Annotated in this window: 93 protein-coding genes and 1 tRNA gene (1 of these 94 running past the window's edge); 41 read left to right on the top strand and 53 right to left on the bottom strand. The window is 65.4% G+C overall.

Features of this window, described 5'->3' with window-relative positions; genetic code table 11:
* From ACIPPQ_RS16340 to ACIPPQ_RS16325, 4 genes are all read right to left on the bottom strand, one after another.
* Nucleotides 1-761, bottom strand: partial view of a DUF2059 domain-containing protein gene (locus ACIPPQ_RS16340; RefSeq protein ID WP_446545125.1) — the 5' portion only. It extends 412 nt beyond the left edge of the window; the window shows 761 of its 1,173 coding nt (coding positions 1-761); it begins with the start codon at nucleotides 759-761; its stop codon lies off the left edge, out of view.
* 19 nt (nucleotides 762-780) lie between these two features.
* On the bottom strand, nucleotides 781-2,223 hold the full coding sequence (locus ACIPPQ_RS16335) for an NAD(P)-dependent oxidoreductase (protein ID WP_446545124.1): 1,443 nt from the start codon (nucleotides 2,221-2,223) through the stop codon (nucleotides 781-783).
* A gap of 159 nt (nucleotides 2,224-2,382) precedes the next feature.
* On the bottom strand, nucleotides 2,383-3,183 hold the full coding sequence (locus ACIPPQ_RS16330) for an undecaprenyl-diphosphate phosphatase (protein WP_446545123.1): 801 nt from the start codon (nucleotides 3,181-3,183) through the stop codon (nucleotides 2,383-2,385).
* A 10-nt stretch (nucleotides 3,184-3,193) separates the two neighbouring features.
* Nucleotides 3,194-4,126 (bottom strand): complex I NDUFA9 subunit family protein, encoded by a 933-nt coding sequence (locus ACIPPQ_RS16325; RefSeq protein WP_446545122.1) that lies wholly within the window; start codon nucleotides 4,124-4,126, stop codon nucleotides 3,194-3,196.
* 200 nt (nucleotides 4,127-4,326) lie between these two features.
* Between ACIPPQ_RS16325 and ACIPPQ_RS16320 the strand changes: the two genes are divergently transcribed.
* Nucleotides 4,327-4,413, top strand: a tRNA-Leu gene (locus ACIPPQ_RS16320).
* 74 nt (nucleotides 4,414-4,487) lie between these two features.
* Here ACIPPQ_RS16320 and ACIPPQ_RS16315 read toward each other — a convergent pair.
* Nucleotides 4,488-5,177 (bottom strand): TetR/AcrR family transcriptional regulator, encoded by a 690-nt coding sequence (locus ACIPPQ_RS16315; protein WP_446545121.1) that lies wholly within the window; start codon nucleotides 5,175-5,177, stop codon nucleotides 4,488-4,490.
* A complete protein-coding gene (locus ACIPPQ_RS16310; protein WP_446545120.1) occupies nucleotides 5,174-5,704 on the bottom strand; it encodes a VOC family protein in 531 nt (176 codons plus the stop codon). The genes ACIPPQ_RS16315 and ACIPPQ_RS16310 overlap by 4 nt, the downstream gene beginning before the upstream one ends.
* Before the next feature lie 313 nt (nucleotides 5,705-6,017).
* Between ACIPPQ_RS16310 and ACIPPQ_RS16305 the strand changes: the two genes are divergently transcribed.
* From ACIPPQ_RS16305 to ACIPPQ_RS16290, 4 genes are all read left to right on the top strand, one after another.
* On the top strand, nucleotides 6,018-8,333 hold the full coding sequence (locus tag ACIPPQ_RS16305) for a TonB-dependent receptor (protein WP_446545119.1): 2,316 nt from the start codon (nucleotides 6,018-6,020) through the stop codon (nucleotides 8,331-8,333).
* 54 nt (nucleotides 8,334-8,387) lie between these two features.
* Complete coding sequence (locus ACIPPQ_RS16300; protein WP_446545118.1) at nucleotides 8,388-9,596, top strand: MFS transporter; 1,209 nt, start codon at nucleotides 8,388-8,390, stop codon at nucleotides 9,594-9,596.
* 128 nt (nucleotides 9,597-9,724) lie between these two features.
* The gene (locus tag ACIPPQ_RS16295) at nucleotides 9,725-10,918 is read left to right on the top strand and encodes an amidohydrolase family protein (protein WP_446545117.1); all 1,194 of its coding nucleotides are present in this window, start codon (nucleotides 9,725-9,727) and stop codon (nucleotides 10,916-10,918) included.
* A 96-nt stretch (nucleotides 10,919-11,014) separates the two neighbouring features.
* Nucleotides 11,015-11,920 (top strand): LysR family transcriptional regulator, encoded by a 906-nt coding sequence (locus tag ACIPPQ_RS16290; protein ID WP_446545116.1) that lies wholly within the window; start codon nucleotides 11,015-11,017, stop codon nucleotides 11,918-11,920.
* Here the strand turns inward: ACIPPQ_RS16290 and ACIPPQ_RS16285 are convergent.
* Nucleotides 11,917-13,440: an MFS transporter gene (locus ACIPPQ_RS16285; protein WP_446545115.1), complete on the bottom strand. Its 1,524-nt coding sequence runs from the start codon at nucleotides 13,438-13,440 to the stop codon at nucleotides 11,917-11,919. The two genes, ACIPPQ_RS16290 and ACIPPQ_RS16285, sit on opposite strands and share 4 nt — an antisense overlap.
* Nucleotides 13,441-13,567: 127 nt before the next feature.
* Here ACIPPQ_RS16285 and ACIPPQ_RS16280 point away from each other — a divergent pair, with 127 nt between their 5' ends.
* The 6 genes from ACIPPQ_RS16280 (at nucleotide 13,568) to ACIPPQ_RS16255 (ending at nucleotide 20,260) form a co-directional block, all read left to right on the top strand.
* On the top strand, nucleotides 13,568-14,443 hold the full coding sequence (locus ACIPPQ_RS16280; RefSeq protein WP_446545114.1) for a LysR family transcriptional regulator: 876 nt from the start codon (nucleotides 13,568-13,570) through the stop codon (nucleotides 14,441-14,443).
* A 155-nt stretch (nucleotides 14,444-14,598) separates the two neighbouring features.
* Nucleotides 14,599-15,609 (top strand): Rieske 2Fe-2S domain-containing protein, encoded by a 1,011-nt coding sequence (locus ACIPPQ_RS16275; RefSeq protein WP_327457734.1) that lies wholly within the window; start codon nucleotides 14,599-14,601, stop codon nucleotides 15,607-15,609.
* 68 nt (nucleotides 15,610-15,677) lie between these two features.
* Nucleotides 15,678-16,478, top strand: coding sequence for an acetoacetate decarboxylase family protein (locus ACIPPQ_RS16270; protein WP_446545113.1), 801 nt, complete (start codon nucleotides 15,678-15,680; stop codon nucleotides 16,476-16,478).
* Nucleotides 16,478-17,347: an SDR family NAD(P)-dependent oxidoreductase gene (locus tag ACIPPQ_RS16265; RefSeq protein ID WP_446545112.1), complete on the top strand. Its 870-nt coding sequence runs from the start codon at nucleotides 16,478-16,480 to the stop codon at nucleotides 17,345-17,347. Before ACIPPQ_RS16270 ends, ACIPPQ_RS16265 begins: the two co-directional genes overlap by 1 nt.
* Nucleotides 17,341-18,678, top strand: a complete 1,338-nt coding sequence (locus tag ACIPPQ_RS16260; RefSeq protein ID WP_446545111.1) for an MFS transporter — start codon at nucleotides 17,341-17,343, stop codon at nucleotides 18,676-18,678. Before ACIPPQ_RS16265 ends, ACIPPQ_RS16260 begins: the two co-directional genes overlap by 7 nt.
* Nucleotides 18,679-18,781: 103 nt before the next feature.
* Nucleotides 18,782-20,260, top strand: a complete 1,479-nt coding sequence (locus ACIPPQ_RS16255) for a flavin-containing monooxygenase (RefSeq protein WP_446545110.1) — start codon at nucleotides 18,782-18,784, stop codon at nucleotides 20,258-20,260.
* Nucleotides 20,261-20,295: 35 nt separating this feature from the next.
* Here ACIPPQ_RS16255 and ACIPPQ_RS16250 read toward each other — a convergent pair whose 3' ends face one another.
* Nucleotides 20,296-21,081, bottom strand: a complete 786-nt coding sequence (locus ACIPPQ_RS16250; RefSeq protein ID WP_446545109.1) for an SDR family NAD(P)-dependent oxidoreductase — start codon at nucleotides 21,079-21,081, stop codon at nucleotides 20,296-20,298.
* A gap of 167 nt (nucleotides 21,082-21,248) precedes the next feature.
* Between ACIPPQ_RS16250 and ACIPPQ_RS16245 the strand changes: the two genes are divergently transcribed.
* The gene (locus ACIPPQ_RS16245) at nucleotides 21,249-22,121 is read left to right on the top strand and encodes an SDR family NAD(P)-dependent oxidoreductase (RefSeq protein WP_446545108.1); all 873 of its coding nucleotides are present in this window, start codon (nucleotides 21,249-21,251) and stop codon (nucleotides 22,119-22,121) included.
* 123 nt (nucleotides 22,122-22,244) lie between these two features.
* On the opposite strand, the gene ACIPPQ_RS16240 is transcribed toward ACIPPQ_RS16245, so the two are convergent.
* The 6 genes from ACIPPQ_RS16240 to ACIPPQ_RS16215 are packed head-to-tail and all read right to left on the bottom strand — an operon-like array spanning nucleotide 22,245 to nucleotide 28,546.
* Nucleotides 22,245-23,732: an FAD-dependent oxidoreductase gene (locus tag ACIPPQ_RS16240; protein ID WP_446545107.1), complete on the bottom strand. Its 1,488-nt coding sequence runs from the start codon at nucleotides 23,730-23,732 to the stop codon at nucleotides 22,245-22,247.
* Nucleotides 23,729-24,775: a 4-hydroxy-2-oxovalerate aldolase gene (gene dmpG, locus ACIPPQ_RS16235; RefSeq protein ID WP_446545106.1), complete on the bottom strand. Its 1,047-nt coding sequence runs from the start codon at nucleotides 24,773-24,775 to the stop codon at nucleotides 23,729-23,731. Before dmpG ends, ACIPPQ_RS16240 begins: the two co-directional genes overlap by 4 nt.
* On the bottom strand, nucleotides 24,772-25,716 hold the full coding sequence (locus ACIPPQ_RS16230; protein WP_446545105.1) for an acetaldehyde dehydrogenase (acetylating): 945 nt from the start codon (nucleotides 25,714-25,716) through the stop codon (nucleotides 24,772-24,774). The genes dmpG and ACIPPQ_RS16230 overlap by 4 nt, the downstream gene beginning before the upstream one ends.
* 9 nt (nucleotides 25,717-25,725) lie before the next feature.
* Nucleotides 25,726-26,514 (bottom strand): fumarylacetoacetate hydrolase family protein, encoded by a 789-nt coding sequence (locus tag ACIPPQ_RS16225; RefSeq protein ID WP_446545104.1) that lies wholly within the window; start codon nucleotides 26,512-26,514, stop codon nucleotides 25,726-25,728.
* Entirely contained in the window at nucleotides 26,501-27,319 is an 819-nt protein-coding gene (locus tag ACIPPQ_RS16220; RefSeq protein ID WP_446545103.1) for an alpha/beta fold hydrolase, read from the bottom strand. The genes ACIPPQ_RS16225 and ACIPPQ_RS16220 overlap by 14 nt, the downstream gene beginning before the upstream one ends.
* Before the next feature lie 15 nt (nucleotides 27,320-27,334).
* Complete coding sequence (locus ACIPPQ_RS16215; RefSeq protein ID WP_446545102.1) at nucleotides 27,335-28,546, bottom strand: acyl-CoA dehydrogenase family protein; 1,212 nt, start codon at nucleotides 28,544-28,546, stop codon at nucleotides 27,335-27,337.
* A gap of 378 nt (nucleotides 28,547-28,924) precedes the next feature.
* Between ACIPPQ_RS16215 and ACIPPQ_RS16210 the strand changes: the two genes are divergently transcribed.
* The 4 genes from ACIPPQ_RS16210 to ACIPPQ_RS16195 are packed head-to-tail and all read left to right on the top strand — an operon-like array spanning nucleotide 28,925 to nucleotide 32,209.
* Complete coding sequence (locus tag ACIPPQ_RS16210) at nucleotides 28,925-29,812, top strand: VOC family protein (protein ID WP_446545101.1); 888 nt, start codon at nucleotides 28,925-28,927, stop codon at nucleotides 29,810-29,812.
* A gap of 42 nt (nucleotides 29,813-29,854) precedes the next feature.
* The gene (locus tag ACIPPQ_RS16205) at nucleotides 29,855-30,232 is read left to right on the top strand and encodes a nuclear transport factor 2 family protein (RefSeq protein ID WP_446545100.1); all 378 of its coding nucleotides are present in this window, start codon (nucleotides 29,855-29,857) and stop codon (nucleotides 30,230-30,232) included.
* A gap of 1 nt (nucleotide 30,233) precedes the next feature.
* Nucleotides 30,234-31,439, top strand: coding sequence for a thiolase family protein (locus ACIPPQ_RS16200; RefSeq protein ID WP_446545099.1), 1,206 nt, complete (start codon nucleotides 30,234-30,236; stop codon nucleotides 31,437-31,439).
* A gap of 17 nt (nucleotides 31,440-31,456) precedes the next feature.
* On the top strand, nucleotides 31,457-32,209 hold the full coding sequence (locus ACIPPQ_RS16195) for a glucose 1-dehydrogenase (protein WP_446545098.1): 753 nt from the start codon (nucleotides 31,457-31,459) through the stop codon (nucleotides 32,207-32,209).
* A 27-nt stretch (nucleotides 32,210-32,236) separates the two neighbouring features.
* Here ACIPPQ_RS16195 and ACIPPQ_RS16190 read toward each other — a convergent pair whose 3' ends face one another.
* Together ACIPPQ_RS16190 and ACIPPQ_RS16185 are read right to left on the bottom strand one after the other, a co-directional pair.
* A complete protein-coding gene (locus ACIPPQ_RS16190; RefSeq protein ID WP_446545097.1) occupies nucleotides 32,237-32,590 on the bottom strand; it encodes an EthD domain-containing protein in 354 nt (117 codons plus the stop codon).
* A gap of 5 nt (nucleotides 32,591-32,595) precedes the next feature.
* Entirely contained in the window at nucleotides 32,596-34,281 is a 1,686-nt protein-coding gene (locus tag ACIPPQ_RS16185) for an FAD-binding protein (RefSeq protein ID WP_446545096.1), read from the bottom strand.
* A 218-nt stretch (nucleotides 34,282-34,499) separates the two neighbouring features.
* Here ACIPPQ_RS16185 and ACIPPQ_RS16180 point away from each other — a divergent pair, with 218 nt between their 5' ends.
* Both ACIPPQ_RS16180 and ACIPPQ_RS16175 read left to right on the top strand, forming a co-directional pair.
* Entirely contained in the window at nucleotides 34,500-35,021 is a 522-nt protein-coding gene (locus ACIPPQ_RS16180; protein WP_446545095.1) for an Lrp/AsnC family transcriptional regulator, read from the top strand.
* Complete coding sequence (locus ACIPPQ_RS16175; RefSeq protein ID WP_297661860.1) at nucleotides 35,018-35,485, top strand: Lrp/AsnC family transcriptional regulator; 468 nt, start codon at nucleotides 35,018-35,020, stop codon at nucleotides 35,483-35,485. Before ACIPPQ_RS16180 ends, ACIPPQ_RS16175 begins: the two co-directional genes overlap by 4 nt.
* Nucleotides 35,486-35,537: 52 nt before the next feature.
* On the opposite strand, the gene ACIPPQ_RS16170 is transcribed toward ACIPPQ_RS16175, so the two are convergent.
* From ACIPPQ_RS16170 to ACIPPQ_RS16130, 9 genes are all read right to left on the bottom strand, one after another.
* The gene (locus tag ACIPPQ_RS16170) at nucleotides 35,538-36,113 is read right to left on the bottom strand and encodes a histidine phosphatase family protein (protein ID WP_446545246.1); all 576 of its coding nucleotides are present in this window, start codon (nucleotides 36,111-36,113) and stop codon (nucleotides 35,538-35,540) included.
* A gap of 67 nt (nucleotides 36,114-36,180) precedes the next feature.
* Complete coding sequence (locus tag ACIPPQ_RS16165; protein ID WP_446545094.1) at nucleotides 36,181-36,648, bottom strand: nuclear transport factor 2 family protein; 468 nt, start codon at nucleotides 36,646-36,648, stop codon at nucleotides 36,181-36,183.
* Nucleotides 36,635-37,723 (bottom strand): DUF1214 domain-containing protein, encoded by a 1,089-nt coding sequence (locus tag ACIPPQ_RS16160; RefSeq protein WP_446545093.1) that lies wholly within the window; start codon nucleotides 37,721-37,723, stop codon nucleotides 36,635-36,637. The genes ACIPPQ_RS16165 and ACIPPQ_RS16160 overlap by 14 nt, the downstream gene beginning before the upstream one ends.
* Before the next feature lie 2 nt (nucleotides 37,724-37,725).
* Nucleotides 37,726-38,505 carry an SDR family oxidoreductase gene (locus ACIPPQ_RS16155; RefSeq protein WP_446545092.1) on the bottom strand — a complete coding sequence of 260 codons (780 nt, stop codon included), beginning with the start codon at nucleotides 38,503-38,505 and terminating at the stop codon, nucleotides 37,726-37,728.
* A complete protein-coding gene (locus ACIPPQ_RS16150) occupies nucleotides 38,495-39,751 on the bottom strand; it encodes an NADH:flavin oxidoreductase (RefSeq protein ID WP_446545091.1) in 1,257 nt (418 codons plus the stop codon). Before ACIPPQ_RS16150 ends, ACIPPQ_RS16155 begins: the two co-directional genes overlap by 11 nt.
* On the bottom strand, nucleotides 39,748-40,188 hold the full coding sequence (locus tag ACIPPQ_RS16145) for a nuclear transport factor 2 family protein (protein WP_446545090.1): 441 nt from the start codon (nucleotides 40,186-40,188) through the stop codon (nucleotides 39,748-39,750). The genes ACIPPQ_RS16150 and ACIPPQ_RS16145 overlap by 4 nt, the downstream gene beginning before the upstream one ends.
* A gap of 11 nt (nucleotides 40,189-40,199) precedes the next feature.
* Nucleotides 40,200-40,946 (bottom strand): SDR family NAD(P)-dependent oxidoreductase, encoded by a 747-nt coding sequence (locus ACIPPQ_RS16140; protein WP_446545089.1) that lies wholly within the window; start codon nucleotides 40,944-40,946, stop codon nucleotides 40,200-40,202.
* A 2-nt stretch (nucleotides 40,947-40,948) separates the two neighbouring features.
* Nucleotides 40,949-41,743, bottom strand: coding sequence for an SDR family NAD(P)-dependent oxidoreductase (locus ACIPPQ_RS16135; RefSeq protein WP_446545088.1), 795 nt, complete (start codon nucleotides 41,741-41,743; stop codon nucleotides 40,949-40,951).
* Nucleotides 41,744-41,775: 32 nt separating this feature from the next.
* Nucleotides 41,776-42,855, bottom strand: coding sequence for a Rieske 2Fe-2S domain-containing protein (locus ACIPPQ_RS16130; protein WP_446545087.1), 1,080 nt, complete (start codon nucleotides 42,853-42,855; stop codon nucleotides 41,776-41,778).
* A 124-nt stretch (nucleotides 42,856-42,979) separates the two neighbouring features.
* Between ACIPPQ_RS16130 and ACIPPQ_RS16125 the strand changes: the two genes are divergently transcribed.
* Nucleotides 42,980-43,756, top strand: a complete 777-nt coding sequence (locus tag ACIPPQ_RS16125) for an SDR family NAD(P)-dependent oxidoreductase (protein ID WP_446545086.1) — start codon at nucleotides 42,980-42,982, stop codon at nucleotides 43,754-43,756.
* A 16-nt stretch (nucleotides 43,757-43,772) separates the two neighbouring features.
* Here the strand turns inward: ACIPPQ_RS16125 and ACIPPQ_RS16120 are convergent, their stop codons facing one another.
* Nucleotides 43,773-44,708 carry an alpha/beta hydrolase gene (locus tag ACIPPQ_RS16120; protein ID WP_446545085.1) on the bottom strand — a complete coding sequence of 312 codons (936 nt, stop codon included), beginning with the start codon at nucleotides 44,706-44,708 and terminating at the stop codon, nucleotides 43,773-43,775.
* A gap of 52 nt (nucleotides 44,709-44,760) precedes the next feature.
* On the opposite strand from ACIPPQ_RS16120, the gene ACIPPQ_RS16115 reads away from it, so the two are divergent.
* The 3 genes from ACIPPQ_RS16115 to ACIPPQ_RS16105 all read left to right on the top strand — a co-directional run bounded on the left by ACIPPQ_RS16115 (nucleotide 44,761) and on the right by ACIPPQ_RS16105 (nucleotide 47,607).
* Nucleotides 44,761-45,888, top strand: coding sequence for a helix-turn-helix transcriptional regulator (locus tag ACIPPQ_RS16115; protein ID WP_446545084.1), 1,128 nt, complete (start codon nucleotides 44,761-44,763; stop codon nucleotides 45,886-45,888).
* 96 nt (nucleotides 45,889-45,984) lie between these two features.
* Nucleotides 45,985-47,157, top strand: coding sequence for a sulfotransferase family protein (locus tag ACIPPQ_RS16110; RefSeq protein WP_446545083.1), 1,173 nt, complete (start codon nucleotides 45,985-45,987; stop codon nucleotides 47,155-47,157).
* Between the two features lie 3 nt (nucleotides 47,158-47,160).
* Nucleotides 47,161-47,607, top strand: coding sequence for a nuclear transport factor 2 family protein (locus tag ACIPPQ_RS16105; RefSeq protein WP_446545082.1), 447 nt, complete (start codon nucleotides 47,161-47,163; stop codon nucleotides 47,605-47,607).
* Nucleotides 47,608-47,620: 13 nt separating this feature from the next.
* On the opposite strand, the gene ACIPPQ_RS16100 is transcribed toward ACIPPQ_RS16105, so the two are convergent.
* The gene (locus ACIPPQ_RS16100; RefSeq protein WP_446545081.1) at nucleotides 47,621-48,382 is read right to left on the bottom strand and encodes an SDR family NAD(P)-dependent oxidoreductase; all 762 of its coding nucleotides are present in this window, start codon (nucleotides 48,380-48,382) and stop codon (nucleotides 47,621-47,623) included.
* Nucleotides 48,383-48,522: 140 nt separating this feature from the next.
* On the opposite strand from ACIPPQ_RS16100, the gene ACIPPQ_RS16095 reads away from it, so the two are divergent.
* The 9 genes from ACIPPQ_RS16095 to ACIPPQ_RS16055 all read left to right on the top strand — a co-directional run bounded on the left by ACIPPQ_RS16095 (nucleotide 48,523) and on the right by ACIPPQ_RS16055 (nucleotide 59,151).
* Nucleotides 48,523-49,665: an LLM class flavin-dependent oxidoreductase gene (locus ACIPPQ_RS16095; RefSeq protein ID WP_446545080.1), complete on the top strand. Its 1,143-nt coding sequence runs from the start codon at nucleotides 48,523-48,525 to the stop codon at nucleotides 49,663-49,665.
* Between the two features lie 26 nt (nucleotides 49,666-49,691).
* Nucleotides 49,692-51,950 (top strand): TonB-dependent receptor, encoded by a 2,259-nt coding sequence (locus ACIPPQ_RS16090; RefSeq protein ID WP_446545079.1) that lies wholly within the window; start codon nucleotides 49,692-49,694, stop codon nucleotides 51,948-51,950.
* Between the two features lie 19 nt (nucleotides 51,951-51,969).
* Nucleotides 51,970-52,962, top strand: coding sequence for an NADP-dependent oxidoreductase (locus tag ACIPPQ_RS16085; protein WP_446545078.1), 993 nt, complete (start codon nucleotides 51,970-51,972; stop codon nucleotides 52,960-52,962).
* Nucleotides 52,949-53,305, top strand: a complete 357-nt coding sequence (locus tag ACIPPQ_RS16080) for a hypothetical protein (protein ID WP_446545077.1) — start codon at nucleotides 52,949-52,951, stop codon at nucleotides 53,303-53,305. Before ACIPPQ_RS16085 ends, ACIPPQ_RS16080 begins: the two co-directional genes overlap by 14 nt.
* A complete protein-coding gene (locus ACIPPQ_RS16075) occupies nucleotides 53,298-53,921 on the top strand; it encodes a Dabb family protein (RefSeq protein WP_446545076.1) in 624 nt (207 codons plus the stop codon). The genes ACIPPQ_RS16080 and ACIPPQ_RS16075 overlap by 8 nt, the downstream gene beginning before the upstream one ends.
* A gap of 15 nt (nucleotides 53,922-53,936) precedes the next feature.
* Nucleotides 53,937-54,740: a helix-turn-helix domain-containing protein gene (locus ACIPPQ_RS16070; protein WP_446545075.1), complete on the top strand. Its 804-nt coding sequence runs from the start codon at nucleotides 53,937-53,939 to the stop codon at nucleotides 54,738-54,740.
* Between the two features lie 97 nt (nucleotides 54,741-54,837).
* Nucleotides 54,838-56,256 carry a cytochrome P450 gene (locus ACIPPQ_RS16065; RefSeq protein ID WP_446545074.1) on the top strand — a complete coding sequence of 473 codons (1,419 nt, stop codon included), beginning with the start codon at nucleotides 54,838-54,840 and terminating at the stop codon, nucleotides 56,254-56,256.
* The gene (locus tag ACIPPQ_RS16060) at nucleotides 56,256-56,591 is read left to right on the top strand and encodes a 2Fe-2S iron-sulfur cluster-binding protein (protein WP_446545073.1); all 336 of its coding nucleotides are present in this window, start codon (nucleotides 56,256-56,258) and stop codon (nucleotides 56,589-56,591) included. Before ACIPPQ_RS16065 ends, ACIPPQ_RS16060 begins: the two co-directional genes overlap by 1 nt.
* Before the next feature lie 199 nt (nucleotides 56,592-56,790).
* Complete coding sequence (locus ACIPPQ_RS16055; RefSeq protein WP_446545072.1) at nucleotides 56,791-59,151, top strand: TonB-dependent receptor; 2,361 nt, start codon at nucleotides 56,791-56,793, stop codon at nucleotides 59,149-59,151.
* Nucleotides 59,152-59,795: 644 nt separating this feature from the next.
* Here the strand turns inward: ACIPPQ_RS16055 and ACIPPQ_RS16050 are convergent.
* The 4 genes from ACIPPQ_RS16050 to ACIPPQ_RS16035 form a co-directional block, all read right to left on the bottom strand.
* On the bottom strand, nucleotides 59,796-60,293 hold the full coding sequence (locus ACIPPQ_RS16050) for an SRPBCC domain-containing protein (protein ID WP_446545071.1): 498 nt from the start codon (nucleotides 60,291-60,293) through the stop codon (nucleotides 59,796-59,798).
* A gap of 25 nt (nucleotides 60,294-60,318) precedes the next feature.
* Nucleotides 60,319-61,032, bottom strand: a complete 714-nt coding sequence (locus ACIPPQ_RS16045; RefSeq protein WP_446545070.1) for an EthD domain-containing protein — start codon at nucleotides 61,030-61,032, stop codon at nucleotides 60,319-60,321.
* 10 nt (nucleotides 61,033-61,042) lie between these two features.
* A complete protein-coding gene (locus tag ACIPPQ_RS16040; protein WP_446545069.1) occupies nucleotides 61,043-62,023 on the bottom strand; it encodes a flavin reductase in 981 nt (326 codons plus the stop codon).
* Between the two features lie 96 nt (nucleotides 62,024-62,119).
* Nucleotides 62,120-63,262, bottom strand: a complete 1,143-nt coding sequence (locus ACIPPQ_RS16035; RefSeq protein ID WP_446545068.1) for a helix-turn-helix transcriptional regulator — start codon at nucleotides 63,260-63,262, stop codon at nucleotides 62,120-62,122.
* A 167-nt stretch (nucleotides 63,263-63,429) separates the two neighbouring features.
* Between ACIPPQ_RS16035 and ACIPPQ_RS16030 the strand changes: the two genes are divergently transcribed.
* On the top strand, nucleotides 63,430-64,986 hold the full coding sequence (locus tag ACIPPQ_RS16030) for a FadD3 family acyl-CoA ligase (RefSeq protein WP_446545067.1): 1,557 nt from the start codon (nucleotides 63,430-63,432) through the stop codon (nucleotides 64,984-64,986).
* Nucleotides 64,987-65,399: 413 nt separating this feature from the next.
* On the opposite strand, the gene ACIPPQ_RS16025 is transcribed toward ACIPPQ_RS16030, so the two are convergent.
* The 13 genes from ACIPPQ_RS16025 to ACIPPQ_RS15965 are packed head-to-tail and all read right to left on the bottom strand — an operon-like array spanning nucleotide 65,400 to nucleotide 77,581.
* Nucleotides 65,400-65,864 (bottom strand): MaoC family dehydratase, encoded by a 465-nt coding sequence (locus ACIPPQ_RS16025; protein WP_446545066.1) that lies wholly within the window; start codon nucleotides 65,862-65,864, stop codon nucleotides 65,400-65,402.
* Nucleotides 65,861-66,643 carry an SDR family oxidoreductase gene (locus ACIPPQ_RS16020; RefSeq protein ID WP_446545065.1) on the bottom strand — a complete coding sequence of 261 codons (783 nt, stop codon included), beginning with the start codon at nucleotides 66,641-66,643 and terminating at the stop codon, nucleotides 65,861-65,863. The genes ACIPPQ_RS16025 and ACIPPQ_RS16020 overlap by 4 nt, the downstream gene beginning before the upstream one ends.
* 12 nt (nucleotides 66,644-66,655) lie before the next feature.
* Nucleotides 66,656-67,837, bottom strand: a complete 1,182-nt coding sequence (locus ACIPPQ_RS16015; protein ID WP_446545064.1) for an acyl-CoA dehydrogenase family protein — start codon at nucleotides 67,835-67,837, stop codon at nucleotides 66,656-66,658.
* Nucleotides 67,834-68,898 carry an acyl-CoA dehydrogenase family protein gene (locus tag ACIPPQ_RS16010; RefSeq protein WP_446545063.1) on the bottom strand — a complete coding sequence of 355 codons (1,065 nt, stop codon included), beginning with the start codon at nucleotides 68,896-68,898 and terminating at the stop codon, nucleotides 67,834-67,836. Before ACIPPQ_RS16010 ends, ACIPPQ_RS16015 begins: the two co-directional genes overlap by 4 nt.
* Nucleotide 68,899: 1 nt before the next feature.
* Nucleotides 68,900-69,802, bottom strand: a complete 903-nt coding sequence (locus tag ACIPPQ_RS16005; protein ID WP_446545062.1) for an SDR family oxidoreductase — start codon at nucleotides 69,800-69,802, stop codon at nucleotides 68,900-68,902.
* 5 nt (nucleotides 69,803-69,807) lie between these two features.
* Nucleotides 69,808-70,959, bottom strand: coding sequence for an acetyl-CoA C-acetyltransferase (locus tag ACIPPQ_RS16000; protein ID WP_446545061.1), 1,152 nt, complete (start codon nucleotides 70,957-70,959; stop codon nucleotides 69,808-69,810).
* A gap of 11 nt (nucleotides 70,960-70,970) precedes the next feature.
* The gene (locus ACIPPQ_RS15995) at nucleotides 70,971-71,984 is read right to left on the bottom strand and encodes an acyl-CoA dehydrogenase family protein (RefSeq protein WP_446545060.1); all 1,014 of its coding nucleotides are present in this window, start codon (nucleotides 71,982-71,984) and stop codon (nucleotides 70,971-70,973) included.
* A 6-nt stretch (nucleotides 71,985-71,990) separates the two neighbouring features.
* Nucleotides 71,991-73,142 (bottom strand): acyl-CoA dehydrogenase family protein, encoded by a 1,152-nt coding sequence (locus ACIPPQ_RS15990; RefSeq protein ID WP_446545059.1) that lies wholly within the window; start codon nucleotides 73,140-73,142, stop codon nucleotides 71,991-71,993.
* The gene (locus ACIPPQ_RS15985) at nucleotides 73,142-73,897 is read right to left on the bottom strand and encodes an enoyl-CoA hydratase family protein (RefSeq protein ID WP_446545058.1); all 756 of its coding nucleotides are present in this window, start codon (nucleotides 73,895-73,897) and stop codon (nucleotides 73,142-73,144) included. Before ACIPPQ_RS15985 ends, ACIPPQ_RS15990 begins: the two co-directional genes overlap by 1 nt.
* A gap of 3 nt (nucleotides 73,898-73,900) precedes the next feature.
* Nucleotides 73,901-74,980 carry an NAD(P)H-dependent flavin oxidoreductase gene (locus tag ACIPPQ_RS15980; protein ID WP_446545057.1) on the bottom strand — a complete coding sequence of 360 codons (1,080 nt, stop codon included), beginning with the start codon at nucleotides 74,978-74,980 and terminating at the stop codon, nucleotides 73,901-73,903.
* Nucleotides 74,980-75,888, bottom strand: a complete 909-nt coding sequence (locus tag ACIPPQ_RS15975) for an enoyl-CoA hydratase (protein WP_446545056.1) — start codon at nucleotides 75,886-75,888, stop codon at nucleotides 74,980-74,982. Before ACIPPQ_RS15975 ends, ACIPPQ_RS15980 begins: the two co-directional genes overlap by 1 nt.
* Nucleotides 75,889-75,891: 3 nt before the next feature.
* A complete protein-coding gene (locus ACIPPQ_RS15970) occupies nucleotides 75,892-76,692 on the bottom strand; it encodes a CoA-transferase subunit beta (RefSeq protein ID WP_446545055.1) in 801 nt (266 codons plus the stop codon).
* Between the two features lie 13 nt (nucleotides 76,693-76,705).
* Nucleotides 76,706-77,581, bottom strand: a complete 876-nt coding sequence (locus tag ACIPPQ_RS15965) for a CoA transferase subunit A (RefSeq protein WP_446545054.1) — start codon at nucleotides 77,579-77,581, stop codon at nucleotides 76,706-76,708.
* Between the two features lie 150 nt (nucleotides 77,582-77,731).
* Here ACIPPQ_RS15965 and ACIPPQ_RS15960 point away from each other — a divergent pair, with 150 nt between their 5' ends.
* A complete protein-coding gene (locus tag ACIPPQ_RS15960; protein WP_446545053.1) occupies nucleotides 77,732-78,502 on the top strand; it encodes an SDR family oxidoreductase in 771 nt (256 codons plus the stop codon).
* Between the two features lie 43 nt (nucleotides 78,503-78,545).
* On the opposite strand, the gene ACIPPQ_RS15955 is transcribed toward ACIPPQ_RS15960, so the two are convergent.
* Nucleotides 78,546-79,403 (bottom strand): tyrosine-protein phosphatase, encoded by an 858-nt coding sequence (locus ACIPPQ_RS15955; RefSeq protein ID WP_446545052.1) that lies wholly within the window; start codon nucleotides 79,401-79,403, stop codon nucleotides 78,546-78,548.
* Nucleotides 79,404-79,460: 57 nt separating this feature from the next.
* On the bottom strand, nucleotides 79,461-81,704 hold the full coding sequence (locus ACIPPQ_RS15950) for a TonB-dependent receptor (RefSeq protein WP_446545051.1): 2,244 nt from the start codon (nucleotides 81,702-81,704) through the stop codon (nucleotides 79,461-79,463).
* Between the two features lie 135 nt (nucleotides 81,705-81,839).
* Between ACIPPQ_RS15950 and ACIPPQ_RS15945 the strand changes: the two genes are divergently transcribed.
* Entirely contained in the window at nucleotides 81,840-82,466 is a 627-nt protein-coding gene (locus ACIPPQ_RS15945) for a TetR/AcrR family transcriptional regulator (RefSeq protein WP_446545050.1), read from the top strand.
* A gap of 14 nt (nucleotides 82,467-82,480) precedes the next feature.
* Here ACIPPQ_RS15945 and ACIPPQ_RS15940 read toward each other — a convergent pair whose 3' ends face one another.
* The 6 genes from ACIPPQ_RS15940 to ACIPPQ_RS15915 all read right to left on the bottom strand — a co-directional run bounded on the left by ACIPPQ_RS15940 (nucleotide 82,481) and on the right by ACIPPQ_RS15915 (nucleotide 91,065).
* Entirely contained in the window at nucleotides 82,481-84,562 is a 2,082-nt protein-coding gene (locus ACIPPQ_RS15940; RefSeq protein ID WP_446545049.1) for a beta-glucosidase, read from the bottom strand.
* 1 nt (nucleotide 84,563) lies between these two features.
* Nucleotides 84,564-85,982 (bottom strand): MFS transporter, encoded by a 1,419-nt coding sequence (locus tag ACIPPQ_RS15935; RefSeq protein ID WP_446545048.1) that lies wholly within the window; start codon nucleotides 85,980-85,982, stop codon nucleotides 84,564-84,566.
* Between the two features lie 76 nt (nucleotides 85,983-86,058).
* The gene (locus ACIPPQ_RS15930) at nucleotides 86,059-86,718 is read right to left on the bottom strand and encodes a TetR/AcrR family transcriptional regulator (RefSeq protein ID WP_446545047.1); all 660 of its coding nucleotides are present in this window, start codon (nucleotides 86,716-86,718) and stop codon (nucleotides 86,059-86,061) included.
* Nucleotides 86,719-86,791: 73 nt separating this feature from the next.
* On the bottom strand, nucleotides 86,792-88,168 hold the full coding sequence (locus tag ACIPPQ_RS15925) for a sulfatase family protein (protein ID WP_446545046.1): 1,377 nt from the start codon (nucleotides 88,166-88,168) through the stop codon (nucleotides 86,792-86,794).
* Nucleotides 88,168-90,423 (bottom strand): TonB-dependent receptor, encoded by a 2,256-nt coding sequence (locus ACIPPQ_RS15920; RefSeq protein WP_446545045.1) that lies wholly within the window; start codon nucleotides 90,421-90,423, stop codon nucleotides 88,168-88,170. Before ACIPPQ_RS15920 ends, ACIPPQ_RS15925 begins: the two co-directional genes overlap by 1 nt.
* Before the next feature lie 144 nt (nucleotides 90,424-90,567).
* Nucleotides 90,568-91,065: a PilZ domain-containing protein gene (locus ACIPPQ_RS15915; RefSeq protein ID WP_446545044.1), complete on the bottom strand. Its 498-nt coding sequence runs from the start codon at nucleotides 91,063-91,065 to the stop codon at nucleotides 90,568-90,570.
* 541 nt (nucleotides 91,066-91,606) lie between these two features.
* Between ACIPPQ_RS15915 and ACIPPQ_RS15910 the strand changes: the two genes are divergently transcribed.
* The 6 genes from ACIPPQ_RS15910 to ACIPPQ_RS15885 are packed head-to-tail and all read left to right on the top strand — an operon-like array spanning nucleotide 91,607 to nucleotide 113,660.
* On the top strand, nucleotides 91,607-106,957 hold the full coding sequence (locus ACIPPQ_RS15910) for a DUF5801 repeats-in-toxin domain-containing protein (RefSeq protein WP_446545043.1): 15,351 nt from the start codon (nucleotides 91,607-91,609) through the stop codon (nucleotides 106,955-106,957).
* 55 nt (nucleotides 106,958-107,012) lie between these two features.
* Entirely contained in the window at nucleotides 107,013-107,732 is a 720-nt protein-coding gene (locus ACIPPQ_RS15905) for an OmpA family protein (protein WP_446545042.1), read from the top strand.
* Nucleotides 107,732-109,126: a TolC family protein gene (locus tag ACIPPQ_RS15900; RefSeq protein WP_446545041.1), complete on the top strand. Its 1,395-nt coding sequence runs from the start codon at nucleotides 107,732-107,734 to the stop codon at nucleotides 109,124-109,126. The genes ACIPPQ_RS15905 and ACIPPQ_RS15900 overlap by 1 nt, the downstream gene beginning before the upstream one ends.
* 37 nt (nucleotides 109,127-109,163) lie before the next feature.
* Nucleotides 109,164-111,311, top strand: a complete 2,148-nt coding sequence (locus ACIPPQ_RS15895; RefSeq protein WP_446545040.1) for a type I secretion system permease/ATPase — start codon at nucleotides 109,164-109,166, stop codon at nucleotides 111,309-111,311.
* Complete coding sequence (locus tag ACIPPQ_RS15890; RefSeq protein ID WP_446545039.1) at nucleotides 111,308-112,399, top strand: cell wall hydrolase; 1,092 nt, start codon at nucleotides 111,308-111,310, stop codon at nucleotides 112,397-112,399. Before ACIPPQ_RS15895 ends, ACIPPQ_RS15890 begins: the two co-directional genes overlap by 4 nt.
* A 1-nt stretch (nucleotide 112,400) precedes the next feature.
* Entirely contained in the window at nucleotides 112,401-113,660 is a 1,260-nt protein-coding gene (locus ACIPPQ_RS15885; protein WP_446545038.1) for an HlyD family type I secretion periplasmic adaptor subunit, read from the top strand.
* On the opposite strand, the gene ACIPPQ_RS15880 is transcribed toward ACIPPQ_RS15885, so the two are convergent.
* On the bottom strand, nucleotides 113,606-114,700 hold the full coding sequence (locus ACIPPQ_RS15880) for a transglutaminase-like cysteine peptidase (protein ID WP_446545037.1): 1,095 nt from the start codon (nucleotides 114,698-114,700) through the stop codon (nucleotides 113,606-113,608). The genes ACIPPQ_RS15885 and ACIPPQ_RS15880 overlap by 55 nt on opposite strands.
* 38 nt (nucleotides 114,701-114,738) lie before the next feature.
* Between ACIPPQ_RS15880 and ACIPPQ_RS15875 the strand changes: the two genes are divergently transcribed.
* The gene (locus ACIPPQ_RS15875; RefSeq protein ID WP_446545036.1) at nucleotides 114,739-115,302 is read left to right on the top strand and encodes a hypothetical protein; all 564 of its coding nucleotides are present in this window, start codon (nucleotides 114,739-114,741) and stop codon (nucleotides 115,300-115,302) included.
* Nucleotides 115,303-115,343 lie beyond the last annotated feature (41 nt).

Raw genomic sequence — 115,343 nt, 5'->3', positions numbered from 1 at the left:
TTGGTGATCAGCGGCGGCACCGCCTTGATCACCGCGAGCATCACTTCGGGATCGGCTTGCAGCGCCATCCATTCGCTTGCGTAGATCCTGCCCGTCGGGCTCGCGAGGAAGCCATTGAGGTCAGTGAGCTGCGCGCCGGTGAACTTGCGTGCATAGGCCTTGGCAAGGCCGCTGCGCATCGGCGGTTCCATGTCGGCGAGCGCTTCGCTGATCAGCGGCTTGATCACGCGGGTGATCTGGTCTTCGCGTTCCTTGCGGTGCGGGTCGAACATGTCGGCGACCTTGCCCTTGGTCGGCTCGTCGAGTTTCGCAATCTGTTCGCTTTCGACGCCGGTCTTGATCGACAGCATCATGTCCGACTGGCCGCCGAACTCGCCCATCAGCGTCTTGAACATCTTGCCGTAGAGATTGTCGACCATCTTCTCGATGCTGCCGGCCGGGATCAGCGCCGCGGTCGTCTGCTGCGCGAGCGTCAGGCGCGCGGGGTCGATCGGCGGCAGGCTGCTCGTGTCGAACATCTTCTCGATGAGCGCGATTGCCTCGTCCATTTCCTTCTGCATCTTGGCCTTTTGCTCTTTGGCATAGGCTTCGCTGTCGAAGTCGCTGGCGGGTTCTTCTTCGACCTGCGCCGGCTCGGCCACCATCACCTCGGCGACCGGAGCTTCCTTGGCTGCTTTCTTGGGCGCGGCGTGGGCCGCAGCGCCGAACGGCAGCATGGCGACGGCACCGGCAAGCAGAATCGATTTGAACGACGGCATCATGAAATTTCCTTCCTGTTGGTCATGCTGCCCTCTTTTCGCTTTTCGCCTTCGCTTTCAACCACTTTGCCATATGGTCGCTGACATCGCGGCCGTCGCGGATGCCCCAGACGACCAGGCTGGCGCCGCGCACGATGTCGCCCGCGGCAAAAACGCCGGGCAGGCTGGTCATCATCGTCTGGTGATCGACGCGCAGCGTGCCCCAGCGTGTGACCGACAGGTCGGGCGAGCCGAACAGGTGCGGCAGTTCTTCGGGATCGAAGCCCAGCGCCTTGATCACCATGTCGGCGGGCACGTCGAACTGGCGGCCGGGATCGGCTTCGGGGCTGCGGCGCCCGCTCGCATCGGGCGCGCCGAGGCGCATGCCCGCGACCGCGACTTGCTTCACATGCTTGTCGGCGGTGAAGCTTTCGGGAGCCGAAAGCCAGACGAACTCGACGCCTTCCTCCTCGGCATTGGCGACCTCGCGCTGCGATCCCGGCATATTCTCGCGATCGCGGCGGTAGAGGCATTTTACCGATTTGGCGCCCTGCCGCACCGCGGTGCGGACGCAGTCCATCGCGGTGTCGCCGCCGCCGATGACGACGACATGCTTGCCGTGCGCGTCGAGGCGCCCGTCGTCGAACGCGGGGACGGCGTCGCCGAAGCTCTTGCGGTTCGAGGCGATCAGATAATCGAGCGCGGCGATCACGCCGTCGGCGCCATTGCCCGGCACATTGATCTCGCGCGCCTTGTAGACACCCGTCGCGATCAGGATCGCGTCGTGCTTCTGGCGGAGCGCGTCGAGCGTCGCATCTTCGCCGACCGCGAAGCCGAGGTGGAAATGGATGCCGCCCTCAACCAGCCGGTCGATACGGCGCATCACGACATCCTTTTCCAGCTTGAAGCCGGGGATGCCATAGGTGAGCAGGCCGCCCGCGCGGTCGTGCCGGTCATAGACATGAACCTCGTGCCCCGCAGCGCGCAGATATTCGGCAGCGGTGAGCCCCGCGGGACCGGCGCCGATGACGCCGACCGACTGACCGGTTGCCGCGCCCGCATGCAGCGGTTCGACCCAGCCCTCCGCCCAGGCGGTGTCGGTGATATATTTCTCGACGCTGCCGATCGTCACCGCGCCATGGCCCGAAAATTCGATGACGCAATTGCCTTCGCAGAGGCGATCCTGCGGGCAGATGCGGCCGCAAATCTCGGGCATCGTCGACGTTGCGTTCGACAGCTCATAGGCTTCGCGCAGCCGCCCCTCGGCGGTCAGGCGCAGCCAGTCGGGAATATGATTGTGGAGCGGACAATGCACCGAGCAATAGGGCACGCCGCATTGCGAGCAGCGCGCCGCCTGCGCGTCGGCGTCGGGCGCGGCGTAGCGCTCGGCGATCTCGCGAAAGTCGCGCGCGCGTTCTTCGGCGGAGCGCTTGTCCGGATAGGATTGTTCACGCCCCACAAACTGGAGCATGCGTTCGGAAGCCATGCAGTATCCCCTTCGTTGAGCGGGGAATTGCATGGGCGAAATTGGCCTGTCACGACCAAATTGCGAGTTAGGGCAGTATTGATAACCTAAAATGGAGGGTGAATTTGCCCCAAAATAGGTTCACGCAATTATCTTTCGTCTATTGATACCGTTTCGGCCCTATCTCATGCCGAGCCAGATCAGCGCGGCGACGCCGGCGATGATTCGGTACCAGGCGAACGGAGCAAAGCCGTACCGGGTCACAACCGCGAGGAAGGCCTTGATCACGGCCCAGGCGACGACGAACGAGACGAGCGAACCCACCGCGATGAGGCTGAGGTCGTTGGTCGTGATCGCGTCGCGGTGCTTGAACAGCTGGAGGATCGTCGCGCCGGTCAGCGTAGGGAGGGCGAGGAAAAAGCTGAACTCAGCCGCGGTCTTGCGGTCGACACCGAAGGACATCGCGCCGAGGATCGTCGCGCCCGACCGGCTGACGCCCGGGATCATCGCGATGCACTGAACGAGCCCGACGAGAATCGATTGCCGCGTCGACACATTCGCGACGCCGCCGACATCCCTCGTCTTTGCGAAGCGTTCGACGAGCAGGATGGCAAAGCCGCCGATGATCAGCGCCCAGGCGACGACGACGGCATTTTCGAGCAGCAGCTCGATATAATCGCCGAACGCGAGGCCGAGGACGACCGCCGGGAAAAAGGCGAGCAGCAGGTTGCGGACAAAGGCGATGGCGACCGGGTCGCGCCGGAAGAAGCCGGTGAACATCTCCCAGAAGAGTTTCCGGTACAGCACGACGATCGCAAGGATCGCGCCCGGCTGGATCGCGATGTTGAAGATCGCCCAGCGCGCGGCGTCATAACCGAGCAGCTCGGTCGCCAATATCAGGTGGCCCGTCGACGAGACAGGCAGGAATTCGGTCAATCCCTCGACAATGCCGAGGATGATCGCGGTCAGCCAGATGCCCATGTCCAATCGGTCAGGCGGTCTGTGCGAAGCGGCCGTGACGGCGATACTGGACGAGCCAGCCATCGGTAACCGCGGCGAGCGAGGTCGGCGTGATCCCAAGCTCGGCGAGCCCCGCGGCGCCGCCGGCAACGACATTGTCGTGCTGGAGCATCAGCCACTGGTCCTTGGTGATCGGCGCGAAGGGCGCCCAGCCGAATCCCGAAGCGAGCGTCGAGGCGACGAAGTCGGGTATCTCGACGAACAAGGGCGAGCGGCCGGTCGCGTCGGCGATCCAGCGAAGCAGTTCGCGCATCGTCAGCACCTGCGGACCGCCGATCTCGAACATCTTGCCGGCAGCCGCGCCGCCGAGCGCCGCGACGACCGCATCGGCGACATCGCCGACATAGGCGGGCTGGAATTTCGCGTTCGGCGCAATTACCGGGACGACCGGCGACATGCGGATGAGGCCCGCGAACCGGTTGATGAAATGATCCTCGCGCCCGAAGAGGATCGAGGGCCGCAGGATCGCGGCGTCGGCAAAGGCCGCGCGAACCGCCGCTTCGCCGTCGCCCTTGCTGCGGCCATAGGCCGACAGGCTCTCGCGATCGGCGCCGATCGCCGAGACGTGGACGAGGGCGCCGGCGCCTGCCGCTTTCGCCGCCGTCGCGACATGGCCCGCGCCGTCGGCCTGCACCGCCTGCATATCGTCGAATGCGCCGGCGAGGTTGATCACCGCGTCGCTGCCCTGCACGGCGCGCGCGACGCTGGCGGGATCGCGAACGTCGCATGCCACGAACTGCGTCTGGCCGAGGCCGCCGAGCGGTTTGAGGAAAGTCGCGGCGCGCGGGGTCCGCTGCGCGATACGGACGCGGGCGCCGCGGGCGAGCAGCCTCTGCACGACATAGCGGCCGAGGAAGCCGCCGCCGCCCAGCACCGTGATCAATTGTCCGTCGAGTTTCTGCATATCGTCCGCCTGTGATCGATTCTTTACCCGGCGCAGGGCGCGCCGCACGGCTTCCCCATGCCGCGAAGCGGGGAGGGGAGCAAGGGGGACCACGGCATTCGGGCGCAAAACCCGCGGCTTTGCGATAAAATGCACATCGCCCCTCGCACCGTTGTTGACAAGCCGATGGCCGCCCCGCTAAGCGCCCGCTCCTACCCCGTGCCCAGATGGCGGAATTGGTAGACGCACCAGCTTCAGGTGCTGGCGATCGCAAGGTCGTGGAGGTTCGAGTCCTCTTCTGGGCACCATTTACAGCCAAGCTGGATACTCACCCCGCCGGGGTGGCGATCGCCTCGAATGAGCACGCATTGCGCGCGGCCCGTCACGGTCCGGGCTTGATTTGGGCATCCTCCATGAAGCGCAGAAGATCTTCGGCGCCAACCTTGATGTAGAGCACTCGTTCGTCGGCCGGCAAGATGTTGCCGATAGCGAGCTCCGAGCAGATCTGGTCGAGGCGTGTCAGGATCAGGCGTGCGCGCACGCGTTCGGTTTTCGCGGACGAGGGGCTTTCCCTGGACGAGACATTGCGAAAGCCGCCGACGCCTGCTTCGCTCAGCATATCGATCAGCCGATCGCCATCGCTGCGGAGCCGCTGCCTGAAACCGGGCTCGAAGGTCGCGAGCTGGATGACAAGCGACGTGACAAAACCATGCTCGACATAGAGATGGGCGAGGCGGCCTAGCCAGTCCTCGAGCCCGGGCTGATCGGGGCGCGGCATCCGCGTCAGTTCGTTGTACAGCCTCTGCCAGTCGCTCTCGATCGAATCATAGATCGCGAGTGCGAGCGACAGTTTTGAATCGAAATGGGTGTAGAAGGTGGCCCGGCTCACCCCGGCGGCGGCGATCAGGTCATCGATCGTCGCGAACAGATAGGGCGTGGCGGAAAAGACGCTGGCCGCGCCCGTCAGGATCGCGGCGCGGGTCTGTTCCTTGCGTTGCTGCTGGAATCCGTTCCGTCCGCCCGCGCGCAGACTACGCGGCCGCGATGGTTTGGCGGTGGTCAAGCTTGTCATAGCTCCTCCAGATGGATCGTCGTCACCGGGTCGCTGCCGTCCCAGCTGCGCGCCGCGGCGATCCCCGCAGTGACCATCTCGCGCATCCCGGCGCCTTCGATGAATTCATAGAGGACGCCGGGATCGCCCTCGGCCTCCAGATACGCGACGCGTGTTGCGGGGTTCGATGCCTCGAACACCATCGACAATCCGCGTGCGGTGGCGTCCGCAACCGCGGCGTCCAGATCGTCGACGATCCACGCCATATGATGGATTCCGCAAAGCGGGGCGCCGTTTGCGCCGCGGTAAGGGGAGGGGGCATCGTCGACCGGCTGGATCAGCTCGATCTGGACTTCGCCCTGATAGGCGAGCGCAACGTCGATTATGACGCGGGTCGGTTGCCCCCGGTAACGCCCGTTGAGCGTCACCCCGCGAAAAACGGTCCAGGGGCCAAGGCCGAGCGCGCGCATCCGGCTGGCCAGTGACCGGTCGAGGTCGGCGACCACGAAACCGAGCTGGTCGACCGCCCCGAACATTGCATTCGCCATCGGCCCGCGTCCTTTCCCTCTATTGCCGGAACCTCCAGCGCCCGATGAGCGATTATGCCAGACTATCAGTATGGTCAATCAGTTCAATTTGCTGACAATGGCTCCGGTCTTGCGCACGGAAAAGCGGCGCAGAACGCGAAGGGTATCATTTTGGGGGCGTACGGTTATTCGCCACAGGGGTGAACAGTGTAGTTCCGATGGCGCGCTTTATCGCCTTGGAAGGTTGGTTATCGTCCCGCTCCGTAACCGGGCCAAGCGGAAGAAGCCCGAATATTGGCGGTCCAAAGAGGCCGCATTTGGAGAGGGAGGCATTATGGCATTTCGGAAAACTGCCCTTTGGGCGGTCATGGCCGCGACGGCGCTGAATTCATCGGTCGTGATGGCGCAGGAGGCAGGCGAAGGCACGGCGGCGGACAATGCCGTGCCCGCCGAGGGCGATATCGTCGTCACCGCGCAGCGGCGTGAGGAGCGGCTGGTCGATGTGCCGATCTCGGTCTCCGCGGTCAGCAGCGCGGCGATCGACCGCGCGCAGGTTCGCAACGTGGCGGACATCGCGACGATCGTGCCGAACGTCCAGATCAACGAAACGATCGGCAACAGCTTTGGCCCGCTGATCACGATCCGCGGCCTGTCGCCGTCGGCCGACACCAGCCTTGCCCGCGACCAGCCGGTGGGCCTCTATATCGACGGCGTGCCGATCGGAAAATCGACCGGTGCCGCGTTCGACACCGTCGATCTCGAACGCGTCGAAGTGCTCCGCGGACCGCAGGGTACGCTTTACGGCAAGAACACCATCGGCGGCGCGGTCAACCTGATCACGCGCAAGCCGAGCGGCGAGTTCGGCGGGCAGTTCCTCGCGGGCGCCGGAAGCTGGGGCCAGTTCAACCAGCGCCTTTCGGTCGACCTGCCGGAGGTCGCGGGCTTCAGTGCCAAGGTCGGCGTGATCACCAAGCTCGACGGCGGCTATTACCGCAACTCGCTGCGCAAGGATAATTTCGGCGAGGAAGAATTGTGGGCGGCACGCGCCGACCTTTTGTGGCGTCCGTCGGGCAGCTTCAGCGCGCTTTACAGCTATGATATTTCGGACAGCAAGGGCACGCCGAACCAGCTCGTCGCGACCGCGGTCACCGGATCGGGCGCGACCGCGTTCGTCAACGCGCTGATGGCGCCTTATGTCGTCAGCGGCCGGACGCGCGAGATCGGGGCGCAAAGTGCGCTTCGCAGCGACTATCGCACCAATGGGCATGCGCTGACGCTCGAATGGGAGCCGGGGATCGGCGACCTCACGCTCAAGTCGATCACCGCACGGCGCACCGCGATCACGCGGTCGGCGAGCGATTTCGACGGCAGCCCGCTCGACCTGCTGCGCATCATCCTCGACAATAATTACAAGCAGTTCACACAGGAATTTCAGGCGATCGGAACCGTTGGCGACTTCAAATACACGCTCGGCGCCTTCTATCTCGACGACGAATATGACGTGTATAACCCGCGCTGGAACTTCCAGTTCGGGGGCAACGCCTTCGACATCAGCGAGCGTGGGGGCAATTCGAAATCCTACGCCGGTTACGGTCAGATCGCCTGGACGCCGCAAATGCTGGACGAGAAGCTGACCGCGTCGGTCGGGCTTCGCTACACGCGCGAGTCCAAGCACGCCTATGAGTTGCTGCTGTCCAATTCGGCGTATCGCACCAATCCCGCGGCGCCGGGTTCGGGTGTGTTCCTGCGCGATGCGAACGGCAATCCGGTGACCCGCAGCGGCGGGCCCGCCGCCGGGGCGCGGCCGGGCGCGGGCGGCATCGGCTACACCGACCTCAGTCCGCTCGAAAATTCGGGGGTGTGGAAACGCTTCAACCCCGAATTCAACATCCTCTACAAGATCCAGCCCGATTTCTCGGTCTATGCGCGCGTCGCGACGGGGTTCAAGAGCGGCGGGATCAACGATACCGCGGCGACCAACACCGCTTTCATGACGGCCTATAATCCCGAGAAGCTGACTTCGTTCGAGCTCGGCATGAAATATGCGGGACTCGGCAACGCGCTCAACCTGAGCGCCGCGGTCTATCATTCGATCTACAAGGATTTCCAGGCCGGCGTGTTCGTGCCCTCGCTGGTGACGACGAACATCATCAATGCGGGCAAGGCGAAATTCACCGGCTTCGAGGTCGAAGGAACGCTGCGCCCGGTCGACGGCTTCACGATCAATTTCGGTGGCGGCTATGTCGATGCGCGCTACACCGATTTCATCCTGCCCGACGGCACCGATGTGACCGACACCTATGTCCTCTCGCGCGTGCCGAAGTGGAATTACCAGGTCGGGGCGCTCTATCGCCACGATGTCGGTCCGGGCCGGCTGGAGGCGAGCCTGAACTATAGCTGGCGCAGCAGCCAATATTCGTCGATCACCCCCGACCCGCTCGCGAAGATGCCGTCCTACGGGTTGCTCGACGGGCGCATCGCGCTCGCCGGGATCGAGCTTGGCGGTGGCACGACGGCCGAACTCGCGCTGTGGGGCAAGAATCTGACCGACAAGGAATATAAGGTCAGCGCGATCAACCTCGGCGTGCTGACGCTCGGCCAGTACGGCGATCCGCGCAGCTTCGGCGGAGAGCTGCGCATCCGCTTCTGATCGGCGGGTCCGGTGCCGGCGCTTTCGTCCCCGTCGTCGATGGGGTCACGATGGGTGCTGCCCTTTCTGGGGGCAGTGACCTTTCTGACCGCCATCGGCAACATCGGCCTCGTGTCGGTGATGCCGGCGATCGGCCGGATGCTGCGCATCCCCGATTTCCTCGTCGCGGGTATCTTTTCGGTCTCGGCGCTGACCTGGGCGGTCAGTTCGCCCTTCTGGGTGTCGCGGATCGGGCGCGCGGGGCCGGCCTTCTATATCCGGGCGGGCCTTGTCGGCTTCGTGCTTTCGATGGGCGGCTGCGCGCTGGCGGTCGAGCTCGGCCTGCTGGCCATCCTGCCGCCGCTCGCGACCTTCGGCTGCTTCGCTCTGTTACGGTCCATCTATGGCTTGCTGGGGTCCGCGGCGGCGACCGCGACGCAGGCGCTCGTCGCGGCGCGGACCGAGGGCGCGCAGCGTACGCACGCGATCGCCGGCCTCGCGGGCGCGCTCAGTCTCGGGACGATCATCGGCCCCGCGATCGCGCCGGCGCTGATGATCGACCCCTTGGGGCCGCTCGGGCCGATGCTCGGCTTCGCGCTGCTCGGCGCGCTGGCGCTCGCGGGATCGTGGTTTTTCCTGCCCGCCGCCTCGCCGATGACCGCGGCCGCATCGAGCGACCCGAACGCGCCGACCATGTCCGATGTCTGGCGCAGCAGTGCGATCGGGCGGTACCTCAATTTCGGGCTGCTCCTCTGTTCGGCGCAGGCGATCAACCTCTACACGATCGGCTTCGTGATCATCGACCGGATGCCCCCGGGGGCCGCGGCCGCGCAACAGATGATCGGCATCGCGATGACTGCGGGTGCGATTTCCGCGCTGCTCGCCCAATGGGGTTTGGTGCGATTGATGTCGCTGTCGCCGCGGACGATGATGCGCACGGGCGCGGCGCTGGCGTGCGCCGGCAATGCAGCCGCGATGCTCGGCGGCGTCTGGACGGCGGCGGCCGGCTTCGCGCTCGCGAGCTTCGGCTACGGGCTGGCGCGGCCGGGTTTCAGCGCCGCGGCGTCGCTCGCGGGATCGGCGAAGGAGCAGGTTGGCATCGCCTCCGCCATCACGCTGATCGCGGGCGCGTCGATCACGCTGCCACCGATTCTCGCGTCGATGGCCTATCAGGGCTGGCGGCCCGCGCCCTTCGCGATTGCGGCGGCGATCTGCGCTGCCTTGCTGCTCGACCATCTGGCCCGGCCGCTATCCGATGCGGCCATTGTTCATGACGAGCGATAGTGCGTTGCCGCCGGGCCGCTTTTTCCCGCGCGCGAAGCGCATAGTGTCGGACCATCGTCATGCGCCCGATCCGCCCCGCGAGAGTGGCCGGGCAGGGCGCGCATGAAAGAATGAAGCGGAGAGGAAATATGGATCGTTATCTTGTCATTTCGTCGGACGGCCACGTCGGCCTCCCGCCCGAGCGTTATCGCGACTATCTCGAATCGAAATATCACCAGCAGTTCGACGAGACCGTCCAGCTCGAGATCAAGGCGCGCGAAGAGCATGAAAAGCGCTTCCTCATCGACGACTTCAACACCAAGTGGCGCGCGCGCGTCGGCGACGGGCTCGAAGGCGCGTGGGACGGCACGATCCGCAACCGCGTGCTCAACCAGGACGGGGTCGCGGCCGAGGTGCTGTTCCCCGACGGCATCACCGAACGCAATGCGCCGCCGTTCGGCGCCGACATCGGGCTGAAGCCCAATGCGGCGCGCGCCGAGCTGCAATGGGCGGGCGCGCGTGCGCACAACCGCTGGCTCGCCGAGTTCTGCCAGGACGATCCGCATCGCCGCATCGGCCTCGCGGTCATTCCCGCGCTCTACGATCTCGACGAAACCGCGAAGGAGATCGAATGGGCGCGCAAGAACGGGCTCAAGGGCGTGTTCTTCCCCGCGCTGACCGAGGGGTACGACCTCTACAATCACACCAAATATCACCGCATCTGGGCGATGCTCCAGGACTATAACATGCCGCTGCATTTCCATTCGGGAGGTGCGCCAGCCTATGACACGACGCAGCCCGGCTGGATCGGCACCTATCTGTGCGAATTCGCCTTCTGGATGACGCGGCCGCTGTGGTCGATGACCTTTGGCGGGGTGTTCGAGGAATATCCGCAGCTCAAGGTCTGCTTCACCGAGGCGGGCGGCGAATTCTGGTTCCCGTGGGTGATGCAGCTGATGGATATCCGCGCCTCGGCGAAGCACACGAGCGGCAAGCTCGGCGATTATTATGCCAATATGAGCATGAAGCCGAGCGAGTATTTCGCGCGCAACGTGTGGGTCGGCTGTTCGGCGCTGCCCGACGAGGAAACGACGCAGGCCTATTACGACATCGGCGTCGATCGTATCCTGTGGGGCACCGACTATCCGCACCCCGAAGGCACCTGGCCGAGCACGCTCGAAAAGATGACGGTCAGCCTCGGCGGCCTGCCCGACGACGATATCCAGGCGATGCTCGGGATCAACGCGCTCGATGTCTATGACGTCGACGCCGACGCGCTGTGGAAGGTCGCGGGCGAAATCGGTCCGCGCCGCGAACTGTTCGTCAAGCAGGCGGCGGAATGAGCGAGACGAGCCCTTCCCCTTAGGGGGAGGGGCTTGTAGTCAATTGCATTCGGGCGCCTGCTTGATAGAGCATCCCGGCCTTTTGGGGATGGGATGATGTCGAGCTGGCGCGGAATCGAGGAATTTCTGGCGGTTGTCGAGCAGGGCAGCTTCACTGCCGCGGGCGATCATCTGGGGGTCTCCAAATCCTATATCAGCAAGACGGTGCATGAACTGGAGGAGCGGCTGGGGGTCCAGTTGCTCGTCCGCACCACGCGCCGCCTGTCGCTGACCGGTGCGGGCGAAAGCTTCCACCGCGAATGCGCCGATCTGCAAACGCGCCTCAGCGAGGTCGAAAAACAGGTCGGCCGCTACAGCACCGAACCCGTCGGGCGCTTGCGCGTGGGGCTCAGCGATATTTTCGGGTCGGATTTCATGTCGGCGCTGCTCGCCGAATTCAGCACCGAGCATCCGGGGATCGTGATCGAGCCGATCGCCTATCTCAACGAGAACGAGATCGTGCAGGAGCGGTTCGACGTCGTCATCCGCTACGGCGTCCTGCCCAATTCGAACCTGCGCGCACGCACCTTCGGCTATCTCTCATATTGCCTGTGCGCCGCGCCCGAATATGTCGCCGCGCGCGGCTGGCCCGAAACGCCGCAGGGCCTGCTCGAGCACGACTGCCTGACCGATCTCAGCGCGACGATGAGCTTCAACGAGGATGTCAGCGTCAAGGTCAATCCGCGCTGGATGAGCAACAGCGGCATCGCGCTGCGCAGCGCGGCGCGGAAAGGGCTCGGCATCGCGAGCCTGCCGGTCAGCATCGTGCGCCAGGACCTTGCCAGCGGCGGGATGCTCGCGCTGGACGCCGAATGGTCCTTTTACGACCGCAAATGCTGGGTCGTCTATTCGCCGGGGATCATGTCGGTCGCGACGCGCGCCTTCATCGACTATCTGGTCCGTCAATTCTCCCGTGTGAAGGTGCGCCCGTCGATGGCGGCGTCGCTCGCGGCGCGATATTAGAGCGCATAGCCGTTACCGGTTCCGTCGTCGGGGCAAAGGCGAGGGGCTTCGCGTCGGAAGAGGGCGAAACTCAAAATAGCCAGGAGCAAGGCGCCTGCGCCTCCATAGATCATGACGAGGCCGAAGCCGGCGGTGAGCCCGTGCTGCACGGCCGCCTCCGGCAGGTTGCCGATCGCCTGACCGGCTGCGACCGCTTCCGCCGCCGTCCGCAGCCCGGCGATTTCGACACCGTTCGGCGCGGCGCGTTGCAGCGCCGCGGCGATTCCTTCGACGAGAATGATGCCCATGAGTGCGATGTTCACAGCCAGTGTGATCAGCCGCGCGCTCATGTCGATACCCGACGCCATGCCGGCCCGGCTTGGGGGAACCGATGCTGTCGTCGTGTTGGTCACCGGCGTATTGGTGATACCGATCCCGATGCCTGCGAGAAGCAGGCCCGGCAACATCGTCTGCCAGCCCGGCTCCGCCGCGACGCTGCCGAGCTTCATGGCGACAAAGCCGAGCCCGATCGTGGCGAGGCCGGACGGAATGACGACGCCCGCCCCGTATCGCAGCGACAGGCGCTCGCCCAGCGGGGGAAAGACCAGCGCCGGCAATGTGTAGGCGAGCAGGCACAGGCCGGTAGCAAGCGTGTCATAGCCGAGGCCGGTCTGGAGATAGATCGGCAGGTAGATCATGAAAGGCCAATAGCTGACGTTCATCGCGATGCAGCCGAGGATCGCGCCCGAAAAGCTGAGGTTCCGAAAGACGGAAAAATCGAACATCGGATGCGCCTGTCGCCGCTCGACAAACAGGAATGCGGCGAAACAGATGGCCGTGGGGGCCGCGATCGCGATCGAAGCGGACAGACCAAGCGTCGCGCCCTGCGTGATGAGATAGACAAGGCCGAATACCGCCAGCGAAAGCGTCAGGATTCCCGCCAGGTCGAGGTGGCTCGCGTCGGGGTCGCGCGATTCGACTATCGTGCCCGCCGCGATCGCCAGTGTCAGGAGCGCGAGCGGAAGATGGACAAGAAATATCCATTGCCAGCCGGCCAGCGCGATCGTCGCGCTCCCGACGAGCGGACCGAAACCAAGGCCGATTCCCGAAACGACACCCCAGATCGCAAAGGCGCGGCCCCGTTCGCGCGCATCCTGAAACTGGTGCGAGAGAAGGGCGATCGAACAGATCAGCATCGCCCCGCCGGCGAGGCCCTGAAGCAGCCGGCCCGCGATGAGCAGCGCCATATTGTCGGCGAGGCCGCAAAGCGCCGAAGTGACGCCGAAGGCTGCCACGCTGATCATGAAGATGCGCTTGCGGCCAAAGCGATCGGCCAGCGTGCCGGTGGCCATCAGTACGGTCGTGCAGGCGAGGGTATAGGCATTCATGACCCATTGCAGTTCCTGGAAGTCGCCGTGAAGCACCGCCTCGAGGCTTGGGAGGATCACCGGGACGCTCGTGATTTCGAGGCCGAACATCAGCGCACCGAGGCACACCGCGAACAGCGCGAGCGCGTTTTTGCGGGCAGGGGATAGGATCATGGAGGCGGCACCTTTCGAGCGGCCGGGTCCGTCTGCCCGGCAGGCGCGCTATCTGGGGAGAGGCAAGAAATAACGGAAATGATTTTATTTTGTAGAATTCATAATCATCTATAATTAATTGGCCGTCATGGACATCGATCCGGTCCTTCTGCGGGCATTCGTCGCGGTCAGCGAGACGGGCGGCTTCACGCGCGCCGCGCGGCGGTTGAATCTCACCCAGCCCGCGGTGAGCCACCAGATCCGGCGCCTCGAGGAGCAGGTGGGACGGGCACTGATCCGCCGGACGACACGCCGGCTGATCCTGACCGACGACGGCGAAGACTTCCTGTCGCACGCGCGCCAGATCCTCGCCAGCCTCGACGCGCTGGCGCAACGCTTCCGGCCCTCGTCGGTGACGGGCGCCGTGCGCTTCGGCGCGCCGGAGGCGTTCATGGGCGAGCGACTGCCGGCGCTGCTCTGCCAATTTTCGCGCGCTTTTCCCGCGGTGCGGCTCGATGTTCATGTCAGCACCTATCTCGACCTCAGCACCATGATCGCAGCCGAAGAGCTGGATCTTGCCGTCGTGCTTTCCACTGCCGGGGGCGAGAATGGCGGTATCCCTTTGCGGCGGGCGGAGTTCGGGTGGGTCGCGGCCGACAATTTCCTGTTGCCAGACGGCGCGTCGCTGCCGCTCGCCTTCCATCCCCCGAATTGTATCAACCGGCTGATGGGGGTTGCCGCGCTCGAAGCGACATCGATCGACTGGCACATCGCCTTTACCTCGCCGAGCGAGCAGGGCATCCGCGCGGCGGTCCGATCGGGACTGGCGGTCGCGGTGCTGACGCGCAGCGAGCTCGAACCCGGAATGCGCCTGCTCGACGGCGATTATGGCCTTCCCGTCCTGCCCAGCGCTGATTTCATGCTGATCCGCAGTGGGGGCGCGGCATCCCCCGCGGCGCGCGCCTTCGGCGAAATGCTCGTCGCCATGGAGGCGCCGGGGATACCGGTGGACACCGGGCTTTGATCGGTCGCGAATAGGGGCTTCGGGCGCCCACCCAGCCTCATTGTTCGTCACGAAGCACAAACTGTACGCCATTTGGGTCTTACCTCGCGCAGCGCAATCGATACACTCGCCCGACAAGAGCCGCCCGGAAAGGACGGCCATCCGGGAGACTGACAGTGCCACAGGTTGAACGCTTTCCCATGCCCATCCCCTATGGCTGGTTCGGGGTCGGCTATGGTGCCGAGCTAGGCGTCGGCGATGTCCGGCCGGTCCATTATTTCGGGCGCGACCTCGTGCTCTTCCGCAACGAGAGCGGTGAGGCGGGGCTGCTCGATGCCTATTGCCCGCATCTTGGCGCACATATGGGACATGGCGGCACAGTGGAGGGCGACAGCCTGCGCTGTCCCTTCCATCACTGGGCGTTCCGCCCCGACGGCTTCTGCAGCAAGATTCCTTATGCCAAGGCCTTTCCGCCGCGCGCGAAGCGCGAGCCGTTGGCCAAATCCTATCCGGTGACCGAAAGCAGCGGCGTGATCTGGGCCTGGTATCATCCCGACGATGTCGCCCCAATGTTCGACGTCATCGACTATCCCGAATTCACCGACCCGGCCTTCGCCGAACCGGTCAAACGCGAATGGCGCTTTGCCAGCAACCCCCAGGAGATTGCCGAAAACGGCGTCGACGTCGCGCACTTTGCCTATGTCCACGCGATGGACGCGGTGCCCGAGGGCGAGACCGATTATGAGGGCGTCCGGCGGCGTAGCGTCGCGCGCGGTCACCGCACGATCGACCTGCCGACGGGCGAGCGCAAGCAGCTCCCTTATTCGGTCGAAACGGTTCAGAACGGCGCGGGGCAGAAATTCACGCGGCTGAGCGGGCTCGTCGAGCTGTCGCTCCTCGTGATCGCGACGCCGGTCGAGGCCGACGATGTCGAGCTGCGCTTCTGCTTCACCCACCCCAAGGTCGCGCCGGGTTCGCCTGAGGAAAAGGCGATCGAGGCGGCGATCGAGAATACATGCGGGCAGAAGGGCGTCGAGGGCGACATTCCGATCTGGCACAACAAGATCCACCGTGCGCGCCCGTATCTGTGCGACGGCGACGGCCCGATCCTGCGCTTCCGCCGCTATTTCGAGCAATTTTACGCCGACGGGCCCGACGGAAGCCGCCTCGTCGAAGCGGCCGAATAACAGCCCATTTTCATTCCATGCGGATCGATCCGCTTACTGCGCCCGCGGGCGCCATCGGGAGAGTTGCGATGTCGAGATTGCGTTATGTTCAGGGACCCGTCGAAACGCGCGCGCCGGGGATGCTCAAGAATACCGTCTATGGCATCCGCGCCACCTATGAAACCGATCCCGAAGTGATCGCGGCGCTGCTGCCGCAGCCGCTCGTCGCGGTCGAACGCCCCGAAATCTGGTTGCAGATGGTCCATGTCGCGATGCATGTGACCGAAACCGACACCGTCGAGATCGGCGCGCTCACCGTCGGGGTCAATTGCACGCATGAAGGCGCGCCGGGCGCCTATTGCTTCCACATGGCGATGGAGGGCGAGACCGTCGTCACCTCGGGCCGCGAGCGTTTCGGTGAGCCCAAGAAGATCGCCGAGACGCATTTCGAGCGCAACGGTGACCATCTGCGCGCGACCTGCTCGCGCCACGGCGTCGCCTATTTCGAGATCGAGGGCACGATCGGCGAGGCGATCGACGCGCCGCTGACCTTCGAGGAACATCTCTTCTGCTACAAGGGCATGCCGTCGATCGACACGCCGGGCCAGTTCGACGGCGACGTGTTCCTCACCCGCCTCAACTGGCAGCGCAACTATAGCGGGCGCCGCGCCATGACGGGGACGATCACCTTGCGTGAATCGGCATACGACCCGCTCGCCGACATCCCCGTCCGCTGCCTAGTCGGTATGGAATATGTCGAGGGCGGCACCGCGACCGGCGGCACGCTGCTGCGCAAGGTCCCCGGCGAATGGATCGCGCCGCACTGGGTCGGGCGCCACGACGACCCGCGCAACACCGGCCTCGAACTCGGCGCACGGAAGGCCGCCTGATGCAGGATTTTTCGGGCCGGGTGGCCGTGGTTACCGGCGGGGCGAGCGGGGTCGGCAAATGCCTGTGCGCCGACCTCGCTCGCGCCGGCGCGCATGTCGTGATCGCTGACATCGATCCGGCGCGGCTCGAAGCGGTGCGCACCGAGATCGACGCACTGGGCAGCGGCGAGGTGCTCGCGATCGCGTGCGACGTGACGAAAGAGGCGTCGGTGCGGGCGCTCGCCGATCAGGTGTTCGACCATTTCGGCACCGTGCACCTGCTGTTCAACAATGCCGGCGTCGGGTTGGGCGAGGCGCAGCGCAAGATCTGGACCCTGCCGCTCAGCGACTGGCGCTGGGGGATCGACGTCAATGTGCTCGGCGTCGTCCACGGGATCGCGGCGTTCGTGCCGCGGATGATCGAGGCGGGCGAAGAGGGGGTGGTGATCAACACCAGCTCGACCAACGGCGGACTCCGTTCGCTTCCCAATACGCCGATCTATGCTGCGACCAAGGCCGCGGTCACGAGCATTTCCGAAGTTCTGCACCAGCAGCTTTTGCGGGAAGGCGGCAAGCTGCGTGCGGCTGTCCTTTTCCCGGGTCCGCATACGGTCAACACCGCAATCATGGCTTCGGGCGAAGTCCGCCCCGCGGATTATGTGGAGAATGAGGCGCAGACGAAGGTCGCCTATCGCACGATGGAGGATCTGGTCCGCACGACCGGGCTCCAACTCAAACTCACCGAGCCCGGCGAGGTTTCGGCCTTCGCGCTTGACGGCGTGCGCGCGGGGCGCTTCTGGCTGTTGCCGGAGAGCGGGGAGAATGATGTGCTGATCGCGGCGCGCACCGAACAGATATTGGCGCGGCGGGATCCGCCCTCGGCATGGTGACCGCGGCGGCGTCCGATACACCGGTGGTAGGCGCTGCGCCCTCTCGCGGCGTCTATCGCTGGTTCGTCGTCGCGATCCTGTTCATCGGCTATTGCTTCAGCGCGATCGACGCGCGTGTGCTGACCTTGATGGTCGAGCCGATCCAGCGCGACCTGAACCTCAGCGATTTCGAAATCAGCCTGCTCCAGGGCTTTGCCTTTTCGCTTCTCTACAGCATCGCCGCGCTGCCCATCGGCCGCTTTGTCGACCGTACCAAAAGGCGCGCGACGCTGATCGTGTGGGGGGTGCTGTTCTGGTCGGCGATGACCGCCGCCTGCGGCTTTACCAGCAGTTTCATCGGCCTCTTCCTCGCGCGCGTCGGCGTCGGGGTGGGTGAGGCGACGCTCAGCCCGACTGCCTATTCGCTGATCAGCGACTATTTCGAACGGCGCCGGCGGGCGCTGGCTATCAGCTTCTATGCGATCGGCTATCCGATCGGCGGCGGCCTTGCGCTGTTGATCGGCGGCTGGCTGCTCGCGCGTTTCACGAAAGCCGGCGGTGCGACACTGCCTTGGCTCGGCAGTTTCGAACCGTGGCAGATGGTGTTCCTGTGCGTTGCGGCGCCCGGATTGATCGTCGCCGCGCTGATGATGATGATCCGCGAGCCGGCGCGGCAGGAACTGGCGGCGAACCTGTCGGTGCAAAGCAGCCTGCGCGAAGGGTTCGACTATATTTCGGAGCGCTGGGCGCTGTTCGGATCGCTGATCGGCTCCCTCGCCCTGATTGCGCTTCTGGCGATCGGCACCGCGCTGTGGTTCCCGACCTTCCTGATCCGCAGCTATGGCATGAGCCCGGCCGAGGTCGGCATGTCTTACGGGATGATCATGCTGACCTGCGGCACCGTCGGTACGCTGTCGGGTGGTTGGCTCGCGGGACGGTTGATGCAGGGCGGCCGCGCCGACGCCAATATGCGCGTCGTGCTGATCGCCACCGTGCTGAAGGGCGTACCGCTCATCATCGCGCCGTTGATGCCGACCGCCTTCCTGTCGCTGACGATGATGGCGATCGGCACGCTGATCGGGCAGGCGTCGCAAGGCGTGATGCTGACGGCGATCCAGGATGTGACGCCCAATCAGCTGCGCGGACAGGTCACCGCCATCTCGCTCCTGTGCGTCAATCTGGTCGGGATGGGGCTCGGCGCCAGCGTCATCGCCGCGATCACCGATTTCGGCTTCGGCGACCAGGCGGCGCTCGGCTATTCGATCGCGATCGCCGGTGCGGTCGTGCTGCCGCTGATCGTCGCGTTGCTGCTGGTGGCGCTGCCGCATTATCGGCGCGCGGTGGAGGGCTGACGCGCGCGGCCGCATGTCGCGATATGGTCCGTTTGAGTGATGTGGGCTCCGCTCGGGCCGCCTAGGAGGGCGGCGATACCGAAACAAGAGTGGAGTGGACAGCGTGCAGCGCAATCTGGATTTGCGATATGTCGTCATCGGGGCTGGCATGTCGGGGATATTGGCGAGCATCCGGCTGCGCGAGGCGGGATACCGCCACGTCACGCTGCTGGAAAAGGCGCACACGATCGGCGGCACATGGCGCGAGAACCGCTACCCGGGGCTCAACTGCGACGTTCCCGCGCACGCCTATACTTACAGCTTTGCGCCCAACGCCGAGTGGAGCAGCTACCTGGCGCCGGGGCCGGAGATCCAGGACTATTTCGAGGATGTGGCCGATCGGTTCGGCCTGCGCGAGATCGCGCATTTCGGGCAGGAGGTCGATAGCTGCACTTATGCGGACGGCGTCTGGACCGTCACGACGAAGGCGGGGATGACGGTCGAGGCCGACATCGTGATCACCGCGACCGGCGTCCTCCACCATCCGCGCATGCCCGAGATCGAGGGGCTCGACAGTTTCGCCGGTACTGTCGCGCACAGCGCGCGCTGGGACGATGCGATCGCGCTCGACGGCAAGCGCATCGGCGTCGTCGGCAGCGGTTCGACCGGGGTCCAGCTCGTCTCGGCGCTCGCCGGGCGCGCGGGCAAGCTCGGCCATTTCCAGCGCTCGCCGCAATGGATCATGCCGATGCCGAATGTTCCTTACACTGAGGAGCAGCGCGAGGCGTTTCGCCGCGACCCGGCATTGATCGACGCGGTGCGCTACGATCCCGAATATCAGGCGAATGTGCTGCGCTTCACCGCCGGCATCATCAAGCCCGACAGCGAAGAGATGCACATCATCGAGACGATCGTGCGCGACAATCTGGAACAAGGGGTCGCCGATCCGGTGCTGCGCGAACGGCTGCGTCCCGATTACCGCGCGGCGTGCAAGCGGCTGATCTTCTCGCCCGACTATTATCAGGTCGTCCAGCAGCATGACGTCGACGTCGTGATCGAAGGGATCGAGCGCATCGAACCGCAGGGTATCCGCACCAGCGACGGGGTACTCCACGAACTCGACCTGATCATTCTCGCGACGGGATTCCACGCCGACCGCTTCATCCGCCCGGCAGTGGTGACCGGGCGCGGGGGCGCGTCGCTCGATGATATGTGGGCGAAGCACGCGACCGCGTACAACGCGATCTCGCTTCCCGATTTCCCGAATTTCTTCTTCCTCAACGGGCCGACGGGGCCGGTGGGCAATTTCTCGCTGATCGACGTCGCCGAGCGCCAGTGGGGCTATATCGAGCAGCTCCTCGACAAGGTGACGAGCGGCGAATGCGCCGAAATCTGCGTGACCCCCGATGCCATGGCGCGCTACGACGATGCGCGGACCGAGGCCGCGAAGGGCACGATCTTCGCGTCGGGCTGTTCGAGCTGGTATCTCGGAAAGGACGGCGTGCCGATGACCTGGCCGTGGAGTTATGGCCATTTCGCCGAGGTGATGGCGAGGCCCGATTTCGCCGATTTCGAAATGGTCGGGGCGAAGCAGCCGGCCTGATCCGGCGCTTCGCGCTCGCTCCCCCTACGTCCCGCCTACTGCCGCTGCGACGAGATATTGCCACCGTCGACGACGAGTTCGGCGGCGGTGATATAGCTTGCCTCGTTCGAGAGCAGGAAGCGAACGACGCGGCCGATTTCCGCGGGGTCGCCCAGCCGTTCGAGCAGGATACGGCGTTCGAACCAGCCCTCGGGCAAATTGTCGACCGCGGGCTGCATCATCGGCGTCCGGATCTGCCCCGGCGACACCGCGTTGATGCGGATATTGTCGCGCGCCAGCCGGTCCGCGAGTGCGCGGATCAGCGACAGCATTCCGCCCTTCGCGGCGCTGTAGATCGGGTTGATCCCGTTGCCGAGCGTCGCATTGATCGACGCGATGCCGACCACCGCCGAACCGGGGTTGGCGGCGAAATCGGCATAGAGTTGTTGCGTGAGCAGCGCGAGCGGACGGAGGTGCGTGTTGATCCCGGCGTCCCAGCTTTGCGGGGTGATGCCCTCGAGCGAGCCGGTGTCGACGATCCCCGCCGCGTGGACGAGTCCGCCGAGCGGCCCAAGCGTCGCGCGGCTCGCGTCGATCGCCGCAGCATAGGCGGCGATATCGGTGAGGTCGATCGCGACCGGGAGTGCCTTGACGCCGAAGCGATCGCCGATCGCTTTCGCCTGCGCGCTCGCCTTGTCGCCGTCGATATCCCACAGCGCGACATTGCGGCCGACCGCCGCGAGCGCCTCGGCCGAAGCGAGACCGATTCCCGATGCGCCGCCGGTGACGATCACCGCGGTGCCAGGCGCGCCGAGCGCAGGGCGAAGTTGATCCTGGTCCATCGAACCGATTCTCCAAAGTGCGAAAAGATGCGGCCATCATGTCACGCATTTACGATCGATAGGGAAGAGGAAATCAGCCTTTTGCGCAAATTTTAGTGGATATTTCTGACTAATATCGTAGCATGTTTGCTATATCGCTACGCAAACGATCAATCTGGGAGTGGGTTATGGCAAATCCGGCAGTCGCCGTCGTGACAGGCGCCAGCCGCGGCGCGGGCAAGGGTATCGCGATCGGGCTCGGCGAAAAGGGGATGACGGTTTTCGTCACCGGGCGCAGCGTCGACCAGAGCGATGCGGTCGGCTGGGACGGCAAGCCGCTCGCCGGCACGATCCACGAGACCGCGGCGGCGGTGACTGCCGCAGGGGGCAAGGGGATCGCGGTCGCTTGCGACCATGGTGACGATGCGCAGATCGCAGCGCTGTTCGACCGCGTGCGCGCCGAGGCGGGGCGGCTCGACATCCTCGTCAACAACGCGACGCACATCCATCATCAGCTGATCGAGCAGGCGCCCTTCTGGGAAAAGGAACTTGCGGCGGTCGGGATCATCGATGTCGGGTTGCGCTCGGCCTATGTCGCGAGCTGGCATGCGGCAAAGCTGATGGTCGAACAGAAATCAGGGCTCGTCGCCTTCACCTCTTCCTTCGGCGCGAGCTGCTATATGCACGGCCCTGCCTATGGCGCGCAAAAGGCGGGCGTCGACAAGCTGGCGCACGACATGGCGTTCGATTTCCGGCCGCACGGGGTGCGCGCGGTGTCGATCTGGCTGGGGCCGCAGATTACCGAGCGCGCGCTCAACGCCGCCGAGGTCCACAAGGACCAATATGAAGGCTTCATGGCGATGGCCGAAATGCCGCAGTTCACGGGGCATATCATCCATGCGATCGCCGGCGACGCGCAAGGCGACGAACTGTCGGGGCGCACGCTGATCGGCGCCGAGATTGCGGGACGTTATGGCATCACCGACCGCGGCAAGACGCCGCCGTCGCACCGCGAGATGCTCGGTAGTCCGCGCGAGCCGAACCCTGCGATCGTCTATTAGGGCATCGCGCGCTAAAACACGCCATCCTAAGATCCGTTCGTGCTGAGCTTGTCGAAGCACTGTTCTTCTCTCTTTCATCGTTGAAAGAAAGAACGGCCCTTCGACAAGCTCAGGGCGAGCGTGTCATATTAATTGTTCAGCGACAGGCGTAGCGGTTGCCGCCTGCCGCCCTGCCATGCGCCCGAAGAAGGTGCAGTCGGCGAGGCTGAGGCCCGAGCTGTAGCCATGGCCCCAGCGCGGCAGGCCGGACGTTGCGCGGCCTGCGGCGTAAAGGCCGGGAATGACCTCACCCATGCGATCGAGGACCTCGCCCGATGGGCGCGTATTCAGGCCGCCAAGCGTGAAGAAGGAGAAAAAGCTCGTCGCAACGTTGAGTTCGAGCGCGGCAAACGGGCCTTCGTCCAGAACCTTCAGCCACTCGGGTGCTTTGCGATAGACCGGGTCATGCCCCTCGGCCGCGTAGCGGTTGAAGGTACGGACGGTAGCGGCGAGCGTATCTTCGGGCATCCCGAGTTCGCGCTCGACCTCTTCCCAGCTTTCGCCGACCGCCGCGATCTCGATCCGCGCGATGTCGAGCGCGCGCGCGAAAATCGCATTGTCGACGAGCAGGTAAACGCGCTCGCCCGGCTGGTCGAGCATCGTGCGGCTGACCCGGCCGTGATAGCAATCCTCGTTGATGAAGCGCTGCCCGCGTTCGTTGACGAAAATGCCCTTTACGAGGCTTTCGGGCATGATCCACGGGCAGGTGGTGAAAAACTCGTCCATATGGATCGCGTCGCCGCCGACGCCCATGCCCATCAAAATGCCCGAGCCATTGTCATTCTCGCCGATCGGATTGCCGAGGCGGCGCGTCTGCGGCGCATAGCGACGAAGCATGCCGTCGTTCATGCAGAAGCCACCGGTTGCGAGGATCACGCCGCGGCGCGCGCGGATGAAGCGGGGCGTGCCGTCGATGCGCACAACGAGCCCCGTGACGCGGCCACCTGCGTCGGCGACCAGCGACAGCACGCGCGCATCGCAGCGGACGTCGACCCCGAGCGCGCGGACGCGTGCTTCGAAAATGTCCATGAGCTTGCGTCCGCCGCCCCAGCCCATGAACTGGATCGTGTGTCCGCGCGGTGCGGGCGTTGCGGCCTCGGAGAAGGGCCAGGCGGCTTCGCTGCCCGACCAGATCAGCGTATCATCCTCGGCGGGTTCGATGATTTTTCCGGGCAGGAAACTGCCCTTGTACGGCACGCCCTGATCCTTGAGCCATTGATAATGGGCGAGGCTTTCGCGCGCATAGAGCGCGATCTTCGCCGTGTCTGCGTCGGGACCGCCCGCCATCGTCAGATAGGTTTCGAGCGCTTCGGTCGAATCCTCGAATCCCGCCGCGCGCTGCGCATCGGTTCCGCCGCCGCCGCCAAGATAGATTTCGCCCCCCGACAGCGCCGAGGCGCCGCCGCTGCCCGACGCCGCCTCGAACAAGGTCACCGTCGCGCCGGCTTCCGCCGCCTCGATCGCGGCGCAGGCGCCCGCGGCGCCGAAGCCGACGATCGCGACATCGGTCTCGGCGTCCCAGCGCTCGACCTGTTCGTGAGAAAAGGGGCGAGCGGTGGAGAAATCGCTCATGCGGCGGTCTCGCGCGCCTTCAACATGTCGAGCGCGACGTCGACGATCATGTCTTCCTGCCCGCCGACCATCTTGCGGCGGCCGAGCTCGACGAGGATCGTGCGCGTGTCGAGGCCGTAGGTTTCGGCGGCCTTTTCGGCGTGGCGCAGGAAGGAGGAATAGACCCCTGCATAACCGAGCGCGAGCGTTTCGCGGTCGACGCGCACCGGGCGGTCCTGCAGCGGACGAACCAGATCCTCGGCGGCGTCCATCAGTTTGTTGACGTCGCAGCCATGATTCCAGCCCTTGCGGTCGGCGGCGGCGATGAAGACTTCGAGCGGCGCATTGCCCGCGCCCGCGCCCATGCCGGTGAGGCTGGCGTCGATGCGCACCGCCCCCGCCTGTGCTGCGACGATGCTGTTCGCGGTGCCGAGCGACAGATTATGGTGCGCGTGGATGCCGCGCTGCGTTTCGGGCTTGAGCACGCGGTCGTAGGCGTCGAGCCGCGCCTTGACCCCGTCCATGTCGAGCGCACCGCCGCTGTCGGTGACATAGACGCATTCGGCGCCATAGCTTTCCATCAGCAAGGCCTGGCTCGCGAGCGCCTCGGGTTCGATCATGTGGCTCATCATCAGGAAGCCCGCGACGTCCATGCCAAGGTCGCGCGCGATGCCGATATGCTGCTTCGACACATCGGCCTCGGTGCAATGCGTCGCGACGCGCACCGAACGGACGCCGAGGTCATAGGCGCGGCGAAGTTCCTCGACCGTGCCGACGCCGGGCAGGATCAGCGTCGTCAGCACCGACTTCGTCAGCACCGAAGCGACCGCCTCGAGCCATTCCCAGTCGGTGTGCGCGCCGAAGCCGTAGTTGAAGCTCGCGCCGCTCAGGCCATCGCCATGCGCGACCTCGATCGCGTCGACCCCCGCTTGGTCGAGCGCCCTGGCGATCGCCTGCACATGGTCGATGCCGTACATGTGACGGATCGCGTGCATGCCGTCGCGCAGCGTGACGTCCTGGATGTAGAGCTTGTCGCCGGCCTCGACGTTGAATGTCTTCGTCATGCGGTCACCTTCTTTCCGTCGCGGATGCGTTCGGCGAGCAGTTCGCCCGTTGCCTTGGCGGCGGCGGTCATGATGTCGAGATTGCCCGAATAGCTGGGCAGGTAATCGCCCGCGCCCTCGACCTCGAGCAGGATCATCGTCTTGATTCCGGTGAATTCGCCGCGGCCGGGGATCTTCAGCTTGTTGTTGTCGCCGAAGCGCTCGAACTGCACCTCCTGCTTGAGGCGGTAGCCGGGCACATAGGCCTGCACCTTCTTCACCATCGCCTCGACGCTGGCGCGGATCGTGTCCTCGTCGGCGCCTTCGGAGAGGGTGAACACCGTATCGCGCATGATCATCGGCGGTTCGGCGGGATTGAGGATGATGATCGCCTTGCCCTGCGCCGCGCCGCCGACCTTTTCAATGGCTCCGGCAGTCGTGCGGGTGAACTCGTCGATATTGGCGCGCGTGCCCGGACCCGCCGAACGCGACGACACCGAGGCGACGATTTCGGCATAATGGACGGTGGCGACCTGGCTCACCGCGGCGACCATCGGGATTGTCGCCTGTCCGCCGCAGGTCACCATATTGACGTTGCCGGCATCGAGGTTGGCTTCGCCGTTGACGGTCGGGATCGTATAGGGGCCGATCGCGGCCGGCGTGAGGTCGACGACCTGCTTGCCGTCGGCGCGCAGCGCCGCATCGTGGACCTTGTGTGCATAGGCGCTGGTCGCGTCGAAGACGATGCCGATTTCGGGATAGACGTCCATGGCCCTGAGCCCGTCGAGCCCTTCATGCGTCGTCGCGACGCCGCGCTCGCGCGCCATGGCGAGGCCTTCGGACTTCTCGTCGATGCCGACGACCGCCACCAGTTCCATATTCTGCGGATATTTGATCATCTTGATCATCAGGTCGGTGCCGATATTGCCCGAACCGATGATCGCTGCCTTCACGCGGGTCATGGTTGTTCCTTATACAAAGCGCGCGACGCAATGGCCGAGCGTGCGGCGGCCGTCGCCGAGGATCATTTCGAAACAGTCGCCCTTCACCGCGGGCGCGAGCGGCACCAGGCTGCCCGAGAGAATGATGTCGCCGGCGTCGAGCGTGACGCCATGGGCGCCGAGCGTGTTCGCAAGCCAGGCGACCGCCTGCGCCGGGTCGCCCTGTACCGCCTGGCCATAGCCCTCGGACAGCGGGGCGCCATTCTTCGCCACCGCGACATGGAGGTTCGGCAGGTCGAGCGCGTGCGGGTCGAGGCGCTGTTCGCCGAGAATGAAGACCCCGCACGAGGCATTGTCGGCAACCGTGTCGACGATGCCGATCTGCCAGTCGGTGATGCGGCTGTCGACGATCTCGAAACAGGGCGCGATGCTGGCGGTCGCCGCGATCACATCGGCGGCGGTCACGCCCGGACCGTTCAGGCTGTCCTTCAGGATGAACGCGATCTCGGCCTCCGCGCGCGGCGCGATCAGCGCTTTCGCGTCGACGTCGATATCGCCCTCGATATGCATCCAGTCGGTGAGGAAGCCGAAATCGGGCTGATGGACGCCCAGCATGTCCTGCACGGCCTTCGACGTCACGCCGATCTTCTTGCCGACGACGCGCTCGCCGTCCTTCAATCGCCGCGACAGGAAGTCGAGGCTGATCGCATAGGCGTCGTCGATCGTCAGCGAGGCATTGCGCGCGATCAGCGGCGCGACGGTACGACGCGACTGCAGCGCCTCGTAAAGCTCACGCCCGTAAGTTTCAGCGATGCTCATCGAGGAACTCGATTGTATAACGGTTGAACTCACTGGCGCGCTCGACCTGCACCCAGTGGCCGACCTTGTTGAAGATCACGCAGCGCACATCGCCGCACGCTTCGAAGAAATATTGAATGCCCGAGAGCGGCATGAAGCGCTCGTTCTGGCCCCAGAAGAGCAGGATCGGAACCTTGATCTCGCCGAGCCGCGGGCGGACATTATGCGTCCGCATCCGCGTGATCACTTCCTTGGGCTGCCGGCTCGCGACCGCGAAGCGTTCTTCGACGAGTGCGTCGGTGATGTGCTTCGGGTCGTAAACCAGATTTTCGCCGAGGCGGCGTTGATCGGCGAGGCTGAAATCGGGGCTGCCGAAAGAGGAGCGCATGTCGGCGATGCCGGGCATCGCGAAATAGACGTCGAGTTCCTCGATGCAGCCGGGCGCCATCAGGATCAGCCGCTCGACGAATTCGGGATGATCCTGCGTCATCTGGATCGCTACGCCGCCGCCGAGCGAGTTGCCGATCAGCGTCGCCTTGTCGATCCCGTGCGCCTTGAGCGCCTCGTAGAGCGTGTCGGTGAACAGCGTCAGCGTATAGTCGATGTCGGCGGGCTGCGACGACGCGCCATAGCCGATCATGTCGGGCAGGATGACGCGGTAGCCGGCATCGACGAACGCGCCGACATTCTGCCGGAAATTGGACAGCCCCGATGCGCCCGGGCCGCTGCCGTGGACGAACACCAGCGCCGGACCTTCGCCCGCTTCCTTGATGTGGATGTCATAGCCGCCGGCAACCCGGTGCGTCGCTTCCTTCATCTCTCCCATGGCCGTTTCCTTAGCTTACATGAATGTGAAAGCGGGCGGTTCGCCGAGCTGCGTCATCACGACGTCGGTGACGCGATTGCCCGGATCGTTCGCGACGTGCGCGCGCGCGGCGTTGAGGTCGAGCCAGGGCTGGATGATCGCGCTCGACATATAGACGGCGCGACCGCCGAGAAGCTGGACCATGCCGTCGACCAGTTCGGCGAGCCGCCGCACGACGGTCGAGGACTGATAGGCATAGAGCGCGCGCTCCTCGAGCGTGATCGGCTCGCCGCTTTCCGATTTCGCCATCAGCCGGTCGAAGGTCGTCTGGTGCGTCAGCTCCATCTCGAGGATCTGCGCATGCGCCTTGGCGATCGCGCCGTGGAGCAAAGGATCGGCCTTCGACGCCTTGCCGGTGTTGGTCGAAACGCGGCCCTGCATGATCTCCATCGCGGCATTCACCGCGGCGCGGGCACCGCCGAACGCCGCGGTCGACACCGAGCGCACGAAGACCTGTGCCCAGGGCAGGCGATAGAGCGGACCGTCATTCTCGGCCTGCCCGGGGTTGTTGCAGGCGAAGCCGTCGGCCGCGCGATGGGTGCGATGTTCGGGGACGAAGACGCGCTCGACGAGGATGTCGAAGCTGCCCGTGCCCTGCAGCCCGAACACGTCCCACGTCCCCTCGATGACCTGATAGTCGCTGCGCGGGAGCAGGAAGGTGCGCATGTCGGGCGGGCCGCCGTCGGTGTCGAAATTGATCGCGCCGAGCAGCACCCAGCCGCAATGCGTCGAGCCCGAGGAAAAGCCCCAGCGGCCCGAAAGGAAAAAGCCGCCCTCGACCTTCTCGACCTTGCCGACCGGCTGATAGGTCGACGAAACGAGCATCGCGCCGCCATTGTCGCCCCACACCTCGCGCTGCGCTTCGTCGTGGAAGAGCGCGAGCTCATAGGGATGACAGCCCAGCACGCCGTAAATCCAGCCCGTCGACATGCAGCCTTCGGCGAGCGCCTTCTGCACCTCGAAAAAGACGTTGGGGTGCATTTCATAGCCGCCCCAGCGCTTCGGCTGCAGGATGCGGAAGAAGCCAGCCGCCTGCATCTCGGCGACGGTTTCCGCAGGCACATTGCCGTCGAGTGTCGTCTGGCGCGCGCGCGCCTTCAGCGACGGAATCATCGCCCGGGCGCGCTCGATCAGCTGTGCGGGGGTGGGCAAGGCGGTGTCTGCGGCTTGCTGCGGGGCGATGGCCATATGCTCTCCTCGGGACATTTATGCGCTTGCGGGAGGCCGCATCGCGATATCACTCCTATATTCGTAGCGAATGATGCATTTCTCTACGCAAGCTGTCAATCCGGATTTTGCGCAAAATGCCGCTTCGAGCCATTGGAACGGGCGGGCTGCGTATCGCGATGCGTAGGTGCGATGCGCAAAATGTCGCTTGCCGTAGCGGCGTTCGCGGCTTCGAAGGGTTTGTTCTGCCGCAATCCGTGGAACTTGATCCAATCAAATCTACGGTTTGCGTAATTTTATGAGCGATTTTCTACGTATCATACTTGATATAAGGTGTATTCGCTTGTAGCTTGCGCTCGATTCAGGGTGCCGGAGCACCCGTCCGCAGGGGATGAAGATATGGCGATCAGGTCGCTGGCCTATGTCGTGGTCGATACGGCCGATGTCGAAGCCTGGCGCGCCTATGGCGAGCAGGTGCTGGGAATGCGCGCGACCGACCATGAGGGCGGCCTGCGTCTGCGGATGGACGAACGTCCGTTCCGCATGCTGATTCGCAAGGCCGACGGCGAGGGTTTCCACGCCGCGGGTCTCGCCTATCCCGACAAGGCCGCGTTCGATCGCGGTATTGCAGGGCTGCGCGATGCCGGCGTCGCGGTCGAAGCCGCCTCGGAGGCGGAGGCGAAGGACCGCCATGTCGTCGAATTCGTCCGCTGCGCCGACCCGTCGGGCAACCGGCTCGAAATCGGCTGGGGCCGCGTCGTCGACGGCGCCCCCTTCGCGTCGCCTGCGGGCGTGCCGGAGTTCGTTACCGGCGAGATGGGGATGGGTCATGTCGTCTTCCCCGCGACGAAACTCGCCGAGACGCGCGCTTTCTATATCGAACTGCTCGGCTTCGGTGACAGCGACGAGATGCGCGTCTATATGCAGGGCGGCCCCGACGATCCGGGGCTCGGCATGCATTTCCTCCATTGCGACAACCCGCGTCATCACACGGTCGCGCTCGCCGAATTCCCTGTGCCGAGCGGCCTTGTCCACATGATGGTCGAGGTGCCGGACCTCGACGACGTCGGGCGGGCGCTCGACCGCGCGAAGGCGGCGAACGTCCATATCTCGTCGAGCCTCGGCAAGCATATGAACGACAAGATGGTCAGCTTCTACATGCGCAGCCCCGGCGGTTTCGACATCGAATATGGTTGCGGCGGCATTCAGCCCGACTGGACCCGATTCACGCCGACGATCAGCATCAAGGAAGACGAATGGGGTCATCAATGGGACTTCGGCGGCTGACGCCGCACCGATCCTTCACCTCATAGCCAAGAGAGAAACATCATGCCCAGCCACGAAGATATGGTCCGCGCCGTCGAGCGCTATGTCGAGGCGTTCGACAAGGGCGACGCCCGGATGGCGTCGGACCTCTATGCCGACGACGCGACGGTCGAGGATCCGATCGGCACCCCGATCCATCAGGGGCGCGACGCGATCCACGCCTTCTATTCGATGTCGATGCAGGCCGGCGCCAAGCTCCGCCTCGACGGCCCGGTGCGCACCGGCGGCGACTATGCCGCCTTCGCCTTCACCGTGCTCGTCGACTTCGGCGGTCCGAAGGAGATCGAGGTGATCGACACCTTCAAATTCGACGGTGAGGGCAAGGTGACCGAGATGCGGGCCTTTTGGGGCCCCGCCAATATGCGCGCGGTCGACGCCTGAGATGGCGCGCGAAGCCGCCATCGTCGCGACCGCGCGTACCGGGGTGGGCAAGGCCTATCGCGGTGCGTTCAACGATACCGAAGCGCCGGTGCTTGCGGCGCATGTCGTCAACGCCGCAGTGTCGCGCGCCGGCATCGATCCGGCGCGGGTCGACGATGTTTATCTCGGCGTCGGCAATCACTGGAATACGCAAAGCTATAACCTCGGCCGGCTCGCGGTACATGGCTCGGTGCTGCCCGACAGCACGGGGGGATTCACGCTCGACCGCAAATGCTCGTCGGGGCTCAACGCGATTGCGCTCGCCGCGCGCGGCATCATCGCCGACGAGATCGACGTCGCGGTCGCGGGCGGGATGGAAAGCATCTCGCTGACGCTCAACAAGCATGCGCCGCAGTACCGCAACCGTTCGGAGTTCGTGAAAGCTGCCGATCCCCATGCCTATATGGCGATGATCGAGACCGCCGAAATCGTCGCCGACCGTTATGGCGTCAGCCGCGAGGCGCAGGACGAATTTTCGGCGATCAGCCAGCAGCGCGCCGGCGCCGCGCAGGAAGCGGGACGCTTTCTGGACGAAATCGTGCCGATCACCGTCGGCAAGGCGCTGTTTGACAAGGAAGGCAACGAGACCGGGAAGGAAGCAGTGACGCTGGCGCACGACGAGGGCGTGCGCGGCGACACCACCGCCGAAAAGCTCGCCGCGCTCAAGCCCGTGTTCAGGGACGGGCTGGTCGTCAAGGAAGGGCGGCACATCACCGCGGGTAATGCGAGCCAGCTTTCGGACGGCGCCTCGGCGCAGGTCCTGATGGACCGTGCGACCGCGGAGAAGGAAGGCCTGCCGATCCTCGGCCTCTATCGCGGATTCCAGGTTGCGGGTTGCAAGGCGGAGGAGATGGGGATCGGCCCGGTCTTCGCGATTCCCAAATTGCTCGATCGCGCGGGGCTTAAGGTCGACGATATCGGTCTCTGGGAAATCAACGAAGCCTTTGCGAGCCAGGCGCTTTATTGCCGCGACAAGCTCGGCATCGATCCCGACAAGCTCAACGTCAACGGCGGCGGCATCGCGATCGGTCATCCCTTCGGCATGACCGGATCGCGGCTTGTCGGCCATGCGCTGATCGAGGGCAAAAGGCGCGGTGTGCGCTATGCCGTCGTCTCGATGTGCGTCGCGGGCGGCATGGGGGCCGCCGGACTGTTCGAAATCGTCTGAGGAAAAAGGGCTAGACCATGACGCTGCTCGCAGGAAAAACCGCGTTCGTTACCGGCGGCGGCAGTGGCATCGGACGCGCGACCGCGCTCGCCTTCGCCGCCGAGGGCGCGCGCGTCGCGGTCGCCGACCTCAATGCCGAAAGCGCGGCCGAAACCGCCGCGCTGATCGTGTCGGCGGGCGGCGAGGCGCGCCACGGTGCACTCGACGTCACCGATGGCGCCGCGGTCGATGCGTTCGTCGACGCGCTGGTCGCCGATTGGGATGCTCTCGACTGCGCCTTCAACAATGCCGGGGTCGCGCTCGAGGGGATGGAGACGCCGTGGGGCGACCTCACCGCCTATGATCGCAGCATCGCGGTCAACCAGCGCGGCCTGCTGCTCTGCATGACCGCGGAACTCCGCCATATGGAGCGCGCGGGACGCGGCGCGATCGTCAACACGGCATCGATCGCCGGCATGTCGGGCGCGGGCGGCGCGGGCTATTGCGGCTCGAAACACGCCGTCGTCGGGCTGACGCGGTCGGCGGCGCTGCGCTATGCCGCGCAGGGCATCCGTATCAACGCGGTCTGCCCCGGCGCGATCCGGACCCCGATGGTCGAGGCGGTCGCGCAGGAGGAAGAAGCGGCGCGCTTCATCGCCGCGATGCACCCGATGAACCGCATCGGCGAGGCGCAGGAAGTCGCCGACGCCGTGGTCTTCCTCTGTTCGGACAAGGCGAGCTTCATCACCGGCCACGCGCTTGCGGTCGACGGCGGCTATCTGGCGCGCTGAGCTTCGCGGTCCGCGCCGCGGCGCGGCTCAAATTTCGCTTTCATGTTCGTCGACGACCAGCATCCGTGTCTGGCTGCGGTCGAGAAACAGCGCTTCGTCCTCGGCCATGCGTGCGGCGTTCGCCGGACGCATCAGCACGGCCAGCGCCTCGTCGAATGCCGCGCGGTCGCGGAACCAGATCTCGGTGATCGCATCATAGTCGAACGCTGGCGCCAGCTCGAAGGCGATGCCGCTCTCGGCCTGCACATAGTTGCGGCGATAGGCGATGATGTTCGGCATGAGTTCCCGCACCAGCGGCACGTGGCACGTTTCATAATGTTCGACGAAGGCAGCGCGATCGATTCCCGCCCGTGCTTTCAACAGCGAAATTACCTTGAACACCGCCATCAATCATTCACCCGCATCGCATGGCGCGCGGCAAGCCAGCCGAAGGTCATCGCGGGACCCAGCGTCGCGCCGGCGCCCGGATAGGTGCGCCCCATCGCCGCTGCGGAGACATTGCCGACCGCATAGAGCCCGCCGAGCGGCCGGCCCTGCGTATCGAGCACCTGCCCATCGTCGTCGGTCTGGAGCCCGCCATTGGTGCCGAGGTCGCACGGATAGATCGGGATTGCATAGAAGGGCGCTTCGGCGATCGGCGCCAGCGTCGGATTGGGGCTGACCGAGGCGTCGCCATAATGGCGGTCATACGCCGAGGCGCCGCGACCGAAATCGGGGTCTTCGCCTTTCGCGGCATGGCTGTTGAAGCGGGCAACCTCGCCCGCGAACACCGCGGGATCGACCCCGATCTGCGCCGCGAGTCCCGCAAGATTGCCGGCCTTCTTCAGGATTTTGCGCATATTTTCGGGCAACCGGGCGTCGGCGGACGGTTTGCCCGCCATCATCGGCCCCAGCATATATTTGCCGCGATAACGCGCGTCGAAGACGAACCATGACGGCACGGTCGGGGCCTCCGGCCGGTTGCAGCGGTGCATTTCGCCCCCCGCGACATGATAGGAGGCCGCTTCGTTCATGTAGCGCCGCCCGGCCTGATTGACGATGATCGACGAGGGGAGGGCGCGCTCGACGAACAGGATGCGTGCGCGGTCCTCGCCCTCGAGCAGGAAGCCCGGGCCCCACCAGGCCGAATCCATCAGCCCGGTTGCCGCGCCCGCCTTCAAGCCGGCTTCGAGCCCGTCGCCGGTGTTGCTCGGTACCCCGGCGCTCCAGTCGGCCGAGGTTGGCTGCGGCAGATATTTGCGGCGCAGCGCCTCGCTGTGGTCGAAGCCGCCGGTCGCCAGCACGACGCCCTTGCGCGCGTGGATTTCGATGCGCCGGCCGTCGCGTTCGACGACCGCGCCGGTGATCCGGCCCTTTTCGGTGATCAGCTCGGCCATCGGGCTGTTCAGCCAGATCGGAACGCCCTTGCGGTCGAGCGACAGCTTCAACCGCCCGATCAGCGCATTGCCGCCCGTGAGCCGGCGCGCGCGCTTGGTCTTGAAGCGCCAGGGCAGGTCGAAGACATATTTGAGCATCAGTTTGAACAGCAGCGACTTGGCGCCGGGGCTCATCGTGAGGAGCAGCTTGGCTTCCTCCATCGTCCAAGTGAAGCGGCCGAGGGTCAGCGTCAGTATGTGCGGCGGCTCCATCTTCCAGAAATCTTCGCCGAGCTGGTCGGCCATCAGCGGGATCGGGTCATGCGTCCGCCAGCCGTCGCGCGCGCCCGCGACATCCATATGATAATCGGAATAGGCATAAGCGATGTAGCGGACGTCGGACCGTTCCTCGAGATAGCTCAGCATCCGGTTGGCGCTTGCGACATAGGTCTTGAGCTTCGCCTCGGGCACGTCGTCGCCGATCAGCGCCTTGATATATCCCAGCGCTTCTTCGGGATCGTCGGCATGGCCTTTGGCGCGCGCATCCGCGCTGCCCGGAATCCAGATGCCACCGCCCGACGTGGCCGACGTCCCGCCGTAGCGCGCGCTTTTTTCGACAACGAGTACGTTGGCGCCAGCGTCGGCGGCAGTGAAGGCCGCGGTGAGCGCGCCCGCGCCGGAGCCGATGACCAATAAATCGACTTCGTGACGTGCCACCTTCGTTGCTCCTTCGTCCTCTTGATCGCGAAAACTTGCAATTAACGCGTAATCATGCATCTCTACCTAATGATTGCGTTTCTGAAAAACATTTTATCTACGCAAATGCATAATTTTTGCGATGCTGGCCGATGGTGTTGACAGGGGTGCGGCGATGCGGTCTGTGAAAGCTCATACCCGCGCGCCGCGGGTTTTTGGGCGGGACGGGAGTGAAGGCGTTGCGAAGCGCGACCAAAGCCGGAAAAAGGACACGGGGCAAGGCCGCGAGCGCGGGGCAGGATGCGGGGTCGTTCGCGCTCGACGATGTCGACGAGCAGATCATCGCCGCGCTCCGCAAGAACGGCCGGATCGCCAACCGCGACATCGCGCGCGATATGGAGCTCAACGAGGCGACCGTGCGCACCCGCCTGCGCCGGCTCGAGGATGCGAGCATGGTGCGCGTTGTCGCGATGCGCGACCTGTCCGCGATGGGCTTCGGCTATCTGGCGCCCGTCGGCGTGCAGGTGAAGGGACGGTCGGCGGGCGAGGTCGGCGCCGACATTGCCGAACTCGAGCGCGTGATCACGGTCAACGTCGCGATCGGCACGCATGATCTGGAAATCCAGGTCGTGGCCGAGACGCTCGAGGAAATGCAGGACCTGCTCACCAACGTCATCGCGAAGATCGACGGGGTCGAGCGGATTTTCCCGAGCCTTGCGCTCAAAGTGTTCAAATATAATCCGGAATGGGCGCCGCTATGACGCGTATCAGTCTCGACGAACTCGACCACAAGATCATCGAGCGCCTCGGCCACGACGCGCGCGTTTCGAACCGCGAGATCGGCCGCGAATTCGACCTGACCGAAGGCACGATCCGCTCGCGGCTCAAGCGGTTGCTCGACAATCGCGTGATCCGCGTCGCCGCGGTGACCAACGCCAACCGGCTGCGCAACCCGATCCTCGCCTATCTGTGGGTCGAGGCCGACACCGCGGCGGACATCGAAGGCGTCGCCGAGCGGCTGGCGGCGCTACCCGAAATCGGCTTCGTCGCGACGACGCTCGGCCGCGCCGATGTGCTCGCGATGACCCTGGTCGAGAATGGCAACGAGCTCACCGATTTCCTGCACCAGACGATCGACAAGATCCCAGGCGTGCGGCGCGTGCGCTACAGCCTCGGGCAGAATTTCATCAAGCATGACTATCGCTGGTGCGCATTGGTGGACTGAGGGCGCTGTTCGTCGATCGCAAAAACACGATGAATGGGCGCGCCGAGATTCCTCACGCAACCGATATGGCTTCTATTCGCCCTTTCGCGAGCCGCCAGATTACATCCTGAGGAACGGGCAGGCAGAGCGCCTCGCTCTTCGGCAATCCGAGATAGGCGCCCCTGAGGATGCGGCCGGTCAGGCCGTGTGAAACCGCAACGACGCAATCCCCGGTATCGCCCAGCCATTCCGTCACACGCTCGAAAGCCGCGTCATAGCTCTCCCCGTCGGGGGATCTGAAGAACCAGTCGAACGGTGTCGAGCCATCGAGCCGACCCGGCCATTGGGCATCGATATCCATCTGGGTCAATCCGTCCCATGAGCCAACGGACACTTCCGCCAGTCGATTGTCATATTGCGCGTCAGGAAACCGGCCGCAGCTCGCTACGATCGAAGCGGTCTGTCGGGTTCTCCCCAACGGGCTTGCGATCAATGTGTCGAAACGGATCCCGAGCGCTGCCAGCCTTTCGCCGCAAGCCCTTGCCTGCTTGACGCCGGTGTCGGTCAACGGAGAGTCGAGTTTTCCCTGAAAACGGCCGGCGGCGTTCCACGCGGTCTCTCCATGGCGGATCAGATAAATTTCGGTCATTGCCACGCCGGATATGGCAGCATTCGGGAAATTGACAAGTTGGCCCGGATGACCGCAGCCGGCCGCTTTACCCGGCGACCCAGCTCGCCTTGATGCCGTCTTCCGCGATCACCCCGTCGACGATCGCGCGCGGTTCCGAGCGCGTGTAGCAGATACGCCAGCCGTCTTCGGTGCGGCGATAGCGATCGTGGTAGAAATTGGCGAGCAGACGGAAGCTGCCGGCGCGCGGGTCGTAGGTCGCGTAGCCGAGATTCCAGCGGGCGCTCGCGACGTCGCTGTCCACCTCGATCTCGGCATTATGGCCCTGATGGACGTCGGTGATCGGGGTTGTCGCGGCCATTTGCGTGAAGATGCCGATCAGCCCGTCGAGATCGAATTCGCCGACCGGCGGGAAATCGATCACCGCATCCTTGGTGAAGCAGGCGCGGATCGCGTCGACGTCCTTTGCGTCGCAGGCATTCAGATAACGCGCTTTCAGGCGGCGGATGTCGCTTTCGGCTTCGAGCCGGGCGATGCGGGTTTCAAGATCGGTCATCGATGCGGATCACTTTCGTGTCGGGGACGGGATGGTCGGTGGCGCCGGTCCAGCGCAGCAGCATCGTGCCTTGGTGATGGCCGGCGGTGTCGATCCAGTTGCCGAACCCCGGATCGCGCGGCGCGACGACGAGGGTCAGCGTGCCGTCGGCGTTGAGCCGCGCGCTATGGCCGTTCACATGGATCCGGTGGTGGCGGTAATCGAGCGATTCCATCCAGACATTGTCGAGCTGGAAGTTCCAGAAGCTGCATTCGGGAATCCGCGTGTCGATGCGCAGCGCCTCGCCGGGTTCGAGTTGCCACCAGCCGTGGAGATAGAAGATCGTCGGGTCGCCGCCGGCGCGGAAGAAGCGCGTCTGGTCGACCGTCGCGAGCCGGTTCATCTGCCCGGCGCGGAAATCCTCCGCCCAGTGGACGAAGGTGCGCGCGGTGCCGGCAACGAAGCCGGTCACGCGTTCGAGTGCTGCTTCGAGCCGGTCGGGCGACAGCGGCGCGGGATGCGCCGGGCCGTCCACCGCCTCGATCGTCACCGACGCAGGGATTTCCTTTGCGCGGTCGAGGAAGGTCTGGCGGACGAGCAGCATCGAGCTGTCGTCGGCAAGCGGCAGCCAGTTGCCCGGCTGGCGTTCGCTGCTGACGAGGATTTCGAACGACCCGTCGGGCGCGAACGCCATGTCGGCGGCATCGAGCTCGCCCGTCGACGCCATCGTCCCGTCGATCGCATAGCGGTTCGCCTTGGTGCCGAAGCTCAGGATCGGCACGGAGCCGCGCCGGCCGCGGATGCGATAGGCCCGCGTCCCCGATATGGTCGCGTTCATATAGATATTGTCGGGATTGTCCGCGCCGATCTTCGCCGTCTCGTGCGATGCGGCATAGAAGCTCGGGAAATCGGGATCGGCATGTTCGAGCTGCATGTCGAGCGCGATGCGCAAGAGCCGGGTGAGGTAACGATAGCCCTCGGCACGGTCGAGCGGGTTGGCGGCGGCGTCGAAGCCCGTCACGATCTCGCCGGCGGCTTCGAGTCGCCGGCAGAAATCGCGCCAGACATCGGGCGAAAGGATGCGGTCGCTCGTCATCGTCACGGCGCCATATATTGGCCGCCGTTGACGTCGAGCGTCGCGCCGGTGACCATTTTTGCGTAATCGGAGAGGAAGAAGAGGAGGCTCTTGGCACAATCCTCCTCGGGCGGGATGACGCCGAGCGGGATACGCGCGGTAATCCCCGCGACCAGCGCGTCGCGGTCGGCGCCCGCCGCGACTTCGCGATCGATATAGTCATAGACCGGCTTGCCGCCGATCCAGCCCATCCGCGCCGCGTTGACGCGGATGTTCCAGCGCCCGAAATCCTGTGCCATGTGGCGCGTCATCGTGGCGAGCGCGCCCTTCGCGCTGGCATAGCCGCCCTCGCCGGGAAAGGGCGACACTTGCGACATCGTCGCGACATTGACCACCGCGCCGCCGCCGGCCGCCTGCATCGCGGGCAGCACCGCCTGCGTCATGCGCAGCGCGCCGAGGCAATTGACGTCGAAAACCTTCGCCCAGTCGTCGGGATCGGCCTGATCGACCGTGGTCCACGCGCCATGGATATAGGCGCTGTTGACGAGGCCGGTGATCGTGCCGAACGCATCGATCGCCGCCGCGGCGAGCGCATGACATTGGCCCGCGTCGCCGACATCGACCGGCACCGCGATCGCCTCGCCGCCCGCGGCGCGGATATCGCTTGCGACGGCTTCGATAAAGCCCGCGCTTCGTGCGCCGAGCACGACCTTCGCGCCTTCGCGCGCCGCGATGCGTGCAAGCGCCTGGCCCATGCCGGGTCCGGCGCCGCTCACCACGACGACTTTCTTTTCAAGCAGCATGGGCGGCCCTTTCTCCTGCGAATATGTTCTTGAGCGCCGGATCGAGCGCGTTGCCGACGACGGGGCAATGCGTGCCCGCGGGGCCGTACATGACGGCGACGCAGCGGTTGCAGGCCGTGCAGCCCGACACTGCGCGCGCGCCCGTCCGCCACGCATCGACCATGCCGGGATCGTGGATCAGCGCGCGCGCGAGGGCGATCGCGTCGAAGCCCGCCTCCAGCGCCGCATCCGCCCCCGCGAGCGACTGGACTCCGCCCAGATAGGCGAGCTTCATCGAGCTTGCCCCCAGCCCGGCCTTCAGCGCCAGGGCCTGGTCCATCAGGTAGTTTTCGTGGAACGGCGGAAGTTTCGGCACGCTGCGCTTGAGGATCGCGAATTGCAGCTTCGCGAACAGCCCGCCCTGCATTGCGGCAAGGTCGTCATAGGGGAGGGGACTGCCGAAGATCGCCCAGACGCTCTCGATATTGCGCCCCGCCGACAGCACCAACATGTCGGCGCCGGCCGCCTCGAACGCGCGCGCAGCGACGATCGCGTCATCGACGGTCGCGCCGCCGGGGACGCCGTCGAACAGGTTGATCTTGGCGAGGATCGCGAGGCGTCCGCCGGTCGCTGCCTTGACCGCCGCAAGCACCTCGGCCGGGAAGCGCGCGCGATTTTCGGGCGAACCGCCGTAATCGTCGCGGCGTCTGTTCGAGAGCGGCGAGAGGAACTGGTTGAGCAGATAGCCGTGCCCCATATGGACCTCGATCGCGTCGAAACCCGCTTCCTCGCAAAGCCGTGCGGCTTCGGCGAACTCGTGCCGAACGCGGTCCATGTCGACGCGGGTCATCGCGCGCTGGAAGAAACGGCCCATCAGTACGCCCATCTTGTCGATGCCGCCGCTCGCCGACATCGCACGCGGGGTCGACAGATCGTCGATCTGGCAGAAGCTGCCGCCGTGGGTGATCTGCGCCGACGCCTTCGCGCCCGCAGCGTGGATTGCGTCGGTGACCGCGCGGTAGTGCGGCAGGCTGTCGGCGCTCATCACCCCCTGGCCGGGCAGGGTGCGACCGTCCTTCGATACCGCAATATAGGCGAGCGTGGTCATGCCGATTCCGCCGCGCGCATAGGCGGTGTGGAAGTCGAGCAGCGCGCGCGTCGGGCGCATGTCCTTGCTCATCATCTCGTTCGCCCCCGAACGGATGAAACGGTTCTTCAGCGTGAGCGGGCCGATCTTTACGGGGGTGAACGGATTGCCGGTCATCATGCAGGCTCGGCGATGAGGTCGGCGGGGGCGTCCTTGGCCCAGAAATCGGTTTCGACCCGCTTCGCGATCCGCCATCCGTCCGCGGTGCGGACGAGGTCGTCGACATAGGTACAGCCGACGAAGAAGAGCTCTTCGCCCTGCGGCCGTGCCAGCCGCATCGGGTTGAACAGCATTGCGCGCGCGCTCGCGCGGTCTCCGTCGAGGCGGATCAGCGGCAGCCCGATCAGATGTTGGGTCAGCGGAAAGGGCGCGAGCGCGCCTTTCAGCCACGCCTTCATCGTCGGCCATGTGCCGGCGGCGCCGCCTGCCGCGCGATAGTCGACCGTCGCGCCGGGGACGAACACCGCGTCGAGTGCGTCATAATCCTTTGCGTCGATCGCGAAGACGTAAGCGGCGAGCAATTGCTGGATCGCGATGATGTCGTCCGTCGCCCGCATCGTCCGCCTTCTCAGCCGAAATGGGCCTGCCCGCCGTCGAGCGGGATGGTGGCGCCGGTCAGATAGGCAAAATCGGGACCGCACAGCGCCGCGACGGCATCGCCGATGTCGGTTTCGCAGTCGCCGACGCGGCGGAGCGGGATCGTGCGGAAAAACGCCTCGGCCTCTTCCGGATTGTTATCGATCCAGCCTTGCAGTCCCGGCGAATTGGCGTGCGGCGCGATCGCCAGCACGCGGATATTGTCCGGTCCCCATTCGGCGGCAGCGGCGCGGGTCAGCGCGCGCGTCGCCTGCTTCACCGCGGCATAGGCGCCATAATTGGACATGTCCCAGCGCACCGCGGCCGAACTGGCGAGGTTGATGATCGTGCCGCCACCGCGCTGCCGGAGGTAGGGGTGGCAGGCCTTCATCAGGCGGAACGACGCGAGCGGGCCCGAGGCGAAGCCCGCTTCGAACGCGCTGTCCTCGACCGCGAGCAGCGGCCCGAGCGGGACTTCCTGTGCATTGTTGACGAGAATGTCGATCCCGCCGAAATGTTCGGCCACGGCGCGTGCTGCGGCAGTCACCGCCGCCGCTTCCTTGATGTCGGCGGCGAAGCAGGCGGCCTGCTCGCCGATCTCCGCCGCGACCGCCTCAAGCTTGGCGGGCGTGCGCCCGACGAGCGCGACCCGGGCGCCGCGGCGGGCGAGGGCGCGGGCGATTCCGCGCCCGACGCCCTGACCGCCGCCGGTGACCAGCGCGACCTTGCCCGCCAGCATCGTCAGAGCGTGCCGGCGAGGCTCGCCGGCGCGCCGGGCAGGGCTGTCTGATAATAGCCCGCCGACCAGCCGCCATCGACCGCGAGTTCGGCGCCGCTGATATAGCTCGCCTCGTCCGACGCGATGAACAGGCTCGCGCGCGCTATTTCTTCGGGCTCGCCGATCCGCTGGAGCGGGACGCGCTCGTAGCCGACGTTGACCGCGTCGCCGGTCAGCCCGAACGGATTGCCCATCTGGGTGTTTACGCCGCCCGGATGGACGGTGCAGACGCGGATGCCGCGCGGCCCCAGTTCAAAGGCGAGCGATTTCGACAGCCCGCGCACCGCCCATTTGCTCGCGGTATAGGCGGACAGGCCGTTGCAACCGCGGAGGCCATCGACCGACGAGATGTTGACGATCACCCCGCGTCCCGCCGCGATCATCGGCTGCGACGCATGTTTGGCGCCGAGCATCGTGCCCATGACGTTGATCGCGAGCACGCGCTCGATATCCGCGGCCGGCATCGCCTCGATCGGGCTGAAATGGACGACCGCGGCATTGTTGATCAAAATGTCGAGCTGGCCGAAGCGCTTGACCGTTTCGGCTACCACGCCCTCCCATTCGGCGTCCGAACGCACGTCGAGCTTCAGGAACAGCGCATCGCCGCCGATCTCCGCTGCGGTCGCCCGGCCCTCGTCCTCCAATATGTCGCACAACACCACCTTCGCGCCCTCGGCCGCGAAAAGGCGCGCAGTCGCGGCGCCCATGCCTTGCGCCGCGCCGGTGACGATCGCGACCTTGCCTGCCAGTCTTCCCATGATTTCCTCTGCTTCTGTTTGTATGTCGCCGGTCAGGCGATTTTCTGTTCGAACGGCGCGGACAAGGTGCCGCGCGTGACGTGGGTGCCGTTGACGCGCTTCTGGAACTCTTCGGCGCGCGCGCGCGGGTTGTAGAATTGCCGGTACCAGATGCGCAGCTTGCCGATCGGGCCGTCGCCCTGCACCGCCATCGGATTGACGCACGGCTTCTTGTTCGACCAGATTTCGAAATCCTGCGCGAAGGCGGCGCAGGCCGCGGCCTGATAGGCACGCGCCATCGCCACATCCTCGTCGGTGGGCTCGGCATTGGGCACCTTGACCAGCAGCGCGTGCCAAACCTTCACAACACCGTCGTCGACGGGTGTGTGCGCGATCATGATGATCGACGGGAATTGCCCGGACATGCGCGATTGCAGGATGCCCGGCCCCGTATACCAGGTGTCGGTTTCGAGCGGGGCGTCGCCCTGAAGGGTGCGGTGGCCGGCGCGCAGGCGCTGGACGATCCGGTGGCCGTCGAAATCATTCTCGAACAGGTCGACGGCGTCGTTGCCGTGGACGGGCTCGAAATGCGCGCGGTCGGCCATATTGTCGAGGATCTCGACCGGGTGGCTCGCGAGCTCGCCGAGCCGGTCGAGTTCCCATTTGACCCAATGCGGCTGATAATATTCTTCAAAAGGCGGCAATTCATATTCGGGTTCGCCGCCTTCGGGATCGTGCCACATCCAGATGCAGCCTGCGCGCTCGATCACTGGCCAGTTTTCGAGCTTCGCGGCGGCGGGGATGCGCTGCGGCGAATAGGGGATCTGGTTGCAGCGGCCATCGGGGCCGAAGCGCCAGCCATGATAGGGGCAGCGGATCGAATCGCCCTGCACATGCTCCTGGTCGCGGATCACGAAGCTCGTCTCGTTCTTCGCAAGATGTGCGCCCATGTGCGGGCAATAGGCGTCGACCAGATAGACCTGTCCCGACTCGCCGCGATAGAGGACGCGGTCGCGCCCGAAGAAGCGCACCGCGAGCGGCTTCGTGCCCTCGAGCTCGGCGGCGGCAGCGATCATGAACCAGCCGCGCGGAAAGACCTGGTCGCCCAGTCCATATTCTGCGGTTGTCGCCATGGAAAGAACCTCTCTTCAATCTTGTATTTGCATTTTGCGTTGCAAAAATTGATATCAGCATCGCATTTAGGTGATATATCTCACATTGAATAACATCATGCAAGATTGATCAAGGAGGATGGCCATGGGTACGGGACCGATGTTCCCCGCAGGGGCGGTGCTGATTTTCGGGGCGACGGGCGGGATCGGCGCCGCAGTCGCGCGCGAGTTCGCGAACGCCGGAAGCGATGTCGCGATCGTGTGGCGTTCGAAGGAAGCGGAAGCGAAGGCGCTCGCCGCCGACATCGAAGCGGCCGGGCAGAAGGCGAGCCTGCATCGCTGCGACGTCACCGATGAGGGCGTGCTGGCGGCGACGATCGCCGATGCCGCCGGCGTGCACGGCCGCGTCCATACTTTGGTCTGGGGCGCGGGGCCGCTCGTCGAGCAGGTCGGGCTGGCCGAAACGACGATCGACCAGTGGCGCGCCGCGATCGACGTCGAGGTCCATGGCTTTTTCAACGCTGCGCGCGGGATTATCCCGCATATGCGCGCGCAGGGCGGCGGGTCGCTCGTCCATCTGGGATCGGCGGGCGACCTGCGCTGGCCCGACAAGGACGGGCTGTCGGTGGCGCCGAAGGCGGCGAACGAGGCGCTGGTCAAGGGTTTCGCGCGCGAGGAGGGGAGGAATGGCATCCGCGCCAACACGGTCCTCGTCGGCGTGATCGAGGCGGGCATGTTCCTCGAACTGTCGAAGCAGGGCGTGTTCGATGAGGCGTGGACGAAGGAGGTCCACAAGAATCTGGCGCTCAAGCGCTGGGGCCAGCCTGAGGAAATCGGTCATGCCGCTGTCTTTCTCGCCTCGTCCAGAGCTGCGTATGTCACGGGACAGCAGATCGCGGTCGCGGGCGGATACGGGGTCTGATCCGCCCGCGCGCATCTCATGCTGCCGTTTCCAGTGCGAAGGCGCGGCGCAGTCCTTTCGCCGCGGTACCCACCGCGACGTCGGCCTGCGGCAGCATGCCGAGCATCGAGGCAAAGCCGTGGATCACGCCCGGGACCTGGTTGTGGGTCACTTCGACCCCTTCGGCCGCGAGCCGCGCGGCATAGGCATTGCCTTCGTCGCGCAGCGGGTCATATTCGGCGGTGATCACGGTGGCGGAGGGCAGGCCGGCGAGGCTCTCGGCGCGGATCGGCGCGGCATGGGGGGCGGGCGCCTGATCGGTATCGCCCAGATATTGCGCCCAGAACCACTGCATCATCGCACCCGACAGGAAATAGCCGGCGCCGTTTTTGATATAGGAGGCGCGGCTGAAGTCGTTGTCGATGACGGGATAGAAGAGGAGCTGGTGCGCGATCGCCGGGCCGCCCTCGTCGCGAAGCTTCAGGCACAGCGCGGCGGACAGGTTGCCGCCCGCACTGTCGCCGCCGACCGCGATCCGCGCGGGGTCGACGCCGAGCGCGGCCGCCTGTTCCTGTACCGCGATCAGCGCGGCGCGCATCGCGTCGAGTGCCACCGGATAGCGATGCTCGGGCGCGCGCGGATAATCGAGCGACAGCACCGCGACTTCGGCCGCCGACGCCAATGCGCGGCACAGCGGATCGTGGGTATCGATTGTCCCGAACACCCAGCCGCCGCCGTGCATGAAGAACAGCAGCGGCAGGTCGGTGCCCGGCGCGGGATGATAGAGGCGTGCGTTTACGGGACCTGCCGCGGTGTCGAGGGTGAGGTCGCGTACCTCGGCAACCTCGGCCTTGAAGACGGGCATGGGCTGTTCGTCGGCAAGCCGGAGCGCGGCAACGTCGAAAGGCGGTTTCATGTGCGGCAGGTCGCCGATCATTGCGAGCAGCTGCGCGAGCGCGGGATCAATGGGCATGGCAATAGGCTCCTGTTTGTGGAATGGAATGGATGGAAATGAGGGAGCGGCAGTGAAGACCGACGGGATGAATGCGGCGCTGTCCGGCCTGCTGTCCGACCTGTTCGGCGGGCTGCTGGCCGAAACGCCGTGGGAGGATTTCCTGCGCAGCCTCGCGCTCTACCTCGACGCCAGCTATGCGACGTTGATCCTTACGATGCCGGGAGCCAGCCGTCCGGGCACGCTGGTGACCCCGGGCGGCGATCCGCGGACCGCCGAAGACTATATCGAAAGCTATTTCGTCGACGATCCGTTCAAGGGGCTGCCCGAAGGCAAGGTGACCGCGTTCACCGACTTCGTGCAGGGCGACACGCGGATGAGCGATTTCTGGCGCGATTTTCTCGAGGCGGCGGGCGGCGACCAGATATTGGGTATCGACCTGCGCTTCGACAGCGGGTTCGAGGCGCGGCTTCGCGTGACGCGCGACGCCATTCGCAGCGATTTCACCGTGGCGGAGCGCGAGGCGCTGCAGGAAATCGTCCCGCATCTGCGCAACGCGATCCGCCTGTTCGAGCGACTGCAGGCGGCGGGCGCCGAGCATGGCGTCTATCGCGGCGTGGTCGAGCAGATGGGGGTGGCGGCGATCATTCTCGACCATGACGGCAAGGTGGTCCGCGCCAATGCGGTTGCCGAGCGGTTGCTGGGCGAAGGCGACGGGCTGGTGGTGGCGGGCGGACGCCTGCGCCTTGCCGCGCCCGACGCGCATCGCGCGCTCGAGAAGCTGCTGAAGATGCTCAAGGCCGACGCCGATCCGGTCGCGGCGCCGCCGCAGCGCTTCCGTATCGAACGGCCGTCGGGGCAGCGCGACTTCGGCGTCGTCGCCAAGGCGGTGACGACTCCCGCTTTCATGCGCGGCGGCAAGGGTGCGGCGCTGGCGCTGTTCGTCAGTGATCCGGGACAGGATCCCGCACCCGATCCCGAAGCGATCCGCGACCTGTTCCAGCTGACGCGTATGGAAGCGATGCTGGCGGCGGCGCTGGCCGGCGGCGGCTCGCTGGTCGAGGCCGCCGACCGGCTCGGCATCGCGCACAATACCGCGCGCTCGCACCTGCGTTCGATCTTCGCAAAGACCGGCGCTCGCCGTCAGTCGCAGCTTGTCCACCTGCTGCATGCCGGGATGACCGAACTGGGAGGCGGATGATATTAATCTATCAGTATGCGTATATTCTGACTTGGACAGATACGAATTTCGTATAGTATGTGTGAAAACAGCAACGCTATGCGAATGAGGTGTGCGATGGGAGAGATGGTGAAACAAGTGCCCGACCGGGCGACGCTCGTGGCGCGAGCGTGCGCGGATACCGGGCTTTCGGATTTCGGCGACACCTGGTTCTTCGCCAACATCGATGCGCTGATTCCCGCGCTGAACAGCGAAGCGCGATTGAGCGAGGCCGGTGTCGGCAGCGCATCGGCGATGATCGTCAATGGCCTCGTCAACCGGCTGCGCCATGTCGAACTGGTCAAGCGTCACCCCGAGATACTGGACGAGACGGTCGAGGTCGCGGCCGTGGCGGTCGGCCTGCCGCGCACGGGCAGCACGATGCTCCACCGGATGCTCGCGTCGGCGCCCGGAATGACCGGTACGCGCTGGTTCGAGACGCAGAATTATTCGCCCATGCCCGGCGAGGGGCGCGGCGAAACGCATCAGCGCCGCGAGACGGCCAAGGGCTTCCTCGACTATATGCTCGCGACGATCCCCGACCTGATGTCGATCCATCCGATGAGCATCGACCAGCCCGACGAGGAGCTCATCATCCTCGGCCAACTCTATTCGAGCACGATGATCGAGGGCACCTATCATGTCCCCGGCTATGCGCGCTGGCTGACCGAAAACGACCGTGTCCAATGCTACCGCGACCTGGGGCAGATCCTCCAGTCGCTGCAATGGCAGGACCCAAGCCGCGCGGGCGCGAAATGGGTGCTCAAGACGCCCGGCCACCTGCTCGCGCTCGATGCGGTGATCGAGGTCTTCCCCGAGGCGAAGATCGTGATGACGCACCGCGACCCGGTGGCGACGGTGCCGAGCTATTGCAGCATGGAGCACAGTCTTTACCAGATGGTGTCCGACCGCGTCGATCCGGCGAGCGTTGCCGCCTTCTGGGTGCCGCGACTCGCCGAACTGCTCGACCGCTTCATGGCGGTGCGCGGACAGGTCGCGGGGCAGAATTTCATCGACGTTCGCTACGCCGACCTGCTGGGCGATCCGATTGGCGAGGGCACGCGCGTGCTCGAGGCCGCGGGGATCGCGGTGACCGACGCGGTGCGTGCGGGGATGGCCGAGTGGATCGAAGCCAACAAGCGCGAAGATCGCGCGCCGCATAAATATGCGCTTGAAGATTTCGGTCTGGTCCGCTCCGATGTAGAACAGCGTTTCGCGGCCTATCGAGCCGCCTTCCTGGAGGGGAAATAGATCATGACCGAAGCCGTCAATCTCGCCGCGATAGAGGAGATCCGGCTGCTCAAGGCGCGTTACCTGCGTGCGCTCGACACCAAGGACTGGGCGCTGTTGCGCAGCCTGCTTACCGACGACATGATCGGTGACTTCCGCGAGATGCCGGGTGAGACCGACGAAGCCTTGCTGACCACCGGCGCCGAGGCCTTTGTCGCGGGGGTCACCGCGGCGCTCGAAAATGCCACGACGGTCCATCACGTCCATAGCTTTGAAATCCGCTTCACCGGAGCGCGCGACGCCGAAGGCATCTGGGCGATGGACGACCATTTCTGGGCGGGCGAGGGAAGTGACCTTGCCGGTCGCTCGCGCCACGGTTTCGGACATTATCACGACTGCTACCGCAAGGCGCGCGGGCGCTGGCTGATCGCCAGGACCCGGCTCAGCCGTATCCGCGTCGAGCGCGACTGACGCGCTCTCCGGTTCATTCGGGCATCGGCGGATAGCTGGCGAGGAAGCCCGCATCGGCGATGATTTCCTGCCCGTTGATCCCGCCCGAGCGCGGGCTCGCCAGGAACAGTGCGAGTTCGGCGATATGCTGCGGCAGCAGCAGGCCATCGGCCGGGAGCGTGAGCGCGTCGGCGGGCTGGATCGGCGCGGATTCGGTCACGCCGAGGATCGCCGTTGCGACGGGGCCGGGGCAGATCGCGTTGACGCGCAGCCCTCGCCGCGCGAAACTCTGCGAGGCTGAACGCACCGCGCCGATCACGCCATGTTTTGCGGCGCTGTACGCCGCGGCGACATTGAGTCCGATGATCCCCGAAGTCGATGCGGTGACCACCGCCGCCCCGCCATGCTCGAGCGCGGGCAGCACCGCCTGCAATCCCAGCCAGGCGCCCTTGAGATTGATCGCGATCATGTTGTCGAGCGTCTCGGCGTCGGTATCCTCGAAGGCGGTCTGCGCATAGGCGCCGGCGTTGAGAAAGGCCGCATCGAGCCGCCCGAACTCCTGCTTTGCCGCGGCGACCATTGCGTCATTGTCGGCGGCGCTGCCGACGTCGCAGCGGATTGCGCGCGCGCGGCCGGCCGCGGCGCGGACCTTCTCCGCGATCGCTTCGGCGCCGGCTTCGTTGATGTCGGCGACGATGACCGCGGCGCCCTCTTCGGCGAAGCGCAGCGATGCCGCCACGCCGATCCCCGACGCCCCGCCCGTCACCAGTGCGACCTTGCCCTCGAACATGCCCATCGCAGACCTTCTCCCTTGTCGATTGTGTCTGCTGCCTAGCATCGACGGCCGCGGGCGAATTGATCCAATTGGACGAGGAGCGGGTGCGACCAGCCGCCCTATGCACCCCTGAAATCAGACGGTGGAGAGGGTCGCAGGCCATGAAATTCTCGATCATTTACGAAGCGCAGATGGTGGACACATCGCGCGAAAACGAAGCGCGCTGTTTCCACGAGATCGTCGAGCAGGCGGTGCTCGCCGAGGAAATGGGCTTCGATACCGTCTGGGCGGTCGAGCACACCGCGCTCACCCAATATGCGCATATGTCGGCGCCCGAGACCTTTCTCGCCTTCCTTGCCGGAAAGACGACGCGACTCGGCATCGGCCACGGCGTCGTCTGCCTTCCGCCCGCGATGAACCATCCGGTCAAGGTCGCCGAACGGATCGCGACGCTCGACATATTGTCGAACGGCCGCGTCCATTTCGGCATGGGCAAGGGCGGGACGCAGCAGGAAGCGGGCACCTTCGGTTATGATCTTGCCGAACTCCAGCCGATGATCGACGAGAGCATGTACCTGATCCCGAAGATCATGGTGCAGGATGAGATCGAGCATGAAGGGACGCACATCCGCATCCCGCGCCGCCCGATCCACCCCAAGCCGTATCAGGACCCGCACCCGCCGCTCTATATGGCGTGCACGCGCGCCGACGCGCTGACGACCGCGGGCGCGCGCGGCATCGGCGCGCTCGTGCTGGGCTTTGCCGGGCCCGACGATATCGCGAGCAAGAATGCGATCTATCGCGCGGCATGGGCGAACCGGAAAGCCGAGGATCAGGTCGGGTTCCGCCCGACCGAGCATCTCGCTGCGCTTTGCCCCGCGCTCGTCCTCGATGACCGCGAGAAGGCGCGAAAAATAGGTCTGCGCGGCCAGCGCTTCTTCGTCGAGTCGCTCGGCTACTGGTATCAGGGCGGACCCAAGCCGACCGTCGAGGACCTGTCGGGCGACGAGCAGGCGGCGATCCTGCAACAGGAAAAGGCGGCGGTCGTCGCCTATCTGTCCGAAGAGAAAATCACGATCGGGTCCGAACATACCGGTGCCTATGAAGAGGTGCAGGATGCCTATGGCACGCCTGCGGACTGCATCCGTTACGTCCAGCGGCTGTTCGACGCGGGCGCCGACGAGATCCTCTTCCTCTTCCAGATGGGCGCGGTGCCGCACGAGGTGATCCTCGAGACGATCCGCAACATCGGAACGCATGTGATCCCGTATTTCCGGGCGCAGGCCGCAAAGGCGGCGGAATAGATATTTTTGAAATTCAGGGGGATAGAGTGAAGACTTACAAGCATATCTTGCGTGCGGCGGCCGCTTTCGGGGCGCTTGTGGCGGCCCATCCGGTTCAGGCGCAGGAGCAGGCCCAGACGGCGGAAGGCGTGAGCGAAGCGGAGTCGACCGAGATCGTCGTCACTGCGCGGCGGCGCGAGGAAAAGCTGCAGGACGTGCCGATCGCGGTGACTGCGATCGGCGGCGACGCGCTCGACCAGCGCGGGTTCGACGGCGTCACCGACGTCGCGCAGGTCGCGCCGAACCTGCAGTTCACCCCGGGACAGGGCGGCAACAGCGGCGGCGTATCGGCGTTCATCCGCGGCGTTGGCGAGAATGACTTCATCATCACCTCCGACCCCGCGGTCGCGCTCTATATCGACGGCGTCTATGTCGCGCGCAGCTTCGGCGCGACGACCGAACTGCTCGGCATCGACCGGATCGAGGTGCTGCGCGGACCGCAAGGCTCGCTGTTCGGCAAGAACACGATCGGCGGCGCGATCAACGTCGTGTCGCGCGTGCCGGGCGGCACCCGCCTCGAAGGCGACGTCCGCTATGGTTCGTTCAACGACCTGCGCCTCCGCGCCAATGTCGAGGCGGGGCTGACCGACACGCTGTCGATCGGCGTCGCCGCGCTCGGCGAATGGGGCGAGGGCTGGCAGAAGGTGCCCTCGGGCAAGAATCTGGGCAATCGCAACGTCCAGGCGGGGCGCGTCTCGTTCCGTTACGATGCGTCGCCGGTCGACATGGTGCTGACGGTCGACGGCCTGCGGCGGCGCCAGAACAGCACGCCGCACGCGATGCTCGCCTTCACGCCGACCTTCTTCTCTGGCCTTCAGTCGGCCTTCCTCGGCGCCTGCTGCACCGCGCCGGGCAGCATAAAGCGCACCGACACGACCGCCGCGCTCAACCGCGACGACACCGACGCGGCCAACGCGACGCTGACCTTGTCGGTCGATGCGGGAGCGGGAACGCTGAAATCGATCAGCGCGTATCGCTGGGTCCATGCGATCTTCGGCCGCGATGGCGATGCCTCTGCGGCCGTCAATTACGCCGGTGACATCCACGACGAAAGCGCCCGCCAGCTGTCGCAGGAGCTGCAATATTCGACCGAGCTGTTCGGCGATCGCGGCACGCTGCTGCTCGGCGCCTATGCGTTTCGCGAAAGGACGCGCGACGACACGCGGCTGATCGTCGCCGACGGGCTCTATCCCGCGCTGATCGGGGCAGGGTTCGACCCGGCGCTCGCGACCGCGCTCGATTTCAACATCGATTTCGCGAACCGCCAGACGACGACCAACTATGCGCTGTTCGGCAATTCGACCTTCGACATCACCGATGCGCTGACGCTCGAACTCGGCGCGCGCTATACGTGGGAGAAGAAGGCATTCCGGCAGAGCGCGACCCGGATTTACAGCCATCAGCCGCTGCTTGCGGGGTTGCCCTCTTACCGCCTCGTCGAGGACTGGAAGGCGTTCACGCCGCGCGCGTCGCTCGCGTATAAATTCACGCCCGACGTCCTCGGCTATGTCTCTTTCTCGCGCGGCTTCCGCAGCGGCGGCTTCAACGGTCGGCCGACCTCGGTCGAGGAGATCGGCGCTTACGATCCCGAATATCTGAACGCGTATGAGGCGGGTCTCAAAACGGTGCTCGGCGGGCGCGTGACGCTCAATGTTTCGGCCTTCCGCAACGATTACACCGACCAGCAACTGCTCGTCTCGACGGTCAGCCCGACCACCGGCCTGATCGTCGTGCGCACCGACAATGCGGGCAAGTCGCGGATTCAGGGGATCGAGGTCGAAACCGACATCCGCGTTTCGCGCGGCCTGCGCCTCAGCGGTTCGTTTGGCTATCTCGATGCCAAATATCTGCGCTACACGTCGGTGATCGGCGGCGTTCCGACCGACGTCAGCTTCCGCAATCCGAAGCAGGCACCCGACCTGACCGCGAGCGGCAGCATCGTCTATTCGACCGCCGTATCGGACGCGATCGACGCGAGCTTCCGCCTCGACGCCGCCTATCGCAGCCTCACCTATATCGACGTCGAAAATACGCCGATCCTGCGCGCGCCCGACCATGCGATCCTCAACGCGAGCGCTGAATTTACGCTGCCCGCGCGCGGGCTGTCGCTCCGCCTCGCGGTTGACAACATCACCGACAAGCGCGTGCTGACCGCGGGTTACGACGCATCGACCAGCTTCGGCTTCGTCGAGGGCTATTTCAACGATCCGCGCCGTTATTCGGTGACGCTCAGCTTCCGGCGCTGAGGATGTAGGAGGAAGCGATATGCGCGCGATGGTGATCGATGGCTTCGGCGGCGCGGAAGTGCTGCACTGGGGTGACGTGCCGACGCCCGAACCCGGGCCGGGCGAGGTGCTCGTGCGCGTCGTCTGCGCGGGGGTGAATCCCGCCGACTGGAAGACGCGCGAGGGCAAGCTCTCCGCCTATATCGACTATCATTTTCCGTTCGTGCTCGGCTTCGATCTCGCGGGCATCGTCGAGGCGACGGGCGAGGGCGTTGATGCGTTCCGGCCCGGCGACCGCGTCTTCGGCATGTCGCGGCAGGGGCAGGGCCTCGACGGCTCCTACGCCGAATATTGTATCGCCGACACCGCCTTTCTCGCGCCGTTGCCGCCGGGGTGGAGTTTTGCGCAGGCGGCGGCGCTGCCGGTCGCGGGCACCACGGCTTATGGCGGGATCGCCGACGCCGGCGAATTGCGCGCGGGCCAGTCGGTGCTGATCAACGGCGGCGCGGGCGGGGTCGGCAGCATCGGCATCCAGGTAGCGAAAGCGCTTGGCGCGCGCGTCGCGGTGACGTGCGGTGCGGACAACCAGGTCTATGTCCGCGGACTCGGCGCCGAGCTCGCGATCGACTATCGCGGTGGCGATGTCGCGGGTCAGATTCGTCAATGGGCGCCCGACGGCGTCGATCTGGTGCTCGATGCGGTGGGGCTCGATACGCTGCTCCCCGCCGCGCTCGACATCGTCGCGCCGGGCGGCCGTTATGTCGAGATCGAGACGCTCGTGTCGCGCGCGGACGACGCACTGGTTGCAGAAGCCGCGGCGCAGGACATTGCCATCCTGTCGAACATGGTCGCGGTCGCGCGGTTGCCCGACCATCTGAAGGGGCTTGCCGCGCTCTGCGCTACGCGGGGCGTGAAGCCTCCGGCGATCGAGGCACTGCCGCTCGGTGAGGCGGCCGAGGCGCACCGGCGGGTCGAGGCGCAGCATGTCCGTGGCAAGATCATCCTCGACGTGGCCGACCATGACGCAGGGTGAGCGGCGGATGATCCACGCGATCGACGAGATCGTCGCGAAGCCGGGCGAAGGCAAGGCGCTGCTCGAGGATTATCTGGCACGCTATGCGCCCGGCGCGCGCGAGCGCGGCATGCACCTTGAACAGGTCCTCGTCAGCCCGCCGATGTGGCTCGACGACCAATCCAATACGCTGACCTTCCGCTGGTCGATCGCCGACACGGGTGGCTGGTGGCAGATGCGCTTTGTCGGGGGCAACGATCCCGCGGTCGCCGCTTGGTGGGCCGAGGCCGATGTGCGCGCGGTCAGCCGCCGCCGCTTCTTCGCGGCCGAACCCGCCGATATCGAGGGATTGTGCGATGTTTAAGCTGACCCGTCTCGTCACGCTCGCCGACCCCGCGCGACTGACACCGCTCGCGGACGAATTGCGCGCTCTCGCACAGACGCATGAAGCCTGTCGCACGCTCGTCGCGCCGACCCTGCCGGGCAGCCATTTCGGCGGCGACCTGCTCGCGCATTTCGCGTTCGACAGCATGGAACAGCGCGACGCGTTCGGCGCGGCGCTTGCGCCGCTGCTGGCCGGGAACGCCGTCGACGGCGCCGATTATCAGGGCGCACCGGGTGGCAAGCACCACCCCGACATTGCGAACGGCGTCTATCGGGTGCTGCTGCTCAGCGTCGACGATGGCCGCGATCCCGAAACCGTTGCCGAGTTCGAGGCCGAAACGCGGATGATGCCGCATTACATCCCCGCGATCCGTAACTGGCAGCTCAGCCGCACCGATGCGGCGATCGGCGAGCGCCGCTGGACGCATGTCTGGGAGCAGGAATATGCCGGCGTCGAAGGCCTGCTCGGTCCCTATATGCTCCACCCCTATCATTGGGCGCGGGTCGACCGCTGGTTCGACCCCGAATGCCCCGAACGCATCGTCGACGCGCGGCTCTGCCACAGCTTCTGCGCGCTTGAGGCATCGATCCTTTAGGGTGATAAGCAGCCGATGACGGCACCCGCGCCCCCGCACATGCAAAGCGTCTATCTGGTCGAGGCGTTGAAGCGCGTGCTGAAGGAGCGCGGGATGACGTATGCCGATGTCGCCGATGCGCTGGGTATCAGCCATGCGAGCGTGCGGCGCACCTTTGCTCAGCGCAGCTTCACCCTCGCGCGGATCGACGAGGTTTGCGAACTGGCGGGGATCGATTTCCTCGCGCTCGCGCGCGTGGCCGACGAGATGCGGCCCGCCTTGCCGGCGACCTTGACCGATGCGCAGGAACAGGCGCTCGTCGACGAGCCGCTCGCGCTCTTCTGCTTCCACCTCGCGCTCGGCGGCTGGACCGTCGACCGGATCGCGGCCGACTATGCGATCGACCAGACCCAGCTCATCCCCGCGCTGATGAAGCTCGAACGGATCGGGCTCATCCAGCTCCTTCCCGGCAATGTCATCCGCCTGATGACCGCGCGCAGCATCGGCTGGCGGCGCGGCGGGCCGATGCGGCGCTTTTTCGACCGGCGGGTGAAGGAGGAGTTCCTGCAATATGACTTCTCGGCGCCGGGATCGATCTGGGAGTTCGAGATCGGCGAGCTGTCGGACGCGTCGCGGGCGCTGCTCGAACGGCGGCTCGCCAGCCTGTTCCGCGAGGTCCGCGACCTCGTCGCACGCGACGCGCCGCTGCCGCCCGCGATCAAGACCAACGTCGGGCTGCTGATCGCCTCGACCCCGATTCCGCTGCCGATGGTCGCGCGCGACGTCGGGTCGGGCTCGCTCGGCACCGAGAGGCGCAAAAATCGATCCTTCGAGGATTGAAATTCGCTATTCGAGCGCGACGCGCTCGGCGACCCGCCGCCCGCGCGCGATGATCCCTCCCGTTCGGCCGCGAAGACGGCGTCGAGAGGAGATCAGCATGTCGGCCATAGCGATGAACCCGCCCGCAATGAATGGAGGGGTGCCGTTCCTCGGCCACCTGACCAGCTTCTTCAAGGACCCCGTCGGTCTGCTGCGCAAGGGGTATCAGGACCATGGCCCGATCTATTCCTTCCGCATGGGCGGGCGGAACATGGTCGTGATGCTTGGTCCCGACAACAATCGCTTCGTCTTTCAGGAAACCGACAAATTGCTGTCGATTCGCGAATCGATGCCCTTCTTTCACAAGATGTTCTCGCCCGATTTCTATTCCTTCGCCGAGATGGAGGAATATCTGCGCCAGCGTGCGGTGATCATGCCGCGCTTCAAGGCGTCGGCGATGAAGAATTATGTGCCGGTGATGGCCGAGGAGGCGATCGCACTGTGCGACCGGCTCGGCGACAGCGGCGAATTCGACCTGATCCAGACGCTGGGGCCGGTGGTGATGGATATCGCGGCGCATGCCTTCATGGGACGCGACTTCAAGGAAAAGCTCGGCCACGAGTTTTTCGAACTGTTCCGCGATTTCTCGGGCGGCATGGAGTTCGTCCTGCCGCTGTGGCTGCCGACGAAGAAGATGCGCCGCAGTCAGGCCGCGAAGAAGAAGCTGCACCGCATCCTCGGGCAATGGATCGCGCAGCGCCGCGCACATCCGGTCGAACCCGCCGACTTCTTCCAGGATATCGTCGCCTCGACCTATCCCGACGGCACCCCGATCCCCGACGAACTGATCATCCACATGATCCTGCTGCTCGTCTGGGCGGGGCACGAGACGACCGCGGGGCAGGTGAGCTGGGCGCTGATCGATATCCTGCAGAACAAGGGCTATCAGGCGGTGCTGCGCGACGAGATTGGCGACCTCCTCGGCTCGTCGTCGGGCGCCGATTTGAGCTGGGAACAGGCGATCGCGATGCAGAAGATGGATCTTGCGCTGCGCGAGACCGAGCGGCTGCACCCGGTTGCCTTCACGATGATCCGCAAGGCGGCGAGCGATTTCGAGCGTGAGGGCTATCAGATCCGCAAGGACGACTGGATCCTGCTCGCACCGTCGGTCAGCCACCGGATGAGCGAGATTTTCGACCGCCCCGACGACTATCTGCCCGAACGCTTCGACACCGAGCGCGCCGACGCGAAGGTCGAGTCGAACAGCCTGATCGGTTTCGGCGGCGGCATGCATCGCTGCGCCGGGGTGAATTTTGCGCGCATGGAGATGAAGGTCGTGATCGCAGTCCTGCTCCAGCGTTACGACATTGATTTGATCGACGAACCACGCCCGATCGCCGGCGCGGGCACCTATTGGCCCGAGCAGCCGTGCCGCGTGCGTTATCGCCGCCGCGCGATCCCGGACCGGCCCGCGGCCGATATCGCGGCGCGCGCCGCCGCCGCCGGATGCCCGATGCACGCGAAGGACGCAAACTGATGGCACGCGTCACCTATGTCCAGCCTGACGGCGGCGAAAAGACCTGCACGAATTTCGAGGGCATGGCGGTGATGCACCTTGCGATCGGCAACCTTGTCGACGGCATCGACGCGCTGTGCGGCGGCGTACGCCAGTGCGCCACCTGTCACGTCTATGTCGATGACGACTGGGCGGCGCGCGTCGGCCCGCCGGGCGACGACGAGGCCGAGATGCTCGATGCGCTCGCCGATTTTATCGAGGTCAGGCCGACCAGCCGGCTGAGCTGCCAGATCCATATTACCGAGGAGCTGGACGGGCTGAGGGTCCATATCCCGAAGGAACAGCCCGGAATTTGAACGATTTTCCATGGGGCGACGCATGGACCGACTGGGGCGGCTTTGCCGCCCCTTTTTTCGTTCGCGCACCTACCACCAAAAGGGGGTAGGGAATTGCCCTCTTGCGTAGTTATATGTTGCCTATGTTACGCATGTCGTGATATTCGACCCATAAATTGCGCATCATACGCCGCAATTGACAGAAAGAGGGATGGGACAGATGAAGCACCGCACACATCTTCGCGCGCAGTTGGCCGTCGTTGCGTTGATCGCGCCCTGGATGGCGAATGCCGCGCATGCGCAAGAGGCGGCGCCTGCCGCCGAACAGACGGCATCGGGCGGCCTCGACGAGATCATCGTCACCGCGCAGAAGCGTTCCGAAAGCCTGCAGGACACCCCGCTCGCGATCAGCGCGATCAACGCCGAGATGATCGAGCAGCGCGGGATCACCAGCGTCGCGGCGCTGGGCAGCGCAGCACCCAACCTGATCATCACCGAAACCCCGTCGGCGACCGCCAATCCCTCGATCGCGATCCGCGGCATCGTCGACAACGATCCGATCCTCACCGCCGATCCCGCGGTCGGCCTTTATGTCGACGGCGTCATCGTTGGTCGTTCAGCGGGCGCGCTGTTCGACATGATGGACCTCGAGCGCGTCGAGGTGCTGCGTGGGCCGCAGGGCACGCTTTACGGGCGCAACACGACGGGCGGCGCGGTCAACCTCATCTCGGCCAAACCGTCGAAGGATTTCGGCGGCAAGCTGCAGGTCGGCTTCGGCAAGTTCGACGAGCGGATGGTCAAGGCGCTGATCGATACGGGCGAACTCGGCGACACAGGCCTAGCGCTCAAGCTAGGCTATTATCACAGCCAGCGCGACGGCACGGTCGACAATCTGCTCGAACCGTCGGACAAACGCGATCCCGGCGCCCGCAACACCGACGCCGTGCGCGCCGCGGTGCGCTTCGACAAGGGCACCGGCTTCACCGTCGACTATGTCTTCGATTCGAGCGATCGCAACGGCCGCGCCAATGCGTTCCAGCTGCGCGCGGTGCGCCAGGATATCCTCGACTATCTGAACGCTTCGCCGGCGCTCGGCGGCACGGCGCCGCAGGTGTCGCAGGACCGGCTGTCGCAGATCCGCCTCGACAATGACGGCAACGCGCACGACAAGGTGCAGGGCCATGCGCTGACGATCAATTGGGAAATCGGCGACGCGACGCTGCGGTCGATCACCGGCTATCGCAAGTGGGACAATGTCAGCGACAGCTCGGACCTCGACGGCAATGGCGGGCTGGTGGGCTTCCTCGTCAGCCCCGCCATCCTCGTGCCGCCCAATGCCTTCATCCCGCAGGGCGTGGGCCCGATCGACCTGTTCCACACCGGCAACGAACGGCACCAGAAGCAGTTCAGCCAGGAATTCAACCTGATCGGATCGATCGGCGACGAGTTCGACTATGTGCTCGGTGCCTATTATTTCCGCGAGCGCGCGACCGAGGTCAATCCGCAGGGCTTCACGCTCGTCCTCCCGTCACCGGTGCCGATCCCGATCGCACCGGGGGTCAATCTGAACAGCTTCGGCGTCAATCTCGATACGCTGCTGTCCTATCGCCATATCTCGAAATCGATGGCGGCGTTCAGCCAGCTCACCTGGAAACCTGCGGCGCTCGACAGCCGGCTAACGATCACCGGCGGGCTGCGCTATACCGAGGACAAGAAGCATCTGATCCAGGCCGCGCCGATGCCCCCGGCGCCGCGAGACCTGACGCGCAAGTTCAGCCGGCTCAACTGGCTGGCGAACATCTCCTACGACTGGAGCGACGACATCATGACCTATGTCCGTGCGAGCACGGGCTATAAGGCAGGTGGGTTCAACTCGCGCGCCGCGGACAATAACGGCTTCGATCCCGAGGATCTGACCTCCTACGAGATCGGCTTCAAGAGCGAGCTGTTCGACCGCCGCGTCCGCTTCAATGTTGCGGCCTTCCACGCGATCTACGACGATCTGCAGGTGCAGCAATTCCTTGCGGGTACCGGCGGCGCCGCGAGCACCACGGTCAACGCCGCGAAGGCGACCTATACGGGTATCGAGGCCGAGCTTCAGGCGCGGCTCTTCGACGGTTTTACCGTCGACGGCTCGTTCGGCTACACCGACCGCAAGTACAAGAAGTTCCTGTTTGTCGATCCGATGACGGGCGTCGCCGCTGACATTTCGAAGGTTGCGAAGTTCCAATATTCGGCCGCGACGACCGCGAATGTCGGCGCGCAATATGAAACCGCGCTCGGCAATTTCGGCACGCTCACCGCGCGCGCCGACTGGAACTATCGCAGCAAGGTCTATTGGCACCCGGTCAATCCGTTCAACGACGCGATCGCCGACGGCGGCGTCGGGCTGCTCAACGCACGGCTGGCGATCTCCGACATCGATGTCGGCGGCGCGAAGGCCTCGATCGCGGTGTGGGGCCGCAACCTGACCAAGGAAGAGTATATGCTTTCGGGCATCGACTTCGGTTCGCTGGGTTTCGCCGGCGTGATGTACGGCGACCCGCGCAGCTATGGCATCGAGGTCGGATTCAAATTCTGACCTGACCCGTTTCGGGTGAAACTGAAAAGCCGGGTGCCGAGCGATCGGCATCCGGCTGTTTTTTGGCATATTCAGCAAAGCCGAATTCGGCGTTCGCTTTGGCGTGAAGCGGACGCTATGCGGATCCAGGAACAATGCCCTTTTTGTGTTGTTCAAAATTTGGCCATCGGAGCAGCGCCAAGGAAAATCCGGAAATGAAACTTGATGCCGGGAGGAGGGCCGCTCTCGACCAAATCGTGGCGGGGGATACCGCGGTCATGTAATACTCAAAAAGATAGATGCTCGCGACTACTCCGCACAAGCACGTAAGGCCCGCAACTGGCGCTCGCTGCTGACCCGAGATCGACCGCAAACCGCCCAAGACTACCCCCGCGACGGCAACCGGCGTCGTCGTTCCCATTACGAACACGAACCATAGAAGAAAATCTCTGCCAAACAGTATCGAGTGCATATTCCAAAACGTGTAGATCAGCGCACCGATCACAGTTGCCAAGGCCGCTTGGGCCAAGGCGGTAGCTACACGAACGCCATAACTCGCCATCGCCTGCTCCCTCGGGTTGGTCGCATCATCGCGCCAAATGCGAACGTCCGCAATCGGTCGAATGCGGTCATTGTCGCAGTGATAACGCCCGCTGTGCGTCGGGCTAAGCTGCGGCGTGCATCGCCTCGGCGCGCGCCTTGAGCGCCAGTGCCGTGTCGTCGAAGGCGCGCTTCACCCAGGGGCCAGCAAAGCGCATCACATGGATGCCGTTCGGCCCCAGAAAGGCGTCGGTCGAATGATAGGCGCAACGCGCGTCGCCCAGCGCCTCGATGATCTGGTCGCGGCGTGCCGGGTAGGGCCAGGCGTCGTCGTGCGGCAGCGCCCACGACAGCAGGCGGCTGGGTTCGAAGGCGCAGACATATTCGCAATTGGGGAAGGTCACGCCCTCTTCGATATAGCTTTTCAGCGTCATATGCACCGACGCGCCCATTTCGAGCGTCGATTCCGCCGCGATGCAGAAGGGGTTCCATTCGCCGTAGCGCGGCAGGTCGATAAGGATGTCCCAGACCAGCTCCGCGGGCGCCGCGATCTCGACGCGTTCGGAACGGACGATCGCATCGGGGTCGACATAGGCCAGCGGGTCTTCGGTGCGGTTCGTCATCGGGGCTCTCCTGCCTTTTCGTTGTTCAGCCGCCGAAGCGCGCGAAATCATATTGGCTCGTCGGGATGCAGTCGATCCGGTCGAAATCGATGAAGCGCGCGCAGCTTTCCATCATCAGCCGCTGATTTTCGGCGAGCCGGGCCGCGTCGCCCACCGCGTCGAAATAGACGGCTTCGTCGTGGAGCGCGGCGGCGGGAAAACATTCCTCGACCATCGCGGCAAAGGCCGGGGCGCCATAGGTCAGCGGGCGAACCACCAGATTCTGGACATATTCGAAATTGGCCTGCGTATCGACCGCGACCTCGGTATGCTGGCGTTCCCAGATGTCGCGCCACGCCGGCCAGCTCAGGCGCGGCGGCAGGCCGAGAAAGACGATCTGCGAGAAGCCTTCGGTGCGCGTGCCGGGAACGGGCGGGTGCAGCCGGTTCGGCAGGGCCGTCGATTCGCTGACCAACCAGGCCGCGTAGCGCGGTGCAGCGTCGGCGACGATCGCATCGATGCCGGCGCGCGACGCATCACTGGCGCTGTCGACCCATAGCTGGATCACCGCTTCCATCTGCGGCCGGATCGAAGCGAGGCGCGGCGAGTTGCCCGATGCGACGGCATCGTCCTGGAGGTTGATCCGCAGCGCATGCGCCGCGTCCGAAAGCTTCGGGGCGATTTCCTCGAGCAGGCGGGCATTGAAAACTTCGCGGGCCTCGGCGGGGTCTTTCCACAGCGCATAGATGATCTTTTCCATGAATTGCCCTTCAGTTGGCTTCGCGGTTCGCGGCCCACGGATCGGGCAGGCCGGGATCGGTGTGGCGGATGACGTGCTTGAGAAGATGTTTGAGCAGCGCCGTCTCATTATCGTCGAAGGCGCCAAGCGCCTCTTCTTCGGCCGCCTTGGCCGCCGCGGCGAGTTCGATCATCGTCCGGCGTCCGTTGTCGGTCAGCCACAATTGGGCGGTCGCCGGATCGGAGCGGACAAGGCCGCGCGCGGCGAGCGAGGCGACCTGATCGGCGGTGATGCGTGCCCCGGTAAACCCGATCATCTCGCCGATTTCGGACATCGTGCGCCCGTCGCGAATGCCGAGGATCGTAACGACGAAATGGTCGGCGGCGTCGAGCCGGTGGCGGGCGAGGCTGTCCTGCATCCGCCCGTAAAGCTGGAAATGCGCGCGACCGAGCAGATAGCCGAGAAAATCCTCGCCGAAACTTCCCGGCGCGTCGGCATCGCCGGCGTCGCTCGCGGTCAGCGCCGCGGCGCGGCGCGCGGCCAGCGCATAGCGGCCACCGTGGAAGAGCAGGGGGGCGCGGTCGTTATGGTCGAAGGCGATTACCTCGCCGACGAAGATGACATGATCGCCGCCTTCATATTGATAGGCGGTCCGGCACTCGAAGCGGGCGGCGCATCCAGCGAGCAGCGGCACGTCGCCCGCGCCGCGATCGGGCGCGAGCCCGGCGAACTTGTCCGCGCCGCGCTTGGCGAAGCCGTTGGACAGCGGCTCCTGATCGGCGGCAAGGATGTGCACCGCGAAATATTCGGCGTCGCGAAAGGCCTCCATGCTCAGCGAAGAGCGCGCGAGGCTCCACAGCACCATCGGCGGATCGAGCGATACCGAGTTGAAGCTGTTCGCGGTCAGGCCGCAATCCTGCCCAGCCGCGTCGCGCGTGGTGACGATCGTCACCCCGGTGGCGAAGGACCCCAGTGCGTTGCGAAAGGCGATCGTATCCGCGTTGGTCGCCATGGTCTTGCTCGCTCTCCTCTTGCGCCCGGTCGGGGGCTGTCGGCGAGCTTAGGGTCGCGGCACCGCGCCGCATCGCCCAATTGGACTAGATGGCGATCAGCCGAGAACCGCGACGCTGCGCAGGATCAGGCGGACGAGGTCGGCTTGACGCCCGACGCCGGTTTTGCTGAGGATCGTCTTGCAATAGCTGCGCACGGTGTTTTCGGTAAACTCCAGCTTTTCCGCCGCTTCCGACAGGCTGAGGCCCGATGCGAGCAGCGCGGCAAGCTGTGCTTCCGACGGGGTCAGGTCGAAAATCTGCGCGACGAGCCCTTCGAGCGGCTGGCTGTTGTCGAGCCCCGAGACATAGACGACGGCGGCCGGGCCCGCTTCATTGCCATAGTGCGATCGCGCCTCGATCGAGCGGACGAGGATGCCGAGATGCCCGTCGAAATCGGCCTCGACGCGCAGCCCCTCGGCGAAGCTGCCGCCGTCGCGGTGCGCGGCGACGGCATTGCCGATCAGTTTCTGGAGCTGGGCGTTGCCCGACTGGTTTGCGAGCGCGAGCCGCTCGCCCGCGGTGCGCAGGCCCTTGTTCGCCCGCGCGAGCGTGCGGCCGGCGCTGTTGCTGCGAAGGATGCGTCCCGCGCCGTCGAGGATGAAGGTGCAGAGCGTCAGCCGGTCGAGCGTGTCGATCATTACTTGCACCTCGGTCTCCTCGCGCCGGAGCCGGGCGAAAAGCGCGAGCGAAAGTTCGAGATGCGGGCGCAGCGCGATCAGCATCGCCTTGTCGTCGTCGGAAAAATCCTCGCCGTCGGGGCCGTCGGTCAGTCCGACATTACCCTCCCACCCGCCGGGTTCGGAAATATACATGCCAAGCTGATATTCGATGCCATAGGGCTGCAATATTTCGGCATAAAAGCGGCTGGCGTGGAGGGCTTCGGCGGCGACGATCTCGCTGAGCCGGTAGATGTCGCCGGGCCGCGCGAGCGCGTTGCGCAGCGGGTCGAGATCGCCGAGTTCGGCATGGATGCGGTGGATACGGCGCGCGTCCTGTTCGGCGATCGGAGGCGGCGGTGCCCAGATGATGAAGGGCGGCATGCCGGGACGACTCAGCCGCAGCGTGATCGCGGCGCTCTGACGCTGCATCCGCCGGTTGAGCGCTTCGAGGAAGCTCTGCCAGGGCGTCTCCTCGAGCGCGCCGCGGTAAATCAGCGTCACCAGCTCGTCGACGTCGGCAACAGGCTTGTAGCTGGGCATTCCGACTCCATTCCCCCGTTCCGTCGCTCCTCCCTCTATAGGCCGCGTCCTTGGCGCGGCAACATCGATACCGGAGCCCCCGAATAGGGGTTGTGGCGCGGGGCGTGGCGCGTCACCGGAACAGATGCGAAAAAGGCGCGCGCGATGCACGCCCGAACGGAGAGACGATGGCCGTGTCCGAACCGAAGACGACGATCCCGCACATGATCCTTGAAGCCGCGGCGGTCTATGCCGATCGCGTCGCGATCCGCGGCGAGGATGGCCGGACCGTAACCTATGACGATCTGCCATCGCTGATCGGCGACAGCGCCCGGGCTTTCATCGCCGCGGGCGTGTCGGCGGGCGACCGCGTCGCGATATGGGCGCCCAACTCGGTGGAGTGGATCGTCGCGGCGATCGGCGCGCAGGCGGCGGGCGCGGCGATCGTGCCGCTCAACACCCGGCTCAAGGGGCGCGAGGCCGGATATATCTTGCGCGCGAGCGGGGCGAAGCTGTTGCTGACCGTCGCCGAATTTCTCGGCACCGCCTATCCGGCGCTGATCGCGGACGAAGAATTGCCCGATCTCGCCGGGATCGTGCTGCTCGACGGCGAAGCGGGCGGTCAGCCGTGGCAGGCGTTTCTGGAGCATGGCGGGAATGTTGCCGAAGAGGCCGTCGCGGATCGGCTCGACGCGCTGGGCGAAAATGATGTCTGCGACATCCTCTTCACCTCGGGCACGACGGGCAATCCCAAGGGTGCGGTGACGACGCACGGCCAGAATGTCCGGCTCTACCGCGCCTATGGCGGCGGGCTCGGCTATGGGCCCGATGACAATTTCCTGATCATCAACCCCTTCTTCCACAGCTTCGGCTACAAGGCGGGATGGCTCGTCGCGCTGATGCACGGGGCGACGGTGTTGCCGCATGCGGTGTTCGATACCGAAAAAGTGCTCAAGCGGATCGAAGCCGAACGCGTGACGCTGCTGCCGGGGCCGCCGACCATTTTCCAGAGCCTGCTCGCCGGACCCTATGAAACCCATGACCTGTCCTCGCTGCGTGTGTCGATCACCGGCGCGGCATCGGTTCCGGTGACGCTGATCGAGGAGATGCGCGGCAAGCTCGGCATCGATATCGTGCTCACCGCCTATGGGTTGACCGAGACGTGCGGCGTCGTGACGATGTGCAGCGCGGGCGACGATGCTGAGACCGTTGCGAACACCGCCGGGCGGCCGCTCGCCGGCATCGAGGTCCGGCTCGTCGATCGCGACGGGGCCGATGTCGCGACCGGTGAAGCGGGCGAGCTGCTGGTGCGCGGCCCCAATGTGATGCGCGGCTATTTCAACGATCCCGGCGCCACCGCGGCGGCGATCGACGCCGACGGCTGGCTCCGCACCGGCGACATCGCGGTGCGCGACGCGCGCGGTAATGTGAAGATCACCGACCGCGCGAAGGACATCTTCATCGTCGGCGGCTTCAACGCCTATCCGGCCGAGATCGAGGGGCTGCTTGCCGCGCATCCCGGGGTTCTGCAATCGGCGGTGATCGGGGTGCCCGACGCACGGTTGGGAGAGGTGCCGATGGCGTTCGTCGTGCTACGCCCCGGCGCGGCGGCATCGGCGGAGGAGATCATCGGCTGGTGCCGAGACAATATGGCGAACTACAAGGTCCCGCGCCGGGTGGAGATACGCGACGCGTTGCCGATGAATGCGGCGGGTAAGGTGCAGAAGTTTTTGCTGCGGGGATGATCGGGTGGCCGGTTTCGACCGGTTGCGGGCAAGAGAGATGAGCACTAGAAATTCTTGATGCGCCTTCTCCTAACGATTCCCCTTCTGTTGATCTTGGCTGGTTGCGCTCACCATGTATCGAGTTCCGATCGCCTCATGCTATCGATCGAAGCGAGGGTAAGCCTCCCGAAAGGGGCTTCGCCGTTGAATCAGTATCGCAGATATTATTCCTTTTCCGAGAACGATCCTGATCTCGTGCAGGCAATCTATGAAAAGGGGGGAAGGCCTGCGAAGATGTTGCTTTCTTGGGATCAAATGCCGATTATCGTGGACGGCGGGTGTTCGGTGATCTGGTTGCGCTTTCGCGCTAGCACCAAAAAATTTGAAAACGTGTCCTGCGGTTAGGAAGGACCGCTCCCCATGCCAAGGGCGCGTCACGCCTCCGGATAAAAGCGGCTGATCGTATCCACGACGCAGGCGGACTTCTCTTCACCCTCGATCTCGACCGTCACGCGGACCACGGCCTGCACGCCGCCCCTGGCTTCCTCGGCCCTGACCAGTTCGCCGACGCCGCGGATGCGGCTGCCTGACCGGACGGGGTTCAGGAAGCGCAGATTGTCGGTGCCGATGTTGATCCCCATCGAAACGCCGCGCACCTCGATGAGGTCGGGGAGGAAACGGTTGACGAGGCTCATCGTGAGATAGCCATGCGCAATCGTGCCGCCGAACGGGCCGTCCTTGGCGCGCGCGGGGTCGACGTGGATCCACTGATGATCGTCGGTCGCCTGCGCGAACAGGTCGATACGGTCTTGCTCGATCGCCACCCAGTCGGTCGGCCCGAAACGCTCTCCGACGGCCGCCAGCAGCGCTGCGGGCGTTTCGAAGATGCGCGCGCTCATGCCTGTTGGCTCGATACGGCGATGACTTCTCCGGCCATATAGGAGGAGAGATCGCTCGCGAGGAACAGCATGACGTTCGCCACTTCCCACGGCTCGGCATAGCGGCCGAAGGCTTCCTTTTCGGTCAGCTCTTCGAGCAGGCCCGGCGGCGTCACCTTCGACAGCGAGGCGTGCATCGCAAGGCTGGGCGATACGGCGTTGATGCGGACACCCTGTTCGGCCGCTTCGAGCGCAGAGCAGCGCGTGAAGGCCATCACCCCGGCCTTGGCCGCGGCATAATGCGCCTGCAATTTCTGCGCGCGCCAGCCGAGCACCGAGGCGTTGTTGACGATCGCACCCTTCTGGCGCTCGTACATGTGCGGCAGCATCGCGCGTGTCATGCGAAAGACGCTGGTCAAGGTCACGTCGAGCACCTTGTTCCACTGGTCGTCGGTCATTTCGACGACCGGCGCAGCGCCGCCGAGCCCGGCGTTGTTGATCAGCACGTCGACATGCCCCATCGCCCCGATCGCGCCCTCGACGAGCGCCTGCACCTGCGCCTCGTCGGTGACATCGCACACAAGCGTTCCCGGACGCGCGAAGCCGAGCGCGGCGATGCGGTCGGCGGTCTCGCCGAGCCGGCGTTCGTGCATGTCGGAGAGGAAGAGGGTCGCGCCTTCCTCAGCCGCGCGCTGGGCAACCGCGCCGCCGATGCCGCTGCCCGCGGCAGCGGTGATCAGTACCGTCTTGCCCTTCAGGAGGCCCGTCGGGGTTGGGTATTCGGGGGCGGGTCGTGCCACGTTTCGGTTCCTTTACTTGAGGTCGCCGCGCGGTTCGCGCGGGAGGCCGAGTGCGCGCTCGGCGATGATGTTGCGCTGGATCTCGTTGGTGCCGCCGTAGATCGTGTCGGCGCGGCTGTAGAGAAACAGGTTGGGAAGAGGAGGGAAGGCATAGTCGCCGCCCGATATGGTCTCGCCCGCCTGCCCGAGCACGTCCATCGCGAGTTCGCCAAGGTCGCGGCGCCACGTCGCCCATTGGATCTTGTAGGTGAGCGCGGCGGGGTTGAGCTTGCCATCTTGCGTTTCGGTGAGCATCCGGAGCGCGCCGTAACGCATCAGCCTGAGGCCGATTTCGGCCTGCGCGATGCGCTGACGGATCATCGGATTCTGCGCCTCGCCATTGGCGCGCGCCGCGGCGATCACTGCGTCGAGTTCGTTGCGGAAGCCCATCTGCTGCGCGAGCGTCGATACGCCGCGCTCGAAGCCGAGCAGTCCCATCGCGACCTTCCAGCCGTCGCCGGGCGCCCCGAGAATGTTTGCCGCATCGGTGCGCGCGCCGTCGAAGAAGGTCTCGTTGAACTCGGCCTCGCCGGTGATCTGGTGGATCGGGCGCACGGTCACGCCGGGCTGGTCGACGGGAACGAGCAGGAAGGACAGCCCCTTCGGGCCCTTCGATCCGTCCTCGCTGCGCGCGATGACGAAGATCCAGTTGGAAAATTGCGCGAGGCTGGTCCACACCTTCTGCCCCTCGATCACCCAGTCATCGCCCTCGCGCCACGCGCGCGTGCGGACGTTGGCGAGGTCGGAGCCCGCGCCGGGTTCGGAATAGCCCTGACACCAGATTTCCTCGCCCTTCGCGATTTTGGGCAGGAAGCGTGCTTTCTGTTCGTCGGTTCCGAAGGCGAGGATCGTCGGGCCGGCGAGCTCGATGCCGATATGATTGAGCCGCGGCGGCGCGCCGGCGCGCGCATATTCCTCGGCGAAAATGACCTGTTGCGCGAGCGTCGCGTCGCGGCCGCCGAATGCTTTCGGCCAGCCGACGCAGCTCCAGCCGGCTTCGCCGAGCCGCTTTTCCCAGTCGCGGCGGCGTTCGGGCATTTCGGTGAGGCTGGTGAGCCCGCGGACATCGGCGAAGGGGCCGCCCAATTCGGCCTTCAGCCATGCCGCGGCTTCGGCGCGGAAAGCCTCTTCTTCGGGAGAAAATCCAAGCTTCATGCGGCGTCATCCAGTCCGGCGAGGGTGGCGATCTGCTCGCGGTGCCAGTCGGGCGTGCCGAGCAGGCCGCGATTGCTGCGCGCGCGCTTGAAATAGAGGTGCGCGTCATGCTCCCAGGTGAAGCCGATGCCGCCATGGAGCTGGATCATCTCGCCGGCGGCGTCGCTATAGGTGTCGCAGGCGAAGGCCTTGGCGGCGTGGACCGCGAAGGCTGCCTCGTCCGATCCTTCGTCGATCGCGCACGCGGCCCAATAGACCGCAGAACGCGCCTGCTCGACCGCGACCATCATGTCGGCGAGGCGATGCTTGACGGCCTGGAAGCTGCCGATCGCACGGCCGAACTGGACGCGCTCCTGCGCATAGGCGACCGTGCGGTCGAGACAGGCCTGCGCGCCGCCCAGGGCATCGGCGGCGATGGCGAGCGCGCCGGTGCGGCGCGCGGCGGCGAACGCGGCGGCGGGGTCGGCGAGCGGTTCTGCCGCGACTGCGCCGAAATCGAGCCGCGCATAGGGGCGCGTCTGGTCCATGCTGGTGAGCGGGGTGACGGTGAGGCCGGGCGCGTCGCGTTCGACAAGGACTGCGTTTTCGCCGACCGCGACCACGAATAGATCGGCGCGCGCGCCGTGCGGAACGTGCAATGCCGCTCCGGTCAGGGCGCCGTCGATCCACGTCGTGCCGGGTGCGGTCTCGGCGAAGCTCGCGACCAGATCGCCCGCGGTGAGGCGCGGGAGGAGGCGTGCCTTCTGTTCGGCGCTGCCGCCTGCGAGGATCGCGGGGATGGCGAGGCCGACGCTGGCGAGTAGGGGCAGCGCAGCGACGTGCCGTCCCGCTTCCTCGGCAAGGATGGCAAGCTCGACCATGCCGAGCCCGACACCGCCCTCGGCCTCGGGCACCGCGACCCCGGCGAGACCGAGTTCGGCGGTGAAGGCCTGCCACAGCGCGTCGTCGACACCCGTCCGTGCCATGGCGGCGCGCGTGCGTTCGCTCGTCGCCTGTTTGGCGAAGAACGCCTTCGCCGTTTCGGCGATCATCGCCTGTTCGTCGGTGAAGGCGAAATGCATCCTAGCTGCCCCAGACCCGGCGCGGTTCGGCGCGTTCGCCGAGCAGCTTGTCGACCGCCGCGCCGACATCGGCGGGTGCCCATTTGGCCTCCTTGTCGACCGTCGGGCCGAGCTTCCAGCCATCCTCGATCGTGATGCGGCCGCCTTCGAGTTCGAAGACGCAGCCGGTGACGTGGCGCGACTGCTCCGAACCCAGCCAGACGACGGTCGGAGCGATATTGTCGGGATCCTGCACGTCGAAACCGGCCTCGACCGCCGCCATCTTGTCGGCAAAGGCACCTTCGGTCATCCGCGTGCGCGCGGCGGGCGCGAGCGCGTTGGCGGTGATGCCATAGCGACCCAGTTCGGCCGCCTGCACCAAGGTCAGCGCGGCGATCCCGCCCTTTGCGGTCGAATAGGCCGCCTGCGCGATCGAGCCCTGCAGCCCCGCGCCGCTGGTCGTGTTGATGATGCGCGCGTCGACGGGGTTGCCCGCCTTCTGCTGCGCGCGCCAGTAATCGACCGCGTGGCGGGCGACGCAGAAATGGCCGCGCAGATGGACGTGCATCGTCGCGTCCCACTCCTCCGGGGTCGCCGAGACGAACATGCGATCGCGCACGATCCCGGCGTTGTTGACGACGACGTGCAGGTCGCCGAACGCCGCGACCGCGGCGTCGACGATGCGCTTCGCGGCGTCCCAGTCGGTGACGTCTTCATAATTGGCGATCGCGCTGCCGCCCGCCGCCTTGATTTCGGCGACCAGATCGGCGGCGGCCGAGGTGTCGCGGCCTTCGCCCGACAGGCTCGTCCCGATGTCGTTGACGACGACATTGGCGCCCTCGGCGGCGAAGGCGAGCGCGTAGGAGCGCCCGAGCCCGCGCGCCGCGCCGGTGATGATGACGGTCCGTCCGTCGCAAATACCCATGGGTCTTACAGCCTTTCGATGATGGTGACGTTGGCCTGGCCGCCGCCTTCGCACATGGTCTGGAGGCCGTAGCGGCCGCCGGTGCGTTCGAGCGCGCCGAGCAAGGTGGTCATAAGGCGCGCGCCGGTGGCGCCGATCGGGTGGCCGAGCGCGATCGCGCCGCCTTGGACATTGACCTTCTCGTGCGGGACGCCGAGTTCCTGCATCCACGCCATCGGGATGCTTGCGAAGGCTTCGTTGCATTCGAACAGGTCGATGTCGTCGACCGACATGCCCGCCTTTTCGAGCGCATATTTCGTCGCGGGGATCGGGCCGGTGAGCATCCACACGGGATTGTCGGCACGCACCGACAGGTGATGGATACGCGCGCGAGGTTTCAGCCCATGCGCCTTCACCGCGGCCTCGCTTGCGATCAACAGCGCGGCGGCGCCGTCGCAATTCTGGCTGGCGATGCCGGCGGTGATCACGCCGCCCTCGTTGACGGTCTTCAGCGTCGCGAGCCCTTCGGGGGTCGTCTGCGGACGGACGGTTTCGTCCTGCTCCAGCCCTTCGAAGGGCGCGATCTCGGCTCTGAACCAGCCATTGTCGATCGCCGCCTGCGCGCGGCGGTGCGATTCACTGGCGAATTCTTCCATCGCCGCGCGGGTGATCTGCCACTTGTTCGCGATCATCTCGGCCGACTTAATCTGGTTGATCTCTTCGGTTCCGTAGCGCGCGTCCCAGCCCTTCGCGCCGATGAAGGGACTGTCGAAGCCATAGGCCTGTCCGGCGTACATCGCCGCCGAGATCGGGATCGCATTCATCGCCTGACTGCCGCCCGCGACGACCAGATCCTGCGTCCCGCTCATCACGCCTTGCGCCGCGAAATGCACCGCCTGCTGCGACGATCCGCACTGGCGGTCGATCGTCGTGCCGGGGACATGCTCGGGAAGCCCTGCGACGAGCCACGCGGTGCGGCCGATGTCGCCCGCCTGCGGGCCGATCGTGTCGCAGCAGCCCCAGACGACATCGTCGACGAGACGCGCATCGATGCCGGTGCGCTCGACGAGCGCCTTGATCGGGTGCGCGGCGAGGTCGGCGGGGTGGACGGCGGCGAGGCTGCCCTTCTTGCGCCCGATCGGGGTGCGGACGGCGTCGATGATATAGGCTTCAGCCATGTTCTTGTTCCTTATGCGAAGCTGTGGCCGGGGCCGATCGGCAGCGCGCCGCCGATGACGGCGGCGTCGATGCGCGCGAGATGGAAGGCGCGGTCGCCCCACGCGCCGGACAGTGCCCAGGCGCGTTTCATCCAGAAATGGAGGTCGACTTCATAGGTGTAACCCATCGCGCCGTGCGTCTGGATCGCGGTCTCGCTCATCGCCCATGCGGCGTCAGCGGCGGCGAGCTTGGCGTGGCTGACATGCACCGATGCGCTGGCGCTCCCGTCGGCGAGCGCGACGGCGGCGCGCTGGATCACGGGCTTGGCGAACTCGATCTTGACCACCGCGGTCGCGAGGTGATGCTTGACCGCCTGAAAACTGCCGATCGGCTGGCCGAACTGGCTGCGGTTCTTCGCATAGTCGGTCGCCTGTTCGAGCATCGCGTCGGCGATGCCGACCAGCTGCGCGGCGGCGATCAGCGCGGCATGGTCAAGCAGGGCATCGGCCGATCCGATTTCGGCTCCCGCCGGCGCAACGGGCGCATAGAGGCGGCGGAGCGGATCGACGCTATCGAGTAATTCGGCGGTGCCGTCATGGTCGGCGAGCAGCAGCGCGCCGTCCTTCACCGACAGGATGTGGCTCGCGCCGTCGAGGTCGGCTGCCCACGGATTGACCGGGTGCTGGAGCGCGACCTTTGCTTCACCCGCGGCAATCGCAGCGAGCAGCGCGTCCTGCCCGCCCGCCTTGGCGAGCAGCGGCGCGGCGACGAGCGCGGTATCGGCGAGCGGTTCTGCGACTCCCGCGCGGCCGAGTTCGGCGGCGATCAGCACGCCGTCGAGCAGCGACAGGCCGAGCCCGCCCTGCGCTTCGGGGACGAGCAGGCCGGGGAGGCCCATCTCGACGAGCCCCCGCCAGACCTCGGCCGAGCGGCGGCTGTCGCTGGCATCGAGCGCGCGCAGCAATTCGGGTCCGTGGACGCCCGCCAGATAATCGCGCACGCCTGTCGTCAGCGTCGCCTGATCTTCGGTGATCATGAAATCCATGGCGACTTACCTCGGCAGGCCGAGCAGACGCTCGGCGATGATGTTGCGCTGGATCTCGTTCGACCCGGCGTAGATCGGGCCCGAGAGCGAGAAGATATAGCCTTCGAGCCACATGTTGAGCGCGCGGCCGTCGAGATGACGCAGCTCTGCCGATGCGCCGAGCAGCTGCATCGCGGTGCGGTGCGCGGCGCGGTCGAGTTCGGACCAGAAGATCTTGTTGAGGCTCGCCTCGGCGCCGATATGCCCGCCCGCCATGATCTTCGACGCGACGGCATAGGTGTTGTAGGCATAGGCCTGCGCATCCATCCACGCCTGCATCACTTGTTCGCGTGCGGCGGGTGCGGCCTTGGCCTCGTGTTGACGGAAGAGCCTGACGAGGCGCTCGGCGGCCGCCTGGAAACGCGCGGGCGAACGCAGCATCAGCCCGCGCTCGAACCCTGCGGTCGCCATCGCGACGTTCCAGCCTTCGCCTTCGCCGGCGATGCGGTTCTCGACCGGCACGCGGACTTCGTCGAAGAACAGCTCGGCAAAGCCCGGATCGCCGTGAAGCTGGCGGATCGGGCGGCGCGTCACGCCGGGGGCGTTGAGGTCGAACAGGATGAAGCTCAGCCCCTTGTGCCGCTTCGATTCGGGGTCGGTGCGGAACAGGCCGAAACCCCAGTCGGCGAAGCTCGCGCGGCTCGACCATGTCTTCTGGCCGGTGATCACATAATGGTCGCCGTCGCGGATCGCCTTGGACGTGATTGCGGCCATATCCGACCCGGCATTGGGTTCGGACCATGCCTGCGCCCAGATCACTTCGCCCTTCGCCATCGGGGTCAGGAAGCGCGCCTTCTGCTCGTCGGTGCCGAACTCCATGACGGTCGGGCCGAGCAGGAAGATGCCGTTCTGGTTGACGCGCAGCGGCGCGCCGGCGCGATAATATTCCTCTTCGAAGATCAGCCACTGGATCAGGTCGAGCCCGCGCCCGCCATAAGCCTCGGGCCACGTCACCATGCCCCAGTTGCCGCTGGCGAGCTTGCGCTCCCATTCGACATGCTGGTGATAGCCGTCTTCGCGCTCAAGGGTAACGAGCGGTTCTTTCGGAACGTTCGCTTCCATCCACGCGCGCACCTCGGCGCGGAAGGCCTGTTGTTCATTTGTGTAGGCGAGGTCCATCAGAATTCGGCCGCCTTGCCCGTCTCGACAAAGGCGTCGCGCGATTTCTGGCTGTCTTCATGCATATACATTTCGAGCGTGAAGCCCTGTTCCCAGCGATAGCCGCGGTCGACGTCGCGCGCTTCGAGCCCGTTGAGCGCCTCCTTGGCGATCACCAGCGCCTTGCGCGACTTGCCCGCGATCACGCCGGCAAAGGCGCGCGCCTCCTCGACCAGCGCCTCGCGCGGGACGACCTTCTCGACCGCACCGAGCCGGTAGGCTTCCTCGACCGGGATATTGCCACCGGTGAAGAAGGCCGCGCGGACCTTGTGCAGCGGCAGCATGCGCGAGAGGTGCGAGGCGCCGCCCATCGCGCCGCGATCGACCTCGGGTAGCGAGAAATAGGCGTCGTCGGCGGCGATGATCGTGTCCGACGCGCCGCAGATGCCGATGCCGCCGCCGATCACGAATTTATGCACCGCAACGACGACGGGCACCTCGCAGTCGCGCACCGCCTTGAAGGTCAGGTAATTGCCGCGGTTGAGCAAAGTGATCCGCTCGGGATGCGCCTGCATCTCCTTGATGTCGACGCCGCCGCAGAAGCCGCGCGCGCTTTCGGCGGCGCGGATCAGCACGACGTTGACGTCGGGATTGCTGCCGGCTTCGCGGATGATCGCGGGCAGGCTGTTCCAGGTTTCGCTGTCGAACGCGTTGACCGGCGGGACGTCGAAGACGATCTCGGCGATGCGGTCCTTGATCTCGGTATGGATCGGCATGGGTCAGGCCCCTGTCTGGGATGAAGAGGAAAGGGCGGCGAGGCGCGCGCGCGCTTCGGTTTCGATCGATGCGATGAGGTCGGCGCAGTTCGGCAGGTCTTCGAGCCGCCCGGCGACGAGGCCGGTCGCCATCAGCCCGTGATCGGGATCGCCCTCGACCACCGCCTTCTGGATCAGCATGGGGGCGGAGGCGGCCATCATCGCCTGCGGCAGGGTAAGCCCGCCGTGGCTGGTCATGCCCTTCGCGGCGCGGAACAGTTCGGCGAACGAGGCGCCCGTCTGGCGCTTCATCTGCAATCCGCTTTCGATTGCGCGGCGCCAGATGCCGAGGCCTGACGAACGCTCGATCCGGTCGAGCAGCGCGTTCTTGATCATCCGCTGTGGCAGGCCGTCGACCTTGGTCGAAACAAGGATGTCGTCGGTGCCCGCCCTGACGTAACGCGCCTTGGTCAAGTCGGGGATCGGGCTTTCGCGCGTCATCAGGAAGCGCGTGCCCATCGCGATGCCGACCGCGCCATAGGCGAGCGCCGCCGCGAGCCCGCGCCCGTCGCCGAAACCGCCCGCGGCGATCACCGGCACCTTCACCGCGTCGAGCACCTGCGGCAGCAGGATCGTCGAGGCGACCGATCCGGTATGCCCGCCGCCTTCGCCGCCCTGCACCGTCACCATGTCGACGCCCAACTGCACCATCTTCTGAGCGTGTTTCACCGCACCGACGGTCGGCACGCAGAGAATGCCCGCATCCTTGAAGCGGCCGATCATCTTCGCATCGGGGCCGCGCCCGAAGCTGACCGCGCGTATCTGGTCGCGATGCTTCAGGATGATCTCGACAATCTCGGCCGCACCCGGCTGGAACATGTGGAAATTGACGCCGAAGGGCCGCTTCGTGCCCGCCTTGACCGCAAGGATCGCGGCCTCGAGCTCGGCGGGCTGCATCACCGCGCCCGCGAGGAAGCCGAAGGCACCCGCCTCGCTTGACGCAATCACCAGCCCCGGCGTCGCGATCCAGCCCATCGCGGTCTGGATCACCGGCAGCCGGCAGCCGAGGCGTTCGGTCAGGATTGTGGCGAGCGCGTCGGCCATCAGCCTTCCTTCGCGTCCTTCTTGTTGGCTTCGGCCATCTTCTTGCCGTCGAACCCGGCGATATAGTCGCCCTTGACCAGGCTGTTGTTGGCGTGCGCGAAATGATGATAGCCGAACGCCGCGTCGATCCCGGCATTCTTGCCCGCCAGCGTCTCCATATGGTTGCACGCCTGCTTCGCGAGCTGCAGCGCGAGGCGCGGCTGCGTCGCGATCCGCTCCGCGATCCGCTTGACCTCATCCGCGAGGTCAGCGCGCGGCACGACGCGGTTGACCATCCCGGCTTCGCGCGCGCGTTCGGCGCCCATCCGCTCGCCGAGGAACAGGAATTCCTTGGCCAGCCGAACGTTGAGTTCGTGACAATGCGCGAAATATTCGAGCCCCGGGAAGCCCATCTGCAGCACCGGATCCTGAAAAAAGGCGTCGTCCGAGGCGATGATCAGGTCGCACACCCACGCGAGCATCAGCCCTCCGGCAATGCAGCCGCCGTGGACCTGTGCGATGGTCGGCTTGGGAATGTCCCGCCACCTTTTGCACATGCCCAGATATTGCTCATGCTCGCGGGCATAGGCCTTTTCGGCGCCCGCCTTGGTCGAATGATCGTACCACATCAGCCGGCGCTCGACGGGCGAATGAAAGTCGCGTCCGGGCGTGCCGATGTCGTGCCCGGCGCTGAAATGCTTGGCGTCCGATTTCAGGACGATGACCTTGACCGCATCGTCGTCGACGGCGCGGAAAAAGGCGTCGTCGAGCGCATAGGTCATCTGGCTGTTCTGGACATTGTGATATTGCGGGCGGTTCAGCGTCACCCACGCAATGCCGTCCGCCGCCTCATAGAGGATCGGCGTATCGGTCTCGTAAACCGGGATTTCGTCGACCGGCGGGACCAGCCCGTCATTCTGCTCGGCCATGGCTCAGCTCCTCTTGCCCGCGGGATTGTCCTTGATCACGCCCGCGCGCAGACTGTGCGGGTCGAGCCGCGCGATGATCGCAAGCTGCTCGGCGGTCGGGGCGGGGGTGGTCTTGATCTCGGCTGCGGCTTCGAGCGCGAAGCCGGTCGCGTCCTGCACCTGCTCGAAGGTCACGCCGGGGTGCAGCATGGCGACGCGGATCGCATTGTCCTTGCCGCCGAAATCCATGACGCAGAGGTCGGTGACGATCAGCCGCAGGTCGACGCGGCTGAAATTGACGCCGGGGGCACGGCGCGCGGGATTGTAGCCGACGCTCGACACCATATCGACTTCGCCCTCGACGAAGACGCGCTTCGAATGCGCCGGCACGAACATCGAATTGATGTGGCAGATGCTGTTGCCCGGAAAACCGCGCGCGCCGAGCATCTGCACCTTCGGCTGATCGTAAGTGCCGCCGAGGTAGGAGATGTTCGTCTGCCCGAAGCGGTCGATCTGGCTCGGCGTGACCATCGCGTGGCGCTTGCCCGACCACACCGCGGCGTCGAAGAAGCGCGAGAAGGGCAGGTAGCCCGCCGCCTTGCGATCGTCGTAGCCGCGCGCGCCGAGCGGCACGGGGTCTTCGACCAGATAGGCTTCGCCGTCGGTCATCATCAGTTCGGGGGTGTGCGTCAGCTTGGCGAGGCCGGCGGCGAGGCGCGGCGCGGGGCCGATGCCGGTCGCGACGAGTTCGCCATTGCCGCGCCACGCCTCGGACGCGGCGACGATGAGCTGTTCGCAAAGGGTGAAGTCGGGTGCGGTGGTCATGGTGTCGGCCGCCTCAGAAAATGGGAAGGGGGAGGGCGGCGACGGCGTCCTTGCCGCCGACGCGATCGAGATAACCCGCCTCGTCGGCGCCGATCGTGTCGGCGAGATAGCGGTCCCACCCGCCCTCCTCGCGCGCGCTGTCGGCGTAAGATTTGAGATGCTTTATGTCCCAGCCGTAGGACGGCGGCATCGACGTGGGATGCGCGCCGAGCGGCGCTGCGATCACGCCGTGGACGAAGCAGCGCTCGACGATGTTGGCGCGGGCGTCCTCGGGATAGCTATGGTCCATCCGCTCGACGACCTCTTCGGCCGAGACGAAGGTCTTGTCGGCGGCGCGCGCGAACCATTCGTCATAATAGGTGTCGGGGCCGAGCGCCTGGATATTACCGAGCTTGTCGGCGCGGTGGACGTGGAGCAGCGCGGCGTCAAGCTTGAGCGCGGGCATCGCGAGCAGCACCTCGCCGTCATCATAGGGCGACTGGACCGTCTTGAACCCGCCGTGCGTCATGACGTCGGTGCCGAGCCCCACGTGTGTGGGCAGGAAGGGCAGGCGGAAGGCCGCGGCCTTCAAGCCCCATTGCAGCATGCCTTCGTCGAGTTCGAGAATGTCGAGCCCGCCGGCTTCGCGGGCCCTGCGGAAATAGGGCTCGAGCGGGATCGCGTCCATGGAGACGAAGCCGAAGATGACCTTCTTCACCTTGCCCGCGGCGCAGAGCATTCCGATGTCGGGGCCGCCATAGGCCACGATGGTGAGGTCGGTGAGATCCGAACGCAGGATCGCGCGCACGAGCGCCATCGGCTTGCGCCGCGGGCCCCAGCCGGCGATCCCGATCGTCATCCCGCTTTTCAGCGAGCCGACGAACTGCTCGATGGTCAATTGCTTGTTCAACCCGCTCTCCAGTGATCATGCGACGGACGGCATGTGCTCCGCCATTGTCCGATCCGATTAGGGAGTCTGGCGGCGGGTCCGATACCGCCATATGGGGGGAGACTTTCCTCCGGCCGGAGCGAAGAGGTCAGGCGCATGATGGAGGTGGACATGACGGACGGAAAAGGGCGCGTCGCACTGGTCACGGGGGGCGGCAAGGGCATCGGCCGTGCGATTGCCGAACGCCTGCTCGCCGATGGTTTCGACGTCGTGATCTGCGGCCGCAACGCGCCCGCCGAGCTTCCGTCGAACGCGGGGCGCGCCGCGACGTTCGAGGCGTGCGACGTCCGTTCGGCGGACGAGGTGCAGGCGATGGTGGGCCGCATCGAGGCGCGCCATGGCCGGCTCGACCTTGTCGTTAACAATGCCGGCGGTTCGCCCGAGGCCGACGCCGCGACCGCGTCGCCGCGTTTCTCCGAACGCGTCCTTGCGCTCAACCTGCTGGGGCCGCTCCACGTCGCGCAGGCGGCGAACCGGATCATGCAGGCGCAGGCCGAGGGTGGGGCCATCGTCAATATCGCCAGCGTGTCGGGCGTGCGCCCCTCGCCGGGAACCGCGGTCTATGGCGCGGCGAAGGCGGGGTTGCTCAGCCTGACCGAATCGCTCGCGATGGAATGGGGGCCGAAGGTGCGGGTCAACGCGGTCGTCGTCGGGCTCGTCGCGACCGAAGCGGCGGCCGACCATTATGGCGGCGAAGCGGGCATGAAGCGCATCGATGCGATGCTGCCGCTCGGTCGCATGGCGCGCGGGGCCGACATTGCCGGGGCTGTGAGCTTCCTCGCCTCGGCCGACGCCGCCTATGTCAGCGGCGCGAAGATCGCGGTGCACGGCGGCGGCGAACGACCGCTGTTCCTCACGCTGGCTGAAGCGAAGGGCGAATAGAGTTCGCCAAGGCCGCCCGCAGGCGGCCCTGACCGGGTCCGGATCAGCTCAGCATCCGCTTGCGCAGCCGCTTCCGCGCCGCCGCATCGACGCCAAGTTCCTGCGCCAGATAGGCGTCGACGCTGCCGTAATCCTTGTTGATCTGTTCGAAGGCGGCGTCGAGATAGGCACGCTCGACCCCCAGCAGGGGCTTGGCGACATCGGCGGGCAGCGCCGACATCGCGGCGTTCATCCCCGCATCGGCGCGCAGAGCGTCCGCATCGAGCAGGGTGTTGCTCAGCAGATAATCCTCCATGATCGTTTCATAGGGAACGCCGAGCGCGCTGAGCACCAGCGCGACGCCGAGGCCGGTGCGGTCCTTGCCCGCGGTGCAGTTGACGATGACCGCCTTGTCCGAGGTGAGGAGCCGGTCGAACAGGATGCGGTATGACGCCGCCTGTTCCTTGGGGAAACCGCGATACCCCTGGATCATCACACCGCGCATCGTTTCGGCGTCGAACTTTGCGCCCTTCGCGAACAATGCGCCCAGATTGCCGCCCGACAAATCATAGTCACGCGTCCAATAACCGACGTCGGCGGTCTGCATCCACGGCGCCTTGTCGCCCTGCCGCTCGCGCGTCGAGCGCAGGTCGATGATCGACCCAACCGACAGCTTGCGGATCAGCGCCTGATCATCGGCGGTATAGCGTCCGACCGATGCCGAGCGATAGAGCTTGCCCCAGGTCACCATATGGCCGTCGGCGGTGCGGTAGCCGCCGACGTCGCGAAAATTGTCGCCGCCGGTCATCGCGATCTCGCGCGTCCTTTCGGGCGCCGGTGCGGCCTGCGTGGCCGGGGCCGCATCGTGCGCGATTACCGGTGCAGGTGCGAGGAGCAGCAGGGCGATCAATGTCTTTTTCATTCTTCTTCTTCCTTCCGAAAATCCGCCCGGCAGCGTTTCCGCCACCGGGCGCCCCCCTCAGAACTTCACGCGGGCTTCGAGGCCATAAGTTCGCGGTTCGTTATAGAATCGCGCGGTTGTGCGGCCGCCGATGCGGAAATCCAACAGATTGTAGGTCGCGTTGGTCAGATTCTTGCCCCAGACCGCGATTTCCATCTCGCCCCCGCCCAGTGCGATTTCGCCGAGCGACAGGCGGCCGTTGAGCAGCAGTGCCTTGTCCGCTTTCTCCGTCACCGTGCCGTTGGGGATATAATTGCCTGCGGTGTCGAGCCCGAGGTGCGCGCGCAGCTGGCCGAAGGAAAAAGCCGGGAACAGATAATCGGCCGAGAAGCTTGCGGTATGCTTCGGCGTGAAGGCCGAGGAACTCTGTTCGATCACGCCGGTGAACACGTTGCGTACGGGCGTCGGCGGCGCGTCGGTGTAAACATAATTGGCCGACAGCGACAGGCCGCGCACGGGGACGAGCGTGATGTCGGCCTCGATACCCTTGATCTTGCGCTTTTCGGGGGCGTTCACCGTTTCGGTGTTCGACACGAAGGCGGGGTTGACGAAATCGACCTGCTGGTCCGACAGGCGGCTGGCATAGGCGGCAAGGTTGACGCGCAGGCGGCGGTCGAAGAGGTCGGCCTTCACGCCGACTTCCCACGCGGTCAGCTCTTCCTCGCCGAAGGTGCGCAGGATCGTCGATCGCGTGTTGGCACCGCCGGCGCGATAGGCGCGGCTCCACTTCACATAGGCGTTGATATCCTCGCTGAAGTCATAGGCGACGGTGGCCATCGGGTCGACGCGCTTCGAATTGAAGACGAACGACAGGTTGGGATTGACCCCGGCGATGAACAGCAAGCGGCCGTCCTTGTGATCGTCGGTGTAACGCGCACCCGCGGTCAGGTGCAGCCCACGGATCATCTCGGGCGACCAGGTCGCCTGCCCGAACAGCGCCTTCGAGCGGACGCGGACTTCGGCCGCGCGATCGGGAAGTCGGTTGAGCGCGGCGTCGGGCGTCGGCTCGGGGAAGAGGTTGACCCCGGTGAGTGTCGAATTGAGCGTCGATGTCGAATAGACGATCGCCTCGTCGCGGCCGTTTTCCTTGAAATAATAGCCGCCGAGGACGAATTTCAGTTCGCCGACGTCGCCGACGAGCTGCACTTCCTGGCTGAACTGGTTCTGCTTTACATTGGCGTAGCTCAGGCGCCCGAAGCGGCGATTGGGTCCCCAGGTCGTGTTCGTCCCTTCGTCGCCGTCCATCTGCGTCGAATCGAGGTTCCGCCAAGCCGAGATCGAGCGGAGCGTCAGCGCGTCGCTCATTTCCCATTCGGCGGTCAGGCTGTGGCCCTTTGCCTCCTGCGGATTGCGATAGAGCGGAAGGCCGATCCGGCCGACCTTCACGCGGCCGGTGTCGACCTTCATGAACGAGGGCGTCACCGCCGGTGCCTGATGGATCGCTGCGACATAGTGATAGAGGCCCGTCGATTTGTCGCGCGAGAGATCGTAGGAATAGAGGATCGAGACATTGTCGACGGGGCGCAGCAGAGCCGAAATCTTGAAGCCGTATTTCTTGATCTCGCCATAGTCGAGCGCGTCGCCGCCGAGCGGGTTCTGTACGAGCCCGCCCCGTCCTTCGAAGACCCCGTCGACCTTGACGCTGATCCCCGCCGCTTCGGGCAGGTTGAGGTGCGCCGCGAACGAGCGACCGCGATAATTGCCGATCCCCGCCTTCATGTCGAAGCCGAGTTCGCCCGTAGGCTTCTTCGATACGACGCTTATCGCGCCGCCGATCGTGTTGCGCCCGAACAAGGTTCCCTGCGGGCCGCGCAATACCTCGATGCGCTCGATGTCGGCGAGTTCCATGCCGAGCCCGGAGACGCGGCCAAGGTAGACGCTGTCGACATAAACGCCGACGGTGGCGTCGCGCGTCACCTGCGTCGCGTCGACGGGAACCAGCCCGCGCATCCCGATGCTGACCGCCGAAACGCGGCCGACGAAAGGCGCGATGCGGATCGACGGAACGGCGCCGGTGAACAGGTCGGACAGCGAACCGATGCCCTTTTGCTCGAGCGCTTCCGAACCGAGCGCGACCATCGAAATCGGCGTGTCCTGCAGATTTTCTTCACGCTTCTGCGCCGTCACCACAATGTCTTCGACGCCGATGGCCGGTTGGTCGGTCGTTTGGGCCGCCCTTTCCTGCGCAGCGGCCGACGTCGCCACCAGCCAGGTCGCAGCCGACGCCGCCAACGCGACGCGTGCCAGACGCAATTTTCCCATGAACATTCAGACTCCCTCCCTGTTGTCGCGGATTGTTCCGCTCTGATTCATCTACTCAAGAGTAGGTGAAATTGGAGGCGGCGACAAGACGAATTGCAACAGGCGCGGGAATCGGCCAGATACGGCGCCATGCACATGACCATTCCGATGCCGTCGACGCGTAAGGAGCGCGCGGATGCGACCCGCGAAGCGATTTTGCGCGAGGCCGAGCATGTGTTCGCAGTCACCGGGTTCCGGGCGGCGCGGCTGGAGGATATCGGCGAAGCGGTCGGCATCCGCCGGCCCTCGCTGCTCCATCATTTTGCGACGAAGCAGATGCTCTATGACGCGGTCGAGGAGCGTATCTTCGAGCAGATGAGCGCGGCGAGTGAGGTGCGTATCGCGGGCGTAGCGGATCCGATGGCGCGGCTGCTGGCGCACCTCGACGCCTGGCTCGACTTTTTCGTCGGCCGCCCGTCGGCCGCCCGCATCCTACAGCGCCTGATCGCCGATACGGCCGTCCGGCAGGACAATCCCGTGCAGTTTTCCTATGTCGTGCTCGACGACATGGAACGGACGTTGACCCACGGGATCGCGAAGGGCGCATTCGTCCCGATTTCGACGATGACGTTCATCAACGCGGTCGCGGGCGGAATCCTCTTCTATGTCTGCAACAGCCGCCAGGTTGGCGAGCAGCGCAATTACGACCCGTCCAATCCCGCCGATCTGGCCGTGTTCAGGACCCTGCTGCACAAACTTGCCAGATCCGCCGTATCTCCTTGAATCGCGGCCGCCTTCTATAGTCGAACCGACGCGCGAAGCTCGCTTTCCGCGCCGTCGGACAAGATGATGTCATAGTCGCCGGGTTCGAACCGCCATCCATGCGTGCGCGCGTCGCGATAGCGCAGGTCGTCCAGATCGATGGTCATCGCGACCGTGCGCGCTTCGCCGGGCTCGAGCGAAACGCGCGTAAAGGCCTTGAGCGCGCGCGGCCAGCGTTCGACCTGGCCCGGATAGCCGACATAGCACAAGATACTGTCATCGCCCGCGCGGTCGCCGACATTGGCGACGGTCACCGAGATATTCAGCGTCCTGTCGTCGGCCGTGACGCGCAGCGCGCGGCGCGCGAAGCGCGTGTAGCTGAGGCCATGCCCGAAGGCATAGCGCGGCTGAACGCCGTCGCGCGCCAGCTTCGCATAGCCGTGCCAATAGTCATAGGTGATCGCATCGGCGTCGCGATCGAAGAACGGATAGTCGGCGGGGTCGCGCGCCACGGTGAAGGGGAGGCGTCCCGACGGGTTGACCGTGCTGAACAGGATGTCGGCGAGCGCGGTTCCGCCTTCCATGCCCGCATAAAAGGTTTGGAGGATCGCCGACGCCTGTTCGCGCCACCGCTCGACCAGCACCGCCGAGCCTGCGACGATCGCGACGACGACAGGCGTGCCGGTCGCGGCGACGGCTTCGATGAGCGCGACCTGCTCCGCGGGCAGGTCGAGCGACAGCCGGTCGCCGCCGATTGCGGGGCGGCGGCCGCTGCCGTCGCTTTCCTGTCCCAGCGTGATGTCACCCGGAATATATTCGCCTTCTTCGCGCGCGGTATAGCCCGCGACGATCAGCGCGACGTCTGCATCGCGCGCCGCCGCGACCGCGGCATCGATATCATCCTCGTCGCCCGTCGCAATCGCGTCGGCGCCCAGCATGGTGCGCAGGGCTTCAAGCGGCGTTGTGACATAAGGCGCACGGACGCGGCTCGATCCCATGTCGCCGGTATTCTCCAGTGCTGCCAGTCGGCCGAGCACGGCGAGGCGGCGAAGCTTCGCGCGGTCGAGCGGCAGCACGCCGTTATTTTCGAGCAGCACGATCGATTTCTCGGCGGCTTCGCGGGCGAGGGCGACATGTTCGGGCGACGCGACCAGTTCGATGGGGTATTCGGTCAGCGGGTCGGGCGCGCAGGCAAAGCGATATTGGGTGCGCAGGATATTGCGGCACGCGCGGTCGATTACCCACGGCGCGACATGCCCCGCCTCGACCGCGGCAACAAGCTTGTCGCCGAGGATCTGCGGCTCGGGGTTTTCGATATCGAGTCCCGCGGCGACCGCATAGGGTTTGTAGAGGCCCATCACCCAGTCTGAGTGGACGAAGCCCGAAAAGCCCCACTCGCCGCGCAAGATGTCGGTGAGCAGGCCGTGGTGCTGTCCGCAATATTCGCCATCGCACTTGTTGTAGGCGCTCATTACGGTCGCGACGCCGGCGTCGAGCGCCGCCTTGAAATGCGGCAGATAGATTTCGTGAAGCGCGCGTTCGTCGACCTGCACGTCGACCTTGAAGCGCGCATTTTCCATCGAATTGAGCGCGAAATGCTTGACCGTCGCCATCACATTCTGGGTCTGGATGCCAAGGCCCAGCGCGCTGCCCATCGCGCCCAGATGATGCGGGTCTTCGCCATAGGTTTCCTGTGCGCGCCCCCAGGCCGGATGGCGCAGGATGTTGATGCAGACAGCCCCCGACAGGTCGCAGTCCTGCGCGCGGATTTCCTTGCCCATCGCTTCGCCGATCCGCATCTCGAGGTCGGTGTCGAAGGTCGCGCCGCGCGCCATCGTGCACGGAAAGCAGGTGCTCTGGCCGCGCGCGACGCCGCGCGGGCCGTCGGTGAACCACAGGGGCGGGACGCCGAGCCGCTCGATCCCGCTGCCGGCGCGATAGGGACGCGCGCCCCACAACCGGTCGTCGGCCATGAACTCCTGGAAAAAGCCGCGGCCCGACAGCATGCCGACCTTTTCGGCGAGTGTGGCATGGTCCATGATCGCATCGATCGTTTCGGCGATCCATTGATCGGAAGCGCCGCGCCGGGGTGCGAAATCAAACTGCTGGTCGGTCATGTCATATATCCATGTTTCGGGTGGAAGAGGCCCGGCCGCTGCGGCGCGCATTGCGCCAACCGATCGCGCGGACGAGGCGCGCGTGGGTGCGGGTGTCGAGCGGGTAGAAATAGATGAACAGGCCGGCGCCGATCGCGAGCGTGGCGGGGGCGAGCGTCGCCAGCCCGCGAATGTTCGTGAGCGCTTCGGGGGTTTGCGCGACGTTGGGGACATAGCCGATCAGGTCGAGCAGGATGCCGATCAGGCCTGTGCCGACGCCGAGCGCGACCTTTTGCGTGAAGGCGAGGAAGCCGACGAGCGCGCCCTCGGCACGCAGCCCGGTCTGCCATTCGCCGACCTCGACCGTGTCGGGCAGCATCGACCAGAAGGTCAGTGCGAAGGCGGCGTTCCCGACCCCGCTGAGCGCGAGCAGGCCATAAAGCAGCGCACCGGCCTTCGGTGCGAGCGCGAAGATCAGGATATTGGCGGTCGCGCTGATCGCGATCCCGCTGAGCCACACGGCGCGTTTTCCGATGCGCTGCGTCAGTTTGACCCACGCCAGCATCGACAGCGCGGCGGCGGCGAGCGACACCGTCAGTCCGATCGTGATGGTCTCTTCCGACCCCGCATAATATTTCATGTAATAGAGGAGCGCCTTGCCGCCCATCGCATAGCCGACCGATCCGACGAGCGTCGCGCCGAGCAGCAGCAGGAACACCCGGTTCGTCCGTACCGCCCCGAGCATCGCGCCGAAGGTCGGATGCGCATCGGGCGCTTCGCCGATCGCCTCGCGCGTACGCCCGAAACAATTGAGCAGGACGAGCGTCGCGATGGCGGCATAGAGCACGGCGACCCAGAGAAATCCTTCGCGCCCGCCGCCGAAGCGGGCAACAAGCGGAAGCGTCGCGGCGGCGAGGAACAATCCCGTGAGGATCGCAAACAGCATCCGCGCCCCGGCGAGGCGCGACCGGGTGAGCGAATCCGCACTCATCCGCGCCGACAGCGCGACAAAGGGAATGTTCACGACGGTATAGACGGTGCGGAACAATATATGCGTTGCGAGGCAGAAAGCGGCGAGGGCATTGCCTGACAATCCGAGCGGCACGAACATCGCGATGAACGCGATTGCGAGGACCGGCGCGCCGAACAGCAGATAGGGACGATAGCTGCCGAACCGGCTTCGCGTCCGGCTGGCGATGACGCCCATCGCGGGATCGGTGATTCCCTCCCAGACGAGCGCGGCCATGATGATCAACCCGGCGACCGAGGCCGAGAGGCCGAGCACGTCGGTGTAGAAATAGAGGAGGAAGAGCGAGCAGAAGGTGAAGTAGAGATTGAAGGCGAGATCGCCCGATCCGTAAGCGATCACCTGTCCGGTCGGCAGACGCGGTTGCTCCATGGACGCGGGGCGTATTGCCGTCCCGCCGCTGACATCGGCCATCCTCGTCTCTCCCTTTTATAGAGGAAGCTTATCGCAACGAAATTCGCCTGTCTCTAATTTTTATCCAGATGGATAATTATTTTTGTCCGGCAGCCTCGGCCGCTTTCAGGCCGGGCATGAACAGGGAAATGATCGCGTCGGAATAGGCCTCGATCGTCTCGTTCGACAGCGCATCGATGCCGTGCGTCAACTTGGCTTCGGCGGCGAGGTTGAAGATCGACTGGGCGGCGCCGGTCATCGCATAGACCATCAATGTCGGGTCGACCCGCGGCATCGTCCCTTCGTCCATCAGCGCGTTCCATCGCGCGAAAATCCGGTCGTGGCTGGGGCGGATGAAGTTTTCGGACGCCCACGCGAGCCGTTCGTTGTTGCGAAAGGATTCCTGGACCATCAGCCGCGCATGTTCGGGATGCTCCGCGCAATAGCGGACATAGCGCCGCAGCGAGATTTCGAACGCCTTGTACGGCGGCAGGTCGGCCTCGCCGGGCTCGGCGCGCAATATCTCGCTCATCCGGGTGAACATCAGCCGGACGGCCTCGCGCCACAATTCGTCCTTCGTGCCGAAATGATATTTGATCAGCCCGTGCTGGACGCCGACGCTTTCGGCAATTTCGCGGACCCCGACCCCATCGAAGCCGTGGCGCGAAAAGAGCAGCAGCGCTTCTTCGACAATTCGCTGGCGCGTCGCGACCCCGCGATCCTGCGCCTTTCTTTTCGGTGCCGTTTTCGACTGCAATCTGTTTGCCCCGGACTGGATATAATTCGATACCGATACCAGCGACGCGCCGGCACAGGCAATGACCGATGGGTCAGGGCAGGGTCTTCCCGCCGGGTAGCCGGTCGAGCTCCTTCTTGCGCCCCAGCGGTTCGTAGGTCTGGCGATATTGCTCGAAGCGCGCGCGCATGTCCTTCACGACATCGGGATGGCGCGTCGCGAGGTTATAGTCCTCGCTGGGGTCGCTGCGCACGTCGAATAGCAGGTTGGCGCCGATGCGCGCGAGCGGCAGGTCATATTCGCGGTAATAGCTGCGCGCGACGAATTTCCAGCGGTCGGTGCGGATCGCTGCGACCTTTTCATTGTCGAACAGGATCAGCGCATCGTGCGGGCTGGGCGCGCCTTTCTGCCACACCGCGCTGATATCCTTGCCATCGACGACCAGCCCCTTGGGTAGCGGTTTGCCCGCGAGCGCGGCGAAGGTCGGCAACAGGTCGAAATTCATCGTGATCGCGTTGCTGCGGCTTCCTGCAGGAATCCGGCCGGGCGCCCAAGCGACGAAGGGGACGCGGTAGCCGCCGTCCCAGCCCGCGCCGCCCTTGCGATCGCGAAGCGGACCCGCCGATCCTTCGAACCACGGGCCATTGTCCGACGTGACGATGACATAGGTATCGTTTTGCAGGTTAAGCCGCTCGAGTTGCTCGCGCAGGCGGCCGAGTTCGGAATCGACCTCCTCGACGACGTCGCCATAGTCACCTGCAGGCGAATGGCCGGCGTGCTCCTTGCTCGGGTGCAGCGGGATATGCGGCGCGGTCAGCGCCAGCATCAGGAAGAAGGGGCGGCTCTGGTTGGTTTCGACGAAGTCGCTGGCGCGCGCGAAGAAGCGCCGCGTCAGCGCCACCATGTCGACGTCTTCTTGCGTGAATTCGACGCCCTTGCCCGCGGTGTAGAGCGACAGCGGCTTCATGTCGTGGCTGTAGGGGAGACCGAAGAAGAGGTCGAAGCCCTGCACCGTCGGCGGCCAATAGGGAGGGGTGTGGCCAAGGTGCCATTTGCCGATCAGCGCCGAGACATAGTCGCGGCCGAGCACTTCCGGGATCGTGACCTCCTCGGGTGGCAGGCCGTTGGTGTCGTTTGCCTGGATCACCTGCCAGGCGAGCCCGGTGCGGATCGGATAGCGCCCGGTCAGGAGGCCGGCGCGCGACGGCGTGCAGATGTTCGCCGACGCATAGGCATCGGTCATCAGCAGCCCGTCGGCGGCAAGGCGGTCGATGTTCGGCGTGCGGATCGCGCGCGAGCCATTGGCGCCGATGTCGCCATAGCCAAGGTCGTCGGCGAGGACGACGATGAAGTTCGGCGGACGCTTGCGCGCCGCCGGAGCTTTCGATTTCGCGAGCGCGAGGGTCGAAACGCCGCCGGCGCCTGCCAGCGCGATAGCGGCCATCAGGCTCCGGCGGTCGAGCGTTTTCATCAGAACCGGTACTCCACGGTGGCGCCGAACTGGCGTGCGGCGGTCGAGGGGAAGAATTGCGACTGGCCGCCGGTGTCGAGCGGCGTGTCATAGATCAGTTCGACGAAGCTCTTGTCGGTCAGGTTCTTGCCCCAGATCCACGCCCGCATCCGGTCGCCGGGCAGCGCGAAGCCCAGCTGTGCATCGAGCAGGCCATAGGCCCTTTGCACCGATTTCGGATCGAGGTCGAGCGCGGTGAAAGTCTTGCCGCGATACGCGTAGGAAAGCTGGCCGAACACGCTCGCGCCCGCCGCCGAGACTTGGGTTTCGTAACGCGCGGTCGCATTCGCCGTGACCTTGGGTGCGTTTGCGAGTTCCTTGCCGGTCAGGTCCTGCCGCGACTGGCCGCCGGAGACGGCACAGCCTTGCGCGACCGTCTGGCCGAAGTAGCAGGGCGCGCCCCTGAAATCGGTATATTCGGCCTTGGTATAGGCTGCACCGCCCATCAGCGTGAAGCCGCCGCCTGCGTTGATGTGGATATCGGCCTCGACCCCGCGCGTACGGAGCGAACCCGCGTTGATCACGTCGAACACCAGCGTTCCCGTGTCCGAAACGCCGATCGCCTGCGCCTGGAAATCGTCGAAGTCGGTGCTGAACAGGGCGATGTTGAAGCGCACGCGGCGATCGAACAATTCGGTCTTCGCACCGACTTCATAAGAGGTCGGGATTTCGGGTTCGACGGTGCGGAGTATCGTCGAATCCTGCAGCGCGTTGAAGCCGCCGCCCTTGAACCCGCGCGCGACGCTGCCGTACAGCGTGACCTCTTCGGTGGGGCGGAACTGCGCGCCGAGGCGCCACGTCCACGCGCCGTCGACGCGCTTCGACTTCTGGTCGACGCGGGGGCCGAGGAGGACGGTGTTCGGATTGGGGAAACGGCGGAAATGCGTGTTCAGCCGTTCGACGGTGTAGCGCAGCCCGCCGAAGACGTTGAACCGGTCGCTCAGATGCCAGGTCGCATCGGCGAAGGCGGCGAAATTCTGCGTGTCGTTCTCGACGAAGATCGCGCGCGACAGCTGGATACCGGGGGGCAGCGGCTGGTCGAACGTCCCCTGCTGCGAATTGCCGAGTTCATAATCCTGATTGAACAGGAACAGTCCGCCGACCCATTCGAACGGCTGGCCTGTGGGCGAGGTCAGGCGCAGTTCCTGCGTGAACTGGCGCTGGTGGCTGTCGCCATTGTTGATGTTGAGCACGGGCGTCGGGCGCTGGTCGGCGTCATTATTGTCGACCGCGCCCCACCAGCGCATCCCGGTGATCGAGGTCAGCGTGATGCCGCTGGCGCTCTCGACATCGACCTGCACCGAACCGCCATAGGTTTCCTGACGGACGAAGGTGTTGCCGTCGAGCGCGACCTGGCGATTCTTCGGGCCGGGGACGATGCCCGCGGCGGTCAGCTGGTTCCGGACGTTCGCGTTGTTGCCGAAGCTGCGGATCGTCCACATGCAGCATTCGGCGTCGCGCGACGAATAATCGCCCACGACGAGCACGCGGATATTGTCGGCGGGTTCCCACAGAAGCTTGGCGCGGCCGCCCCATTCGTCGCGGTTGTTGAGCTTGCTGCCATCGAGGACATTGCGGATATAGCCGTCGCGCTTGGTCAGATAGGCCGAGGCGCGGAAGGCGAGGTTCTGCGTGATGCCGCCGGTAACGGTCCCGCGCAGCACGAACTCGTCGAACTCGCCATAAGTCGCCTGCATTCGCCCACCCCAGGTGTAGCTGGGATCGGTGGTGACGATGTTGAGCACGCCGGCCGACGCATTCTTGCCGAACAGCGTGCCCTGCGGACCGCGCAGCACCTCGACGCGCTGGATGTCGAACAGGTCGGTCATGCCCGCGCCCTGCCGCCCGAACGGAACGCCATCAATGACGATGCCGACCGAGCCCTCGATCGCCGACGAGAAATTGTTGGTGCCGATCCCGCGGATCGCAATCCCCGCACCACGCGGGTTGTTGCTGCCCTGGAACGAGAAGTTGGGGGTGGTCGTCTGAAGCTGCGAAATTTCGGTGATGTTGCGATTGCTCAGCTGTTCGCCGCTGAGCACCGCGACCGACAGCGGGACATCCTGCAACGACTGTTCGCGCTTCTGCGCCGTCACGACGATTTCGGCGCCGCTGGCTTCCTCTGCCGCCGGGGCGGGCGAGGCGGCGGTGTCCTGCGCATAAGCGCCGGTTGCGAGCAGCGTCGATCCCATCAACGCCGCGAAAAGGCTCTTCATCAACATCCTCCCGTTTATATTTATCCAAATGGATAATAATTTGAGGTCGTCGATGTCAAGCGCGAATTCGGATGCGGCAAATGGGGCGCGCGCCGCGGGTTCTGCGTCGCGTCGGGGCTTTGCCAATTATGGGGTTAAGGCGTTTCAGTCGGCCGAAAAGTTCAGCGTCGCGAGGGCGACGATGAACAACAGCGCCGTTGCGGCGAACAGCGCGGTCAGGACGGTGAAGAGAAAGGCGCTGAGCGGCCGCGCGGCGACAAAATCGTCGGTCTCGCCCATCGCGAAGGCCTCGGCGATCGCTTCGGCTTCGTCGTCGTCATGCGGCGCCTTGAGGAGTGCCGCGCTGATTGCGCTCGCGGGGACGGGCGACAGGAATTCGCACCCGAAGGACTTGCCGTCCTCGCGCACGACACGCGCGGGCGCGGCACCGAGTTCGGGCAGGATGAGGATGAAGGTCTCGCCGAGCGCAAAACCGGCATCGCTTTCGATCAGCAGGCCGGTTCGCGAGAGGTTGCGGATGACGACCGCCGTTTCCTGCGTCGACGAACGCGCCGCGACGTCGAGGCGGAGCGTGCGGCGTTCGGTGCGCCGGCGGTCGGCCGTCTCGGCCGGATTCGAAATATGTGCCAGCAAGGATCTCACCGCTGCCTCCTTGGGGGCATCTATGGGCGAACAAGCTTAATATTGGATTTCCATATCGGCAGTCGGGCGGCTTCCGGGCCAGAATGGCATCCCGCCGGAAGTGCGGATTTTGGAATCTTCTTACATGGTAAGGTTTAATTGTTTCCGGTTTGGCCAAGTAAGGAATCAGTCGAGGAACACTAAGACTCGCGTCGATCCTCACTCTGTGACGCGAAAATTTACGACGAAGCGTTGGTTTTTGTGGTTCGGATCGGGACAGAAAAGGCGGTCCCTTCGGCGGTTTTGATCTCCGTGCGCTTTCAGCATCATATTGAATTTTTTAAATATTCGCTTTGAATAAATGACGGAAATTCGTCGGTATCTGCCAGCAAAATTCCGATATCTAAAAATGTGTTAACGCGCTTGCGGAGTCTGAAAGAACCATGCTCTCCTAAAGGGGTAGGGGAGTCCGAGTCGTCGGACTGATGGGTCGCACTGAAATTTGGGAGCTTTTGCTGTGCCGTTTTCGGCGCAGGGTGCGGCGTATTCGAGGGAAACTGACATGGATGCTTTTGACAATCCGGCCCGGGGTGGAATGGCGGGTTCGCAGCGCGATGGGGCGCCGACCGACCAGACGAACCAGGCAGTTGGGGGCAGCGAATTTCTCGCCGCAGCGGCGAAGGTGACGGCGGCGGCATCGGCGGTGCCGTTGATGATCCAGGCGATCCTCGTTCCCGACGCGAGCGGGCGTATCGTTCTCCCCGCCGGCGCGTCGATCGACGACATCACGGTTTCGGGTACGGACCTGATCATCACGCTGCCGAACGGGCAGGTGTTCATCATTCCGGGCGGCGCGGTCGACATTCCCGCGATCGTGGTCGACGGCGACACGGTTCCCGCCAGCACGGTGGCGCAGCTCCTCGAAAATCTGGACGACCTGAACCCCGAAGCGGGTACCCGCAGTTCGGGCGGCAATTTTGCCGATCCCGAAGGGGCCATCCAGGACCCTTATGCGCTGGGTGACCTGCTCCCCTATACCGAACTTGCCTTTCCGCAGCCCGAAGAGCGCGAACTGCTGCCCGACGTTCAGGACGAAGAGCCGACGATTTCGATCGTCACCCCCGACCAGCCGGCCGGGTCACTCGACGCGACTTCCAGTGTCAACGAGGCCGGACTGCCCGCGCGTGGCAACGAGCCCGCAGGCAGCAACAGCGCCGCGAACAGCGAAACCGTCACGGGGTCGATCGTCTATGACGCCCCCGACGGCCTGACATCGATCACGATCAACGGCACCGCCGTCACGGCGGTCGGCCAGGTGATCACCACGCCGCTCGGCCAGCTGACCGTTACCAGCCTGACGCCGGGCAATGTCGGGTACAGCTATACGCTGACCGACAACACCAACGCGAACAACAACCCGACCGATGTGTTCAACATCGTCGTCACCGACCGCGACGGCGACACCGCGCCCGGGCGCCTGACGATTTCGGTCGTCGACGACGTGCCGACCGCGCGCAACGACACCGACCAGCTCGCGGGCGGCACGCGCGGCCCCGAAACGGGCAACGTCCTGACCGGCGCGGGGACGACCAGCGGCGCCGCCGGCGCCGACACGCAGGGCGCCGACGGCGCGACCCTGACCGGCATCCGCGGCGCGGGCAGCGAAAGTTTTTCGGCGCCCGGAACCGTGCAGGGCCAATATGGCACGCTGACGATCAACGCCAACGGCAGCTATAGCTATGTCCGGAATCCGGGCACGCCGGGCGGCGTCAACGACGTCTTCACCTATCGCATCACTGACGGCGATGGCGATACGTCGACCGCGACGCTGACGATCGCGATCGGCAACAGCCCGACCCCCGAGCCGCCGGAACCCGTCGTCGCGACCGTTTTCGAGGCGGGCCTGCCCGCACGCGAAGGCGAATCGGCCGGATCGAACAGCGCGGCGACCAGCGAGACCACATCGGGCACGATGTCCTTCTTCTCGTTCGACGGTGTTGCCAGCGTCTCGCTCGCGGGAACCGTGATTACGCCCGGAAACCTGCCGCAGACGGTGTTCAGCGACGCGACGGGCCGGCTCGTCGTGACGAGCTACAGCTATGATCCGGTGACGGGGCAGGGTTCGGTCGGTTTCAGCTATACTTTGCTCGATAACACGCTTGCCGATCCCAACCAGCCGCTCGATTTCAGCCTGGTCGTCACCGACCTCGATGGCGGCGGCACCGGCCGCGACCTGCTGATCGACATCGTCGACGACGCGCCGACCGCGCGTCCCGATGTCGACAGCGTGACCGAAGACGGCGGCGTCGGGGAAAGTGCGCCGACCGCCGACGGCAACGTCTTGACCGGCGCCGGCGGTGCCGATGCGAACGCGACCGATGGTGTTGCCGATGTGCAGGGCGCCGACGGAGCGACCGTGACCGGGGTTACGGGCGGCGCTGTGGGCGAGCCGCTTGCAGGCGCCTATGGCACGCTGACGCTGAACGCGAACGGCAGCTATTCTTATGTGCTGAACAATGCGGCGCAGCCGGTGCAGGGCCTTTCGGCCGGGCAGACGCTGACGGAGGTCTTCACCTACACGATCGCCGATGGCGACGGCGACACGTCGTCGACGACGCTGACGATCACGATCAACGGCGCCGACGACGGCGTGACGATCAATGGTTTGGGCGTCCGGGGCGGTGAAGTCGTCGTTGACGAGGCGAATCTCGCCGACGGTTCGTCGCCCGACGCGGCGGCGCTGACCCAGCCGGGCAGCTTCACTGTTTCGACCCCCGACGGGCTCGGCAATGTAACGATCGGCGGCACGCAGGTCGTGACGAACGGCGTTTTCACCGCGGGCACCGCGACGAGTCCGCTCGGGGTCGTCAACATCACCGGCTTCACGCCGGTGCTCGGCGCCGACGGATCGGTGATTGGCGGCACCTTCACCTATAATTACGTCCTTTCGGACAATACTCTGACCCATAGCGCGCAGGGCGAAGACAATGTCTTCGACAATTTTGCGGTCGTCGTGACCGACAGCGACGGGTCGAGCGCGACCGACAGCCTCGACGTGCGCATCATCGACGATGTCCCGACCGCGCGCGACGATGTCGACAGCGTGAGCGAGGATGGCGGAACCGGGGAAAGCCCCCCGACCGCCGACGGAAATGTTCTGACGGGCTTGGGTGGCGGCGACGCCAACGCGACCGACGGCGTCGCCGACACTCAAGGCGCCGATGGCGCAGCGGTTACGGCGGTGGCCGGCGGCAGGCTGGGCGAGCCGTTCGCGACCGCCTATGGCACGCTGACGCTGAACGCCGACGGCAGCTATAGCTATGTCCTCAACAACCAGGCGCAGCCGGTGCAGGGCCTTGCGGCCGGCGAAACGCTGACCGAGACTTTCACCTACACGATCACCGATGGCGACGGCGATACCGCGACCGCGACGCTGACGATCACGATCAACGGCGCCGACGATGGCGTGACGATCAACGGCCTGAATGCCGAGGGCGCCGAGGTCATCGTCAACGAGGATGACCTGGCCGACGGTTCGTCGCCCGACGCGGCGGCGCTGACCCAGCCGGGCAGCTTCACCGTGTCGACGCCCGACGGGCTTGGCAATGTGACGATCGGCGGCACGCAGGTCGTGACGAACGGCGTCTTCACCGCGGGCACCGCGACGAGCCCGCTCGGCGTCGTCAACATCACCGGCTTCACGCCCGTACTCGGCGCCGATGGATCGGTGATCGGCGGCACCTTCACCTATAACTATGTCCTGTCCGACAACACGCTGACGCACACCAGCATCGGCGAGGATTTCGTCGGCGACAGCTTTGCGGTCGTCGTGACCGACAGCGACGGGTCGAGCGCGAATGCCAGCCTCGACGTGCGCATCATCGACGACGTCCCGACCGCCAACCCCGACGTCGACAGCGTCAGCGAAGACGGCGGCACGGGCGAAAGCCCCCCGACCGCCGACGGCAATGTGCTGACCGGCACGGGCGGCAGCGACGCCAACGCGACCGACGGCGCGGCCGATGTGCGCGGCGCCGATGGCGCGAACGTCACCGGGGTTGGCTTCGGTCAGACCGCCGGCACCGTCGGGGCGCCGCTCGCCGGCGCCTATGGCACGCTGACGCTCAATGCCGACGGCAGCTATACCTACGTCCTCAACAATCAGGCGCAGCCGGTGCAGGGCCTTTCGGCCGGCGAGACGCTGACCGAAATTTTCACCTACACGATCACCGACGGTGACGGCGATCCGTCGCCGACGACGCTGACGATCACGATCAACGGCGCCGACGATGGCGTGACGATCAACGGCCTGAACGCCGAAGGTGCCGAACTGTTCGTCGATGAGGACGACCTGCCGGCGCGTGCGGGCGAAGCGGCGGGGTCGGACACGACTCCCGACAGCCTGACCGACAGCGACAGCTTCTCTGTCTCGACCCCCGACGGCATGGGCACGGTGGTGCTTACCAGCTTCAACGGCGTGCCGCTCGGCGCTCCGCTGACGCTCGTCGTCGCCAATGGCAATTTCACACCGCAGTCGGTGACGACCGCGTATGGCACGCTCAACGTCACTGGTTTCACCCCGGTGACCGGGGCCGACGGATCGGTGATCGGCGGGACGTTTACCTACAGCTATACGTTGACCGACAACCGCACCGATCATCCGTCGCTTGGTCAGGACAACCGCACCGACAGCGTCGGCGTCACCGTCACCGACAGCGACGGATCGACCGCCAGCGCGACGATCGATATCCGCATCACCGACGATGTTCCCGACGCGATCGATGACGCCACGATGCAGACGATCGAGAATGCGCCGGTCACGATCAACGTGCTCGCCAACGATGTGCAGGGCGCCGACAGCGTCCAGCCGTCGGCGGTCCAGCTTGTCGCGGGGTCGCTCACCGGCACCGGCACGCTCGTCAACAATGGCAACGGCACCTTCACCTACACGCCCGGCGCGCAGGAAACCGGGAGCATCAGCTTCCAGTACCGCGTCACCGACGGCGACGGCGATACCGATATCGCCACCGCGACGATTACCCTCGTCGCCGATTCGGCACCGCAGATCGGCAAGATTGCCGACGTCACCGTCGATGAGGACGGTCTCGCGGGCGCCAATGCCGACAATGGCCTGCCCGGCGAGGTGACCTCGACCGGCAGCGCGAGCGCCAATGGCACGATCACGGTCGATTTCGGCAGCGACGTCCCGGCAACACTCGCGGGCTCGCTCGTCCTCAATGACAGCGCCGCACTCGACACGCATCTGACTGTCAACAATGTGCCGGTGACGTTCGCCAAGGTCGGCAACGACCTCGTCGGCTCGGTCGGCGGCAATGAAGTGATCCGCATCAGCCTGACGACCCCGACGGCCGGCCCCGGCGCGACGCAGGTCACCTATGGCTATACCGTCACCCTGTCGCAGGCGATCGATCAGGCGACCCCGGGCAGCGAGGACAGCGATTTCCTCGCGGGCATCGGCTTCACCGTCACCGATAATGATGGCACGACCGCATCGGGCTCGTTCGGCGTCACGATCGTCGACGACCTGCCGACGCTCAATGTTTCGGATACGCCGACGACCGTCGTCGAAGGCGCGACCGCGACCGGAACCTGGACGCTCGACCGCGGCGCCGACGGCGTTTCGTCGGTCAACGTCAGCTTCGGCAGCGGCAGCGCGACGCTGTCGCTCGCGCCGGGAAGCAGTGTTTCGATCACGCAGCCGACGGGTACGCTGACGGTCAACGCCAACGGTAACTTCAGCTTTGTCGCCGCAGGCAACCAGAACAACACCACGAATCCGTCCGCCAGCTTCACCTTGTCGGCGGTCGACCGCGACGGTGATCCGACGTCGGACAGCCTGACGATCGCGATCACCGACGGCGCGAACCCGATCAGCGCGACACCGATCACGCTCACCGTGAACGAAGCGGCGCTTGCCGATGGCAGCAACCCGGCGAGCCCCGCCGAGGTTGCGAGCGGCAACCTCAGCTTCACGGCAGGTTCGGACACGCTGTCGGGCTTCGCCTTCACCGGCGTTGCCGGGCTTGTCGCCAACCTCGACGGCGCGGGCACGGACATTTATTGGACGATGGCGGCCGGCGGGCAGACGATCACCGGATCGCTGACCTCGAACGGCCCCGCCGCGATCACGATCAGCCTGACCGCACCCGCCAGCATCGCGCCCGGCGCGACCAACACGGCGACCGTCACGGTGACGCTCGCCGACAATCTGCCGCACGCACTGGCGATGGCCGCGCAAACGCAGGCGCTGGGTACCGTCACGGTGCAGGCAAGCGATATCGACGGCGATCTCGCAACGGGCGTCGTTACGGTGCAGGTCATCGACGATATTCCGACGATCACCGCGGTTGCGGGCGGCGTCAATGCGCTGACCGTCGACGACAGCGACCTGGCCACCAATGCGACCGCCAGTTTCGGGTTCGGACAGCCGGGCAGCCTGTTCAACGTCGCGTTCAACGCCGACGGCCCCGCGGCAGTCAATTCGATCGTTTACGCGCTCGGCGTGAAATCGACCGGCGTCGCGTCGGGCCTTGTCGATACCATCACCGGCCAGTCGGTGGTGCTGACCAACGAAGCCGGAGTCGTTTACGGCCGCACCAGCGGCAGTGGCGACGTGGTCTTCACCCTGTCGGTCGATGCGAACGGCACGGTTACGCTCGACCAGCAGCGTCCGATCTTCCATTCGCCCGACACGGGCGCCGACCAGGCGACGGGGCTCAGCGCCGCCGACCTGATCACGCTGACCGCGACGATCACCGACAGCGACGGCGACCCGGCGAGCGCGACAGCCAATATCGGCGGCGCGCTGACCTTTAAGGACGACGGCGTCAATATCGACATCAGCGTCGCGGGCGAGGCGAATATCCTGCTGACGACGCAGGACGGTGAAACGATCGGGGCCGCCAGCGACTTTGCGGTATCGACGGCGAATTTCAGCGATGCCTTCGCTTTCGCCAACGCCGATTTCGGCGAGGACGGCGCTGGCGCGATCACCTGGAACTATGCCCTGTCGCTCTTCGGTATCGACGGAGCGGATTCGGGGCTCGACAGCAATGGCGCGTCGATCTTCCTCTATAATGTCGCCGGCGTGATCACCGGTTCGACCGCGGCGAATGCGAGTGCGGTCAATCCCGGCAACACCATCTTCACGCTGGGTGCCAACGCCGCAAACGGCACGGTCACGCTGACCCAGTTTGCGCAGATCGACCATGCCGGTCCGGGCGTCGACAGCAATTTCGAAAGCCAGCTTGCGGTGCTCGCCGACAATCTGGTCCGCCTGACCGGCACCGTGACGATCACCGACCGTGACGGCGACACCGACAGCGCGACGCAGTCGATCGACCTTGGCGGCAACATCCGCTTCGCCGACGACGGCCCGGTGCTCGACGTCACGCTGAAGGCGGGCGCCGAACTGCGGATCGACGAGACCAACGGCGTCACCGCCGCGGGCACCGAAGTCGATCCCGACGCCACCGGCAACCTCGGTTCGGCGACGATCGCGATCGCTGACCTTTATACGGTCAATCTCGACGCGGGCGCCGACACGCCGATCGCCTACAGCTATGCCTTTGTCCTGGGCGGTGCGAACCCTGCCAGCGGCTACCTGATTTCGGCGACGAACGAGGTCATCCGCCTCTACCAGACCGGCCCCGGCACGGTCGAAGGCCGTGGCGAAACCTCGGGGAATGTCGCCTTCACCTTCACCGTCGCCGCGAACGGCACGGTCACGATGACGCAGCTCATCGCGATCGAGCATGGCAATACCGCGAGCAACGACGAAACCTCGCCCGGAATGAATGCCGGCGCGCTGCTGCTCCAGGTCTCCGCGACCGATTTCGACGGCGACTTCAGCCGCGATACCGTCGATCTCGGCAGCGTCGTGCGCATCGAGGATGATGGCCCCTCGATTACCAACGTTGCGGGTTCGGGCAGCGTCACGCTCGACGAAACCGGCGGGCTCGACAGCAATGTCACCTCGGCGGCGGCGGTCATCACCGCGAACCTCAACTTCGGTGCCGACGGCGCCGCGACGACGAACAGCATCGTTTACGGCCTGTCGCTGACCGGCAACGGCACGACTCCGCTGACGACCGCGGTCGGCGATTTCGCCATCTCGCTCGTTGCGACGTCGGCGACGACGATCGTCGGCCGTTACACCGATGGCGGCGGCGTGGTCCGCGACGCCTTCACCGTCACGATCAACGCCAATGGCACGCTAACCGTGTCGCAGCATGTCGCGCTCGAACATCTGCAGGACGGCCAGTTCCAGTTTCACAACGATCCGCTGACGCTCGACAATCTGATCACCGCATCGGTGACGATCACCGACAGCGACGGCGACAGCGTGTCGGCGACGAAGCAGGTCGGCGGCCAGGTCACCTTCCTCGACGACGGCCCGTCGGCCAGCGTGGCCGCGACCGGCACGATCGTCCTGAACGACGAGACCGCGACGACCAGCCAGGTATCGACCCTCGACACCGGCATGATCGTCAAGGGCGACGATCCGAACGTCGGCGGCGCGGGAGCGATCAGCATCGCCACGTCGGGCACTGCGATCGTCACCGTGACCCCCAACTTCGGGACCGATGGCGCCGCGGAGACCGGTTCGGTAGTCTATAATATGGGGCTTGCCTCTTCGGCCACGGGCCTCACGATCACCGACGGATCGCCGATTACCCTCGTCTTTTCGGGCGGTTCGATTGTCGGCCGGGTTGGCGGCAGCGGTGCTTTCGCCGGGCAGGCAGCCTTTGCGATCGCGATGGACCCGGCCACCGGCGTCGTCACCGTCGAACAATATCTGTCGCTCGATCACCCGATCGGGACCGATCCCGACGACACGCTGCAACTGATCGCGGGGTCGATCCTCGTCGGCGTCACGGTGAAGGATAGCGACGGCGATTTCCGCTCTTCGAACGTCATCGATATTTCGGGCCAGATCCGCTTCGACGACGACGGCCCGACGGTGAGCAATGTTGCGGGCGGCGCAAGCGTGACGCTCGACGAGACGGGCGGCTTCGATACCGTCACCTCGGCGACCCCGGTGATTACCGCGGCCTTTGCTTATGGTGCCGACGGCCCCGCAACCACTGGTGCGACCACCTATGGCATCGAACTGACGACGTCCGATCCCGAGCTCAACCCGGCGGCGGTCGACAGCGGGCTGAAGACCGCGGTGGGCGATTTTGCGATCATGCTGGTCGAAACCTCGGCGACGACGATCGTCGGCCGCTACACCGATGGCGGCGGCGTGGTTCGCGACGCCTTCACCATCACGATCAACGGTAATGGCACGCTGACCGTGACGCAGCTCGTCGCGCTCGAGCATCTGCAGGACGGCGCGCTGCCGCTGCACAATGATCCGCTGACGCTGACCGGCCTGATCACCGCCACCGTCACGATCAAGGATGGCGACGACGACACCGCGACCGGCAAGACCGAGATCGGTGACCAGATCACCTTCCTCGACGACGGCCCGACGGCCAATGCCGACACCAAAACGGTCGCCGAAGGCGCGACCGCGAACGGCAACGTCCTGACCGACAACGCCGACAGCTTCGGCGCCGATGGTCCCGATGCGACCACGCCCGCAGGCGGCGTCGTCGGTGTGCGCGTCGCGGGCGCCGATACGACGACTCCGGTCGTCACCGGCACCGGCACGGCCATCGTCACCGCGCTCGGCACGCTGACGCTGAATGCGAACGGCACTTACACCTATGTCGCCAAGCCGAACGTGGTGACCGGCACCGCGACCGACAGCTTTGTCTATACGATCCGCGATGCCGACGGCGACACGTCGACGACGACGCTGACGATCACGATCAACGATTCGGGACTCGCGGTGTCGAGCGACAATGTGATCGTTGACGAAGCCGCGCTGGCGACCGGCAGCAACCCGTCGGCGACGACCGAAGTCGCGACGGGTACGATCTCCGACAATATCAGCGGCGGCACCGGACCGTTCACCTATACCCTCGTCGGCAGCGGGACGGGCGCGCACGGCACTTTCGTCCTCAACCCCAATGGCGGCTATACCTATACGCTGACCAGCCGGATCGATGGCGTGACTGCCGACAATGGCACGAACACCGTCGATAATGCCGAAACCTTCACCGTTCAGGTGACCGACGCGAACGGCAACAGCGTCACGACGACGGTGACCGTCGACGTGATCGACGATGTCCCCACCGCGCGCGCCGATCCGGCGATCGTCGTGGCCGAGGATATTGTGGGGACGGTCGGCGGCAATCTGCTCGACGATGACACGCAGGGCGCCGACGGCGCGACCGTGACCTCGGTGACGATCGGCGCGACGACGACCGCGATCGCAGCGGCCGGCAACACCGTCATCACCACGGCGAACGGCGTCTATACCTTTGCCGCGACGGGCGTCTGGACCTTCAACCCGAATCCGGTGAACAATGCCGCGGCGGTGAATGCCGGCTTCAGCTACACGATCACCGACGGCGATGGCGATACAGCGGTGTCGACGCAGGCGATCAGCCTGACCGACGGCGCCAATCCCGTTGGCGGCGGGACGATCACGCTGGCGCTCGACGACCAGAATCTGTCCGACGGCTCGACCCCGGCAAACCCCGATTTTGTCAGCGGAACGCTGAACTTCACGCCCGGCTCGGACGCGATCGCCTCGATCGTCTTCGCGAGCAGCGTGGCGGGTCTCGGCGGCGGGCTGACCTGGGTGCGCGTCTCCGACACGCAGATCACCGGCTCGGACGGTGCGCGGCTCGTCGTGACGCTCGACCTCGTTCGCAGCGGCAACAACGCGTCGGTAACCGCGACGCTCAACGACAATTATGACGATCATCCGACGATCAATGTCGACGACCTCGCGAACCTCGGTTCGGTCGGCGTCGTCGCTACCGACGCCGATGGCGATCAGGCGACCGGCACGGTTACCGTAACCGTTTCGGACGACCTGCCGACCGCGCGTCCCGACACCGATTCGGTGACCGAAGACACGGCGACGGTTGCGACGGGGAACGTTGTGACGGGTGTCGGCACAACCAATGCGCCGGGCAGCGCCGATACGCAGGGCGCCGACGGCGCGGCGGTGACCGGCGTCGCCGTCGGGACCTCGGCGGTGGCCGTGACAGGCAACGTCGGTTCGGCGCTGGCGGGAAGCTATGGCTCGCTGACGCTCAATTCCAACGGCGGCTACACCTACACGCTGACCAATGGCAATGCGACGGTGCAGGCGCTCGGCGTTGGTGAAACCCTCGTTGAAACCTTCTCCTACACGATCACCGACGGCGACGGCGACACCTCGACGACGACGCTGAAGATCACGATCAACGGCTCGAACGACTTGCCGACGATCGGGACCGCGGCGACCGCGGTGTCGGACGAAGGCCTGCCGGGCGGGTTTCCCGACACGACGGGTACGGTCGATACGACCAACCTCACCGTGCGGACGGGAACGATCACGGCCACCGATCCCGACGGCGACGCGTTGACCTTCGCGCTCGGTGCCCCCGCGACTGCGCTGTCCTCGGGTGGTCAACCGATCGTCTGGGATACGACCAACCCGCAGCTGTTGCTGGGCAAGGTCGGCGCCAACACGATCATCAGCGTCTCGATCAACAACAGCGGCAACTTCACGGTGACGCTGTCGGGGCCGATCGATCATCCCAACACGACGCTCGAGGATGCGCTGTCTCTCGTCGTGCCCGTCAGCGTCAACGACGGGACGACGACGGTCACCAACGCGACCGCGCTGACCATCGGTCTCGAGGATGACTCGCCGATCGCTATCGCACCGCTCAGCGCGGCGCTGATCAACGCGCCGGGATCGTCGGTGTATCAGTCGCTCGATACCGACGGCGATGTCGACAATAATTATGGCGGCGACGGTCCGGGAAGCGTAATCTTCACCGCGGCGACGATTGCTGCGCTCCAGGCCCAGAATCTGACCGCGGGCGGTCTGGCGCTGAATTATGTCATTTCGGCCGGGGGCACCGTCCTCACCGCAGAAAAGCCGAACGGCGACGACGTCTTCATCATCCGCCTGCAACCGGCTGGCCACGCCGACCAGTATCAGGTCCAGATGGTCCAGAAGCTCGATTCGACCTCCACGGTCGATTTCAACGGCGGCGGTTACGACTTCGTCGGCGGCAATACGTCGTGGATCGGCTTCGTGAAGCCCGGCGACAACAACAGCTCTGACGTGCTGATCACGCCGATGACGAACAATGCCGACGGCGGCACCATGAACGCGAACGCCACCAATACGGGTGTTTCGGGCGGCAACAGCGTCGGACCGACCGAAGCCGTCCGCGTTGATTTCGTGATCGACCTCACCGGGAATCCGGCGAACGGGGATTATGCCACGCTGGCGAACCAGACCCACGCCTTCGATTCGCATTATAATGCGAACGGCGCGTCGGCGCTGTTCTCCAATATCCAGACCAGCAGCAGCGTCCGGCTAGTTGCCCGCGACGACAATGATACCGACAACGACGTCGGCGACGGTGTGAAGGATACGATCACCAAGGTTGCGATCAGCTTCAACAACGCCACGCTGACTGTGACGGCCAACGGCACCTATAATGTCGGCGGCCAGAACTTCACCGTGACCTTCGCCAACGGCGAAGCAACCGTCGCTGGTGTGGTCGCGAACACGGTCGTCGCCGGCTTCACCGCCGACGGTTACAACAGCATCGAATTCCACCATGCTGGCGGCGATACGTTCAAGATCGGCGATTTCGGCGCGGTTGTGCAGACCGAAAATCCGGTGAACTTCAACGTTCCCGTCACCATCGTCGACGGCGATGGCGACACCGCCCAGTCCTCGCTCGCGATCACCACGGCGTCGCCGCTGCTGGTCATTGGGTCGGCGACGGGCGACATCGCTGGCGAACCCACCGACCACGTCGTCTCCAACCCGCAGGGCCAGACCGACGGTGTGATCCAGGGCGGCAATTTCGACGATACGCTGGTCGGCGATCCGGGTTCGGTGACGATCACCGAAGGGCAGCAGGCGAACGTCGTGCTGGTCCTCGACAGCTCGGGCAGCATGACGACCCAGATCTCGTTCGGCGGCGGCACGATCTCGCGGATGCAGGCGCTCAAGAACGGCGTGAACGCGTTGATCGACAGCCTGTCGCAATCGGGCGCGCAGGACGTGCGCATCACGGTGATCGATTTCGACAGCAGCGGCACCAATCTGGGCACGTTCAACCTGATCGTGAACGGCGTGATACAGACGGCGCAGGTCACCTCGGCGAAGGCCGCCGTTAATGGCATGAGCGCCTCGGGGGGCACCAACTATGAAGATGGCCTCCAGGATGCGCTGAGCTGGATCAACGGCAACAACGGCATCGCGGGCGCCGACGTCAACAAGGTGGTGTTCGTTTCGGACGGTCTGCCGACATTGTGGAATAATGGCGGTAACGGGAGCGATTCCGATGCCACCAACGTCCAGAACGCGATGGACCAGGTGCTCGGCACCGACGGAACGAACGAGCCGCAGCAGATACTGGCGACGGGCTATTCGATCGACTCGATCGGCATCAACGTCAATTCGACGCTGCTGGCGCGGCTCAGCGATGTCGAGGACGGCAATGGGTCGGGCGGGACCGGCAGCGCGACGAATGCCGCGTCGGCCGAACAGCTCGCCGCGGTCCTGCAGGTGCTCGGCGGTTCGACCGACCTCGCTGCGGCAGGCAATGACACGATCAATGGCGGCGACGGTGCCGACATCATTTTCGGCGACGTCCTCTACACCGATGCGCTGGCGACCCAGTTGGGTGTGAATCTCGCGCCGGGGTCGGGTTGGGCGGTGTTCCAGACGCTGGAAGGCCGGACAAACGCCGAAACGCTGGATCCAGCGGGCAATGGCGCCGACTGGAACCGTCAGGACACGATCGCCTATATCCGCGCCAACCACGCCCTGCTGGCCCAGGAAAGTGGCCGGACGGGCGGCAACGACGTGATCAACGGCGGTGCCGGCAACGACATCATCTATGGCCAGGAGGGTAACGACACGATCGACGGCGGCGACGGCGACGATTTCATCAGCGGGGGCTCGGGCGTCGGCACAATCACCGGCGGGAACGGCAACGACACCATCATCGCGAGCACGGGCAACGGCAGCATCGTCAACGCGGGTACGGGCGCCGACCGGGTGACGATCAACGCGGGGGCGCTGACCTCGACCAACTGGTCGATCAATCTTGGCAGCGACAGTGTCGCCGACAAGATCATATTCAATCACAATGCCGTGGGGGATACGCAGCAAACGGTGGCGACCGTCGGCAGCTTTGCAGTCGCGGCGGACAAGGTCAGCATTTCGGTCAACGGTACGTCGGTGACCGACGGGACTTTCGTAACGGTCACCGCGGCCCAGACGGATATCGCCGCCGGTACCGAGGTGATCGAGCTGGTCAATGCCTCGTGGGTCACCGGCTCGCTCGCGAACGACGGCGATGGCAGCACGATCGAAGGCTTCATCCAGGCGGCCACCGACGACATTCCCAATGGAACCTACACCTTCATCGTCTATTCCGGCACCACCGCTGCGGCCGATGCCGGCATCTATTCGGTGACGATCACCGACAATACCAACCCCGGCAATGGCGGCATGGTGGTTGAGCATATCATGACGCTGAGCGGCGTCGGCTATGGCAACCTCACCGCCGCCAATTTCGTCGGGGCGGCCGATCCGATCATCCTCGATCTTGACGGCGACGGCTATCGCTTCGGCTCGACGGCTGCCTTCGACATCAACGCCGATGGTGCCGCCGATCAGGTGACGTGGAATTCGTCGAACGACGGCATTCTCGCGGTCGACCTCGACGGCAACGGCACGATCGACAGCGGGCGCGAAATCTTCACGCCCGGTTTCGGCGGCGGTAAATTTGCCAACGGCACCGAGGCGCTGGCGTCGCTCGACGACAATGGCGACGGCGTGATCGACGCGAACGACGCCGCCTTCGCAAAGCTGCTGGTCTGGCAGGATGCGAACGCTGACGGAGTGAGCGACGCGGGCGAGCTTTCGGGCCTTGCCGATCATGGCATCGCCTCGATCGCGACGGGCGCGGCCCATGCCGACGACACGATCGACGGGCAGGCCGTCACCGCGCGTGGCAGCTTCACCCGCACCGACGGTTCGAAAGGCGAATATATCGAAGCCCAGCTCGATACCCAGCTCGGTACGCGCGGCGCCGCGCGCGATGCAGAGGATGTCCAGCGCGCGCAGGGCAACCAGGCGCTGACCAGCTCGCTGGTCGCTGCCTCGCTGGTCGCGATGGTCCATGACGTCCAGCAGGACAGCGGCGCTGCCCCGAAATTCGCGGCGGAGGACACGTCGGTCGTTGCCTACACCGGAGCCAGCGTTACGCCGGCGACGGACGGCACACAGGTCGAGGCACCATCGAGCCCGGCCGGCGACGTTGCGGCGGAACCGAAGGATGCCGCCGCCGCGGAGCATTCGACCACGTCGGACGCCGACGATGCAAGCGCGGCTGCGATCGCCGATGCGAACGACAGCGGCGCGGCCGAACCCGCCGACCAATCGGACGACGGCGGCGCGCCCGATGCGCTGTTCGACATCGTTGCCGACCATATGTCGTCGGATGCGGGCGCGATGGACGGGCTGCTGGCGCTCGGCGAGGTGCCGGCGGTTGCCGCGGGCGGTGATGTCGCAGCGCATGATCCGGCGGCACAAGCGGTGCTCGCCGAGGTGCTGGAGGGTGGCAACGCCATCGATCACATCATCGATGCGGTCACGGGCGGCGCGCCGGTACAGGTGGCGACCGGCGAAGCGCAGGGTTTCGACCTCGCGCAGTTCCTCGATCAGCAGGTGGCGTCGTCGGGCGGTGCCCATATGCCGACCCCGTCGCTGGAACAGGATCTTCACAGCATGGCGGCGGCCTGATCGGGCCTTTTTAGAACCAGTGGATCAATATTGCATAACGGGAGGGCGTAACAGCATGGCACATCAATCGGCAAAATGGGCAGCGGGGGCGATCGCCGCGCTGGCTTTCGCCCAGCCCGGGAGCGCTTTGGCGCAGGCGCTGGCCGATCGACCGATCGGCGAGCTCAAGACCGAGGTCCGGACCCGCTATGATGCGGCGCTGGCGCTGACGACCGATCGTTCGGTCGTTGCGGCGAACAGCAATGCTTACACCTGGGCTTCGGAAGCCAAGGTTCATTGCGGGATCGCGCTCGGCTACCTCAAGTCGAACACGAAGGATGCGGAGAGCCTGCGTCGCTGCGATTTCGCTTACGGCATGATGACCCGCGGGCCGCAGCCGGCACCCGAAACGCCGCTGGTGCCGCCTCCGCCGCCCACGACCGAAAACTGCCCGCCGGTGGTTGCGTCGACCTTCTATTTCGATTGGGATTCGACCGTCGCGCCCGCCGACGCGAGCCAGTCGGTCGCCTTCATGGCCGAAAACCGCGCGCGTTGCGGCTGGCGCAGCTTCACCGTCGTCGGGCACACCGACCGGTCGGGTTCCGACAAATATAATGATGGTCTTGCGCTTCGCCGTGCGCGCGTGATCGCCGACATGATGGGCGGCGCGGGCATCCCCGCCGACGCCATCGCGGTGTCGGGCATGGGCGAACGCAAACCGCGTATTCAGACAGTGGATGGCCAGCGCACACCGGAAAACCGGCGCGTTGAAGTCGAAGTGAATGGGGGACAGTGATGAAAGCGCAACATAAGCTCGCAGGCTTTGCCTCGGCACTCGCCATATCCCTTTTCGCCAGTGCGGCCTGGGCCGAACCGACCACCATGCAGAATGTCATGGCGGTCGCGATCGACTCCAATCCGCAGATCAACCAGGCCGAGATGAACAAGCAGGCGATCGAGTTCGAACTCGAGCAGGCGAAGGGCCTGTACCTGCCGCGCGTGACGCTCGAAATGTCGGCGGGTGTCCGTCGGCTCGAGAATGCGACGCGCCGCAACCTTGGCATCGCCAACGACGAGCTTTATCCGCTCGAAGCTTCGATCCGGGCGGAGCAGACGCTGATCGATTTCGGCCGCCGTAATGGCGAAAAGCTCCGTCAGGCGGCGCGCGTCGACGGCGCTGCGCTGCGCGTGCTCGAACGGTCGGAGTTCATCGCGCTGCAGACCGCGCGGCAATATCTCGACGTCCTGCTGCAACAGCGGGTCGTCGCGGCGGCCGAAGACAATATGAGCTTTCACAACGCGCTCGTGAAGGATCTGTCGGAAGGCGCGGCGAAGGGATCGATCAGCATCGCGGACGTGCAACAGGCGCAGGAACGCGAAAAGGCGGCGAGCGTCCGCGTGGCGGAAGCCAAGGAGGCGCTGGTCAACGCGAAGATCGAGCTGCTCGCGCTGAGCGGCCTTCAGGTCGACGATGTGCAGATGCCGCCGGCGATGGCCGAAAAGCTGCCCGTCAGCCTGAGCGAAGCCGTCGGGCTGACGCGGTCGCGGCACCCCAAGGTGCTCGAAGCACAGGCCGACGTCGATGCCGCCAACGCCGAGGCCAAGAAGGCGAAGGGCGATTTCGCCCCGACGATCGGTCTCGAACTGTCGGGCCGGATCGGCGATGACATCGACGCCTTCCGCGGCGAGACGAACGACCTGCTGGGCCGCGTCGTCTTGCGCTGGGATATTTTCGACGGCGGGATCAACCGCGCGAAATATCAGGAGATGGTGCGCCGCGCGAGCGAGAGCCGTTTCCGCCTCCATGAAACCGAACGTAACGCCGAGGCCGATACGCGCCGCGCATGGAACAGCCGCGAAACGCAGACCGCGGTGTTCCGCGACCTCGTCGACCAGAGCCGGTCGACCGACGAACTGCTCAAATCCTATCGGGACCAGTTCACGATCGGACGCCGTTCGCTGCTCGACGTGCTCGATGCGCAGAACACGCGTTTCAACGTGCAGGTGCGCGCCGAAACCGCGCGTTTCTCGGAAATGTTCGCCGTCTATCAGGTGCTGGCATCGACCAACAGCCTGCTCGAGGCGTTCAACCTGACCGCGCCCGAATCGCGCCGCGTCTATGCGCGCGAGCAGGTCGGTTACGGTCCGCCGGCCCCGGCCGAGCTGCAGCGTCGCCGTTACCCGCAATAATTTATTAGTGGATTGATTCTAAGTAGAAAATTTCAATATGGTACAGGGTCAATCCTCCATTGCGCGTATCGGTAAAGAGGCGCCGGGCGATCCGCTGATCGCCTGCATCCTCTTTGTTGCGCAGCATTTCGGCCAGAATTTCCAGCGCGGCGCGCTCTCGGCGCTCGCGCGCGATGAAAGGGGCTTCCTCCCCTTTCATCAGGCCGAAGCCGCGCTCGACCTGTGTTTCATCAACAATGAACGGCTACCCGCGCGCAAGGTCAGGAACCTCGCGCGCGACCTGCCGGCTATCGTCCGCCGCACCGACGGCAGCTGCGCGGTGCTGCTCGAAGCGAAGGACGACCAATATCTCGTCTGGGAGCCCGAGGCCGACGCGCCGGTCTGGGCCGACGAAGCCGCGGTCGAGGAAAGCTACGCCGGACAGGCGGTCGCGGTTTCCGCCGATCCCACCGCGATCCGCGCCGAAGAACGGCCGTGGGACGAACAGGCAAAGCGCCACTGGTTCTGGAGCGAGATCCGGCGGATCCGCCGCTCCTTCTATCCGGTGCTCGGCGCGGCGCTGATGATCAACCTGCTCGGCTTCGCGCTGCCGCTGTTCACGATGAACGTCTATGACCGGGTCATCCCGAACAAGGCGGTGTCGAGCCTGTGGGTCCTCGCGGTCGGCGCGCTGCTCGCCTTTGCCGTCGAATTCACGCTCCGCCTCGCGCGCTCCACCTTGCTCGACGACCTCGGCCGCGAACTCGACGTCAAATTGTCCGAGAAGATCTTCTCCAAAGTGCTGAACATGCCGCTGGCCGATCGCCGCGGCAGCACCGGCATGCTCGCGCGGCGCGTTTCCGAATTCGAAAGCATCCGCGACTTCTTCGCCTCGACTACGATCGTTCTGATCGTCGATGTCGTCTTCCTCGTGCTGTTCCTGATCATGATCGCGGTGCTCGCCGGCTGGCTGGCGCTTGTCCCGCTGTCGATCATCGCCGCGATGGGCATCGCCGGATATTTTCTGCAGCGCCGAATGGTGCAGGCCTCGCTCGACAATCAGGCCGACGCAAGCATCCAGCATGCGATGCTCGTCGAAGCGATCGGTGGCGCCGAAACGATCAAGAGCTGCGCCGCCGAAGGGCAGGTCCTCGGCCAATGGCGCCGGATGGTCGACACCAGCGCGCGGACGCAGGCGACGATGCGCCGGACGGGCGCCGCGGCGATCAACCTCGCGACGCTGGGCCAGCAGTTCTCGAGCCTCGCGCTCGTCGTCGGCGGTTTTTACCTGTTCGACGCGGGCAAGATTTCGATGGGTGCGATCATCGCGATCGTCATGCTCGCGGGACGCTCGATGGCGCCAGTGGGACAGCTCGCCTTCCTGATGACGCGCGGGCGTCAGGCGCTGACGACGATGGCGAGCATCCAGCAGATGATCGTCGCCGACGACGAACGCCGCATGGGCAGCAGCGCGCTGAACCTGACGATCGACAAGGGACATACCGTCGTCGAGGGCCTGTCCTTCACCTATCCGGGTGCCTCGGCGCCGTCGCTGAGCGACATCAACCTCAAGATCGAGGCGGGCGAACGGATCGCGATCGTCGGCCGCGTCGCATCGGGCAAGTCGACGCTCGGACGCCTTTTGTGCGGGCTCTATGCGCCCGAGGCCGGCAATATCTTCATCGACGGGCTCGACAGCCGCCAATATTCGCCGATCTACCTGCGTTCGCAATTCCGCTTCGTCGGGCAGGACGCGGTGTTGTTCAGCGGGTCGATCAAGCAGAATATGCAATATTGCGCCCCGGCGGCGTCCGACGCCGAATTGCTCGCGACGCTGCAATCGATCGGCGCCGACCGATTCATGGGGCGCGACGAGACCGGGCTCGACCGCGGCACCGGCGAACGCGGCGGCCAGCTCTCGGGCGGCCAGCGCGGCTTCCTGACCATCGCTCGCGCGCTCGCGTCGCCTTCGCGGCTGCTGTTCCTGGACGAACCGACGGGCGCGATGGACACGCAGAGCGAGCGGCTTTTCATCCAGGCGCTCGATAGCGCCGTCGCGAAATCGCAGACGGTCGTGATTGCCACCCACCGCGAGGCGATCCTGCAGATGTGCGACCGCATCATCGTGATCGACGGCGGCCGGATCGTTGCCGACGGCCCGCGCGCCGAGGTGCTCGCGCGATCGACCAAGGAACCGACATCATGATACCGGAGCTCAACATCGGGCGCGACGGCGCCACCAGCGCCGAGGCACCGTGGGCCGACGGACAGCAGAGTTCGTCGAAGAACCTCAAGCTCGTGCTGTTGGGCCTGGCGCTGGTTGCTGCCGCGATCCTCTTTGCTTCGTCGAACGACCGCCTGTCGCGCTTTTTCGAAGGCGTCGTCGCGAGCTGGACCGCCGATCCCGTCGAAACCGCCAAGGCGGCGAAGAAGAAAGCAATCGCGAAACTGATCACCGAGACCGAGACTGACTCGATCGTCCCGGCGGCCGAGGGCGCCGACGCGGTCGCGCGCAACGCGCTGCTGCCGGTTTCGACGCTGCCCGTTGAGGCGGCGCGGCCCTTCATCATGCCGACCATCTCGCTCGCCCAATCGACCAATGCGCAGCGCTGCCTGACGCAGGCGATCTATTATGAAGCGGCGACCGAATCCGATGCGGGCAAGGCCGCGGTGGCGCAGGTGATCCTCAACCGGATGAAGCACCCCGCCTATCCGAACACCGTCTGCGGGGTGATCTATCAGGGCAGTTCGCGCCCCGGTTGCCAGTTCAGCTTTGCGTGCGACGGGTCGATGCGCCGCGCGCCGATGCCCGCGCTTTGGCGCCGTTCGGCAGAGATCGCGCGCGCCGCGCTGTCGGGCCATGTCGAGGTTAGCGTCGGCATGGCGACGCATTATCACGCCAATTATGTCCTGCCACGCTGGGCACCGAAGCTGACCAAGATCGAGCAGATCGGCGCGCATATCTTCTATCGCTGGCCGGGATCGTGGGGAAAACCGCGCGCTTTCTCCGACGCCTATGCCGGCGCCGAATTCATCCCCGCCTTCAGCCAGCTTTATCAGGGCGGAGCAGCGCTCGCCGAGACATCGCCGGGCGAGGCGATCGCGGTCGAGGGCGTGCCACCGCCGCGCGACCCGACCGATCACCGCGCCGACAATGATGTCGGCGGCCGCGTCGACGTCACCAAGGGCTGGGTCCCGAATATTCCCGACCCGACGCAGAGCAAGTCGCGCTTCGACAGCCTGACCAGTCAGCAGGGCCCTGTCGCCACGCCCGAACCCCAGCCCGGAAAATAATATGTCGATCGTGAAATTTTGGCAGCGTCTTCGCGGAAGCGAACAGATCATGGTCGCGGCTGCCGCAGGCTTCGTACTGTTCCTGCTGTGGGCAAGCATCGCGCGCGTCGACGAGGTGTCGCGCGGGCAGGGGCGGGTGATCCCGTCGTCGAAGGTCCAGATCATCCAGTCGGCCGAACCGTCGACGATCCGCGAAATCCTGGTGCGGTCGGGGCAGACGGTGAGCAAGGGGCAGTTGCTCGTGCGCCTCGACAATACGACATCGCAGTCCGAACTCGGCCAGCTCGAAACCGAAAATGCCCGCCTTGCGCAGCGCGCCGCACGCCTTGCAGGCGAAGGCGGCAGCGGGGCCGGGTGCGCCGGCGCCAATTGCGGTGACGAAGCGCGTCTTGCCGAGGTGCGGCGCTCGTCGCTGCAAAGCCAGCTCGCCGCGCTATCGGCCAGCGTCGAGCAGCGCCGTCGCGACATGGGCGAAGCGCAGGCGACCGCCTCGTCGCTCGAAAGCAGCCTCAGCCTCGCGCGCGAACAGGTCGCAATGCTCGCGCCGCTCGCGGCGAAGGGCGTCGTGCCGCAGACCGAACTCCTCACCGCGCAGCGCGAGGTCGTCGACATCCAGGGCCGGCTCGCCGCGGCGCGTCAGGCGATCTCGCGTTCGCAGGCGGCAGTGCGCGAGGCCGGTGCCGAAGTGTCGCGCGCGCGCTTCGATTTCCAGCAGGAAGCGCTCAACGAACGCAGCCAGCTCACCACCAAGATGGCGGTCAACGAAGAAACGATCCGCGGGGCCGAAGGCCGGCTCGCGCGATCCGAAATCCGTTCGCCGACACGCGGGGTCGTGAACGACCTGCTCGTCAACACGGTCGGCGGCTTTGTGAACGCGGGCGAACAGATCATGCAGGTCGTGCCGCTCGGCGACAAATTGCTCATCGAAACGCGCGTCACGCCGCGCGACATCGCCTTCATCAAGGTCAGTGATCCCGCCAATGTGAAGGTGACCGCCTACGATTTCTCGATCTATGGCGGGCTGAAGGGTCGCGTCGTCCGGGTTTCGGCCGACAGCATCTATGACGAGGTCGAACGGCAGGCCTATTTCACCGTCGTCGTCGAAACGACGAACAGCTATCTGACGTCAAACGGCCGGCGCCTCCCGATTACCCCCGGCATGCTCTGCGACGTCGAAATCGTCACGGGCAAGAAGTCGGTTCTCAGTTACTTGCTGAAGCCGGTCTTGAAGGTGAGCGGGTCGGCCTTGACCGAACGCTGATTGTTGAACGCCAGCGTGAAGGATTTGCGCGACGCCGGGATCGGGGTCGCGAAGGGGGTCGGCTGCGTGCCGCGATAGGCGTGCACCCAGCGCTGGTTGCCGCTGAACGACAGCACCGGCCGGACCGAATTGCCCTGACTGCCGTCGTAGAGGCGGTCGGTCATATTATCGAGCACGACCTTCCCGGAGGCGGTCTGCACCAGCAGGAACGCATGATCGCTGTTCGCCGCCAGATCGCGGAGCAGGACGAGCTTCATCCGGCTGGCGTCGACCCCCGCCGCGCGGAGCAACTGCATCTTGAGGATCGCAAAATCCTCGCAGTCGCCGCTGCCGCGCGCGATCGTCTGTTCGGCGGTCGCCCAGAAGTCGCGCTGGCGGTAATTTCGGTCGTCGTTCACATAGGCGATCTCGCGATTGACCCACTGGTTGACGCGCGCGAGCAGGTCGGCCTCGCCGATCCCCGGCGCGGCATTTGCCCGCCGCAACTGCGCCTGCATCAGCCCGGCGGGCGCGGCGCGGCGGACATGGTCCCAGCGGTCGTCGAAGCGTGTCCGTTTGACCGGGATCGCCCGGGTGCCGAGTTCGGCGGTCGGGTCGGTATCGGCTGCGGCGGCGAACGCCTCGCCGATCGATGAAGGGTTGGGAAGCGCGGCTGCGGCATCGCAGTTCCGGACATCGGCCAAGGCGAAGGAAATCGGGCCGCGGCTCGCCGGCTCCAGCGTCCGGCGCTCCGGGAAAGCAACGAGGTTCGCGGTGACGGGGGCCGGGACCGTGAAAGGCGCAGCGGCGGCGGGGATGCCCGCCTGTTCGGCGCGAATGCGATCGAGCGCGCTGGGCGCACCTCCCAGCAGCATATTCACGGCATCGGTGCGGGCCGTCGACGCGACGGGGCAAGGGGCCTTGCTGACCGGCAACGACCGGTCGTTGACCAGTTTCGATGAAGCATGGGCGGCTGCCGGCGTGAGCGCGGCGGCGGCAATCGCGATGGAGACAGGAAGCCATCGGGACTCGCCAGCGACAAGATGGGCGTTCTTTCTCATGCTGCCGCATTTGCCGCGGCGGGATGAGGATTCTTTTCATGACGATAGTAAACGCCGCATTCAGCACGTTATGCGGACGCGATAAATGGCAGCGAAAAGCCATGGTAAGTAATTGGAAATATGAGGAAGTGGTGCGCTTACAGGACCGCCTTTCGGCCTATAGTGAGTTGATATATAGTCGGTTTTTTCAGCCACAAATTTTTGGCCCCCGCGATCCGGGACTGACCGAACTAAGGACTCACATCTGGTCCCGTACTATTTTTGACAGAAACTCCCGGAAAACCGTGATCTTCGATTTCAGAAACCGTCCGTACACAGCCGACATATTTTTGGGCCAAATTTCAGTGCTGGGACCCAAATCTCAATCGCGCTCAGAAAAAGAAGCCATATATTTCAGTACGAAGGCCGCTGATCCCCTTATGGCGCTGGCATACTTAGGTCTAAAATTGCCGAAAATCGTGGCCCCCACGGGAGGCATCATGGGCATGTGGCCCCGCATGCTGGGTGATGGGAAACTGGCCTGCTGCCGGTTTGATGGACGCCGAGATAAGTTCATTCAGGCTACCCCAGCTTCACGTTCGAAGTCGATAGGACTGAGGTAACCCAGGGTCGAGTGACGCCGGGTCGGGTTGTAGAAGCATTC

The sequence above is a fragment of the Sphingopyxis sp. LARHCG72 genome (assembly GCF_052871675.1).
This window is presented reverse-complemented; position numbering and strand designations above follow the sequence as displayed.

Excerpts from the sequence above, each read along its gene's own strand:
- ACIPPQ_RS16335 (WP_446545124.1), bottom strand. The coding sequence starts at position 2,223 with ATGGCTTCCGAACGCATGCTCCAGTTTGTGGGGCGTGAACAATCCTAT.
- ACIPPQ_RS16330 (WP_446545123.1), bottom strand. The coding sequence starts at position 3,183 with ATGGGCATCTGGCTGACCGCGATCATCCTCGGCATTGTCGAGGGATTG.
- ACIPPQ_RS16325 (WP_446545122.1), bottom strand. The coding sequence starts at position 4,126 with ATGCAGAAACTCGACGGACAATTGATCACGGTGCTGGGCGGCGGCGGC.
- ACIPPQ_RS16315 (WP_446545121.1), bottom strand. The coding sequence starts at position 5,177 with ATGACAAGCTTGACCACCGCCAAACCATCGCGGCCGCGTAGTCTGCGC.
- ACIPPQ_RS16310 (WP_446545120.1), bottom strand. The coding sequence starts at position 5,704 with ATGGCGAATGCAATGTTCGGGGCGGTCGACCAGCTCGGTTTCGTGGTC.
- ACIPPQ_RS16305 (WP_446545119.1), top strand. The coding sequence starts at position 6,018 with ATGGCATTTCGGAAAACTGCCCTTTGGGCGGTCATGGCCGCGACGGCG.
- ACIPPQ_RS16295 (WP_446545117.1), top strand. The coding sequence starts at position 9,725 with ATGGATCGTTATCTTGTCATTTCGTCGGACGGCCACGTCGGCCTCCCG.
- ACIPPQ_RS16290 (WP_446545116.1), top strand. The coding sequence starts at position 11,015 with ATGTCGAGCTGGCGCGGAATCGAGGAATTTCTGGCGGTTGTCGAGCAG.
- ACIPPQ_RS16285 (WP_446545115.1), bottom strand. The coding sequence starts at position 13,440 with ATGATCCTATCCCCTGCCCGCAAAAACGCGCTCGCGCTGTTCGCGGTG.
- ACIPPQ_RS16280 (WP_446545114.1), top strand. The coding sequence starts at position 13,568 with ATGGACATCGATCCGGTCCTTCTGCGGGCATTCGTCGCGGTCAGCGAG.
- ACIPPQ_RS16270 (WP_446545113.1), top strand. The coding sequence starts at position 15,678 with ATGTCGAGATTGCGTTATGTTCAGGGACCCGTCGAAACGCGCGCGCCG.
- ACIPPQ_RS16265 (WP_446545112.1), top strand. The coding sequence starts at position 16,478 with ATGCAGGATTTTTCGGGCCGGGTGGCCGTGGTTACCGGCGGGGCGAGC.
- ACIPPQ_RS16260 (WP_446545111.1), top strand. The coding sequence starts at position 17,341 with ATGGTGACCGCGGCGGCGTCCGATACACCGGTGGTAGGCGCTGCGCCC.
- ACIPPQ_RS16250 (WP_446545109.1), bottom strand. The coding sequence starts at position 21,081 with ATGGACCAGGATCAACTTCGCCCTGCGCTCGGCGCGCCTGGCACCGCG.
- ACIPPQ_RS16245 (WP_446545108.1), top strand. The coding sequence starts at position 21,249 with ATGGCAAATCCGGCAGTCGCCGTCGTGACAGGCGCCAGCCGCGGCGCG.
- ACIPPQ_RS16240 (WP_446545107.1), bottom strand. The coding sequence starts at position 23,732 with ATGAGCGATTTCTCCACCGCTCGCCCCTTTTCTCACGAACAGGTCGAG.
- dmpG (WP_446545106.1), bottom strand. The coding sequence starts at position 24,775 with ATGACGAAGACATTCAACGTCGAGGCCGGCGACAAGCTCTACATCCAG.
- ACIPPQ_RS16230 (WP_446545105.1), bottom strand. The coding sequence starts at position 25,716 with ATGACCCGCGTGAAGGCAGCGATCATCGGTTCGGGCAATATCGGCACC.
- ACIPPQ_RS16225 (WP_446545104.1), bottom strand. The coding sequence starts at position 26,514 with ATGAGCATCGCTGAAACTTACGGGCGTGAGCTTTACGAGGCGCTGCAG.
- ACIPPQ_RS16220 (WP_446545103.1), bottom strand. The coding sequence starts at position 27,319 with ATGGGAGAGATGAAGGAAGCGACGCACCGGGTTGCCGGCGGCTATGAC.
- ACIPPQ_RS16215 (WP_446545102.1), bottom strand. The coding sequence starts at position 28,546 with ATGGCCATCGCCCCGCAGCAAGCCGCAGACACCGCCTTGCCCACCCCC.
- ACIPPQ_RS16210 (WP_446545101.1), top strand. The coding sequence starts at position 28,925 with ATGGCGATCAGGTCGCTGGCCTATGTCGTGGTCGATACGGCCGATGTC.
- ACIPPQ_RS16205 (WP_446545100.1), top strand. The coding sequence starts at position 29,855 with ATGCCCAGCCACGAAGATATGGTCCGCGCCGTCGAGCGCTATGTCGAG.
- ACIPPQ_RS16200 (WP_446545099.1), top strand. The coding sequence starts at position 30,234 with ATGGCGCGCGAAGCCGCCATCGTCGCGACCGCGCGTACCGGGGTGGGC.
- ACIPPQ_RS16195 (WP_446545098.1), top strand. The coding sequence starts at position 31,457 with ATGACGCTGCTCGCAGGAAAAACCGCGTTCGTTACCGGCGGCGGCAGT.
- ACIPPQ_RS16175 (WP_297661860.1), top strand. The coding sequence starts at position 35,018 with ATGACGCGTATCAGTCTCGACGAACTCGACCACAAGATCATCGAGCGC.
- ACIPPQ_RS16170 (WP_446545246.1), bottom strand. The coding sequence starts at position 36,113 with ATGACCGAAATTTATCTGATCCGCCATGGAGAGACCGCGTGGAACGCC.
- ACIPPQ_RS16165 (WP_446545094.1), bottom strand. The coding sequence starts at position 36,648 with ATGACCGATCTTGAAACCCGCATCGCCCGGCTCGAAGCCGAAAGCGAC.
- ACIPPQ_RS16160 (WP_446545093.1), bottom strand. The coding sequence starts at position 37,723 with ATGACGAGCGACCGCATCCTTTCGCCCGATGTCTGGCGCGATTTCTGC.
- ACIPPQ_RS16155 (WP_446545092.1), bottom strand. The coding sequence starts at position 38,505 with ATGCTGCTTGAAAAGAAAGTCGTCGTGGTGAGCGGCGCCGGACCCGGC.
- ACIPPQ_RS16150 (WP_446545091.1), bottom strand. The coding sequence starts at position 39,751 with ATGATGACCGGCAATCCGTTCACCCCCGTAAAGATCGGCCCGCTCACG.
- ACIPPQ_RS16145 (WP_446545090.1), bottom strand. The coding sequence starts at position 40,188 with ATGCGGGCGACGGACGACATCATCGCGATCCAGCAATTGCTCGCCGCT.
- ACIPPQ_RS16140 (WP_446545089.1), bottom strand. The coding sequence starts at position 40,946 with ATGCTGGCGGGCAAGGTCGCGCTGGTCACCGGCGGCGGTCAGGGCGTC.
- ACIPPQ_RS16135 (WP_446545088.1), bottom strand. The coding sequence starts at position 41,743 with ATGGGAAGACTGGCAGGCAAGGTCGCGATCGTCACCGGCGCGGCGCAA.
- ACIPPQ_RS16130 (WP_446545087.1), bottom strand. The coding sequence starts at position 42,855 with ATGGCGACAACCGCAGAATATGGACTGGGCGACCAGGTCTTTCCGCGC.
- ACIPPQ_RS16125 (WP_446545086.1), top strand. The coding sequence starts at position 42,980 with ATGGGTACGGGACCGATGTTCCCCGCAGGGGCGGTGCTGATTTTCGGG.
- ACIPPQ_RS16120 (WP_446545085.1), bottom strand. The coding sequence starts at position 44,708 with ATGCCCATTGATCCCGCGCTCGCGCAGCTGCTCGCAATGATCGGCGAC.
- ACIPPQ_RS16110 (WP_446545083.1), top strand. The coding sequence starts at position 45,985 with ATGGGAGAGATGGTGAAACAAGTGCCCGACCGGGCGACGCTCGTGGCG.
- ACIPPQ_RS16105 (WP_446545082.1), top strand. The coding sequence starts at position 47,161 with ATGACCGAAGCCGTCAATCTCGCCGCGATAGAGGAGATCCGGCTGCTC.
- ACIPPQ_RS16100 (WP_446545081.1), bottom strand. The coding sequence starts at position 48,382 with ATGGGCATGTTCGAGGGCAAGGTCGCACTGGTGACGGGCGGGGCGTCG.
- ACIPPQ_RS16095 (WP_446545080.1), top strand. The coding sequence starts at position 48,523 with ATGAAATTCTCGATCATTTACGAAGCGCAGATGGTGGACACATCGCGC.
- ACIPPQ_RS16085 (WP_446545078.1), top strand. The coding sequence starts at position 51,970 with ATGCGCGCGATGGTGATCGATGGCTTCGGCGGCGCGGAAGTGCTGCAC.
- ACIPPQ_RS16080 (WP_446545077.1), top strand. The coding sequence starts at position 52,949 with ATGACGCAGGGTGAGCGGCGGATGATCCACGCGATCGACGAGATCGTC.
- ACIPPQ_RS16075 (WP_446545076.1), top strand. The coding sequence starts at position 53,298 with ATGTTTAAGCTGACCCGTCTCGTCACGCTCGCCGACCCCGCGCGACTG.
- ACIPPQ_RS16070 (WP_446545075.1), top strand. The coding sequence starts at position 53,937 with ATGACGGCACCCGCGCCCCCGCACATGCAAAGCGTCTATCTGGTCGAG.
- ACIPPQ_RS16065 (WP_446545074.1), top strand. The coding sequence starts at position 54,838 with ATGTCGGCCATAGCGATGAACCCGCCCGCAATGAATGGAGGGGTGCCG.
- ACIPPQ_RS16060 (WP_446545073.1), top strand. The coding sequence starts at position 56,256 with ATGGCACGCGTCACCTATGTCCAGCCTGACGGCGGCGAAAAGACCTGC.
- ACIPPQ_RS16055 (WP_446545072.1), top strand. The coding sequence starts at position 56,791 with ATGAAGCACCGCACACATCTTCGCGCGCAGTTGGCCGTCGTTGCGTTG.
- ACIPPQ_RS16050 (WP_446545071.1), bottom strand. The coding sequence starts at position 60,293 with ATGACGAACCGCACCGAAGACCCGCTGGCCTATGTCGACCCCGATGCG.
- ACIPPQ_RS16045 (WP_446545070.1), bottom strand. The coding sequence starts at position 61,032 with ATGGAAAAGATCATCTATGCGCTGTGGAAAGACCCCGCCGAGGCCCGC.
- ACIPPQ_RS16040 (WP_446545069.1), bottom strand. The coding sequence starts at position 62,023 with ATGGCGACCAACGCGGATACGATCGCCTTTCGCAACGCACTGGGGTCC.
- ACIPPQ_RS16035 (WP_446545068.1), bottom strand. The coding sequence starts at position 63,262 with ATGCCCAGCTACAAGCCTGTTGCCGACGTCGACGAGCTGGTGACGCTG.
- ACIPPQ_RS16030 (WP_446545067.1), top strand. The coding sequence starts at position 63,430 with ATGGCCGTGTCCGAACCGAAGACGACGATCCCGCACATGATCCTTGAA.
- ACIPPQ_RS16025 (WP_446545066.1), bottom strand. The coding sequence starts at position 65,864 with ATGAGCGCGCGCATCTTCGAAACGCCCGCAGCGCTGCTGGCGGCCGTC.
- ACIPPQ_RS16015 (WP_446545064.1), bottom strand. The coding sequence starts at position 67,837 with ATGAAGCTTGGATTTTCTCCCGAAGAAGAGGCTTTCCGCGCCGAAGCC.
- ACIPPQ_RS16010 (WP_446545063.1), bottom strand. The coding sequence starts at position 68,898 with ATGCATTTCGCCTTCACCGACGAACAGGCGATGATCGCCGAAACGGCG.
- ACIPPQ_RS16005 (WP_446545062.1), bottom strand. The coding sequence starts at position 69,802 with ATGGGTATTTGCGACGGACGGACCGTCATCATCACCGGCGCGGCGCGC.
- ACIPPQ_RS16000 (WP_446545061.1), bottom strand. The coding sequence starts at position 70,959 with ATGGCTGAAGCCTATATCATCGACGCCGTCCGCACCCCGATCGGGCGC.
- ACIPPQ_RS15995 (WP_446545060.1), bottom strand. The coding sequence starts at position 71,984 with ATGGATTTCATGATCACCGAAGATCAGGCGACGCTGACGACAGGCGTG.
- ACIPPQ_RS15990 (WP_446545059.1), bottom strand. The coding sequence starts at position 73,142 with ATGGACCTCGCCTACACAAATGAACAACAGGCCTTCCGCGCCGAGGTG.
- ACIPPQ_RS15985 (WP_446545058.1), bottom strand. The coding sequence starts at position 73,897 with ATGCCGATCCATACCGAGATCAAGGACCGCATCGCCGAGATCGTCTTC.
- ACIPPQ_RS15980 (WP_446545057.1), bottom strand. The coding sequence starts at position 74,980 with ATGGCCGACGCGCTCGCCACAATCCTGACCGAACGCCTCGGCTGCCGG.
- ACIPPQ_RS15975 (WP_446545056.1), bottom strand. The coding sequence starts at position 75,888 with ATGGCCGAGCAGAATGACGGGCTGGTCCCGCCGGTCGACGAAATCCCG.
- ACIPPQ_RS15970 (WP_446545055.1), bottom strand. The coding sequence starts at position 76,692 with ATGACCACCGCACCCGACTTCACCCTTTGCGAACAGCTCATCGTCGCC.
- ACIPPQ_RS15960 (WP_446545053.1), top strand. The coding sequence starts at position 77,732 with ATGACGGACGGAAAAGGGCGCGTCGCACTGGTCACGGGGGGCGGCAAG.
- ACIPPQ_RS15955 (WP_446545052.1), bottom strand. The coding sequence starts at position 79,403 with ATGAAAAAGACATTGATCGCCCTGCTGCTCCTCGCACCTGCACCGGTA.
- ACIPPQ_RS15950 (WP_446545051.1), bottom strand. The coding sequence starts at position 81,704 with ATGGGAAAATTGCGTCTGGCACGCGTCGCGTTGGCGGCGTCGGCTGCG.
- ACIPPQ_RS15945 (WP_446545050.1), top strand. The coding sequence starts at position 81,840 with ATGACCATTCCGATGCCGTCGACGCGTAAGGAGCGCGCGGATGCGACC.
- ACIPPQ_RS15940 (WP_446545049.1), bottom strand. The coding sequence starts at position 84,562 with ATGACCGACCAGCAGTTTGATTTCGCACCCCGGCGCGGCGCTTCCGAT.
- ACIPPQ_RS15935 (WP_446545048.1), bottom strand. The coding sequence starts at position 85,982 with ATGGCCGATGTCAGCGGCGGGACGGCAATACGCCCCGCGTCCATGGAG.
- ACIPPQ_RS15925 (WP_446545046.1), bottom strand. The coding sequence starts at position 88,168 with ATGAAAACGCTCGACCGCCGGAGCCTGATGGCCGCTATCGCGCTGGCA.
- ACIPPQ_RS15920 (WP_446545045.1), bottom strand. The coding sequence starts at position 90,423 with ATGAAGAGCCTTTTCGCGGCGTTGATGGGATCGACGCTGCTCGCAACC.
- ACIPPQ_RS15910 (WP_446545043.1), top strand. The coding sequence starts at position 91,607 with ATGGATGCTTTTGACAATCCGGCCCGGGGTGGAATGGCGGGTTCGCAG.
- ACIPPQ_RS15905 (WP_446545042.1), top strand. The coding sequence starts at position 107,013 with ATGGCACATCAATCGGCAAAATGGGCAGCGGGGGCGATCGCCGCGCTG.
- ACIPPQ_RS15900 (WP_446545041.1), top strand. The coding sequence starts at position 107,732 with ATGAAAGCGCAACATAAGCTCGCAGGCTTTGCCTCGGCACTCGCCATA.
- ACIPPQ_RS15895 (WP_446545040.1), top strand. The coding sequence starts at position 109,164 with ATGGTACAGGGTCAATCCTCCATTGCGCGTATCGGTAAAGAGGCGCCG.
- ACIPPQ_RS15890 (WP_446545039.1), top strand. The coding sequence starts at position 111,308 with ATGATACCGGAGCTCAACATCGGGCGCGACGGCGCCACCAGCGCCGAG.
- ACIPPQ_RS15885 (WP_446545038.1), top strand. The coding sequence starts at position 112,401 with ATGTCGATCGTGAAATTTTGGCAGCGTCTTCGCGGAAGCGAACAGATC.
- ACIPPQ_RS15880 (WP_446545037.1), bottom strand. The coding sequence starts at position 114,700 with ATGAGAAAGAACGCCCATCTTGTCGCTGGCGAGTCCCGATGGCTTCCT.
- ACIPPQ_RS15875 (WP_446545036.1), top strand. The coding sequence starts at position 114,739 with ATGACGATAGTAAACGCCGCATTCAGCACGTTATGCGGACGCGATAAA.